Source organism: Pseudomonas sp. c313 (genome assembly GCF_055407145.1).
Window position 1 is genome coordinate 286634 of the sequence record NZ_JBUZRD010000002.1, and the last position, 115343, is coordinate 401976.

General features: G+C 61.8%; 79 protein-coding genes and 3 pseudogenes (2 of these 82 running past the window's edge). 56 read left to right on the plus strand and 26 right to left on the minus strand.

Annotated features, from left to right (window positions below):
- The 11 genes and pseudogenes from ACZRKZ_RS06170 to ACZRKZ_RS06220 all read left to right on the plus strand — a co-directional run.
- A protein-coding gene (locus ACZRKZ_RS06170) for a UDP-glucose 6-dehydrogenase (RefSeq protein ID WP_463981059.1) crosses the window boundary here: on the plus strand, positions 1 to 925 show its 3' portion. 455 nt of this gene lie to the left of the window's left edge; the window shows 925 of its 1380 coding nt (coding positions 456-1380); its start codon lies beyond the left edge, outside the window; it ends in the stop codon at positions 923 to 925.
- 3 nt (positions 926 to 928) lie between these two features.
- Positions 929 to 2548 carry an ArnT family glycosyltransferase gene (locus ACZRKZ_RS06175; RefSeq protein WP_463981060.1) on the plus strand — a complete coding sequence of 540 codons (1620 nt, stop codon included), beginning with the start codon at positions 929 to 931 and terminating at the stop codon, positions 2546 to 2548.
- A 253-nt stretch (positions 2549 to 2801) separates the two neighbouring features.
- Positions 2802 to 3509, plus strand: coding sequence for an HPP family protein (locus ACZRKZ_RS06180; protein ID WP_463981061.1), 708 nt, complete (start codon positions 2802 to 2804; stop codon positions 3507 to 3509).
- Positions 3510 to 3667: 158 nt separating this feature from the next.
- The gene (locus ACZRKZ_RS06185; RefSeq protein WP_463981062.1) at positions 3668 to 4774 is read left to right on the plus strand and encodes an enoyl-CoA hydratase/isomerase family protein; all 1107 of its coding nucleotides are present in this window, start codon (positions 3668 to 3670) and stop codon (positions 4772 to 4774) included.
- Between the two features lie 3 nt (positions 4775 to 4777).
- Positions 4778 to 5929, plus strand: coding sequence for an acyl-CoA dehydrogenase family protein (locus ACZRKZ_RS06190; protein ID WP_463981063.1), 1152 nt, complete (start codon positions 4778 to 4780; stop codon positions 5927 to 5929).
- 167 nt (positions 5930 to 6096) lie between these two features.
- Positions 6097 to 7230: pseudogene (locus tag ACZRKZ_RS06195) on the plus strand (HAMP domain-containing protein); the annotation flags it as partial.
- Between the two features lie 342 nt (positions 7231 to 7572).
- A pseudogene (locus ACZRKZ_RS06200) lies at positions 7573 to 8091 on the plus strand (methyl-accepting chemotaxis protein); the annotation flags it as partial.
- A gap of 104 nt (positions 8092 to 8195) precedes the next feature.
- On the plus strand, positions 8196 to 8645 hold the full coding sequence (locus ACZRKZ_RS06205) for an SRPBCC family protein (RefSeq protein WP_463981064.1): 450 nt from the start codon (positions 8196 to 8198) through the stop codon (positions 8643 to 8645).
- 174 nt (positions 8646 to 8819) lie between these two features.
- A complete protein-coding gene (locus ACZRKZ_RS06210) occupies positions 8820 to 9266 on the plus strand; it encodes a DUF411 domain-containing protein (protein WP_463981065.1) in 447 nt (148 codons plus the stop codon).
- 3 nt (positions 9267 to 9269) lie between these two features.
- The gene (locus ACZRKZ_RS06215; protein ID WP_463968482.1) at positions 9270 to 9701 is read left to right on the plus strand and encodes a YqaA family protein; all 432 of its coding nucleotides are present in this window, start codon (positions 9270 to 9272) and stop codon (positions 9699 to 9701) included.
- A gap of 64 nt (positions 9702 to 9765) precedes the next feature.
- Entirely contained in the window at positions 9766 to 10779 is a 1014-nt protein-coding gene (locus ACZRKZ_RS06220) for an alpha/beta fold hydrolase (protein WP_463981066.1), read from the plus strand.
- A gap of 106 nt (positions 10780 to 10885) precedes the next feature.
- Here ACZRKZ_RS06220 and ACZRKZ_RS06225 read toward each other — a convergent pair whose 3' ends face one another.
- On the minus strand, positions 10886 to 11689 hold the full coding sequence (locus ACZRKZ_RS06225) for a nitrilase-related carbon-nitrogen hydrolase (protein WP_463981067.1): 804 nt from the start codon (positions 11687 to 11689) through the stop codon (positions 10886 to 10888).
- Between the two features lie 641 nt (positions 11690 to 12330).
- Between ACZRKZ_RS06225 and ACZRKZ_RS06230 the strand changes: the two are divergent.
- From ACZRKZ_RS06230 to ACZRKZ_RS06265, 8 genes and pseudogenes are all read left to right on the plus strand, one after another.
- A pseudogene (locus ACZRKZ_RS06230) lies at positions 12331 to 12450 on the plus strand (outer membrane lipoprotein carrier protein LolA); the annotation flags it as partial.
- A 463-nt stretch (positions 12451 to 12913) separates the two neighbouring features.
- On the plus strand, positions 12914 to 14473 hold the full coding sequence (gene glgA, locus ACZRKZ_RS06235; protein WP_463981068.1) for a glycogen synthase GlgA: 1560 nt from the start codon (positions 12914 to 12916) through the stop codon (positions 14471 to 14473).
- A gap of 14 nt (positions 14474 to 14487) precedes the next feature.
- The gene (treZ, locus tag ACZRKZ_RS06240) at positions 14488 to 16257 is read left to right on the plus strand and encodes a malto-oligosyltrehalose trehalohydrolase (RefSeq protein ID WP_463981069.1); all 1770 of its coding nucleotides are present in this window, start codon (positions 14488 to 14490) and stop codon (positions 16255 to 16257) included.
- Positions 16254 to 18338 (plus strand): 4-alpha-glucanotransferase, encoded by a 2085-nt coding sequence (gene malQ, locus ACZRKZ_RS06245; RefSeq protein ID WP_463981070.1) that lies wholly within the window; start codon positions 16254 to 16256, stop codon positions 18336 to 18338. The genes treZ and malQ overlap by 4 nt, the downstream gene beginning before the upstream one ends.
- Positions 18335 to 21103: a malto-oligosyltrehalose synthase gene (locus ACZRKZ_RS06250; protein WP_463981071.1), complete on the plus strand. Its 2769-nt coding sequence runs from the start codon at positions 18335 to 18337 to the stop codon at positions 21101 to 21103. The genes malQ and ACZRKZ_RS06250 overlap by 4 nt, the downstream gene beginning before the upstream one ends.
- Positions 21104 to 21126: 23 nt before the next feature.
- Positions 21127 to 21372, plus strand: coding sequence for a DUF2934 domain-containing protein (locus ACZRKZ_RS06255; protein WP_463981072.1), 246 nt, complete (start codon positions 21127 to 21129; stop codon positions 21370 to 21372).
- 105 nt (positions 21373 to 21477) lie between these two features.
- Positions 21478 to 23637 (plus strand): glycogen debranching protein GlgX, encoded by a 2160-nt coding sequence (gene glgX, locus ACZRKZ_RS06260; protein WP_463968490.1) that lies wholly within the window; start codon positions 21478 to 21480, stop codon positions 23635 to 23637.
- 159 nt (positions 23638 to 23796) lie between these two features.
- Positions 23797 to 24558 carry a PIG-L deacetylase family protein gene (locus tag ACZRKZ_RS06265; RefSeq protein ID WP_463968491.1) on the plus strand — a complete coding sequence of 254 codons (762 nt, stop codon included), beginning with the start codon at positions 23797 to 23799 and terminating at the stop codon, positions 24556 to 24558.
- A gap of 29 nt (positions 24559 to 24587) precedes the next feature.
- On the opposite strand, the gene glgB is transcribed toward ACZRKZ_RS06265, so the two are convergent.
- The 3 genes from glgB to ACZRKZ_RS06280 all read right to left on the minus strand — a co-directional run bounded on the left by glgB (position 24588) and on the right by ACZRKZ_RS06280 (position 32239).
- Entirely contained in the window at positions 24588 to 26819 is a 2232-nt protein-coding gene (glgB, locus tag ACZRKZ_RS06270; protein WP_463981073.1) for a 1,4-alpha-glucan branching protein GlgB, read from the minus strand.
- Positions 26816 to 30163 carry a maltose alpha-D-glucosyltransferase gene (treS, locus tag ACZRKZ_RS06275; protein WP_463981074.1) on the minus strand — a complete coding sequence of 1116 codons (3348 nt, stop codon included), beginning with the start codon at positions 30161 to 30163 and terminating at the stop codon, positions 26816 to 26818. The genes glgB and treS overlap by 4 nt, the downstream gene beginning before the upstream one ends.
- 66 nt (positions 30164 to 30229) lie before the next feature.
- Positions 30230 to 32239 (minus strand): alpha-1,4-glucan--maltose-1-phosphate maltosyltransferase, encoded by a 2010-nt coding sequence (locus ACZRKZ_RS06280; RefSeq protein WP_463968494.1) that lies wholly within the window; start codon positions 32237 to 32239, stop codon positions 30230 to 30232.
- Positions 32240 to 32442: 203 nt separating this feature from the next.
- Between ACZRKZ_RS06280 and ACZRKZ_RS06285 the strand changes: the two genes are divergently transcribed.
- On the plus strand, positions 32443 to 32601 hold the full coding sequence (locus tag ACZRKZ_RS06285; protein ID WP_463968495.1) for a hypothetical protein: 159 nt from the start codon (positions 32443 to 32445) through the stop codon (positions 32599 to 32601).
- 7 nt (positions 32602 to 32608) lie between these two features.
- Here ACZRKZ_RS06285 and ACZRKZ_RS06290 read toward each other — a convergent pair whose 3' ends face one another.
- A complete protein-coding gene (locus tag ACZRKZ_RS06290) occupies positions 32609 to 33103 on the minus strand; it encodes an MgtC/SapB family protein (RefSeq protein WP_463968496.1) in 495 nt (164 codons plus the stop codon).
- A gap of 121 nt (positions 33104 to 33224) precedes the next feature.
- Between ACZRKZ_RS06290 and ACZRKZ_RS06295 the strand changes: the two genes are divergently transcribed.
- The 3 genes from ACZRKZ_RS06295 to mapR all read left to right on the plus strand — a co-directional run bounded on the left by ACZRKZ_RS06295 (position 33225) and on the right by mapR (position 36555).
- Entirely contained in the window at positions 33225 to 33464 is a 240-nt protein-coding gene (locus tag ACZRKZ_RS06295; RefSeq protein ID WP_133102557.1) for a DUF3203 family protein, read from the plus strand.
- A 194-nt stretch (positions 33465 to 33658) separates the two neighbouring features.
- On the plus strand, positions 33659 to 35074 hold the full coding sequence (gene ccoG, locus ACZRKZ_RS06300) for a cytochrome c oxidase accessory protein CcoG (RefSeq protein WP_463981075.1): 1416 nt from the start codon (positions 33659 to 33661) through the stop codon (positions 35072 to 35074).
- 71 nt (positions 35075 to 35145) lie between these two features.
- Entirely contained in the window at positions 35146 to 36555 is a 1410-nt protein-coding gene (gene mapR, locus ACZRKZ_RS06305) for a GntR family transcriptional regulator MpaR (protein ID WP_463968499.1), read from the plus strand.
- A gap of 99 nt (positions 36556 to 36654) precedes the next feature.
- Here the strand turns inward: mapR and ACZRKZ_RS06310 are convergent, their stop codons facing one another.
- The 7 genes from ACZRKZ_RS06310 to tpx form a co-directional block, all read right to left on the minus strand.
- Entirely contained in the window at positions 36655 to 37401 is a 747-nt protein-coding gene (locus tag ACZRKZ_RS06310; protein WP_463968500.1) for an SDR family oxidoreductase, read from the minus strand.
- An 88-nt stretch (positions 37402 to 37489) separates the two neighbouring features.
- Positions 37490 to 39586: a putative bifunctional diguanylate cyclase/phosphodiesterase gene (locus ACZRKZ_RS06315; protein ID WP_463981076.1), complete on the minus strand. Its 2097-nt coding sequence runs from the start codon at positions 39584 to 39586 to the stop codon at positions 37490 to 37492.
- Positions 39587 to 39818: 232 nt separating this feature from the next.
- Positions 39819 to 41288 carry an efflux transporter outer membrane subunit gene (locus ACZRKZ_RS06320; RefSeq protein WP_463981077.1) on the minus strand — a complete coding sequence of 490 codons (1470 nt, stop codon included), beginning with the start codon at positions 41286 to 41288 and terminating at the stop codon, positions 39819 to 39821.
- A complete protein-coding gene (locus tag ACZRKZ_RS06325; protein WP_463981078.1) occupies positions 41285 to 44392 on the minus strand; it encodes an efflux RND transporter permease subunit in 3108 nt (1035 codons plus the stop codon). The genes ACZRKZ_RS06320 and ACZRKZ_RS06325 overlap by 4 nt, the downstream gene beginning before the upstream one ends.
- Positions 44389 to 47490, minus strand: a complete 3102-nt coding sequence (locus ACZRKZ_RS06330; protein WP_463968504.1) for an MdtB/MuxB family multidrug efflux RND transporter permease subunit — start codon at positions 47488 to 47490, stop codon at positions 44389 to 44391. Before ACZRKZ_RS06330 ends, ACZRKZ_RS06325 begins: the two co-directional genes overlap by 4 nt.
- Positions 47487 to 48788: an MdtA/MuxA family multidrug efflux RND transporter periplasmic adaptor subunit gene (locus ACZRKZ_RS06335; RefSeq protein ID WP_463981079.1), complete on the minus strand. Its 1302-nt coding sequence runs from the start codon at positions 48786 to 48788 to the stop codon at positions 47487 to 47489. The genes ACZRKZ_RS06330 and ACZRKZ_RS06335 overlap by 4 nt, the downstream gene beginning before the upstream one ends.
- A 233-nt stretch (positions 48789 to 49021) precedes the next feature.
- Entirely contained in the window at positions 49022 to 49522 is a 501-nt protein-coding gene (tpx, locus tag ACZRKZ_RS06340; RefSeq protein WP_463981080.1) for a thiol peroxidase, read from the minus strand.
- A 158-nt stretch (positions 49523 to 49680) separates the two neighbouring features.
- On the opposite strand from tpx, the gene ACZRKZ_RS06345 reads away from it, so the two are divergent.
- The 9 genes from ACZRKZ_RS06345 (at position 49681) to ACZRKZ_RS06385 (ending at position 60586) form a co-directional block, all read left to right on the plus strand.
- A complete protein-coding gene (locus ACZRKZ_RS06345) occupies positions 49681 to 50970 on the plus strand; it encodes a glycosyltransferase (protein WP_463981081.1) in 1290 nt (429 codons plus the stop codon).
- A 72-nt stretch (positions 50971 to 51042) separates the two neighbouring features.
- The gene (locus ACZRKZ_RS06350) at positions 51043 to 51948 is read left to right on the plus strand and encodes an AraC family transcriptional regulator (protein ID WP_463981082.1); all 906 of its coding nucleotides are present in this window, start codon (positions 51043 to 51045) and stop codon (positions 51946 to 51948) included.
- Positions 51949 to 52178: 230 nt separating this feature from the next.
- Entirely contained in the window at positions 52179 to 53501 is a 1323-nt protein-coding gene (locus ACZRKZ_RS06355) for an ABC transporter substrate-binding protein (protein WP_463981083.1), read from the plus strand.
- A gap of 230 nt (positions 53502 to 53731) precedes the next feature.
- Positions 53732 to 54658, plus strand: coding sequence for a carbohydrate ABC transporter permease (locus tag ACZRKZ_RS06360; RefSeq protein ID WP_149413339.1), 927 nt, complete (start codon positions 53732 to 53734; stop codon positions 54656 to 54658).
- A gap of 10 nt (positions 54659 to 54668) precedes the next feature.
- Positions 54669 to 55499 carry a carbohydrate ABC transporter permease gene (locus tag ACZRKZ_RS06365; protein ID WP_149413340.1) on the plus strand — a complete coding sequence of 277 codons (831 nt, stop codon included), beginning with the start codon at positions 54669 to 54671 and terminating at the stop codon, positions 55497 to 55499.
- 40 nt (positions 55500 to 55539) lie between these two features.
- Positions 55540 to 56643 (plus strand): ABC transporter ATP-binding protein, encoded by a 1104-nt coding sequence (locus ACZRKZ_RS06370; protein ID WP_463968510.1) that lies wholly within the window; start codon positions 55540 to 55542, stop codon positions 56641 to 56643.
- A 17-nt stretch (positions 56644 to 56660) separates the two neighbouring features.
- The gene (locus ACZRKZ_RS06375; RefSeq protein ID WP_463981084.1) at positions 56661 to 58142 is read left to right on the plus strand and encodes a mannitol dehydrogenase family protein; all 1482 of its coding nucleotides are present in this window, start codon (positions 56661 to 56663) and stop codon (positions 58140 to 58142) included.
- Positions 58143 to 58153: 11 nt separating this feature from the next.
- A complete protein-coding gene (gene xylB / locus ACZRKZ_RS06380; protein WP_463981085.1) occupies positions 58154 to 59635 on the plus strand; it encodes a xylulokinase in 1482 nt (493 codons plus the stop codon).
- 12 nt (positions 59636 to 59647) lie between these two features.
- Positions 59648 to 60586 carry a carbohydrate kinase family protein gene (locus ACZRKZ_RS06385; RefSeq protein ID WP_463981086.1) on the plus strand — a complete coding sequence of 313 codons (939 nt, stop codon included), beginning with the start codon at positions 59648 to 59650 and terminating at the stop codon, positions 60584 to 60586.
- A gap of 26 nt (positions 60587 to 60612) precedes the next feature.
- Here ACZRKZ_RS06385 and aqpZ read toward each other — a convergent pair whose 3' ends face one another.
- Entirely contained in the window at positions 60613 to 61296 is a 684-nt protein-coding gene (aqpZ, locus tag ACZRKZ_RS06390; RefSeq protein ID WP_463981087.1) for an aquaporin Z, read from the minus strand.
- Positions 61297 to 61533: 237 nt separating this feature from the next.
- Here aqpZ and ACZRKZ_RS06395 point away from each other — a divergent pair, with 237 nt between their 5' ends.
- Positions 61534 to 61932: a hypothetical protein gene (locus ACZRKZ_RS06395; protein WP_463968515.1), complete on the plus strand. Its 399-nt coding sequence runs from the start codon at positions 61534 to 61536 to the stop codon at positions 61930 to 61932.
- Here the strand turns inward: ACZRKZ_RS06395 and ACZRKZ_RS06400 are convergent.
- Positions 61929 to 62201 carry a DUF1652 domain-containing protein gene (locus ACZRKZ_RS06400; protein WP_463981457.1) on the minus strand — a complete coding sequence of 91 codons (273 nt, stop codon included), beginning with the start codon at positions 62199 to 62201 and terminating at the stop codon, positions 61929 to 61931. The two genes, ACZRKZ_RS06395 and ACZRKZ_RS06400, sit on opposite strands and share 4 nt — an antisense overlap.
- A 510-nt stretch (positions 62202 to 62711) precedes the next feature.
- Between ACZRKZ_RS06400 and eco the strand changes: the two genes are divergently transcribed.
- Entirely contained in the window at positions 62712 to 63194 is a 483-nt protein-coding gene (eco, locus tag ACZRKZ_RS06405) for a serine protease inhibitor ecotin (RefSeq protein ID WP_463981458.1), read from the plus strand.
- A 25-nt stretch (positions 63195 to 63219) separates the two neighbouring features.
- On the opposite strand, the gene ilvA is transcribed toward eco, so the two are convergent.
- Positions 63220 to 64251 carry a threonine ammonia-lyase, biosynthetic gene (gene ilvA, locus ACZRKZ_RS06410; protein ID WP_463981088.1) on the minus strand — a complete coding sequence of 344 codons (1032 nt, stop codon included), beginning with the start codon at positions 64249 to 64251 and terminating at the stop codon, positions 63220 to 63222.
- Positions 64252 to 64514: 263 nt separating this feature from the next.
- Here ilvA and ACZRKZ_RS06415 point away from each other — a divergent pair, with 263 nt between their 5' ends.
- The 3 genes from ACZRKZ_RS06415 (at position 64515) to map (ending at position 65868) form a co-directional block, all read left to right on the plus strand.
- A complete protein-coding gene (locus tag ACZRKZ_RS06415) occupies positions 64515 to 64850 on the plus strand; it encodes a DUF2834 domain-containing protein (RefSeq protein WP_463981089.1) in 336 nt (111 codons plus the stop codon).
- A 65-nt stretch (positions 64851 to 64915) separates the two neighbouring features.
- Positions 64916 to 65116: a ParD-like family protein gene (locus ACZRKZ_RS06420; RefSeq protein ID WP_133102580.1), complete on the plus strand. Its 201-nt coding sequence runs from the start codon at positions 64916 to 64918 to the stop codon at positions 65114 to 65116.
- On the plus strand, positions 65116 to 65868 hold the full coding sequence (gene map, locus ACZRKZ_RS06425; RefSeq protein WP_463968519.1) for a type I methionyl aminopeptidase: 753 nt from the start codon (positions 65116 to 65118) through the stop codon (positions 65866 to 65868). The genes ACZRKZ_RS06420 and map overlap by 1 nt, the downstream gene beginning before the upstream one ends.
- A 43-nt stretch (positions 65869 to 65911) precedes the next feature.
- Here the strand turns inward: map and ACZRKZ_RS06430 are convergent, their stop codons facing one another.
- Entirely contained in the window at positions 65912 to 66847 is a 936-nt protein-coding gene (locus ACZRKZ_RS06430) for a magnesium transporter CorA family protein (protein WP_463981090.1), read from the minus strand.
- 6 nt (positions 66848 to 66853) lie between these two features.
- A complete protein-coding gene (locus ACZRKZ_RS06435; protein WP_463968521.1) occupies positions 66854 to 68440 on the minus strand; it encodes a RimK family protein in 1587 nt (528 codons plus the stop codon).
- A 94-nt stretch (positions 68441 to 68534) separates the two neighbouring features.
- Here ACZRKZ_RS06435 and ACZRKZ_RS06440 point away from each other — a divergent pair, with 94 nt between their 5' ends.
- Positions 68535 to 69629 (plus strand): GNAT family N-acetyltransferase/peptidase C39 family protein, encoded by a 1095-nt coding sequence (locus tag ACZRKZ_RS06440; RefSeq protein ID WP_463981091.1) that lies wholly within the window; start codon positions 68535 to 68537, stop codon positions 69627 to 69629.
- A gap of 4 nt (positions 69630 to 69633) precedes the next feature.
- Here the strand turns inward: ACZRKZ_RS06440 and sfnG are convergent, their stop codons facing one another.
- Positions 69634 to 70725 (minus strand): dimethylsulfone monooxygenase SfnG, encoded by a 1092-nt coding sequence (sfnG, locus tag ACZRKZ_RS06445; protein ID WP_463981092.1) that lies wholly within the window; start codon positions 70723 to 70725, stop codon positions 69634 to 69636.
- 277 nt (positions 70726 to 71002) lie between these two features.
- Here sfnG and ACZRKZ_RS06450 point away from each other — a divergent pair, with 277 nt between their 5' ends.
- Positions 71003 to 72241, plus strand: coding sequence for an acyl-CoA dehydrogenase family protein (locus ACZRKZ_RS06450; protein WP_463981093.1), 1239 nt, complete (start codon positions 71003 to 71005; stop codon positions 72239 to 72241).
- Between the two features lie 543 nt (positions 72242 to 72784).
- Here ACZRKZ_RS06450 and pgm read toward each other — a convergent pair.
- Positions 72785 to 74431: a phosphoglucomutase (alpha-D-glucose-1,6-bisphosphate-dependent) gene (pgm, locus tag ACZRKZ_RS06455; protein ID WP_463981094.1), complete on the minus strand. Its 1647-nt coding sequence runs from the start codon at positions 74429 to 74431 to the stop codon at positions 72785 to 72787.
- Positions 74432 to 74787: 356 nt separating this feature from the next.
- The gene (locus ACZRKZ_RS06460; RefSeq protein WP_463968525.1) at positions 74788 to 75810 is read right to left on the minus strand and encodes a zinc-dependent alcohol dehydrogenase family protein; all 1023 of its coding nucleotides are present in this window, start codon (positions 75808 to 75810) and stop codon (positions 74788 to 74790) included.
- 248 nt (positions 75811 to 76058) lie between these two features.
- Between ACZRKZ_RS06460 and ACZRKZ_RS06465 the strand changes: the two genes are divergently transcribed.
- Positions 76059 to 76973: a LysR family transcriptional regulator gene (locus ACZRKZ_RS06465; RefSeq protein WP_149413356.1), complete on the plus strand. Its 915-nt coding sequence runs from the start codon at positions 76059 to 76061 to the stop codon at positions 76971 to 76973.
- A 173-nt stretch (positions 76974 to 77146) separates the two neighbouring features.
- Here ACZRKZ_RS06465 and ACZRKZ_RS06470 read toward each other — a convergent pair whose 3' ends face one another.
- Positions 77147 to 78136, minus strand: a complete 990-nt coding sequence (locus tag ACZRKZ_RS06470) for a helix-turn-helix domain-containing protein (RefSeq protein ID WP_463981095.1) — start codon at positions 78134 to 78136, stop codon at positions 77147 to 77149.
- A gap of 232 nt (positions 78137 to 78368) precedes the next feature.
- Between ACZRKZ_RS06470 and ACZRKZ_RS06475 the strand changes: the two genes are divergently transcribed.
- Complete coding sequence (locus ACZRKZ_RS06475) at positions 78369 to 80423, plus strand: TonB-dependent receptor (RefSeq protein ID WP_463981096.1); 2055 nt, start codon at positions 78369 to 78371, stop codon at positions 80421 to 80423.
- A 26-nt stretch (positions 80424 to 80449) separates the two neighbouring features.
- Here ACZRKZ_RS06475 and ACZRKZ_RS06480 read toward each other — a convergent pair whose 3' ends face one another.
- Genes ACZRKZ_RS06480 through ACZRKZ_RS06490 form a run of 3 tightly spaced genes read right to left on the minus strand, consistent with a single transcriptional unit; the run spans position 80450 to position 86564 of the window.
- Positions 80450 to 82597 (minus strand): TonB-dependent receptor, encoded by a 2148-nt coding sequence (locus ACZRKZ_RS06480; protein ID WP_463981097.1) that lies wholly within the window; start codon positions 82595 to 82597, stop codon positions 80450 to 80452.
- 32 nt (positions 82598 to 82629) lie between these two features.
- Positions 82630 to 85683: a hypothetical protein gene (locus ACZRKZ_RS06485; RefSeq protein WP_463981098.1), complete on the minus strand. Its 3054-nt coding sequence runs from the start codon at positions 85681 to 85683 to the stop codon at positions 82630 to 82632.
- Positions 85680 to 86564: an ABC transporter ATP-binding protein gene (locus tag ACZRKZ_RS06490; protein ID WP_463981099.1), complete on the minus strand. Its 885-nt coding sequence runs from the start codon at positions 86562 to 86564 to the stop codon at positions 85680 to 85682. Before ACZRKZ_RS06490 ends, ACZRKZ_RS06485 begins: the two co-directional genes overlap by 4 nt.
- Positions 86565 to 86857: 293 nt before the next feature.
- Between ACZRKZ_RS06490 and ACZRKZ_RS06495 the strand changes: the two genes are divergently transcribed.
- Genes ACZRKZ_RS06495 through ACZRKZ_RS06560 form a run of 14 tightly spaced genes read left to right on the plus strand, consistent with a single transcriptional unit; the run spans position 86858 to position 113081 of the window.
- Positions 86858 to 93277 carry an amino acid adenylation domain-containing protein gene (locus tag ACZRKZ_RS06495; protein ID WP_463981100.1) on the plus strand — a complete coding sequence of 2140 codons (6420 nt, stop codon included), beginning with the start codon at positions 86858 to 86860 and terminating at the stop codon, positions 93275 to 93277.
- 38 nt (positions 93278 to 93315) lie between these two features.
- Positions 93316 to 98772 (plus strand): non-ribosomal peptide synthetase, encoded by a 5457-nt coding sequence (locus tag ACZRKZ_RS06500; protein ID WP_463981101.1) that lies wholly within the window; start codon positions 93316 to 93318, stop codon positions 98770 to 98772.
- Complete coding sequence (locus tag ACZRKZ_RS06505) at positions 98769 to 100502, plus strand: ABC transporter ATP-binding protein (protein ID WP_463981102.1); 1734 nt, start codon at positions 98769 to 98771, stop codon at positions 100500 to 100502. The genes ACZRKZ_RS06500 and ACZRKZ_RS06505 overlap by 4 nt, the downstream gene beginning before the upstream one ends.
- Complete coding sequence (locus ACZRKZ_RS06510; RefSeq protein ID WP_463981103.1) at positions 100499 to 102244, plus strand: ABC transporter ATP-binding protein; 1746 nt, start codon at positions 100499 to 100501, stop codon at positions 102242 to 102244. The genes ACZRKZ_RS06505 and ACZRKZ_RS06510 overlap by 4 nt, the downstream gene beginning before the upstream one ends.
- Positions 102238 to 103341: a saccharopine dehydrogenase NADP-binding domain-containing protein gene (locus tag ACZRKZ_RS06515; RefSeq protein ID WP_463981104.1), complete on the plus strand. Its 1104-nt coding sequence runs from the start codon at positions 102238 to 102240 to the stop codon at positions 103339 to 103341. The genes ACZRKZ_RS06510 and ACZRKZ_RS06515 overlap by 7 nt, the downstream gene beginning before the upstream one ends.
- Positions 103338 to 104369: a class I SAM-dependent methyltransferase gene (locus ACZRKZ_RS06520; protein WP_463981105.1), complete on the plus strand. Its 1032-nt coding sequence runs from the start codon at positions 103338 to 103340 to the stop codon at positions 104367 to 104369. The genes ACZRKZ_RS06515 and ACZRKZ_RS06520 overlap by 4 nt, the downstream gene beginning before the upstream one ends.
- Complete coding sequence (locus ACZRKZ_RS06525; protein ID WP_463981106.1) at positions 104369 to 106039, plus strand: class I SAM-dependent methyltransferase; 1671 nt, start codon at positions 104369 to 104371, stop codon at positions 106037 to 106039. Before ACZRKZ_RS06520 ends, ACZRKZ_RS06525 begins: the two co-directional genes overlap by 1 nt.
- Complete coding sequence (locus ACZRKZ_RS06530) at positions 106036 to 107214, plus strand: cytochrome P450 (protein ID WP_463981107.1); 1179 nt, start codon at positions 106036 to 106038, stop codon at positions 107212 to 107214. The genes ACZRKZ_RS06525 and ACZRKZ_RS06530 overlap by 4 nt, the downstream gene beginning before the upstream one ends.
- The gene (locus ACZRKZ_RS06535; RefSeq protein ID WP_463981108.1) at positions 107157 to 108356 is read left to right on the plus strand and encodes a Gfo/Idh/MocA family oxidoreductase; all 1200 of its coding nucleotides are present in this window, start codon (positions 107157 to 107159) and stop codon (positions 108354 to 108356) included. The genes ACZRKZ_RS06530 and ACZRKZ_RS06535 overlap by 58 nt, the downstream gene beginning before the upstream one ends.
- Complete coding sequence (locus tag ACZRKZ_RS06540) at positions 108353 to 109072, plus strand: VOC family protein (protein WP_463981109.1); 720 nt, start codon at positions 108353 to 108355, stop codon at positions 109070 to 109072. The genes ACZRKZ_RS06535 and ACZRKZ_RS06540 overlap by 4 nt, the downstream gene beginning before the upstream one ends.
- Positions 109065 to 110663: a (2,3-dihydroxybenzoyl)adenylate synthase gene (locus ACZRKZ_RS06545; protein ID WP_463981110.1), complete on the plus strand. Its 1599-nt coding sequence runs from the start codon at positions 109065 to 109067 to the stop codon at positions 110661 to 110663. Before ACZRKZ_RS06540 ends, ACZRKZ_RS06545 begins: the two co-directional genes overlap by 8 nt.
- The gene (locus ACZRKZ_RS06550) at positions 110660 to 111418 is read left to right on the plus strand and encodes a thioesterase II family protein (RefSeq protein WP_463981111.1); all 759 of its coding nucleotides are present in this window, start codon (positions 110660 to 110662) and stop codon (positions 111416 to 111418) included. The genes ACZRKZ_RS06545 and ACZRKZ_RS06550 overlap by 4 nt, the downstream gene beginning before the upstream one ends.
- On the plus strand, positions 111415 to 111723 hold the full coding sequence (locus tag ACZRKZ_RS06555) for an isochorismate lyase (protein WP_463981112.1): 309 nt from the start codon (positions 111415 to 111417) through the stop codon (positions 111721 to 111723). The genes ACZRKZ_RS06550 and ACZRKZ_RS06555 overlap by 4 nt, the downstream gene beginning before the upstream one ends.
- Complete coding sequence (locus tag ACZRKZ_RS06560) at positions 111720 to 113081, plus strand: isochorismate synthase (protein WP_463981113.1); 1362 nt, start codon at positions 111720 to 111722, stop codon at positions 113079 to 113081. The genes ACZRKZ_RS06555 and ACZRKZ_RS06560 overlap by 4 nt, the downstream gene beginning before the upstream one ends.
- Before the next feature lie 383 nt (positions 113082 to 113464).
- Here ACZRKZ_RS06560 and ACZRKZ_RS06565 read toward each other — a convergent pair whose 3' ends face one another.
- Both ACZRKZ_RS06565 and ACZRKZ_RS06570 read right to left on the minus strand, forming a co-directional pair.
- Positions 113465 to 114334, minus strand: coding sequence for a nickel/cobalt efflux protein RcnA (locus ACZRKZ_RS06565; RefSeq protein ID WP_463981114.1), 870 nt, complete (start codon positions 114332 to 114334; stop codon positions 113465 to 113467).
- A gap of 7 nt (positions 114335 to 114341) precedes the next feature.
- The gene (locus ACZRKZ_RS06570) at positions 114342 to 114635 is read right to left on the minus strand and encodes a metal-sensing transcriptional repressor (RefSeq protein WP_463981115.1); all 294 of its coding nucleotides are present in this window, start codon (positions 114633 to 114635) and stop codon (positions 114342 to 114344) included.
- A 366-nt stretch (positions 114636 to 115001) separates the two neighbouring features.
- On the opposite strand from ACZRKZ_RS06570, the gene mexE reads away from it, so the two are divergent.
- A protein-coding gene (gene mexE / locus ACZRKZ_RS06575) for a multidrug efflux RND transporter periplasmic adaptor subunit MexE (RefSeq protein ID WP_463968539.1) crosses the window boundary here: on the plus strand, positions 115002 to 115343 show its 5' end (the start). 903 nt of this gene lie beyond the right edge of the window; only the first 342 of its 1245 coding nucleotides appear in the window; it begins with the start codon at positions 115002 to 115004; its stop codon lies off the right edge, out of view.

Below are 115343 nucleotides of genomic sequence, written 5' to 3' on the forward strand. Positions count from 1 at the left end.
CCCGGAATTCCTCAAGGAAGGCTCGGCGGTCGCCGACTGCCGCCGTCCAGACCGGATCATCATCGGTTGCGAGCGCGAAGAAGTGCGCGAAGTGATGCGCGACCTGTACGCGCCGTTCAACCGTAACCACGACCGCATTATCTTCATGGACCTGCGCAGTGCCGAGCTGACCAAGTACGCCGCCAACTGCATGCTGGCGACCAAGATCAGCTTTATCAACCAGATCGCCGAGCTGGCCGAACACCTGGGCGCAGATATTGAATCCGTGCGCCTGGGGATCGGTGCCGATTCGCGGATTGGCTACCACTTTATCTACCCCGGTTGCGGCTACGGCGGGTCGTGTTTCCCCAAGGACATGCGCGCTTTGATCCACAGTGCCAAGCAAGCCAATTGCTCCAGCGACCTGTTGGAAGCGGTGGAAGCCATCAATCAGCGGCAGAAGAGCAAATTGTTCGAGCGGATCAAGGCCTTCTACAAAGGCGACTTGCGCGGCAAGACTTTCGCCCTGTGGGGCCTGGCGTTCAAGCCCAACACCGATGACATGCGCGATGCGCCCAGCCGGGTATTGATGGAGTCGCTATGGGCGGCGGGCGCCAACGTGCGCGCCTTTGACCCGGAAGCCATGCAGGAAACCCAGCGCCTTTACGGCGATGACCCCCGGCTGATGCTGATGGGCACGCCGGAGTCGACCCTGGGCGGTTGCGATGCGTTGATCATCTGCACCGAGTGGCAGCAGTTCAAGGCGCCGGATTTCGACCTGCTGCAACAGCGCCTCAAGGCTGCGGTGATTTTCGACGGCCGTAACCTGTACGACGCCGAGCGCCTGGCACGCAAGGGCTTCCAGTATTTCCCGATGGGCCGCGGAGAATCGTGCAACCTGCCGATCCCCCAGCAGCAATGGGTTCCCCGGCTGCTGGAAGCGTAAGACGTGGCTATAGTTCCTGCACCGCTGCTTGGTGCCACGATCCGCAGACACTCCTTGGGCCTTGGGCTGCTGGCGTTGATGCTGTTCATCGCCGGCAGCTGGGACCAGGCGGTTATCGGTTTTGACTCGCGCTTTGTGTTGTTTGCCCAGGAGATGCTGCGCCATGGGCCGAGCTTTTTTCCCACAACCTATGGGCAGCCTTATGCGGACTACCTGGCGACGTCGACCCTGTTTACCTGGCTGTTGTCGCTACCGCTGGGGCGCATTACCAGCCTCACGGCGTGGCTGCCGACGGCCGTTGCCTCGGCGATTATCGTCACCTTGATCTACCGACTGACAGCGCCCTACTCCCGGCGCTGGGCGCTGCTGAGCATCGCCCTGCTGCTGCTCAGCAGCACCTTTATCAGCGAAACCCGCTCAGTGTCCCTGGACCAGATGCTGGCTGCCGTAGCCCTGACGGTGTTTTACCTGGGCTACGCCCATGATCACTTCGGTGGCGGCAAACGCTGGCACTGGCTACTGGCGTTGTTGCTTCTGGGCTTTGCCATTCGTGGGCCGATCGGCCTGGTGATTCCCACCGGCGTGTTGTGCAGCTATTACCTGATCAATCGGCAATGGCGTCAGTTGTTCAGCTTCGGCTTGCTCGCGCTGGCGTTGCTGGTGGCCTGTGTTGGCCTGCTGCTGTTATTGGCCAAACTCAGCGGTGGTGAAGCGTTCATGCAGGACGTGATCCGCATGCAGTTCCTCGGCCGCATGGATGGCAGCGAAGGTTCCAGTGGTGTGCTCTATTACTTCACCAGCTCGTTGGGCAACTATGCCTTGGCGTATCCGTTGGCGATCCTGGTGCTGATTGCCGTGCTGATCAACGGGCGACGACCGTCTGATCCAGCGCTGCAGTTGTTGCTGTTTTGCGCGGCTGCGGGGTTGATAGTGATGCTGGGGCTGTCGATCCCGCAGGCGAAGAAGGCCCGTTACATGCTGCCGATGATCCCCATGGCGGCAATCATTGCGGCCTACCCTTTTCGGGGTGTTCAGGGGCGGCTCTTTGCCTGGTTGCGGGGATTGATGCTGGGGGTGTTGGCGCTCATACCGACGCTGTTGATTGGCGCCCTGTTGATGGCCCGTCATCGCTTCCCCGAGCAGTTGAATAGCCTGGGCCTGGTATTCACCGTGCTGGTCGTATTGCAGGTGCTGCTCCTGGGCATACTGTTGAAGTGGCGCTGGCAGCCAGTAGGCCCGGCCTTTTGTGCGGTGTTGGCGGTGTGGTCGACCTACATCATGGTGGTGGAACCGCTGGAGCGCAGCCTTTACGACACGCGCACCTTTACCCTGGGTGCCCAGGCCCTGATCCAGCAGCATCCGGCGCCGCTGGTGCTGCATGCCCTGGGTAAGGACGCCAAAGCCATCAAGTTCATGGTCAACCTCAATTGTGACCGGGTGCCCTTGTTCACTCAGTTGCCCTCGGAACTCGCCCTCGTCCAGGGGCCGGCCTGGCTGGTGATGAGCCAGGCTGATTTTGAAGGGTCGAGCGACCCGCGTGTGCGCCTGCTGGCACCTGTACTCAGCGGGCAGTTCGACAAAAACCCTTACGTGCTGCTGCACCTGACCAAGGCTGCGCTCTGACAACGGTCAGCCAGGCCTGTCTGTGGATGGAGTTGCGCGACGCCCTCGTGGCACTCAAGGGGCCACTGGGTTCAAGGTGATTAACTCCAAAAATACTGCACTTAACGTGCATTAATATGCATTGGCGAGGGTTTTGTTTGATCGGCACACTGCAGCGGTTCCTCCCCCAAATGTTGGAACTTTCGAAGGGCTTTCCGGGAAACCAGAGAAGCCCTTCTTTTTTGCCCGCCTTTTTATTCTGGATCGTCGATTAATGCTTGCTCGCTGGTTTCCCGCTGCCATCAATACTCGCCCCACCGAATGGAGTCGCGCCGCCATCGGCATGGCCTTGGGCACTCTGTTCAGTGTCTGGCTCTGTGCCCAGGTGTTTGGCATGGACGTCGCCATGCATCTGATTGGCCCCCTGGGCGCGTCTGCCGTGTTGCTGTTTGCCGTTTCATCCGGTGCGCTGGCCCAGCCGTGGTCAATCGTTGGCAGCTACTTGTGTGCCAGTGTGGTGGCATTGCTGGTAGCACGAGTGCTGGGCCGCACGTTGGGCAGCGCGTGCCTGGCCGCCGGCATGGCGCTGATCCTGATGTGCTGGCTGCGCTGCCTGCATCCGCCGTCGGGCGGGCTGGCAATGACACTGGTGTTGGCAGACCCGGCGACCATCGCCCTGGGTTGGCAGGGAATCGGCCCAGTCATGCTCGGTGCCGGCACATTGCTGGCGACGGCCATTGCCTATAACAACCTGACCCGTACCCGTTACCCCAAGGGCGCGATAGAGGCGCCGGTGATCATGATGAGCAATCGCCTCCAGGAGCCTGATCCCAAGATCACTGCCGTTGACCTGGAGCGGGCCCTGGCCGAAATGGAACAGTTTTTCGACGTCACGCCCACGGAGCTGGAGCAACTGATCCATACCGCTGAAGATCATGCCCGGCGCCGCAGCATTGGCCAGGTATTGGCGGGGCGGGTCTAGGCAGGCCAGGCAGTTTTTTTGATAATAACTACCCTGCATAAATGCAAAGACGACCTGCAGTATTCCAAGTTGTACTTGGCAAATTTGCACTGGTACGATCGGGAGATGGTTCGTCCGCGAACATTTTAATAAAGAACAATAAAAGCAGGGAGTTACAGATGACTGCTCAGGCTCCATCCCAGGCGACGTGCAGCGCCGAGTCCCCACAGGACGACGTCCTCGCCGAGATACGCAACCACATCGGCCACCTCACCCTCAATCGCCCTGCTGGCCTTAATGCCATCACCCTGGACATGGTCCGCAGCCTCACCCGGCATTTGCAGGGCTGGGCTGACGACCCAGAAGTTCACGCCGTCGTCCTGCGTGGTGCCGGGGAAAAAGCCTTCTGCGCCGGTGGCGACATACGCTCGCTGTACGACAGCTTCAAGAACGGCGACACCCTGCACCAGGATTTTTTCGTCGAAGAGTACGCCCTCGATCTGGCGATTCATCATTACCGCAAACCTGTTCTCGCGCTGATGGACGGTTTTGTCCTGGGCGGCGGCATGGGCCTGGTCCAGGGCGCCGACCTTCGGGTGGTCACTGAGCGCAGTCGTTTGGCGATGCCAGAGGTTGCCATCGGTTACTTCCCTGACGTCGGTGGCAGCTATTTCCTGCCGCGTATTCCCGGTGAGCTGGGTATCTACCTCGGCGTGACCGGCGTGCAGATCCGCGCCGCCGACGCGTTGTACTGTGGGCTGGCCGACTGGTACCTGGACAGCGCCAGGCTGGCGGAACTTGACCAGAAACTCGACCTCCTGCAATGGCAGGACTCCCCGCTCAAGGATCTCCAGGGCCTGCTGGCCAAACTGGCAGTGCAGCAGCTTGCCGACGCGCCGCTGGCTAAACTGCGCCCAGCCATCGAACACTTCTTCGCCCTGCCCGACGTGCCCAGCATCGTTGAGCAATTGCAGCAAGTTACCGTCGCTGACAGCCACGAATGGGCGTTGGCGACGGTCAAACTGATGCAGGGCCGCTCGCCACTGGCCATGGCCGTGACCCTGGAAATGCTCAGGCGTGGTCGGCACCTTGCGTTGGAAGACTGCTTTGCCCTGGAGTTGCACCTGGACCGTCAGTGGTTTGCCCGTGGCGACCTGATCGAAGGCGTGCGCGCCCTGCTGATCGACAAGGATAAATCCCCGCAATGGAACCCGCCGACTCTGCAGGCGCTGGATGCCGACCACGTCGAAAGCTTCTTCTGTGACTTCGAGCAGAACAGGAACTAAGCCATGCAAGATATTGAATTTACAGAAGAACAAGTCATGATTCGCGACATGGCTCGCGACTTTGCCCGAGGCGAAATCGCGCCCCATGCCCAAGCGTGGGAAAAAGCCGGCTGGATCGACGATGCCCTCGTGGCGAAGATGGGCGAACTGGGCCTGCTGGGCATGGTGGTCCCGGAAGAATGGGGTGGCACCTATGTCGACTATGTGGCTTACGCCCTGGCCGTCGAAGAGATTTCCGCCGGTGACGGCGCCACTGGCGCGCTGATGAGCATCCATAATTCAGTGGGTTGCGGCCCCATCCTCAACTACGGCTCACAAGAGCAGAAAGAAACCTGGCTGGCCGACCTTGCCAGCGGCCAGGCCATCGGCTGCTTCTGCCTGACCGAACCCCAGGCCGGCTCCGAAGCCCACAACCTGCGTACCCGTGCCGAGTTGCGGGACGGCCAATGGGTGATCAACGGCGCCAAGCAATTTGTCAGCAACGGCAAACGGGCCAAACTGGCCATCGTCTTTGCCGTGACAGACCCGGAACTGGGCAAGAAAGGTCTTTCTGCATTTCTCGTTCCCACTGACACGCCAGGTTTTGTGGTGGATCGCACCGAACACAAGATGGGCATCCGCGCTTCGGACACCTGTGCAGTCACCCTCAATCAATGCACCGTGCCCGAAGCCAATCTGTTGGGCGAACGTGGCAAGGGCCTGGCCATTGCCTTGTCCAACCTGGAAGGCGGCCGCATTGGCATTGCCGCCCAGGCCCTGGGCATCGCCCGCGCAGCGTTCGAGGCGGCGTTGGCCTACGCCCGTGACCGGGTGCAGTTCGACAAGGCAATCATTGAGCACCAGAGCGTGGCCAACCTGCTGGCTGACATGCAGACCCGTCTCAATGCCGCGCGTTTGTTGATCCTGCATGCTGCTCGCCTGCGCAGTGCTGGCAAGCCGTGCCTGTCAGAAGCATCCCAGGCCAAGTTGTTCGCCTCGGAAATGGCGGAAAAGGTCTGCTCCTCGGCGATGCAGATCCATGGTGGCTACGGCTATCTGGAAGATTACCCGGTGGAGCGTTATTACCGGGATGCGCGGATAACCCAGATTTATGAAGGGACCAGTGAAATCCAGCGGATGGTGATTGCTAGAGAGCTAAAGAACTATCAGCTGTAAGCTATTGAAATATTGGTCGTTCATCCTGATCGGGGACGACCTTCACCTCATGCGCTCGAACACTCTTGCACCATCGTACCTAAAGGTACTTCTTTCCAGGCCGATAGCCCTACGAAGCTCTAAAAAAGCCGCGTTGAATAATAAAACGCTTCGTAAGGACGACCCCCATGCCCCCATTGCGCTCTATCCAAGCCCGCTACACCCTGTTCCTGGTGTTATTCGTCCTGCTGCTATTCGTCTTGACGGTCGTGGGCATCGGACAGTTGGTGGCCCCCAAGCTTCGGCAAACCGAGGAACAGGTCGCCCTCAACCGTATTGCCGAGGTGGCTGAACAGATCCAGGGCGAACTGAACAAGGTCCAGGCCCAGCAGCGCAGCATCACCCAAACCATCCCCCTGCTCGACAGCGATGCCATCGACAAGGTGTTGCCCGGCCTGGTGGACCAGTACGGCGAACTGAAAGTGTTCGGCGGCGGCATCTGGCCCCTGCCCAACCAGCGCACACCGGGGCGCAACAAACACAGCACCTTCTGGCATCGCGATGCGTCGGGGAAACTGGCGGTCAATACCTTTTGGAATAGCGACGCCGCCCCCAATTATTACGATCAGACCTGGTACAAGGGCGGCATGGCCACACCTCGGGGCCAGTGCGCCTGGGCCGCGGCTTACAAGGATGACGCCAGCCAGGAGCCGCGCACCAACTGCGCCATGGCGATCCAGCGCGATGGCGCGCCCTACGGCGTTGCCACCATCGACGTGACCCTGGGCTTTTTCAATGACCTGGTGGCCCGCAAGGAAAAAGACATCGGCGGGCAAATGCTGATCGTCGAAAGCGACGGCAAGATCATCAGCAACAGCTCGCGCATCAGCGGCCAGGTGGTGCTGAAAAACATCAGCGAACTGGCAGGTACCTCGGCGTTTGCCGCCCAGGTCAGCGCCGGCCTGGCCCATCGCGACCAGTCGTTGCAACGCAACGAGTTCGATAATCAGGGCGTAGCCAGCACCTTCTTTATGCGCCCGATTGAAGGCACACCGTGGTTCCTTGCCACCGCCCTGCCCACCTCGCTGATCACCGCCCAGCGCGATGACGTGCTCGGCACCTTGAGTCTGTTGCAGGTCCCCATGGTCCTGCTGCTGGTGCTGTTGCAGGTCTATGCGATCCGCCAACTGGTGCAGCGCATGAAGGCCTTGAAAACCAATATTGATGCGCTGTCCACCGGCGACGCCGACTTGACCCGACGCATCACCATCCGCGCCGAGGATGAATTGGGCGCCATTGGTCACTCGGTCAACCGCTTTATTGTCTACCTGCAAAACATGATCGGCGAAGTAACCCTGGCCACCGGCGCCATGTCTTCAAGCCTGGCGCAGTTGCAGCAAACGTCGGCCCAGACCAACCAGATCCTGGTACGCCACGCCTCGGAAACCGACCAGACCGTCACGGCCATCACCGAGATGAGTTCCACCGCCGACACCGTGGCGCAAAACGCCGCTGAAACCGCCGCCTTCACCCAGAGCGCCAACGAACACGCAGACCGTTCGCGAATCGTCGTGGGTGAAGCCTCCAAGAGCGTCAGTGCCTTGATCGGCGAAGTCTCCAGTGCCACCCATACTGTGGAAAATATGCGCCAGGACGCCCAGCGCATCACGGAGACACTTGGGGTGATCGGCGCCATTGCCGGCCAAACCAACCTGCTGGCGCTCAACGCGGCGATTGAAGCCGCCCGTGCCGGCGAGCAGGGGCGCGGGTTTGCCGTGGTGGCCGATGAAGTGCGCGCCCTCGCCGCCCGGACTCAAGCCAGCACCTCGCAAATCAACGAAATGCTCGCGCGCCTGACCCTGGGCGTCACTTCCTCGGTCACCGCCATGGAAAATACCCAGGCCAGTTGCCAGTCGGCGGCCGATGCCACCGCTCGGGTCAACAGCGGGCTGGATGAAATGGCCGGCTCCGTCAGCCATATCAACAACCTGAGTACTCAGATCGCCACCGCTGCCGAACAGCAAAGCGCGGTGACCGAAGAGATCAACCGCAGCATGGTGCACATTCGCCATATGGTTGAAGAGCTGGTGCAAAGCGGGCACGCCACTGAAGACAATACCCAGAGCTTGCTGGAGGCTAATGACCAGGTTATTGCGTTGATGGGCCGCTTCAAAGTGCGTTGAAAAAAAGCCCGAACACTCCCGTGCGATGTACGGGAGTACGATCTACGGGAGCGCGACTATTCTGACAGTCCTAGTGCCCAGTTTCGCCACACAGGAGGTGTGTCATGAATGCCGTTGAGCACCCGAACCGCCTTGAGCGGATAAGCCAGGAACGCTATATCCAGGCCCCCATCGAAGCTGTCTACGACTACGTGACCCAACCGGATCGCTGGCATGAGTGGCATCCAACTTCCCTGAGCGCCGACACCGGCACCCACGGCTCGCTGCCCGCCGGCCACCGTTTCACCGAAATGATCGACCTGCTGGGCGTGCGAGTGTCCTTGAACTACAGGGTGCAAGTCGCCGTACCGCCCCGTGAGTTCAAGACTGTATTCACCTCACCTGCAGTGGATGGCTGCATTCACTACGTTCTGCAGGTGCAAGGCCGCGGCACCCTGTTCAAGCGCGTTCTCAGTTATGAGACTGGGTTGCAACTCACCACCCTGCATGAGCGCATGACAGAACTGTCGAGTCAGGCTCTGGACCAGCTCAAGCAACGCCTGGAAAACGCCTGACCTGACAAAACCGTCATCTTCCCCTCAGGTTACCGACAGCTCCAGGACGTTAGGCTACGGCGTCCTGGAGCTGTCAACCTTCCGTATAATCTCGAAACATAACCAGGCGACCCTTTTCTCAAAAGCGCGGAGAATGCGTCATCTCCGTATATTTCGTTACCTATGGGACCTTCGATGAAAACCACCCTGCGCCTGACCCTTCTGTCGGCCCTGTTCATGACTACCCTGGCCCAGGCCGCCGATCTGATCCCGATTGATGTGCATCGCGATGCCAATTGCGGTTGCTGCAAAAAATGGATCAGCCACCTGGAAAGCAACGGTTTCAAGGTCAATGACCTTGTCGAAACCGACATGAGCGCAGTCAAGCAGCGCCTGGGTGTTGCGCCGCGCCTGGGGTCCTGCCACACGGCGGTGATCGACGGTAAATTCGTCGAAGGCCATGTGCCCGCAGAGCAGGTTTTGGCCCTGCGCAAGCGCGACGATCTGCTGGGCGTCGCCGCACCGGGCATGCCAATGGGCTCGCCGGGGATGGAAACGGACGGTATGAGCCACCCTTATCAGGTCATCGGCCTGACCCGCGAAGGCAAAGACGTAGTGATCGCTGACTACCCGGCACACTGATAGATGCTGGCGGGCTACCTGGGACTGTTTTTCGCCGCCTTCGGTGCGGCGACGCTGTTGCCGATGCAATCGGAAGCAGTGCTGGTGGGGCTACTGCTCAGCGGCCATTACAGCCTGTGGTTACTACTTGCCATCGCCACCCTTGGTAATGTCCTGGGCTCAGTGATCAACTGGCTGTTGGGCCGTTCGGTTGACCGTTTCAAGGACCGCCGCTGGTTCCCCGTCAGCACCGCGAAGCTGGACAAGGCACGCGTTCACTATCAGCGCTGGGGGCATTGGTCGTTGCTGCTCAGTTGGCTGCCGATTATCGGCGATCCGCTGACACTGGTGGCTGGGGTGATGCGCGAGCCGTTGTGGCGATTTTTGCTGATCGTGAGCCTGGCCAAAGGTACCCGCTACGGGGTGCTGGCAATGCTGACCCTGCACTGGATCTGACCGGCGTTAATCTACGCTTAATCCTTGCGCGACAGCATCCGGGCATCGTCTTTGGAGCCCGCCCATGCCTCTATCTCGCTCATTTTGCCTTGCCGGCCTGCTGCTCAGCAGCACCCTTCCCGCTTTCGCCGCGAGCTCAGGCCCCGCTTACGGGCCTGAGCTGCAAGGCTTTGAATACCCTTACCCAATCGAACACTTCAGCTTCCAGTCCCAGGGCAAGGCCCTGCAAATGGGCTACATGGACGTACCCGCCAAGGGCAAGGCCAACGGTCGCAGCATCGTACTGATGCACGGCAAGAACTTCTGCGGCGCCACCTGGGACGACTCGATCAAGGCCCTGAGCGACGCTGGTTACCGGGTAATCGCTCCCGATCAAATCGGCTTTTGCACCTCCAGCAAACCAGATCATTACCAATACAGCTTCCAGCAACTGGCGATCAACACTCACCAACTGCTGGAAAAGCTTGGCATCCAGAAAGCCACTTTGCTGGGCCACTCCACCGGTGGCATGCTCGCCACACGCTACGCCCTGCTTTATCCGCAGCAAACCGAGCAACTGGCGCTGGTCAACCCCATTGGCCTGGAAGACTGGAAAGCCCTCGGCGTGCCCTATCGCAGCGTCGACCAATGGTACGAGCGCGAGCTGAAGCTGAGCGCCGAAGGCATCCGCAACTACGAGCGCACCACCTACTACGGCGGGCGCTGGAAGCCGGAGTTCGACCGCTGGGTCGACATGCTTGCCGGCCTGAACAAAGGCCCCGGCCATACCCAGGTGGCGTGGAACTCGGCGCTGATTTACGACATGATCTTCACCCAGCCCGTGTACTACGAGTTCAAAGACTTGCAGATGCCCACCCTGTTGCTGATCGGCACGTCCGACACCACGGCCATTGGCAGCGATATTGCGCCGCCAGCGGTCAAGGCGAAGATCGGCCACTACGAAGTGTTGGGCAAACAAGTGGCCAAGCTGATTCCCCACGCCACCCTGGTGGAGTTCCCGGGCCTGGGCCATGCACCGCAGATGGAAGAGCCAGCGCAGTTCCACAAGGCGCTGCTGCAAGGGCTCAATGCCCTTTAAGGCCAACCTTTTTAGGTTCTGGTGAATGGCATCAGGGCCGTGAGGAGCATGTCACTGGACTGCAATTGCAGATAGGCTCAGTGAGAGCGAAGCTGCGATTTGCGGTTTAGGGGAGGTTCCGGCTGGGGGCGAAAGACAAAGCATAGCGACTTGCCTCTTCCATCAAGTCATCACACATAGGATTCGCCTTGAGAACGTGCGCAACTGGGTCGATTATCGACAAGCCAAGCGACGTCTCTTCTGTGGCAGATGCCCAAACTTCTCCCATAGGCCCGACAATTTGGCTTTCGCCTCTGAATGTCGCCTCTTCGCCTGCATACATTTCCACACCGGTACGATTGGCACAGATTAGCGGAGTGGCGTTTTCCATTGCGCGAATGCGCGCAAGCTGGGTTGTCCAAGGTCCACCATAGTTGGCTGGGCAACACAATAACTGCGCACCTTGGCGCACCAGCAAGCGAGCGGCTTCTGGCATCCAGAGGTCAAAACAAGTAAGAACGCCAAAACGGCAGATTCCGTCATCGAAGCACGCTAATGAATCGCCTGGGGTAAAGAGGGGCTTTTCTATGCGTGACAGGTGGCACTTGCGTTGTTTCCCCAGCCAGCGCCCTCGCGATACGACAATCGCCGTGTTGTATATGTGATCGCCGTCGCGCTCAGCGATGCCAGCAATTAGCGTTGCATTCTTGTCTGCCGATAGTTGCAGTAAGAACTGCGCGGTTGGCCCATCGAACGCCGATTCAGCATGAAGAAACAATGCCTCACGCGAGCTGTGAAAATAACCGATGGTGCAAAGCTCGGGCATGACCAGGAGATCAAATTGTGCCGCGTCTACACTGTCGCGAATCTGCTTGAAATTTGCTGCTGGATCGCCAAATGAAACGGGATATTGCAAAAAAGCAGTCAGCATGCATTTTCCAACTGTCATAGGGTTTTTCTGAGCCCAGGCTGATCTTCCTTTGGGCGGCGTCAAGTTGAACTATACCCTAGCAGCTCTGCCTCCTTCGTTATCCCGGTTACGCGCTGGCCAGCGATAGCGTGCTGCCCGGTCTGGGCATCAGTGCACCATTATCGAGCGTTTTGACATTCGGCGCGCCAGCCGCGACCAATAACGGCACATGAACCGAATCCGCTGGCACCTGAATGTGGCACGCGGGTTGTGGTGGTATGCCTGCCATGGGTATCTATGCATCTTTGCCGGCAGGGTTTTCGGGCTGGACTGGGCTTGGGTACATATCCGTTATTTTGGTCAGGGCGGATTAGGGTTACGCCCTTACGGCGTGTCACTTTCGAAAAGCGCGAAAGTAACCAAAGCGCTCTTGCCCCACCACTCGGTGCCTCGCTGTGGCTCGGCATGCCTTCACTCCGGCATTGCTCCGTGGGCCGCCGCGCTGGGCCATCCTTGGCCCAGCGCGGCTAAACCGGCGTCCTGCCGGTTTACCCACGGATCAATACCTACGTTCAGCCATCGTGGTTTAACGGGGCGCCTTAGATCAAAAGCAAAGGCACGGCGGCCTGGTAGCCGGCCTGAGTGGTGAAAAGCAAAAACGTATCTACTGCCCACTGCCCACTGTAGGAGCGAGCTTGCTCGCGATGGTCGTTAACGATGACGCTGGCATCCTGAATCACCGCGGTGCCCTCAGGTTCTTCGCGAGCAAGCTCGCTCCTACTGAAAAGCGGATTCCGGCTTTTCGAAAGTGACACGCCGTAAGGGCATAACCCTAAGCCACCGTTACCGCAACAACGGATATGTACTCAATAGCCCCCCTAAACCCCAGCCATCAGCAACCTCAAGAAATATGTAGAGACCTATTAAAAATTTTGTCCTACAAAAAATACCCACATAGCCTACAGGCTCTGGGATCTGGCCTAGACTCATGACCGATGGGTCGCAACCAAAAGAAAAGCCCCCGCAAAAAATCGAAACTTTCTAACTCTACCGTAGGTCAGGTTTAAGGTAAGGCGAGCGCTGAGGGTTCACGCCGAACGCCCGTCCATCCACTCTATTTATGACTCCAGCGCAACTGGCATAAGGCTTGCCAGTCTGTGTAGCGCTTGTGCGCCTGGCCGCAGGATGCGGTCAATCATCGCTGATGGCTCAAAGCTATCAGCCGACCAACCATGGGAGAGAACTATGATCAGTGCCGATTTAGATACTCAGGGAGAGCGTTTTAGTCAGCCAATTGGCGGGCCTACCTCATTGGCGGACCTTCCCAACACGGTGCGGCCGGTCTCGTCTCAAAGCCCCAATCGCAAAAAAGTGCTATTTGTCACCTCGGAGCTTGCCGACCTGGTGAAAACCGGGGGCCTGGGCGATGTCTCCGCCGCCCTGCCCAGGGCCATGGCCCACCTGCACGATGTACGCGTGTTGATTCCCGGCTACCCGCAGGTGCTGGAGAGCGACAACCCCATTCACATCATCGGTGAGCTGGGCGGCCATGCTGCGCTGCCGCCTTGCAAGATCGGGCGCATGGACCTCAAGGACGGCCTGGTCATCTATGTCCTGATCTGCCCCGAACTCTATGAGCGTGAAGGCACGCCCTACGGCGCCAACAATGGTCGCGACTGGCCAGACAACCATATCCGCTTCGCCCGCCTGGGCCTGGCCGCCGCCGATATTGCCGCCAACCTGGCGCAAATCCACTGGTGCCCAGACCTGGTGCACGCCCATGACTGGCCTGCAGGCCTGGCGCCGGCGTATATGCACTGGCGTGGTTCACGCACACCCACGCTGTTCACCATCCATAACCTCGCCTACCAGGGGGTGGTCAGCCTGGCCTCGTGCCCGGAGCTGGGGATTCCCGAGCATGCCTTGCAACAGGAAGGTATGGAGTTCTACGGCAAACTGTCGTTTTTAAAGGCCGGCATGGCTTATTCCAGCCACATCACCACGGTCAGCGCCACGTACGCCCAGGAAATCACCACCCCGGAGTTCGGCTGCGGTCTAGATGGCTTCCTTGCCAGCAAGACCCAGCAAGGCCTGCTCAGCGGTATTCCCAATGGCACCGATGAAAGCTGGGAATCGTCCACCGACCCACACCTGACCCACCCGTTCAACATCGGTGATTGGGAAGGCAAGGCCGTGAACGCGGCCCATGTACGTACCCTGTTCGGCTTGCACGACTCCACCGGCCCGCTGTTTGCCGTAGTTTCTCGGCTGGTCTACCAGAAAGGCCTGGACCTGACCGAAGCAGTCGCCAGTTTTATCGTCGAGTCCGGTGGCCAGATTGCAATCATCGGTCGCGGCGAACCCGAGGAAGAACAGGCCATGCGTGCCCTCGCCCTGCGCTTCCCTGGTCAGATCGGCGTACGTATCGGCTTCAACGAAACCGACGCGCGACGCATGTTTGCCGGCAGCGACTTTCTGCTGATGCCCTCGCGCTATGAGCCCTGTGGCCTGAGCCAGATGTACGCCCAGCGTTTCGGTTCGTTGCCCGTGGCCCGCAACACCGGCGGCCTGGCGGACACCATCGAGGATGGCGTCACTGGTTTCCTGTTCAACGAATCCACTGTACCAAGCTACGAAGCTGCCTTGAGCCGTGCGTTCAAGGTCTTTGCCTACCCCGGTCTGCTCAACGCCATGCGTTGCCGGGCCATGGCCGCGCCGTTCAACTGGTGCCAGTCAGTGGAGCCCTACGCCGAACTTTACGAACAACTGGTGGCGAAAACCCTGGGAACATCGGGAAAACAGTAAAGAGGTCTTTATAGATGCCGTTACGGACTCTGGAAACATGGCCCCACGGCGCAATCATGCTCGACGCGCAACACACCCGTTTCGCTTTGTGGGCGCCTGATGCGTTTTATGTCAGCGTTGAGTTGGAAGAAGGCACATCTGTTCCCATGCTGCCCCTGGCAGATGGCTGGTTTGTAGTGCAAGTGCAATGCCCGGCGGGGACTCGCTACCGTTACAACATCGACGGTGAGCGGGAGGTCCCTGACCCGGCTTCGCGACTTCAGCACTCTGACGTGCATGGCCACAGCGTCGTGGTCGATCCGCTGGCCTACCGCTGGCGCCACAGCGCCTGGCAGGGCCGGCCCTGGCATGAGGCGGTTATCTACGAGCTGCACGTGGGCGTGCTGGGGGGCTACGCCGAGGTTGAGAAACAACTGCCGCGCCTGGCCGAGTTGGGTGTCACGGCTATTGAACTGATGCCCCTGGCGCAGTTTCCCGGCGAGCGTAATTGGGGCTACGACGGGGTCCTGCCCTACGCTCCGCAATCCTCCTACGGTACTCCCGACCAGTTGAAACAGCTGATCGACAGCGCCCACCAACAGGGGTTGGCGGTGATCCTCGACGTGGTCTACAACCACTTCGGCCCCGACGGTAATTACTTGGGGCAGTACGCCAAGGGATTTTTCCGCGAAGACACTCACACGCCATGGGGCGCCGGCATCGACTTTCGCCGTCGTGAAGTGCGCGAGTTCTTTATCGACAACGCCCTGATGTGGTTGCTGGAGTACCGCTTCGATGGCCTGCGCCTGGATGCAGTGCACGCCATCAACGATCCCGAGTTCCTCCAGGAACTGGCCCAGCGGGTCCGTCAGCAAGTGGACCCGGGGCGTCACGTATGGCTGGTGCTGGAAAATGAATTCAACCAGGCCAGCCTGCTGGAGCAAGGTTTCGATGCCCAGTGGAACGATGACGGGCACAACGCCCTGCACGTGCTGCTGACCGGCGAAACCGATGCCTACTACGCCGACTTTGCCGACGACCCCACCGCCAAACTGGCGCGCTGCCTGAGCGAAGGCTTTATCTACCAGGGCCACGCTACCCGTCACGGCAGCGAACGCGGTGAGCCAAGCGGGCACTTGCCACCCAGCGCATTTGTGCTGTTTCTACAAAACCATGACCAGATCGGTAACCGTGCCCTGGGCGAACGCCTGCATCAACTCTGCTCCCCCCAGGCATTGAAGGCCGCTACGACATTGCTGCTGATGTCACCGATGATCCCGCTGATGTTCATGGGCGATGAAGTCAACGCTGAAGAGCCGTTCCTGTTTTTTACCGACCACCATGGCGAACTGGCTGAAGCGGTGCGCGAAGGCCGGCGTAACGAATTTGCCGAATTTGCCGCCTTCACCGATCCCGAGCGGCGCGAACGCATTCCCGATCCCAACGCCCTGCAAACCTTCCGCCGTTCTGCCCCGGCCCTGGCCGATTGCAGCACTTCCCAGCTGTACCGCCAGTTGCTGAGCCTGCGCCACCGACACATCGTGCCGCATCTACCGGGCAGCGTGGCGCTGGGTGCGCACGTGCTGGGGCAAGGTGCGATCTCTGCCCGCTGGCGCCTGGGCGATGGCAGCGTGCTGCAGATCGACCTCAACCTGAGTCCTGCCACCTTCAAGCACCCAACAGGTGTCCACAGCCTGTTTGTGACCCCGGTTTCAACCGTCAATGACACGTTGCTCGCGCCCTTTAGCGCCCGTGTCAGCCTGACCCCGGGCGAATCCTCAACCCTTACTGGAGAGCACTCTTGAGCGAAGCGCAATTGGAAATACTCGCCAGCCGAGCGGGCCTGGCCGTCGACTGGATCGACGCAAACGGCCGCCCGCAACGTGTCAGCCCCGACGCCTTGCGCGCCGTGCTCAAAGGCCTGGGCCACCCCGCCGACAGCGACAAAGCCATTGCGGCCAGCCTGCAGGACCTGGCGCGGGCGCAACAAGACAAACACCTGCCACCGCTGCTGACCGTGGATCTCGGCGCAGGCCTGGACCTGGCGCGCTACTTTGCGCCAGGCACGCCCTGCCAGCTCCATCTGGAAGACGGCAGCGTCCTGGACCTTGAACTCGACGCCGACGCGACTCTCGTCGGTTCGATGCCGGTGGGTTACCACCAGGCGCACATTGCCAAGCAACACTTCACCCTGGCAGTGGCGCCGACTCATTGCTACAGCGTCGCCGAAGCCGTAGACAGCCAAACCGCCCGCGCCTGGGGCCTCAGCGCCCAACTGTACGCCCTGCGCCGTAGCGGTGACGGCGGGTTTGGCGACACGCAGGCATTGGAGCACCTGGCCCGCGCTGCTGCCGAAAGAGGCGCCGATGCCCTGGCGATCAGCCCGATGCACGCCATGTTCAGCGCCGACACTGAGCGCTACAGCCCCTATTCCCCCTCCAGCCGCCTGTTCCTTAACAGCCTCTATGCCTCGCCGGGTTGCATCCTCGGCGAACGGGCGCTGCGCAGCGCCATCGAGACCAGCGGCCTGGCCGATGAACTGCAGGCGCTTGAACAACAGAGCCTGATCGACTGGCCCGCTGCGGCCAAGGCCAAACAACAGCTATTGCGCACGCTGTACCAGGATTTTCGCCAAGGCAACCACCCGCAACACGCCGACTTCCTGAGCTTTCGCCAGGCTGGTGGCGAAGCCCTGGAAAACCACTGCCGCTTCGAGGCGGTACAGGCCGAGCGCGCCGCCAACGGTGAAAGCCTCGACTGGCGCCATTGGCCGCAAGACTGGCGCGCCCCCCACAGCCCGGCATTGGTGCAATTTGCGCAAGACAATGGCGAAGAAATCGGCTTCTTTGCCTTCAGCCAATGGCTGATCGCTCGCTGCCTGGAGCGGGCGCAACAAGCCGCCAGGGGCAGCGGCATGGGCATCGGCCTGATCGCAGACCTGGCCGTAGGTGCCGATGGTGCGGGTAGCCAGGCCTGGAGTCGCCAGGACGAACTGCTCGCCGAACTGACTGTGGGCGCGCCGCCGGACATCCTCAACCGCACAGGTCAGGGCTGGGGCATTTCCGCCTTTTCCCCCGAAGGCCTCAAGCGCAACGGCTTTCGCGCCTTTATCGAAATGCTGCGGGCCAACTTTGCCCATGCCGGCGGTTTGCGCATCGACCATGTGATGGGCCTGCAACGGCTGTGGGTGATCCCCATGGACGCCTCACCCCAAGAAGGTGCCTACCTGCATTACCCGGTGGATGACCTGCTGCGACTGTTGGCTCTGGAATCGAGTCGGCACCAGGCCATCGTCCTCGGCGAGGACCTCGGCACTGTGCCTGACGGCCTGCGGGAAAAACTGATCGCCCGCTCGATCCTCGGCATGCGCGTGCTGCTGTTCGAACAAGACCATGGCGGCCAGTTCAAGCCGATCCTCGATTGGCCGGACAATGCCCTGGCGACCACCAGCACCCATGACCTGCCCACTCTCAATGGTTGGTGGCATAACCGCGATATCGACTGGAATGTGCAACTGGGGCTCATTGATGCGCCCACCGTCGAGCAGTGGAGCGAACACCGCCTGCGGGAACGCCAGTCACTGCGCCAGGCCTTGAGCCAGGACCCGCAGAATTTTCGCGATGAAGTGCGCAACGAAACCGACCACGTGATCGACGCCAGTGTGCGTTACCTGGGCCACACCCGTGCCCCTCTGGTCTTGCTGCCCCTGGAAGACGCCCTGGGTATTGAAGAACAAGCCAACCTGCCCGGCACCACCGACACCCATCCCAATTGGCGCCGTCGCCTGCCGGGAGCTGCTGCCACCCTGCTCGACGATGAAGACGCCGCGCGCCGCCTTGAGCTGCTGGCAGTGGCGCGCAATCAAGCCCTCGAGCGTGACCGGTGAAGCCATTGACCCTTCGGGCGACTCAGCGCCTGCAATTTCATAAAGGCTTTACCCTTGATGACGCAGTGTCGTTGGTGCCTTACTTCGCCCGCTTGGGTATCAGCCATCTCTATGCTTCGCCGCTGCTCAGTGCCCGCGCCGGTTCCATGCACGGCTACGATGTAGTCGACCCCACCACCGTCAACCCCGAGCTGGGTGGCGAACCGGCCCTGCGCCGGCTGGTGGCGGCCCTGCGTGCACACCAGATGGGCCTGATCCTCGATATCGTCTCCAACCACATGGCCGTCGGTGGCAGCGACAACGCCTGGTGGCTGGACCTGCTGGAATGGGGCCGTTTGAGCCCCTACAGCGAATTTTTCGACATCCAGTGGCATTCGCCTGACCCGCTGCTCAAGGGCCAGTTGCTGATGCCGTTTTTGGGCAGCGACTACGGGGAGGCGCTGCAAACCGGCACTATTGCACTGCGCTTCGATCCACAGCACGGCAGCTTCTTCGTCGAACACTACGAACACCGTTTCCCGATCTGCCCCAGCGATTACGGCGACATACTGCGTGCTCATGAGCCGCTCAAGGCCTTGGCCGACCGCTTCAGTACCCTCGCCTACCAGCCCGATGCCTACCCCCAGGCCGCGATCCTGAAACAGGAGTTGGTCGAGCTGGCTGGCGACTCAACAATCCTGGACGCCATCGAGCGCAGCCTGAGTCTCTTCGACTCGCGAGAGCCGCAAGGCTTTACCCGCCTGCATCATCTGCTGGAACAACAGAGCTATCGCCTGGCCAGCTGGCGCACGGCGGCAGACGACATCAACTGGCGGCGCTTCTTCGACATCAACGAACTGGGCGGCCTGCGGGTGGAGCGCAGCGCCGTGTTCGAGGCCACCCACGGCAAGATCTTCCATCTGATCAGCGAAGGCCTGGTGGATGGCCTGCGCATCGACCATATCGACGGTCTGGCCGACCCTCGCGGTTACTGCCGCAAGCTGCGGCGCCGGGTGGATGCACTATCGCCGGACCAGCACTTGCCGATCTACGTCGAAAAAATACTCGGCGAAGGGGAAACCCTGTATGAGGACTGGCGGGTCGACGGCACTACCGGCTATGAGTTCATGAACCAGCTGTCACTGCTGCAACATGACCCCGCAGGCTTTGAACCCTTGGCCGAGCTATGGAGCGGCAACACCGAACGTCCATCAGCGTTTATCGAGGAAGCCTGGCTGGCCCGCCAGCAGATCCTCAACGGTTCCCTGGCCGGGGATTTTGAAAGCGTCGCCCAGGCCCTGCTGCACGTGGCCCGTGACGACGTGATGAGCCGCGACCTGACCCTGGGCGCCATTCGCCGCGCCTTGCAGGAGCTGATCGTGCACTTCCCGGTCTATCGCACCTACATCAGCGCCCGTGGTCGCACTGAGCGCGACGATGTGTTCTTTATGCGAGCCATGAGCGGCGCCCGCAGCACCTTGAGCGAAGGCGACTGGCCGGTCCTCGACTGCCTGGAAAAATGGCTGGGCGGCCAGCCCTGGCGTGACCGTCCTCTGGGTCGCGAACGCAAGATCCTCAAGCACGCCTGTGTGCGCTTCCAGCAACTGACTTCCCCGGCAGCAGCCAAGGCCGTGGAAGACACCGCGTTCTATCGTTCGGCGGTGTTGCTGTCGCGCAATGACGTGGGTTTCAGCACCGAGCAGTTCAGCGCGCCCCTGGCGCACTTCCACGCGGCCAATCAACAACGCTTGCAGACCTTCCCCGACAACCTGCTGGCCACCGCCACCCATGACCACAAGCGCGGCGAAGACAGCCGCGCTCGCCTGGCAGTGCTCAGCGAGTGTGCCGTTTGGTACGCCGAGCAGGTGCAGCATTGGCGCGCGCTTGCCGCGCCGTTGCGCTGCGATCAAGCCACGCCCTCGGCGGGTGACGAGTTGATCCTCTACCAAGTGCTGCTGGGCAGTTGGCCCCTGGACCTCTATAGCGCCAATGCCTCGGGCCTTGGCGACTATCATCAGAGGCTCTGGCAGTGGCAACAGAAGGCTTTGCGCGAAGCCAAACTGCACAGCAGCTGGAGCGCGCCCAACGAGCTTTACGAGCAGGGCGTCGAAGCTTTCCTGCGCCGTTTGTTGCTGGACGATTCGGGGTTAGCGCTGCGCACAGCCATTGGTGTCGCCGCCCAGGTCATCGCGCCAGCCGGTGCCCTCAATGGACTGGCGCAATCCTTGCTGCACTTCAGCGTGCCGGGCGTGCCGGACCTGTACCAGGGCGATGAGTTCTGGGACTTCAGCCTGGTAGATCCGGACAACCGTCGACCGGTGGATTTCAATGCCCGGCAACAGGCGCTGCAATCGCCCGTCGAGGTGGGGCAACTGCTTCAGCATTGGCGTGACGGGCGTATCAAACAGGCCCTGATTGCCCAGGTGTTGACCTTGCGCAAGGCCCACCCAGCGCTGTTTGCCAAGGGCAGCTACGAGCCGTTGGAGGTGGTGGGTGAGCATGCAGATCGAGTCATTGCGTTCTGCCGTGAACATCAAGGAAAACGGCTGTTGGTGGTGGTGCCGCGCTGGACCCACAGCCTGCTTGTAAACAGCGCCAACCCCCACGTCGATGCGCAAGTCTGGGGCGATACCCGGGTCAAGTTACCGTTCACCGTAACAACCAAAAACTGGAAGGGACTTTTCCGAACAGGCGCAGTCACACCCAACAAGGAGTTGAGTATCCGCGCAGCTCTGGGGGATTTTCCGGTGAATATCTTTATCAATCCTAATGATCAAGAAAGCTGAAATTTTCTGTGAGGAGCATTGCGATGAGTACCGAAGACAAACGCGTTCGCGAATTTGCGTATCAGATCTGGGAGTCAGAAGGCAAACCCCAAGGCCAGGAGGCGCGTCATTGGGAGATGGCGCGCAAACTGGCTGAAGCTGAAGCGCTGACGCCAAGCAAGGCGCCCAAGCCGAAAGCCAAGCCGGCGGCGCCTGCCAAAGCGGCGAGCGCGGTGGCGAAACCGGCCGCCAAGCCCAAGCCGAAAGCGCCGCGCAAACCGGCGAGCTGATCACAGTCCATTGTGGCAATCGGGCTTTTTTGTGGCGAGCGGGCTTGCCCGCTCGCCACGAACGGTCCCGTTTGGCCTGAAGAACCCATTTGCAGGAGCATATCAATGAGCAAACCCGACAAAACCCAATCGACGCCTGATACCGAGCCGTCGCGGATTCGTGAAGGTTTGCCCTTCCCCCTCGGCGCTACCTGGGACGGCCTGGGGGTCAACTTCGCTCTGTTCTCCGCCAACGCCACCAAGGTCGAGCTGTGCCTGTTCGACGACACCGGCGAAATTGAGCTGGAACGCATCGAGTTGCCCGAATACACCGACGAGACCTTCCACGGCTATCTGCCCGACGCCCATCCGGGGCTGATCTACGGCTATCGCGTATATGGTGCTTATGACCCGGCCAACGGCCACCGCTTCAATCACAACAAATTGCTGATCGACCCCTACGCCAAACAACTGGTGGGCGAGCTTAAATGGTCCGAAGCCCTGTTTGGCTACACCATTGGCCACCCCGACGCCGACCTCAGCTTCGACGAACGCGACAGCGCGCCCTTCGTGCCCAAGTGCAAAGTCATCGACCCGGCCCACACCTGGGGCAATGACCAACCCGTGCGCACGCCCTGGGATCGCACCATCATTTACGAGACTCACCTGCGCGGCATCAGCATGCGTCACCCCTCGGTACCAGAAGCCGTGCGGGGTACCTGCGCCGGGCTGATGGTCGATGATGTGCTCAAACACATCCGTCAGTTGGGGGTGTCGTCGGTGGAGTTGCTGCCCATCCATGCCTTCGTCAACGATCAGCACCTGCTGCAAAAAGGCATGACCAATTATTGGGGTTACAACAGCATCGCCTTCTTTGCCCCCGACCCGCGCTACCTGGCCAGCGGCAAGATCGCCGAGTTCAAGGAGATGGTCGCCCATCTGCACGAAGCCAAGCTGGAAGTGATTCTTGACGTGGTCTACAACCACACCGCCGAAGGCAACGAGCAAGGCCCGACCCTGTCGATGCGCGGCATCGACAACGCCTCGTACTACCGGTTGATGCCCGACGACAAGCGCTTCTACATCAACGACTCCGGCACCGGCAACACCCTGGACCTGAGTCACCCGTGCGTGCTGCAAATGGTCACTGATTCCCTGCGCTACTGGGCCACCGAAATGCACGTCGATGGCTTCCGCTTCGACCTGGCGACCATTCTGGGGCGTTACCACGACGGTTTCGAAGAACGCCACAGCTTCCTCGTTGCTTGCCGCCAGGACCCGGTACTGCGCCAGGTGAAGATGATCGCCGAACCCTGGGACATTGGTCCAGGCGGCTATCAGGTAGGTAACTTTCCACCGGGCTGGGTGGAATGGAACGACCGCTTCCGCGACACCGTGCGTGCCTTCTGGAAAGGCGACGACGGCCAACTGGCGGATTTTGCCGGGCGCATGACTGCCTCCGGTGAAATGTTCAACCAGCGCGGTCGCCGGCCCTACAGCTCGATGAACTTCATTACCGCCCACGACGGTTTCACCCTGCACGATCTAGTGTCCTACAACGACAAACACAACGAGGACAACGACGAGGACAACCAGGATGGCAGCAACAACAACCTGTCGTGGAACCACGGTGTTGAAGGCCCTACCGACGATCCTGAAATCAATGCCCTGCGCCTGCGTCAGATGCGCAATTTTTTCGCCACCCTGCTCCTGGCCCAGGGCACGCCAATGTTGGTGGCCGGTGATGAATTCGCCCGCACCCAACACGGCAACAACAACGCTTACTGCCAGGACAGCGAAATCGGCTGGGTCAACTGGGAGTTGGATGACGATGGCAAGGCTTTGCTCAAGTTCGTCAAACGCCTGATCAAGCTGCGCCTGACTTATCCGATCCTGCGTCGTGGGCGCTTCCTGGTGGGCGACTACAACGAAGACATCGGCGTCAAGGACGTGACCTGGCTCGCCCCGGACGGCAATGAGATGAGCACCGAACAGTGGCAAGACAGCCAGGGTCGCTGCCTCGGCATGTTGATGGATGGCCGCGCCCAGGAAACCGGAATACGCCGTGCTGGTGCCGATGCGACCTTGCTGCTGGTGGTCAACGCCCACCACGACATGGTCAATTTCCGCCTGCCGCCGGTGCCCGATGGCGGCTTCTGGACCTGCATGATCGACACCAACCAACCGGCCGTGCGCGGCCAGGAGCGGTTTGATTTCGACCATGAATATGCTGTGACGGGAAGATCGCTGCTGTTGTTCGAACTGCAACATGAGGACGAGGTGTGAAATAGACCTGCCTGGATTTTTTCACCAACTATGATCAATACTCTTGCCACGGCAATCCAGGGTTGGAACGCCTGCACACCGCGAGAATATTGATTCTCGCGGGACCAAAGAAGAGTCGTCCCGTCAACGGGGTACGGCCAGGACAAGGACGTGACACTCATGAAGCCTGTACCGCTGAGAGAAGGCCGCTGTGGTCCCGCGCAAATCTGGAACAGCGCCCCACAGCTGGCGCAAATCCCCGTTATCAATCCGGTCATGCTCGTGCCCTTTGGCGCACGCGTCGTTGTAATAGCCCCGCACCCCGGCGATGAAGTGCTGGCCTGCGGTGGCCTGCTGCAACTGCTGAGCACACTCGACTATTCCCTGAAGCTGATTTCCGTCACCGACGGCAGTGCCAGCCATCCGGGCTCCAGCCTGTGGCCGGCGCAGCGCCTGAGCGTGTTTCGCCCACAGGAAAGTGTCGAGGCTTTGCGCCGCCTGGGTGTGCCGCTGCACAGCCTGAAATGGATTCGTGGTGGTTTTACCGACAATGCCCTGGCGGCCCGGGAGCAACAGTTGAGCCAGTTTATTGCCCGTTACCTGCAACCCGGCGATGTGGTGTTTACCACTTGGCGCACCGATGGCAACGACGACCACGACGCGGTCGGCCGTGCCACCGCCAAAGCTTGCGCCCTGATGGGTGCGCGTCTTTTGGAACTACCGATTTGGGCCTGGCATTGGCCTGCCCGTGAAGCTGCGGTCATTCCCTGGCAGCGAGCCCGCAAGGTTCGCCTTAGCACCTGGAGCGTGGCCCGCAAGCTTCATGCGGCCCACGCCTATGCGAGTCAGTTGGTGGGTGATCCTGAAATCGGACTGGCGCCGATGCTCGCGCAGGTGTTGCTGGAGCGAATGCGCGAGCCGTATGAGATTGTGTTTTTGTAGCCAGTCCACTGTTGAGTCGGGTCTGAAAATCAGCCCTCCGGCCGTAGGATCAGCACACCCAGCGGCGGCAGATTCAACGACAGTGATAGCGGCTGGCCATGGCGCGATTCCTCTTCGGTAAACGCCCCGCCACCATTGCCATAGTTGGAACCGGCATAGGTGTCGGCATCACTGTTGATCACTTCGCCCCAGCGCCCGGCAAACGGCACGCCGACCTTGTACGCCTCACGGGGCACCGGGGTGAAGTTGGCCACCACCAACACCGGCCGGCCATCCTTGCTCCAGCGCAGCCAGGCGTAGACGCTGTTGATCGCATCATCGCCGATCAGCCACTGAAAGCCTTGGGGCGCGTCGTCCTGGTCGTGCAGCGCCGGTTCTTCGCGATACAGGCGGTTGAGGTCGCCCACCAGTTTTTGCACGCCGCGGTGTTCCGGGTATTGCAGCAAATACCAATCAAGCTGCTGATCGTGGTTCCACTCGCGCCACTGGCCGAATTCGCAGCCCATAAACAGCAGCTTCTTGCCCGGATGCGCCCACATAAAACACAGGTAAGCCCGCAGATTGGCGAATTTCTGCCAGCGGTCGCCAGGCATCTTGTCGATCAGCGAGTGTTTGCCGTGAACCACTTCATCGTGGGAAATCGGCAGGATGAACCGCTCAGACCAGGCATACATCAGGCCGAAACTCAGTTCGTTGTGATGGTGGGCGCGGTATACCGGGTCCTGCTGGATGTAGTGCAGCGAATCGTGCATCCAGCCCATGTTCCACTTGTAGTTGAAGCCCAGGCCGCCCTGTTGGGTCGGTTGGCTGACGCCTGGCCAGGCAGTGGATTCCTCGGCGATCACCAAGGCACCGGGGGCTTCCAGGGCTACCACGTCGTTCAAGTGACGCAGGAAGTCGATGGCTTCGAGGTTTTCCCGACCGCCATGACGGTTAGGCACCCACTCGCCGGCCTTGCGCGAATAATCGCGGTAGAGCATCGACGCCACTGCATCCACCCGCAGGCCGTCGATATGAAAATGCTTGAGCCAGTGCAGCGCCGAAGCCAGCATAAAACCATGAACCTCGGTGCGGCCCAGGTTGTAGATCAGCGTGTCCCAGTCCTGGTGAAAGCCTTCCAGCGGGTTGCCGTATTCGTACAGCGCCGTGCCATCAAATTGCGCCAGGCCGTGGGTGTCGGTGGGGAAATGCGCCGGAACCCAGTCGAGAATAATGCCGATATCGGCCTGATGGCAGGCGTTGACGAAGGCGGCAAAATCGTCCGGCGAGCCAAAGCGGGCACTGGGGGCGAATTGCGACAGCGGCTGATAACCCCAGGAGCCGCCAAACGGGTGTTCCATGATCGGCATCAGCTCGATATGGGTGAAACCCAGCTGCTGCACATAGGGAATCAGTCGTTCACCCAGCTCGCGCCAGCCGTACTGGCGGGACACTTCGCCCAACTCGTCGAGTTCACATTGCCAGGAGCCGACGTGCAGTTCATAGATCGACAGCGGTGCGCTCGGTAATTGCCGTTCGCCACGGGCCTGCATCCAGGCGTGGTCCTGCCAGTCGATCTGCAACGGCGAAGCAACCTTGGAGGCGGTGTCCGGCGGCAATTGCGTGGCCAGGGCCATGGGGTCGGCCTTGAGCGGAAGAATCCCGCTGGTGCCCAGGATTTCGTATTTGTAGGCAGCGCCGGGTTGCAGGCGCGGGATGAATATCTCCCACACGCCGGCTGGATGGCGCAGGCGCATCGGATGGCGGCGACCGTCCCAAATATTGAAGTCGCCAACTACGGAAACACGCTTGGCATTGGGCGCCCACACCGCGAAACGCACGCCCTGGATGCCGTCGATGCTCATCACTTGGGCGCCGAGGCAACTGCTCAGGTCGCGGTGATTGCCCTCGGCAAACAGGTAAAGGTCCATCTCGCCCAGCAACTGGCCGAAGCTGTAAGGGTCTTCGGTGATCTGCTCGCCACCCGCCCACTGGATTTTCAGCAAATAGCCCTGGCGGGGCGAGAAATGCCCGACAAACAAGCCAGGCACCGGAGTCGCGTCCAGATCGCCGACGTGCTCACCGCTGTCGCGGGCCAGCACCTGAACACTCAAGGCCTCTGGCAGAAACGCGCGGATAAACTGGCCGCCCTCTTCATCATCGTGGGGGCCAAGGATCGAGAATGGATCGTGATGTTCGGCCCGCACCAAGGCTTCGATATCCTGGGTTGCCGGCATTACCGCAAGCTTGGGTTGCAGCGCTTCCTTGTTTGTAAAACTCATGACGTCTCCCCTGCGCGTGCAGTTTTGGATAATGGCTTCAGTCCGCTGAGCAGTCCGTGCAAACCTTGCAACGGTACCGGCAGCCAGGTCGGGCGATTTTCCGCTTCATAGGCCACTTCGTACGCGGCCTTCTCCAGGCTGAACAATGCCAGCGCTGCGTCCTGGCCCTTGGCGTCCTGCCAGTCATGGGCCAGTGTAGTCGTAGCCTCATGATAGGCTTGGATAAATGCCTGCCGCGCTTCATTCAAGTAACGATCGGCCACCCGTTGCCGTGCAGCGTTGGCCTCGGTCGAGTGATCTACCCCTTGCACATTCAGGGCCATGGCGGCGGCATAGTCGAACGACCGTAGCACGCCACTGACGTCCTTGTATGGGCTGTGCTTGCCGCGACGCTCATGGAGCGGTCGCGCCGGTTCCCCTTCAAAGTCGATCAGGTAAGCATCGCCCTTGACCACCAGCACCTGGCCCAGGTGCAAGTCACCGTGGACGCGAATGCGCAAGCCGCCCACGGTGGCCTTGGCCAGGTCCTGCACATGGGTGGCGATGGCTTTTTTCTGCACCAGCATTGCACTGACCAGCGCCTGGTCAGCGGTGGTCAGTTTGCTTTGATGCTGTTTGAGCAAGTGCAAGGCGCGGTCGACTTGCGCCCCCACCTGCTTGGCCCAACCCTGGCTGTCCTTGACGGAAGTGACCTCGGGTTTGAAGTCCTTGTTGGTAGTAGGCGCGGCCAATACCAGGTGCATTTCACCCAGGCGCTGGCCGAGTAGGCCTGCGAAGTCCGCCAACTCACCCAGGGCGTTGTAGTGCTGTTCCTGCTCGGAGATGGCCTGGGCCAATTCGTCGCGAATCGCCCGTTCCAGGTTGTTCTGGGTCCAGCCCCAGGCATCGCCCTGGTTACTCAGGTAGCCCTGGGCAATCATCAGCAAGTTGTCCTGGCCTTCGGCATCGCGGCGGATCACCGAGCCCAGCAGCGGCGAGATATGTTCGTAGCCGGCGGCTGTCAGGTAAGCGCCCATCTCCAGTTCCGGGTGTACCCCGGCGCTGACTTTACGGATCAGCTTGAGTACCAGGCTGGCGCCCACCACCACTGAACTGTTGGACTGTTCGGTGGCGAGGTAGCGCACCTCTGAGTCGTCGTTGAGTTCCAGCTTGGTCAATTGCTCCGTCGGTTCGAAACGAATGTCGCCGTCAGTGGAGGTGAGCACGGTGTTGGCTTGCAGGCCTTCAATCACTGCGCGGATATAGGTGTCGAGGCTGAAGGCGTCCGTGACCAGGCCGACCTGGCGCACTCGCCGTACACGGGCCAGCGCGAGCTGTTGCGGCAAGGCGCTGGTGAACTGGTCTTCGGCCAAAAAGCCGAACGGCAGTTGATAACGGCTGACCTGCCCAGCTGTGGTGACTTCAATCTCGCTGAGCAACACCGGATGCTGCGGGTCGCCAAAGCGCACGCCGTAGGCGATGTGCACGCTGTCGATGAGCGAATCCTTGTTGGCGAACCAGCGACGCTTGGGCAACCAGGCTGGCAACGAGTTTTGCTCCAGAGTGGTGCGGCACGGCGCTTCGAGCAATTCTTCGAGGCGTTTTTTCAGTACCAGAGTGGTGAAGTCCGGGATGCTTTGCGTAGGCTCCACGTGCCAGCTCGGCATCTGGTTTTCCGCCGCCAGCACGAACCAGTAGAAGCCGTAAGGCGCCAGGGTCAGCAGGAAGTTCAACTGGCCAATGGGCGGGAACGCATTACCACCGAGCATCTCCACCGGGACCATGCCGGCGAATGCGGACAGGTCCAGCTCCGCTGCCTGGGCGCTGCGGGAGACATTGGCCACACAGAGGATGATTTCGTGCTTGCCGTCGTCGCCCGTGTATTCGCGGGTGTAGGCCAGGATGCGGCGGTTGGTGGGCGAGAGCATTTTCAAGCTGCCGCGACCGAAGGCCTTGGACTGTTTACGAATCGCCAGCATCCGCCGGGTCCAGTTCAGCAACGAGTGCGGGTCCTGGGCCTGGGTTTCGACGTTGACTGACGGGTAGCCATAGAGCGCGTCCATGATCGGCGGCAGCACCAGGCTGGCCGGGTCGGCGCGGGAGAAGCCGCCGTTGCGGTCGATGGACCACTGCATGGGTGTGCGTACGCCGTCGCGGTCGCCCAGGTAGATGTTGTCGCCCATGCCGATTTCATCGCCGTAATACAGGGTCGGCGTACCGGGCATCGACAGCAGCAGACTGTTGAGCAGCTCGATGCGGCGGCGGTCGCGCTCCATCAGCGGCGCCAGGCGCCGGCGAATACCGAGGTTGATGCGCGCACGGCGGTCAGCGGCGTAGTAGTTCCAGAGGTAGTCGCGCTCTTTGTCGGTGACCATTTCCAGGGTCAGTTCATCGTGGTTACGCAGGAAAATCGCCCACTGGCAATTGGCTGGAATCTCCGGGGTCTGGCGCAGGATATCGGTGATCGGGAAGCGGTCTTCCTGGGCCAGCGCCATGTACATGCGCGGCATCAGCGGGAAGTGAAAGGCCATATGGCACTCGTCGCCGTCATCGCCTTTTTTGTCCCCGAAGTACAGTTGAGTATCTTCCGGCCATTGGTTGGCCTCGGCCAGCAGCATGCGGTCCGGGTAATTGGCGTCGATTTCGGCGCGGATCTGCTTGAGGACGTCGTGGGTCTCCGGCAGGTTTTCGTTGTTGGTGCCGTCGCGCTCGATCAGGTACGGGATCGCATCCAGGCGCAGGCCGTCGATGCCCATGTCCAGCCAGTAGCGCATCACCGAGAGCACCGCTTTCATGACTTGCGGGTTGTCGAAGTTAAGGTCCGGCTGGTGGGAGTAGAAACGGTGCCAGAAGTATTGGCCAGCGACCGGGTCCCAGGTCCAGTTGGATTTCTCGGTGTCGAGAAAGATGATACGGGTGCCGTCGTATTTCTGGTCGTCATCGGACCAGACGTAGAAATCCCGTGCCTTGGAACCTGGCTTGGCCTTGCGGGCGCGCTGAAACCACGGGTGCTGGTCGGAGGTGTGGTTGATCACCAGTTCGGTGATGACCCGCAAGCCGCGTTTATGGGCTTCGGCGATAAAACGCTTGGCGTCGGCCATGGTCCCGTAGTCGCTGTGTACACCCCGGTATTCGGCGATGTCGTAGCCGTCGTCACGGCGTGGCGAGGGGTAGAACGGCAGCACCCAGATGGTGTTCACACCCAGCTCGGCGATGTAGTCGAGTTTGGCGATCAACCCCGGAAAATCGCCGATACCATCGTTATTGGAGTCGAAATAGGATTTGACGTGAACCTGATAAATCACCGCATCCTTGTACCAGAGCGGGTCTTTGATAAAGGTGGCAGCCTTGGGTTTCTTCGCCATTGGAAACTCCTGAGAATTCATGAAAACTAAAAAGTGGCGATGTTTTAACTGTCCACAAAAAGCCCTTTAAACAGTGATCCGCCAAATACCAAACGGCTGATGCCACGGCTCTATTCGCATCCACTGGTGCTTGCCATGCCAAGTCCAGCGGTGGCCGTTCATCAAGTCTTCGCCCTGGGTCTGGGCGTCGTCCGGTAGGCCCATCTCCCACAGCGGCAATTCGAAATGGGCTTCCTGGGCATTGAGCGGGTCGAGACTCACCGCGATGAGGATGAAATTGCCGGCGTCCTCGCAGCGTTTGCCGAAGTACAAGATGTTGTCGTTCCAGGCGTTGTAGAGTTTCAAACCCAAGTGAGTTTGCAACGCCGGGTTCTGCCGACGGATGCGGTTGAGCTGGGCGATCTCGGCAATGATGTTGCCCGGCGCGGTAAAATCCCTGGGGCGGATCTCGTACTTCTCCGAGTCCAGGTACTCTTCCTTGCCGGGCACCGCTGCGGCTTCGCACAATTCAAAACCCGAATACATGCCCCATAAGCCCGAACCCATGGTTGCCAGGGCCGCGCGGATAAGAAAGCCGGCGCGGCCAGACTCATGGAGAAAACCGGGGTTGATGTCTGGCGTATTGACGAAAAAGTTGGGTCGGAAGCATTCGCGCCATGGCGACTCGTTGAGTTCGCTCAGGTATTCACTCAGTTCGGCCTTGGTGTTGCGCCAGGTGAAATAGGTGTAGCTCTGGGAGTAACCGACCTTGCCCAGCCGCGCCATCATTGCCGGGGTGGTGAAGGCTTCGGCGAGGAAGATGACCTGTGGGTGTTTTTCTCGCACGTCCGCAATCAGCCATTGCCAGAACGGCAGCGGCTTGGTGTGGGGGTTGTCGACGCGGAAAGTATTGACGCCCTCCTCGACCCAGCCCAGCACAACGTCCCGCAGCTCGATCCACAGGCTGGGGATGGCGTCGGCGGCATAGAAGTCGACGTTGACGATGTCCTGGTATTTCTTCGGCGGGTTCTCGGCGTATTTGATGGTGCCGTCGGGCCGCCAGTTGAACCAGCCGGGGTGTTGCTTGAGCCACGGATGGTCCTGGGAACACTGGATAGCGAAGTCCAGGGCGATTTCCAGGCCATGGTCTGCGGCGGCGGCCACCAGGCGGCGGAAATCTTCGCGGGTGCCCAGTTGCGAGTGGATTGCCTCGTGGCCGCCCTCCTCGCTGCCAATGGCATACGGGCTGCCCGGATCATCGGGGCCTGCGGTCAGGGCGTTGTTCTTGCCCTTGCGATAGCTGCGGCCGATAGGATGGATCGGCGGGAAATACAGCACGTCAAAACCCATGTCATGGATCATCGGCAGCCGCGAATGCACGTCGTTAAAAGTGCCGTGGCGCGCTGGATCATCGGTGATCGAGCGGGGAAAAAGCTCGTACCAGCTGGCAAACTGCGCGGCCTCTCGCTCCACATCCAGCGGATAGACCGGGCTGATGCTCAAGTAGGCGCGGTGATCGGCCTGAGCCATCAGGTGCGCACTGTCTTCGTGCAGGAAGCGCGCGACTTGCTCGGTTTCCAGCAAGCCCGACAGCTCGTGGTGCAACAGCATCAAGCGCTCGCGTAACTCGCCTTCGCTGCGTTCGGCGGCCTGCAACACCTGGCTGCGGCCTTCCTGCAACTCCAGGCTGACGGGAACGCGGGCTTTATGTTTTTTGCCCAGTTCGTAGCAGAAGCTGGCGAACTGATCGATCCAGGCCTCAATGCAATATTGATGCGGGCCTTGAGCGGTGACCGTAAAGGTCCCTTCCCAACCGTTATTGCCGACATCGGTCATAACCACGCTGTGCCAGTGCTCTTCACTCAGCGGCCGCCAGCGAATCCGCACCGCCAACTGGTCATGGCCGTCGGCGAAGACCTTGCTGGCTACCTTGATCTGCTGCCCCACGATGGCCTTGACCGCGAACTCGCCGCCGTCGATCACCGGGGTGGTGCTTTCTATGGCAATCCTGGGCAACAACAGTGCCTGGGACAGTGGAAACATGGACGCTTCATCATTTTTCGTGAGTACGTTTTGTTTCGATAGTTCAGCAGTCATCGAGCATCACTCCTTACGCCCCGTGGACGCTCTTGTGCCTGATCCCAAGTGCGGTACGACAAAGCTCTTCCAGAGCCGGGCCGTATAAAGTCCGAGCCCGCTAGCCGGTGAAAAGTTCAGATGGATGTGCCGCCATCGGACGGGAATCAATTGGCCATGCCGATTGTCCACCGATACAGCAAAGCACAAAGGAGGCCACACCGATGAATATCCCTATCCCGGCAGAAACGCCGGACCCCAACATTGATCAACCAACCTTGCCACCCACAGAACCTGAGCCGATCCCGGAGCAGGAACCGCCTGGCACAACGCCCCCGGCGAAGGAAGATCCACCCACGACGATGCCGCCAGTAATTGTCTGAAGGATGATTACTCCTTCTCCAGCAGCCGCATAATCCTCGGCATTACGCTGAACACCAGCAGCGCCAGCAGGGTGCTCAACACCGCCGTCGACTCCCTGCCCATCCCCGCCGCCACTCCAATGGCGGCGGTCATCCACAGCCCGGCTGCGGTAGTCAGCCCCTTGACGTGTTGGCCTTCCTGATCTTCCGTGCCCTTGAGGATGGTCCCTGCACCAAGAAAGCCGATACCGGCGATTACGCCCTGCACCACGCGGCTCATGGCATCGGCCTGGGAGCCGGACATTTGTGGCACCAACACGAACAACGCAGCACCCAAGGCCACCAGCATGTGGGTGCGCACGCCGGCAGCCTTGCCTTTTTGTTCGCGCTCAAAGCCCAGAATGCCCCCCAGGATCGCGGCGATCAGCAGGCGCACGGTGATTTGTGTCAGTTGCCGGGCATCGCCTATGTCAGCGAATTCCGCTTGCAGGGTTTGCCAGACTTCTTGCCACCAAGCGTCCATGGACCGGTCCTTGTTGATAGGTCGATAAAGGATGGACAGCGGCGACCGCCAGTCAGTTGCCGGAAACCATTTACCTGTCGTCGAACCCTAATGATCAGTACCTGACGAGAAGGAGAGCACCATGCCAGTACGTATCGAAAACCAGACCTGTTACTTCAAGGTCGACGAGAACGGCGAAGAACGAAGCCTCGCCGCCACGGCTGTCACGGTGATCACCGACAGCGAAAAATCCATGTCCGCCGTTGAAGTCGACGGCCAACGCGTCTACATCACCGAAGCAGAAGCCGACGCCTTGACCGTAGCAGGCGCCAAGGATGGTCGTAAGCACTTGAAGGTAACCGAGGGTGATTCGGTGATTTGATTGAACTGCATCAGCACCGCTTTATGGCTGCGAATACAGGCGCTGCCCCAGGCCGCACGGGGTGCAGCAGATTGACGCAGGAGCGGGTCGGCAATCCATCTGATCCGCTTTTTATCGCTATACCTGAGTCTGTTATGCAAACAGATCGCCCGGCATAGTTCATCCGCCTGATGGAGGCTGATGAGCGAAAGACCATGAGCGATAGAATCCCCGTCCGATTAGTTGAAACCTTTGAGCCTGCACATCCAAAGAAGATGAAGGCCAAATCCAGCGACAACCTGATTCACACCCGCAGTTTCACCGGTTTGTTCCGTACCTTGCGCTTGAGTGGCGCGGGTTTTCTGTTCCTGGCGTTTTTCGGCACCGTGTGGCTGAACTGGGGCGGACGGCAGGCGGTGTTGTGGGACCTTGCAGAAAGCAAATTCCACATTTTCGGCGCAACCTTCTGGCCCCAGGATTTCATCCTGTTGTCGGCGTTGTTGATCATCGCAGCCTTCGGCCTGTTTGCGATCACGGTATTTGCCGGCCGGGTCTGGTGTGGTTATACCTGCCCGCAAAGCTCGTTTACCTGGCTGTTCATGTGGTGCGAAAAGGTCACTGAGGGCGAGCGAAACCAGCGCATCAAGCTGCAGGCTGCCCCCTGGGGCCTGAACAAGCTGCTGCGGCGTTCAGCCAAACATACGATGTGGCTGGCCATCAGCGTGCTCACCGGCTTGACCTTTGTGGGCTACTTCACGCCTATCCGGCCCCTGGCCGAGGAGCTGTTGACCTGGCAAATGGGCGGCGTCAGCCTGTTCTGGGTGTTGTTTTTCACAGGTGCTACTTACATTAACGCCGGCTGGTTGCGCGAAGCGGTGTGCATGCACATGTGCCCGTATGCGCGGTTCCAGAGCGTGATGTTCGACAAGGACACCCTGACCATTTCCTACGATGTGGCCCGTGGCGAGAACCGTGGTCCACGTAAACGCGAAGTGAAACCTGCGGATGTTGGCCTCGGTGACTGCATCGACTGCCACCTGTGCGTACAGGTCTGCCCCACCGGTATCGACATTCGCGACGGTTTGCAAATGGAGTGCATCGGCTGTGCGGCCTGCATCGACGCCTGTGATTCGATCATGGACAAAATGGGCTATGCCCGTGGCCTGGTGAGCTACACCTCTGAGCATCAGTTGCAAGGCGGCAAGACCCACCTGCTCAGGCCACGGTTGATCGGCTACAGTGCGGTGCTGCTGGTGATGATCGCAGCCTTGGTGATGGCGCTGGTGCAGCGGCCGATGGTGTCGCTGGACGTGACCAAGGACCGAGGGATGTTTCGCGAAAACAGCCAAGGCTTGATCGAGAACATCTACAGCCTCAAGGTCATCAACAAGACCCAGCAGCGTCAGGATTATCGTCTTGAGTTGGTGGACGGTGATGGCTTCCAGCTTCAGGGCAAGACCGAGATCAGTTTGGCACCGGGGGAAATAACCGATGTGCCGGTGTCGGTGGCGATGACCAGCGACAAACCTGCCAGCAGTTCCCAGACCATCAGCTTCAAGGTCACGGATATTGATGAACCGGGCGTTTATAGTGTCGCCGACAGCCGGTTTGTGGCACCGCTGAACCGTTGATGGTGCTGTGGCGAGCGGGCTTGCTACAGGAGCAGAGTTTGCTCTTAACTTACTGACCCTATTAGGCCCCGATGAAACGCTACGAAAAATTCGCCGACGACATCGCAGAACTGATCCGCTCCGGCGTCCTGGGGCCTGGCCAGCGGGTGCCGTCGGTGCGCTATGCCAGCCGAACCTACGGCGTCAGCCCATCCACGGTGTTCCAGGCCTACTACCTGCTGGAACGTCGTGGCCTGATCCGCGCCCGGCCGCGTTCCGGGTACTTCGTCAACACCCATGCGCCAAGCCCGTTTTCCGAGCCGGTAGTCAGTGCGCATGTACACGAATCCACCGAAGTCGACGTCAGCGAGCTGGTGTTTTCGGTGCTCGACTCCATCAAGGACCCGCAGACTGTGCCCTTCGGCTCGGCCTTCCCCAGCCCGACGCTGTTCCCGCTACAGCGCCTGGCCCGCTCCCTGGCCAGTGCCAGTCGGGAGATGGACCCGCGCATGGTGGTCACGGACATGTCACCGGGCAACCCACAATTGCGCCGGCAAATCGCCCTGCGCTACATGGTCGGCGGCTTGATGCTGCCCATGGAGGAGTTGCTGATCACCAACGGTGCCCTGGAAGCGCTGAACCTGTGCCTGCAAGCCGTGACCGAGCCCGGCGACCTGGTGGCCATCGAAGCCCCGGCGTTTTATGCCAGCCTGCAGGTGCTGGAGCGGCTGAAACTCAAGGCCGTGGAAATTCCCGTACACCCGCGTGATGGCATTGACCTCAAAGTGCTGGCCCAAAGCCTTGAGCGTTACCCGATCAAGGCTTGCTGGTGCATGACCAGTTTCCAGAACCCCATGGGCGCCACCATGCCCGAAGCCAAGAAACAGGAACTGGTGGAGTTGTTGCGCAGCCATCAGGTGCCACTGATCGAGGACGATGTCTACGCCGAGTTGTACTACGGCCAACAGGCACCGAAACCGGCCAAGGCGTTCGATACCGAAGGCTTGGTGATGCACTGCGGCTCCTTCGCCAAAAGCCTGGCGCCTGGTTATCGCATCGGTTGGGTGGCTGCCGGGCGTTATGCGCAGAAGATCGAACGGCTGAAGTTGATGACCTCATTGTGCGCGTCAATGCCAGCCCAGGCGGCGATTGCCGACTACCTGCAACATGGTGGCTACGACCGGCACCTACGCAAGTTGCGTTATGCCCTGGAAGAACAGCAAAGCGCCATGCTCGCTGCCATCGCCCGCTATTTTCCGGCGCAAACCCGCGTCAGCCAGCCAGCGGGCGGATATTTCCTGTGGTTGGAATTGCCCGAGCAGACGGACTCGTTGAAGTTGTTCCAGATGGCGTTGGCCCAAGGCATCAGCATTGCGCCGGGGCCGATATTTTCGCCGACTCAGCGGTTCAGGAACTGCATTCGCTTGAACTATGGCAGTCCCTGGGATGATGCCTCGGAAAAGGCCATGGAGACATTGGGCCGGATCGTGCGATCTTTTTGAGCCGTTGAGGTGGGCAATAAATACCTGACTTGAATAGCCCCAGGGACCAACTGGTCTATAGCGACCCGCTCCCGCAGGAGCAGGCAGTTTTTCAGCGCTTCAGCGGCCACCACCGAGGTCAACAAAGGTCCCGGTAGCGTAGGACGCCTTGTCCGAAAGCAGCCAGACAATCGCTTCCGCCACCTCATCCGGACGCCCGCCACGGGCCATCGGGATACCCGACTCCAGCTTGCTGACCCGATCCGGGTCGCCACTCAGGGCATGGAAATCGGTGTAGATGTAGCCAGGGCGCACTGCGTTGACCCGGATGCCTTCACCCGCCACTTCTTTCGAAAGGCCGATGGTGAAGGAGTCCATTGCGCCTTTGGACGCCGCGTAGTCAACGTATTCACCGGGCGAGCCGAGACGAGCGGCCACCGATGAGACGTTGACGATGCTGCCGCCCTGCCCGCCATGCTTGGGCGACATGCGCAGCACTGCGTGCTTGGCACAGAGGATCGGGCCCAGCACGTTGGTCTTGAGAATTTTCAGGATGCGGAATTCGGACATCTCATCGACCCGCGACTTGTGCCCCACGGTGCCGGCGTTATTGACCAGCGCAGTGACTCGGCCCAGCTCGGCATCGACCCGGTTGAACAGGCTGATCACTTCGTCTTCGATGCTGACATCGGCACGCACTGCAATCGCTTGGGCGCCCAGGGCGCGGACCTGCTCCAGGACACGCAGCGCTGCCTCTTCATCGGACTGGAAGTTGATACCGATTCGGTAACCCTGGCGCGCCGCCAACAAGGCCGTGGCGGCCCCGATCCCACGACTGCCACCGGTGATGATGACGACTTTGTCCATGTGTACGGTCTCCTGAATCAACTTATAACGGTTGGATTCAAGAATACCTGCGCTAGTCGGGTTTTGCATGGACTGAGGTCAATCGTTCTCAGGATGTTGCTACTTGAGGCACGCCAGCGACTTCTTTCGCCACAATGGCGCTCATGAAGCCGTCCGCCGGCAACGGATGACCCAGCAGATAGCCCTGTAATGAATCACAGCCCAGTCGCGTCAGGAAATTCTGCTGCATATCGGTTTCCACCCCTTCAGCGACAATCCGCAGGCCCAGAGCCTGACCCAGCGCAACAATGGCCGAGACAATCGCGGCGTCGTCGCTGTCGTGCTCCAGGTCGCGCACAAAGCCCCGGTCGATCTTCAATTCGTTGGCCGGCAAGCGCTTGAGGTACATCAGGCTGGAGTAGCCAGTGCCAAAGTCATCGATGGACAGGTCGACGCCCATTTCCGAGAGTTTCTGCAATACCGTCATACTCGCATCGGCATCGCTCATGGCGGTGGTTTCGGTGATTTCCAGGGTCAGGCTGTTGGCCGGCAATTGGTGACGTTCCAGGGCTCTGGCGACACTGGTGACCAGCCCGGCATGGCAAAACTGCAAGGCCGAGAGGTTCACCGCAATGCGCCAGTCGCGATATCCCTGGGCAAACCACACTTGCATCTGCCTGCAGGCTTCATTGAGCACCCATTCGCCGATGGGGATGATCAGCCCGGTCTTTTCCGCCAGCTCAATGAACTTGTCCGGCAGCAACAAGCCGTGTTGCGGGTGCTCCCAGCGCAATAGTGCTTCGGCACCCACCGGCCGACCGCTGAGGGCGTCAAACTTGGGTTGGTAGAACAGCCGCAATTGCTGCTGACCCACGGCGTTGCGCAAGTCCTGCAACAACTGCAGCTGCTTGCGAGCGTTGGTGTTCATCGATACGTCGAAAAAGCTGTAGCCGTTCTTGCCCATGCTTTTGGCGTGATACATCGCCGCATCGGCGTTCATCAGCAATTCCTGGGGCGTGGCGCCGTTGCCGGGGAACATCGCGATGCCGACACTGGCAGAAATTTTCAGCTCATGCTCGGCCACACGGAAGGCTTGATTGATCAGGCCTACCTGACGTTCCGCCAGTCGCAGCGCATCGTCGGGCTGGTTCAATTGCACCAATAGCACGAACTCGTCGCCGCCGATCCGCGCCAACGTGTCCTGGCTGCGCAGGTCTTCGCGCAAGCGCAGGCCGACTTCGCGCAGCAACTGGTCGCCCATGTGATGGCCGAAGGCATCGTTTACGGGCTTGAAGCCATCGAGATCGATAAACATCAGGGCGAAACAGCCGCCCCGCTCGGCTACCAGCTGCGTGGCCTGCTGGATGCGATCGGCGAGCAAGGTGCGATTGGGCAGCCCCGTCAGGGTGTCGTGCAGGGCCAGGTGGGTCAGCTCCTGATTGGCCTGGGTCAGGGAGTCGGCCAGCACCGCCGTGCGGGATTCAAGGCGGGCATCCAGCAATGAGGTCAACAGCGCAATGGCCAGCACCGCCAGGGTGGTGACCAGCACCAGGCTATCCAGGCCCTTGCCGGTCAAGCCATCCAGAGCGGCACCGCAAAAGCTGCCGTCGGCAAACCGCGCAGCAGCCATGCCGGTGTAGTGCATGCCGACAATTGCCACGCCCATGACCAGCGCCGCCACACCGCGCGCCAAACGTACATAAGGGGTATTGCGTCGCAGATTGAAGGCGATCCACAACGCCGCCGCCGAGGCGCCGACCGCGATCAGCAGCGAGGCGCCAAACAAGGCAGGGTCGTAGTCGATACCTGGCGTCATGCGCATGGCCGCCATGCCGGTGTAATGCATGGTGCTGATGCCCGCGCCCATGATCAGCGCGCCAAACGCCAGTTGCCAAGCAGGCAAGCGCGGCTGGTTCACCAACCAGAGGGCAAAGCCGCTGGAAAGAATCGCGATCAACAGCGATAGCGCTGTGATGCCTATGTCGTAGCCAAGGCTAATGGGCAATCGGAAAGCCAGCATGCCGATAAAGTGCATCGACCAGACGCCAATGCCCATGGCCAGCGCGCCACCCGCCATCCACAAGTACACGGTGCGACCTTTGGCCGTGGCAATACGCCCGGTCAGATCCAGAGCGGTATAGGAAGCGAGGATCGCCACAAACAGGGAAATCAGGACCAGCGTGGGGGAATAACTACCGGTGAGCATGGGACGTCTCGTGGCCGACGGGCCGAATGGCGTCCGTGCCGGTTGGAAAAGTCGGCGATTGTAGCGAGAATAATTCTCGCATAGGGGAAATATTATCAGAAGGCCACTAGTGACGATTGGGTGCTATTTCCGTGGCAGCTGTCGAGCTTTAGCGAGGCTGCGTCGGGGCGACTGGTGCGAGTGCCTGGCTTGGTGGCGGTGCGGCCAGGCGTAGCCTCGCTGGGGTGTTTGTTTACTCTTTGTCGCTCACCTGCATCTGCCCATCCCAACCACCACCCAATGCGGCGATCAACTGTACGCTGGCCACCAGGCGGGTTTGCAGCAAGGTCAGCACGGTGCGCTCGTTGCTCAAGGCCGTGGCCTGGACGGTGACCACATCGAGGTAGGCGATCAGCCCGGCTTTGTACTGGTTCTGGGTCAGGCGCAAGGATTCGCGAGCGGCGTCCAGGGCTTCGTTGCTCACCCCTGCCTCGTCTTCCAGGACCTTGAGCTGGACCATGTAGTTTTCCACTTCACGGAAGCCGTCGAGTACGGTCTGGCGGTACTTGGCCACGGTTTCGTCATAGGACGCTTCGGCGCGATCGACTTCCGCCGAGCGTTGGCCGCCGTCGAACAGGGTCATAGCCAGTTTTGGCCCCACCGACCAGAAGCGATTCGGCAGGCTGATCCAGTCGGCGTAGGTGCTACTGGAGTAGCCGCCTGCAAGGCTTAGGGTCAGGTCTGGGTAGTAGGCGGTCTTGGCCACGCCGATATTGGCGTTGGCGGCAATCACTGCGCGCTCCGCCGAGGCGATGTCCGGGCGGCGCTCCAGCAGTTGCGATGGCAGGTTGACCGGAATCTGCGGCAGAGCGGGAATGTCCTTGCTCACTGCCAGCTCAAAGTGGGTGGGTGGAATACCGATCAGCACGGCAATCGCGTTTTCCAGCTGGGCGCGCTGCCAGATCAGGTCGATCATGCTGGCCTGGGTGCTTTTGAGCTGTGTCTGCGCCTGGGCCACGGCGTCCCTGCCGGACACGCCAGCGCGGTACTGGTTTTCAGTCATTTGCAGCGAGCGTTGGTAGGTTTCGACCGTGGCTTGCAGCAAGCGGGTCTGCTCATCCATGACCCGCAGTTGCAGATAGTTCTGCACCAGTTCCGATTGCTGGCTCAGGCGCATGGCCGCCAAGTCCGCCGAGCTGCCTTCGGCGCTGGCTTCGTTGGCTTCCAGGCCACGGCGCAACTTGCCCCAGATATCGGCTTCCCAGCTGACGCCCAACTGGGTATTGAAGGTATCGCGGATTCCGCTGCTGGAGCTGCTCAGGCTGGCGCTGCTGCTGCCGGTACCCTGGCTGGCACGGGTTTTCCCGGCGCTCAAGTCCACGGTGGGAAAAAACGCGCCCCTTGAACTGCGCACCAATGCCTGGGCCTGACGGTATCGGGCCTCGGCCTGGGCAACGGTCTGGTTGGCGTTGTTGAGTTTATCTACCAGTTCGTTGAGCTGTTTGTCACCGTACAACTCCCACCAGGCACCACGAGCCAAAGAGTCGCTTGGCGAGGCCTGGCGCCAACCCTTGGCCTCTTTGTACTGGACAGGCTCGGTCAGCTCCGGGCGCTTGTAGTCAGGGCCGATGGCGCAGGCGCTGAGCAACGACACGCAGAGCGCCAGAGTCAGCAGGCTGGAGCCGCGAGTCATGGCGCCCTTTGCAAATGTGGAATCAGTCATAGCGCAGTGTCCAGGGCAGCATCGGTACGCACCCCGCGCCAGCCGTTGAAACGGCGGCGAAGGCGGTCGAGATAAAGGTAAACCACCGGGGTGGTGTAAAGGGTCAGGATCTGGCTGAACACCAGGCCGCCGATAATCGTCAGGCCCAGGGGCTGGCGCATTTCCGCGCCTTCGGCGGTGCTCAGCAGCAACGGCAACGCGCCGAGGATCGCCGCCAGGGTAGTCATCAGGATTGGCCGCAGACGCAGCAGGCAGGCGCTGCGAATCGACTCCAGCGGCTCCATGCCGTCCTTGCGCTCCAGTTGCAGCGCCAGGTCGATCATCAGGATGGCGTTTTTCTTCACCACACCGATCAACAGGAACAGCCCGAGTAGGGAGATCAGGCTGAACTCGCCGCCCAACACGTAAATCGACAGCAAGGCACCGACACCGGCCGAGGGCAAGGTCGAGAGGATGGTCAACGGGTGGATGTAGCTCTCATAGAGAATTCCGAGAACCAGATAAACCGCCACCAGCGCGCCGAGGATCATCCACGGCTGGCTTTTTTGGGTGGCGGCAAAGGCGTCGGCGGTGCCCGCCATCTTGGCGATGACGTCTTCCGGCAGACCAACCTTGGCAATCGCCCGCTCGATGGCGGCTGTGCCCTGCTCCATCGTGACTCCTGGGGACATGTCGAAAGCAATGTCTTCCGAGGCGAACTGGCCCTCGTGACTGACACGGTCGTCCGCCAGGCTGTTTTCATAGTGAGCGATGGTCGACAAGGGAATACGCGCGCCATCTGCGGTAATCACCTGCACCTGATTCAGAGTGATCGGGTCCTGGGCATATTTCGGATTGACCTCCATGACCACCTGGTACTGGTTGAGGCTGTCATAGATGGTGGAAATCTGCCGCTGGCTGTAGGCGTTGTTCAGCACGGAGGTGACCATGTCCATGTCCACCCCCAGGCGTTTGGCCTGGTCGCGGTCGACGATCAGCGTGACCTGTTGCGCGCCACGGCCTTCACGGGCGTCGATGGCAGTCAGCTCTGGCAGTTCACGCAAGGCGGCGACCACTTTCGGGTACCACAGGCGCAAGGCTGCCAGGTCGCCACTCTGCAGGATGTAGGAGTATTGCGAGGAGGTCTGGTCGCGGCCCCCGCCAAACTGCAGGTCCTGGTCGGCCATCAGCATCAATCGCCCGCCGGGTACCGGTGGCACGCTTTTGCGCATGCGCTCGATTACCTGCTGCGCGGAAATCTTGCGCTCGCTGATGGGCTTGAGCCGCACCAGCATCACGGCATTGTTGGTGCCACTGTTACCGCCGATAAAACCGGCCACGCTTTCCACGGCTGGGTCTTGCAATACCGCCTTGCGGAAGATTTCCATCTTCGGCTGCATGACGCTGAAGGACAGCCCGTCATCCCCGCGGACAAAACCGATCAACTGCCCGGTGTCCTGTTGCGGCATAAAGGTTTTCGGCACCACCACGTACAGTGCGACGTTGACGCCAATGGTCACGAACAGGCTGAGCAGGGTCAGGCGCCGGTGCTTGAGTACCCAGTCCAGGCTACGGGCATAACCGGCAACCATGAGGTCGTTGACCTTGCGGCTCCAGCGCTGCAAACCGCTCTCCTGGTCTTTGACATGGGGCTTGAGCCAGCGGGCGCAGAGCATCGGGGTCAAGGTCAGGGAGACCACCAGCGAGACAATGATCGCCGCCGCCAACGTGATGGAGAACTCCCGGAACAAACTAGTGACGATCCCGCCCATGAACAGGATCGACAGGAACACCGCCACCAGCGACACGTTCATCGACAGCAAGGTAAAGCCGACTTCCTTGGCCCCCAGGTACGCGGCCTTCATGGGTGGGATACCGTCGTCGATGTGCCGGGAAATGTTCTCCAGCACCACGATGGCATCGTCCACCACCAGGCCGGTGGCCAGGATCAAGGCCATCAGCGACAGGTTGTTCAGGGAAAACCCAAACAGGTACATCACCGCAAAGGTGCCCACCAGGGACACCGGCACTGCCAATGTGGGGATCAACGATGCACGGAAGTTACCGAGAAACAGGTACACCACCAGGATCACCAGGGCCACGGCGATCAGCAGGGTCATCTCGGCTTCGTGCAAGGTGGCCTTGATCACCGGCGAGCGGTCCATGGCCAGGTTCAGCTTGACGCTGGACGGCAGCACCGCCTGCAGCGCCGGCAACTGCGCCTTGATCTGCGCCACGGTCTCGATGATGTTGGCGCCGGACTGGCGATTGATCACCAGCAGCACCGCCGAATCGTTGTTGAAGAAACCGCTGTTGTAGCGGTCTTCGACACCGTCGCTGATCTTGGCTACGTCGCTCAGGCGCAGTGCCGCGCCGTCCTGGTAGCGAATCACCAAGGGCTCGTAGTCCTTGGCTTTTTCCAGCTGGTCATTAGCCTGGATCTGCCAGTTGCGCTGGCCATCCTCCACCGAACCCTTGGGGCGGCGCACGTTGGCATTGGCGATGGTGTTGCGCACATCGTCCAGGGCCACGCCGTACTGGTCGAGGGCCTTGGGCTCCAGCTCGATGCGCACCGCCGGCAGGGAGCTGCCGCCAATCTGCACTTCACCGACACCCGGCACCTGGGACAGGCTTTGGGAAAGAATGGTCGAGGCCAGGTCGTAGAGCTGGCCCTTGGGCAACACGTCCGAGGTCAGTGACAGCACCATGATGGGTGCCTGGGACGGGTTGATCTTTTTATAGGTGGGCATGCTGCGCATGCCGCTGGGCAGCAGGTTGCGCGAGGCGTTGATCGCCGCCTGTACTTCCCGTGCCGCGCCATTGATGTCGCGGTCGCTGTCGAAGGCGAGGATCACCCGGGTCGAACCCTGGCTTGACGAGCTGCTCATGGTGGTAATGCCGGCAATCGCGCCGAAGGAGCGTTCCAATGGCGTTGCCACTGTAGACGCCATCACCTCGGGGCTGGCGCCGGGCAAGCTGGCTTGCACGACAATCACCGGGAAGTCGATCTGCGGCAATGGCGCCACCGGCAGCAGGTTGAAGCTGACGCCGCCCAGCAGCATGATCGCCAGGCTCAGCAGCATGGTGGCTACCGGCCGACGAATGAAAGGTCCGGACAGGTTCATGGCTCAACCGGCTCCAGGCGCTCGGGCTGTTTGCGCCAGCGGCGGCCAAGGCGGTCAAAGTACAAGTAGATCACCGGCGTCGTAAACAGCGTCAACACCTGGCTCAACAGCAACCCACCGACCATCACCAGACCCAGCGGCTGGCGCAATTCGGCGCCGGAACCCGTGGCCAACATCAACGGCACCGCACCGAACAAGGCCGCCAGGGTGGTCATCAGGATCGGCCGGAACCTCAGCAGCGCCGCCTGATAAATCGCCGTTTGCGGGTCAAGCCCCTGGTTGCGTTCGGCGTCGAGGGCGAAGTCGATCATCATGATCGCGTTCTTCTTGACGATACCGATCAGCAGGATGATGCCAATGATGGCGATCATCCCCAGGTCATTGCCACTGAGCAGCAAGGCCAACAAGGCCCCCACCGCCGCCGATGGCAAGGTCGAGAGAATGGTGATCGGGTGGATGTAACTCTCGTAGAGCACCCCCAGCACGATGTACATGGTCACCACCGCCGCCAGGATCAGCAGCAAGGTGCTCGACAGCGAAGCCTCGAACGCCTGGGCGGCGCCCTGGAACTGGGTCTGCACGCCCACCGGCATGCCGATGTCCTTCTGCATCTGGTTGATCAGATCCACACCCTTGCCCAACGCCACGCCGGGCGCGAGGTTGAACGACATCATCACCGCTGGGAACTGACCGATATGGGTAATCGCCAGTTGTGCCTGGCGCTGTTCGACATGGGCCAGGCTCGACAACCGTACCTGGCCGCCGTCGGTGGTCTTCACATGGATCTGGTTCAGAGCGTCCGGCCCCAAGCTTTCCCCGGACTGGGCTTGCAATACCACGCGGTACTGGCTGGCCTGGGTGTAGATGGTAGAAATCTGCCGCTGGCCGAAGGCGTCGTACAGCGCATCGGTGATGGTCGCCACCGATACGCCCAAACGCGAGGCTGCATCACGGTCAATCACCAAATACACCTGCAAGCCCTTGTCCTGCAGGTCGCTGGCGACATCGGTGAGTTCCGGCAACTCGCTCAGTGCGTGTACCAGCTTGCCGCTCCACAGCGCCAACAAGTCGGCATCCGGCGAGGACATGCTGAACTGGTACTGGGTGCGACTGACACGGTCTTCGATGGTCAGGTCCTGCACCGGTTGCATAAACAGGCGAATGCCCACCAGTTTGTCCAGTTGCGGTTGCAGGCGAGTGATGATCTGCGTGGCACTCAGGTCTCTTTCGCGGTGAGGCTTGAGGTTGATCAGCAGGCGGCCGCTGTTGAGGGTCGCGTTATCACCGTCGACCCCGATGTAAGACGACAGGCTTTCGACTGACGGATCTTCCAGGATAATTTTCGCCAGTTCCTGCTGGCGCTGGCTCATGGCGGCAAAGGAGATGGATTGCGGTGCTTCGGAAATGCCCTGGATCACCCCAGTGTCCTGCACCGGGAAAAAGCCCTTTGGCACCACCAGGTACAGCACCACCGTCAGGCCCAGGGTAGCGATAGCCACCAACAGGGTCAGTGGCTGGTGCTTGAGCACCCACTGCAACTTGCGCCCGTAGGCGGCGACCAGCCAGTCGATCCAGGCGCCGCTGGCCTTGTAGAAGCGGCCCTGTTCCTCTTCCTTGGGTTCGCGTTTGAGTAGGCGCGCGCACATCATCGGCGTCAGGGTCAGGGACACCACCAGGGAGATCAGGATTGCCACCGCCAGGGTGATGGCAAATTCGCGGAACAGGCGCCCCACTACATCAGCCATGAATAACAACGGAATCAGTACGGCGATCAGCGACAGCGTCAGGGAAATCAGGGTGAAGCCAATCTGCTTGGCACCCTTGAGCGCCGCGGCCATGGGTGTTTCGCCTTCCTCGATATAGCGGGAAATGTTCTCCAGCATGACGATGGCGTCGTCCACCACAAAGCCGGTGGCGATGGTCAGGGCCATCAGCGTCAGGTTATTGATGGAGAAACCGGCCAGGTACATCACGCCAAAGGTACCCACCAGGGACAGCGGTACCGCAATCGACGGAATAATGGTGGCGCTGAATCGGCGCAGGAACAGGAACGTCACCATTACCACCAGGGCGATGGCGATCAGCAATTCGTGTTGTACGTCGGTAACAGAAGCACGGATGGTCTGGGTGCGGTCGGTGAGCACCGTCACCTCCAGGCCGGCCGGCAGGTTGTCGGTGATGCTGGGCAGCAGCGCCTTGATCCGGTCCACTACCTCGATAACGTTGGCACCCGGTTGGCGCTGGATGTTCAGCAGCACGGCCTGGTTTTCATTGGCCCAGGCAGCGAGGCGTTCGTTTTCGGCGCCGTCGACGATTTGCGCGACGTCCTTGAGGCGCAACGGCGCGCCATTACTGTAGGCAAGGATCAGTTCCGCGTATTGCTCGGGCGAGACCAACTGGTCGTTGGCGTCGAGCATCGAGACGCGGGTCGGGCCGTCGAAGTTGCCCTTGGGCTGGTTGACGTTAGACGCGGTAATCAACGTGCGCACGTCCGACAGGTTCAAGCCATTGGCGGCAAGCGCCTCCGGGTTGACCTTGATGCGGACCGCCTGGCGCTGGCCGCCAGCGATGCTGACCATGCCGACGCCGCTGATCTGGGCGATTTTCTGCGCCATGCGGGTGTCGACCAAGTCATTGAGCTTGGGCAGCAGCATGGTCTTGGAGGTGATGGCCAGGGTCAGCACTGGCGTGTCTGCGGGGTTGACCTTGTTGTACACCGGTGGCGCCGGCAGGTCCTTGGGCAGCAGGTTGGTGGCGGCGTTGATCGCGGCCTGGACCTGTTGCTCGGCGACGTCCATGTTGACGTCGAGGTTGAAGCGCAGGGTCAGTACCGAGGCGCCGCCGGAACTGGTGGACGCCATCTGGGTCAGGCCGGGCATTTGCCCGAACTGACGCTCCAGGGGCGCGGTGACCGCGCTGGTCATCACGTCCGGGCTGGCGCCGGGGTACAGGGTCATGACGCGAATGGTCGGGTAATCCACCTGGGGCAAGGCCGACACCGGCAGCAGGCGGTAGGCAATCAGGCCAGCCAGGACGATGGCCAGCATGCTCAGGGTGGTGGCGACGGGCCTGAGGATGAACAGCCGTGAGAGGTTCATGCGCCGGCCTTTTGCGCCTTGCCGGCATTAGCCGGGCTGCCTTCGCCTTTCGCCGTAGGTTTGCCCTGCAAGTGTTCGGTAGGGCTGGTCGGGACATCCGCGCTGTCGTTGACCACTTCGATGTCGCTGCCGTCCTTCAAGCGGTCGGTGCCTTCCAGGACCACGCGATCGCCGGCGGCCAGACCTTCCTTGATCACGGTATTTTCGCCGTCGGTATCGCCGATCACCAGTGGGCGGATCTTGGTCTTCTTGTCGCCATCGAGGGCATAGACGAAGGTGCCATTGTTGCCAAACTGGATCGCTGCCGACGGCGCCAACACCACATTCTTGAGGGTGTCAGCCAGCAGTCGCACGTTGACGAACTGGTTGGGGAACAGCACCTGGTCCTGGTTATCGAAGCGCGCCTTGAATTTCAGGGTGCCGGTGGTGACGTCGATCTGGTTGTCCAGGCTCTGCAACACCCCGGTGGCTTGCAGCTTCACGTCGCCACGGTCCCAGGCTTGCACTGGCAGCTTGTTGCCGGTGCGATAACGGGCGAGCACGGTTTGCAGGGAGTTTTCCGGCAAGGTGAAGGCGACGTTGATGGGTTGGGTCTGGGTGATCACGGCCAGGGCGGTGGTGTCATTGGCGGCGACCAGGTTGCCGACGTCCAGTTGACGCAGGCCTACGCGCCCGGCGATGGGCGCGCGGATCTTGGTGAATTCGAGGTTGAGTTTCGCGTCGTCGACCGCGCCCTGGTTGGTCTTGACCGTTCCCTGATACTGCATAACCAGCGCGGCTGCGGTGTCCAGGGTTTGCTTGGCGATGCTGTCCTGCTCATAGAGACCGCGATAACGCTCAAGATCGACCTGGGCGTTTTTCAGCTGGGCCTGATTCTGCAAGAGCGTGCCCTGGGCCTGGAGCAAGGCATTCTGGTAACTGCGCGGATCGATTTCCGCCAACAGGTCGCCTGCCTTGACCATTTGCCCTTCTTCAAAGGCAATCTTGACCAACTCTCCCCCGACCCGGCTACGCACATTAATGGTGTTCAACGCCGTTACCGTGCCCAAGGCCTTGTAGTACACAGGGAATTCCCCTTGCACCACCGGCGCCACGCGGACCGGGATCGGGGCGGTGGAACCGCCGAAGCCGGGGCGCATCATCCCGGTTTTGCTGGTGCGACCAGCCGGCGCTTCATTTTGGGCAGCCCCCGTCGGCCAGAACTTCCAGCACAGGCCGGCGATAACCAACAGGACGAACAAGCCGAACAGCCAGCGGCGGGAGTTGCGGGGGGAGGATTGCATGGAGTGATCAACCATTGGGCGCGAGAGCTTCTTCTTGGGGAGGCTGAAAGATAAGCACTGTCGGGCTTTAAGAAAAGCGCCTTTACCGGCTATTTACCTTCGAGCCTACAAACATCTACGTTTTGACTTACAACATCCGGTATCAGGGCTAAGCCGCTGAACCGCAAATAAAAACGGCCTGGACTAGGCCAGGCCGCAATCATGCATCAAGCGTGTTACTGCAAAGCGACAGTCATTTGCCGTAACAGTTACTTCAAAACAGCCAGGGCTGCTTCATAGTTAGGCTCTTGGCCAATTTCAGATACCAGTTCGCTGTGCAGCACGTTGTCGTTTTCATCCAGCACCACGACGGCGCGAGCGGTCAGGCCTTTGAGTGGGCCTTCGGCGATTGCCACACCGTAGTCAACGGCGAAGGCAGCGTCGCGGAAGTCCGACAGGTTCTTCACGTTTTCCAGGCCTTCGGAGCCGCAGAAACGCGCCTGGGCGAAGGGCAGGTCGGTGGAGATACACAGTACTACCGCGTTGTTCAGTTCGTTGGCCTGGGCGTTGAACGTGCGAACCGAAGTGGCGCAGGTGGGGGTATCAACGCTTGGGAAGATGTTCAGTACTTTGCGCTTGCCGGCGAAAGTGGCCAGGGTTGCTTCCGACAGATCGCCGGCGGTCAGAGTAAAGGCTGGAGCTTTGGAGCCGGTTTGCGGCAATTCGCCTTCAACCTGGACAGGGTTACCGTGAAGGGTGACTTGAGCCATGGACAGAATCCTTATACTGGGTTTTGGTTAAACGAATTCGAGAGGCCGAAGTTAACCACAAAGTGCCGTGGCTACCTACCGCAAGACACAAATTGTCACGGCTCGCGGTTGTGGTTTAATTGCGTGCTTTTCGCCCGTCCTCAAGGAAACCGTTGTCAATGAATCAGCCCGCCACCAAAGTCCTGGTCATTGGTTACGTCTGGCCGGAACCTCGCTCGTCGGCCGCAGGCGGGCACATGATGCAGATCCTGCACAGTTTCCTTGATCAAGGCTGGGACATTACCTTCAGCAGCCCGGCAACGATTGGCGAACACAAGGCCGACTTGCTGGCGCTGGGTATTGACGAATGCGCCATCGAGCTCAATAACAGCAGTTTCGACGATTTTATTTGTGAACTAGTCCCGGATATCGTGCTGTTCGATCGCTTCATGATGGAGGAACAGTTTGGCTGGCGCGTCGAAAAGCATTGCCCGGATGCACTGCGGGTGCTGGAAACCTCAGACTTGCAAAGCCTGCGGGACGCCCGTCAGCAGCGCCTCAAGGATTACCTCAAGGCCAATCCGGACGGCGACGATTTCGGCGTACTGTTCGCTCCCGCGCTGGAGGAAGAATTCCAGTTAATGGCCGACACCGACCTGGCCAAGCGCGAAATAGCAGCAATTTACCGCTGCGACATCAGCCTGATGATCTCCGACGTTGAAATCCGCCTGCTTACCGACCAGTTCAAGGTGCCGGCCGCCCTGCTCCACTGGTGCCCGTTGATGCTGGAGCCGCCGACCGAAGCCTTCACGCCTTTTGAAGACCGCGCGCACTTTCTCAGCATAGGTAACTTCCGCCATGCGCCCAACTGGGATGCGGTGCTATGGATGAAGAACAGCCTGTGGCCGTTGATCCGCCAGCAACTGCCCGGCGTCCAGTTGCATATATACGGTGCCTACACCCCGCCCAAGGCCACCGCGCTGCACAATCCGGCCCAGGGCTTTCATGTGATGAACTGGGCCGAGGATGCGCTGGCGGTGATGTCGGCCACGCGTATCTGCCTGGCGCCGCTGCGCTTTGGCGCAGGAATCAAGGGGAAACTGGCGGATGCGATGCTCTGTGGCACGCCGAATATCACCACCCCTATGGGTGCTGAAGGCATGAACGATGAGCAAGCCTGGCCCGGCGTTATTGAAGAAAGCGCCAGCGCCTTGGCCGCCGCAGCGGTTGCCCTGTATCAGGACCGCGACCGCTGGACCCTGGCTCAGGAAGACGGCCGGCAGTTACTTGCCCGCCGTTACTCGCAAGACGTACACGGCCCGGCGCTGGTCGAGCGGCTGGATCAGTGCCGTGGCGAGTTGGCCCAGCACCGGCGCATCAACTTCACCGGCAGTATGCTGCGCCACCACCTGCATAAAAGCACCCAGTACATGGCACAGTGGATCGAGGCAAAAAACCGCACACTTTAAATACAGGCGCTGGCGAGGTTGCGCCCATGGGGGCATTATCCTGTGGGCAACCACAATAAAAGCGACTGCAGCATGACCCGAGCAGCGAGAATCACCGACCCTTCCTACGAGTTGATGGACGACCACAACGGCCTGTCCATCATCTATCGCCAGCACGGTTTCCCGTGTCCGCTGGTGCGCTGGCATTTCCACAAGGAATACGAACTGCACCTGATCGTCGCCAGCTCCGGCAAGGTGTTCATCGGCGATTACATCGGCAACTTCTATCCGCAAAGCCTATTTCTCACTGGCCCCAACCTGCCCCACAACTGGATCAGCCAGGTGGCGGAAGACGAAGTGGTGCCCAAGCGCGACATGCTGGTGAACTTTACCGATGAGCTGTTTGACGGCGCCAGCCATATCTTCACCGAACTCAAGGCCCTTACCCCGCTGCTGGACCGGGCGCAGTACGGCATCGAGTTCCGCTGTAAGCACACCATCGCCCAGGCCATGACGCTGATGCAGCGCATCGAAGACGCCCGAGGCATGGCCCGCCTCGGGCATTTCTTTATCCTGCTGGAGGTGCTCAGCGCCTGCGAGGATTATCAGTTGCTCTCCGGCGTGACCACGCCGCAATTGGCCGATGAACACAGCATCGACCGCACCAACCGCGCGGTGGACTACATTTTTGCCCACTACGCGCGGGAGCTGCCTCTGGAAGAAGTGGCCGACTACCTGGGAATGAAGCCCACCTATTTTTCCCGGGTATTCAAACAGGCTACCGGGCGCACTTTTATCGAGTTCGTCAATCGGCTGCGCATCAGCAAATCCTGTGAACTGCTGGCCGATGGCGACAAGGCAGTGACGGATGTGTGCTTTGAATCTGGCTTCAACAATATTTCCAACTTCAATCGGCGCTTCCAGCAGCTCAAGGGTATGACGCCATCCCATTATCGGCGCTTGGCGGTGCAGCGGTTGACCGAGCAGAACCTGGCCTGAGACGCAGACGGTCAAGCGTTGAGGGGCTCGACAACGCTACGGGTTATCGGAGGAATCGTTTCAGCTAATTTCGGGCTCAGTGCAAAAAAGTATCAGTGACAGTGCTCCCAAGGATTTGTCAGCACGCCATTAGAAGGCTGTAATCAACGCACACTCTTCCAGCAGCCTTGGAAGACACAACAACAAAAACTGTCCTTCCGTAGCCCTTGGGCGCGGAAATGGAGTGCGCGATGAAGTTCACAGCTAAAGCACTGCTTGCCTCTACTTGCATGACTGCATGCATGACCCTCAGCGCCGTCAGTCTTGGCGCGCAAACCCTGACCATTGCCACCGTCAACAACAGCGACATGATCCGCATGCAAAAGCTCTCGAAAACTTTCGAAGCCGAACATCCAGACATCAAGCTCAATTGGGTGGTGCTCGAAGAAAACGTCCTGCGCCAACGCCTGACCACGGATATCGCCACCCAGGGCGGACAGTTTGATGTATTGACCATCGGCATGTACGAAGCCGCACTCTGGGGCGCCAAGGGCTGGCTGGAACCGATGAAGGATCTGCCGGCGACCTACGACCTGGACGATGTTTTCTCTTCAGTGCGCGACGGTCTTTCTGTCAAGGGTTCGCTGTACGCCCTGCCGTTCTACGCCGAAAGCTCCATCACCTATTACCGCACCGACCTGTTCAAGGACGCCGGGCTGACCATGCCTGAGCATCCCACCTGGACGCAGATCGGCGAGTTTGCCGAAAAGCTCACCCATAAGGATAAGGAACAATACGGCCTGTGCCTGCGGGGCAAGGCCGGTTGGGGCGAGAACATGGCGCTGATCACCATCCTGGCCAATGGCTACGGTGCGCGCTGGTTCGATGAGAAATGGCAGCCGGAATTTAACGGCTCAGAGTGGAAGGACGCGCTGAACTTCTACGTCGACAACATGAAAAAATCCGGTCCGCCGGGTGCCTCCAGCAACGGTTTCAATGAAAACCTGGCGCTGTTCAACAGCGGCAAGTGTGCGATCTGGGTCGACGCCAGCGTTGCCGGCTCGTTTGTCACCGACAAAACCCAAAGCAAGGTTTCCGATCATGTCGGTTTCACCTTCGCGCCCCATCAGGTCACGGACAAAGGCACGTCGTGGATGTATTCCTGGTCCCTCGCGATCCCGACCAGCTCCAAGGCCAAGGACGCCGCCAAGGTGTTCAGTGCCTGGGCCACTTCCAAGGAATACAGTGCGCTGGTGGCCAAGACCGACGGCATCGCCAACGTTCCGCCAGGCACGCGTACCTCGACCTACAGCGAGCAATATATGAAGGCCGCGCCGTTTGCCAAGGTGACCCTGGAGTCCCTGAAAGTGGCCGATCCGACCAAACCGACCCTCAAGCCTGCGCCATACATCGGCATCCAATTGGTGACCATTCCTGAATTCCAGGCCATTGGTACACAAGTTGGCAAGTTTTTCTCGGGTGCGCTGACCGGGCAGATGACCGTCGACGATGCGCTCAAGCAGGCACAGACCACCACCGAGCGCGAAATGAAGCGTGCCGGCTATCCCAAGTAACTTGTGGCGAGGGCGTTTTTGTGGCGAGCGGGCTTGCCCGCGTTGGGCTGCGAAGCGGCCCCAATAAGCTCACCGCATTCCTCCAGACAGAACCCGCTTGAAGGATTTGGGGCCGCTTCGCAGCCCAACGCGGGCAAGCCCGCTCGCCACAATAAGCCCGCTCGCCACACAACAATAAGCCGGAGCGCCTAGGGTAACTTCGCCCTGACACTACTCAGCATGTGATCACCATGAATACCACCACTGCCCAAGTGCAAACTGCTCAGCCGGAAAAGGCGCGTAAAAGCCGCCTGATCAACCCCGGCTGGTTCCTCGTCAGCCCCTCGGTGGCCTTGTTGCTGCTGTGGATGATCGTGCCGCTGGGCATGACCCTGTACTTTTCGTTGATCCGCTACAACCTGCTCTATCCCGGCGAAAACCAATTCGTGGGCCTTGAGAACTTCACCTACTTCATCACCGACTCGGGTTTCCTGCCTGGTGCGACCAATACTCTGTTGCTGGTGGGCAGCGTGCTGCTGATCAGCGTGGTGCTGGGTGTGTTGATCAGTGCCCTGCTTGAGGCCAGCGAGTTCTTCGGCCGAGGACTGGTGCGGGTCTTGCTGATCTCACCGTTCTTCATCATGCCCACCGTCGGTGCGCTGATCTGGAAGAACCTGATTTTCCACCCGGTGTCCGGCGTTTTGGCGGCAGTGTGGAAGCTGTTCGGCGCCCAGCCGGTGGACTGGCTGGCCCATTACCCGCTGCTGTCGATCATCATCATTGTGTCCTGGCAATGGCTGCCCTTCGCCATCCTGATCCTGATGACCGCCATGCAGTCCCTCGACCAGGAGCAAAAGGAAGCCGCCCGCCTGGACGGTGCTGGTGCCATTGCGATTTTCTGGCACCTGACCCTGCCCCACCTGGCGCGCCCCATCGCCGTGGTGGTGATGATTGAAACCATCTTCCTGCTCTCGGTGTTCGCTGAAATCTTCACCACCACCAACGGTGGCCCCGGCTACGCCTCGACCAACCTTGCCTACCTGATCTACAACCAGGCGCTGGTGCAGTTCGACGTGGGCATGGCGTCGGCCGGCGGCTTGATTGCCGTGGTCATTGCCAATATCGCGGCGATCATCCTGGTGCGGATGCTCGGCAAAAACCTGACTGACAAGCCTTGAGGGCCGCGCCATGACGCTTCAACAATCCCGCCGCCTGCAAAGCCTGCTGCTCGGCACATTGGCCTGGGCCATCGCGATCCTGATTTTCTTCCCGATCTTCTGGATGGTGCTGACCAGCTTCAAGACCGAAATCGACGCCTTTGCCACGCCGCCGCAGTTCATTTTCACGCCCACGCTTGAGAACTACCTGCACATCAACGAGCGCAGCAACTACTTCAGCTTCGCCTGGAACTCGGTGGTAATTTCCTTCAGCGCCACCGCCTTGTGCCTGCTGATTGCGGTGCCGGCGGCCTACTCCATGGCCTTCTACGAAACCCAGCGCACCAAGGGCACGCTGCTGTGGATGTTATCCACCAAAATGCTGCCGCCGGTGGGCGTGCTGATGCCGATCTACCTGCTGGCCAAGAGCCTTGGCCTGCTGGATACGCGGGTCGCGCTGATCATCATCTACACCCTGATCAACCTGCCGATTGTGGTCTGGATGGTTTACACCTACTTCAAGGACATTCCCAAGGACATCCTCGAAGCCGCGCGCCTGGACGGTGCCACGCTGTGGCAGGAAATGGTCCGGGTGCTGCTGCCGATTGCCAAGGGTGGCCTGGCCTCCACGGTGTTGCTGTCGCTGATCCTGTGCTGGAACGAGGCGTTCTGGTCGCTGAACCTGACCTCGTCCAACGCCGCGCCATTAACCGCATTGATCGCCTCCTACTCCAGCCCCGAAGGCTTGTTCTGGGCCAAGTTGTCCGCGGTGTCGACCCTGGCCTGCGCGCCGATCCTGATTTTTGGCTGGATCAGCCAGAAACAGCTGGTCCGCGGTTTGTCTTTCGGCGCCGTGAAATAACGGCCCTTTCAACACCAATAATTAGAAGTGGAGGCCCATCATGGCCAACCTGAAAATCAAAAATTTGCAAAAAGGTTTCGAAGGCTTTTCCATCATCAAGGGCATCGACCTGGAAGTGAATGACAAGGAATTCGTGGTCTTCGTCGGCCCCTCGGGCTGCGGTAAGTCCACCCTGCTGCGCTTGATTGCAGGCCTTGAAGAAGTCAGCGAAGGCACCATCGAACTGGATGGCCGCGACATCACCGAAGTGACCCCGGCCAAGCGCGACCTGGCGATGGTGTTTCAGACCTATGCGTTGTACCCGCATATGAGCGTGCGCAAGAACATGTCGTTTGCCCTGGACCTGGCGGGTGTCGACAAGAAAGTCGTCGAAAGCAAGGTCAATGAAGCGGCGCGTATTCTCGAACTCGGCCCGTTGCTGGAACGCAAGCCCAAGCAGCTCTCTGGTGGTCAGCGTCAACGGGTCGCCATCGGCCGCGCCATTGTGCGCAATCCGAAAATCTTCCTGTTCGACGAACCGCTGTCCAACCTTGACGCCGCGTTGCGGGTGCAGATGCGCCTGGAACTGGCGCGCCTGCATAAAGAACTGCAAGCGACCATGATCTACGTAACCCACGACCAAGTGGAAGCCATGACCCTCGCTGACAAGGTAGTGGTGCTCAACAGCGGCCGCATTGAACAGGTTGGTTCGCCGCTGGACTTGTACCACCAACCGGCCAATCTGTTTGTCGCGGGCTTTTTGGGCACGCCGAAAATGGGCTTCCTCAAAGGCAAAGTCACGCGGCTTGAAGGCCAGGGCTGCGAAGTCGAGCTGGATGCTGGCACGCGCATCAGTCTGCCCTTGAGCAGTCCAACCCTGAGCATCGGCAGCCAGGTGACCCTGGGTATTCGTCCGGAACACCTGGAACTCGCCTCGCCCGGCGATACCACGCTGACCGTCACCGCCGATGTCGGCGAGCGCCTGGGCAGCGACACCTTTTGCCACGTCATTACATCAAACGGCGAACCGCTGACCCTGCGCATCCGTGGCGACATGGCCAGCCAGTATGGCGAAACGTTGAAGCTGCACCTGGACCCGGTGCACTGCCATCTTTTCGACACCGATGGCGTGGCTGTGGCCCGTCCACTGCGCGCTGCCGCCTGATTTCGCGAGAACCCTTGATGAAACTGAACAAGCAAAACCTCACGCAACTGGCCCCCGAAGTGAAATTGCCAGCCTACGCCATTGCCGAGACCAAACAGGGCATTGCCCATATCGGTGTCGGCGGTTTCCATCGGGCCCATCAGGCGTATTACACCGATGCCTTGATGAACACCGGCGTGGACCTGGACTGGAGCATCTGCGGCGTTGGCCTGCGGGCAGAAGACCGCAAGGCGCGGGATGACCTGGCCGGTCAGGACTATCTGTTTACCCTGTATGAACTGGGCGATACCGATGACACCGAAGTGCGGGTTATCGGCGCCATCAGCGACATGCTGCTGGCGCAAGACAGTGCCCAGGCGCTGATCGACAAACTGGCCAGCCCAGAGATTCGCATCGTCTCGCTGACCATCACCGAAGGCGGCTACTGCATCGACGATAGCAGCGGCGAGTTCATGGCCCACCTGCCGCAGATCCAGCATGACCTGGCCCATCCGGGCGCACCGAAAACCGTGTTTGGTTTTATCTGCGCCGCCCTGAGCAAGCGCCGTGCCGCCGGCATTCCTGCGTTCACCGTGATGTCCTGCGATAACCTGCCACACAATGGCGCCGTCACCCGCAAGGCGTTGCTGGCCTTCGCTGCGCTGCACAATGCTGACCTGTATGACTGGATCAAGGCCAATGTCAGTTTCCCCAATGCCATGGTCGATCGCATCACGCCGATGACCAGTTCGGCCCATCGCCTGCAATTACATGACGAACACGGCATCGACGACGCCTGGCCGGTGGTCTGCGAGCCGTTTGTGCAGTGGGTGCTGGAAGACAAGTTCGTCAACGGCCGCCCGGCCTGGGAAAAGGTCGGCGTGCAGTTCACCAATGACGTTACGCCTTATGAAGAAATGAAAATCGGCCTGCTCAACGGCAGTCACCTGGCGCTGACGTACCTGGGTTTTCTCAAGGGCTATCGTTTTGTCCACGAGACCATGAACGATCCGCTGTTCGTGGCTTATATGCGGGCTTATATGGACCTGGACGTGACGCCGCAACTGGCGCCCGTGCCGGGCATCGACCTGACAGACTATAAGCAGACCCTGGTGGACCGCTTTTCTAACCAGGCGATTGCCGATCAGTTGGAGCGAGTGTGTTCCGATGGCTCGTCGAAATTCCCCAAGTTCACTGTGCCAACCATCAATCGGCTGATTGCCGGCGGTCGCGAGACCGAGCGTGCGGCGCTGGTCGTAGCAGCCTGGGCGCTGTATTTGAAGGGTGTGGATGAAAACGGTGTGAGCTACAAGATCCCCGATCCCCGTGCCGAATTTTGCCAGGGCCTGGTGACTGACGATGCATTGATCAGTCAACGCTTGCTGGGGGTGGAAGAGATTTTTGGCACCTCCATTCCCAACTCGCCAGCGTTTGTGGCAGCGTTTGAACGGTGCTTTGCCAGTTTGCGCGATGTGGGTGTGAGCAAGACGCTGGAGCGGTTGCTAGCCAATATCAGTTGAAGGAACCCGTAATGACCCAGCAAACCCTTTTCCTCGGTATCGATTGCGGTACCCAGGGCACCAAGGCCATCGTCATCGACGCCACCAGCGGCAAGGTTCTGGGCCTGGGCGCGGCCAGCCATACGCTGATCAGCGGCGCCAATGGCCGCCGCGAACAGGACACCCGCCAGTGGCTGGACGCCTTCACCGAAGCCACTCACCGTGCGCTTCAGCAGGCGGGTGTCGACGGCCAGGACATCCTCGGCATTGGCGTCTCCGGCCAGCAACATGGCCTGGTGTTGCTCGATGACCAAGGCCAGGTATTGCGTCCGGCCAAGCTGTGGTGCGACACCGAAACCACCCCGCAAAACGATCGACTGCTGCAACATCTAGGCGGCGAGAAGGGTTCCCTGGAGCGCCTGGGCGTGGCCATCGCGCCAGGCTATACGGTCTCGAAACTGCTCTGGACCCGCGAGCAACACCCGGACGTTTTCGCCCGCATCGCCCATATCCTGCTACCCCACGACTACCTCAATTATTGGCTCACCGGCCGCGCGTGCGCCGAATACGGTGACGCGTCGGGAACCGGCTACTTCAACGTGCGAACCCGTGAATGGGATCTGCCACTGCTGCGTCATATCGACCCCGACGGACGCCTGGAAGCGGCGCTGCCGCAGTTGATTGAAGCCAATCAGGCAGTGGGCAGCATTCTCCCGGCCATCGCCGAACGCCTGGGCATCAACCCCAATGCCGTGGTGTCCAGCGGCGGCGGCGACAACATGATGGGCGCTATCGGCACCGGCAATATCGCCCCTGGCGTGATCACCATGAGCCTCGGCTCATCCGGCACGGTCTACGCCTTCAACGATCAACCCAACGTCAGCCCCAAGGCATCGGTGGCAACCTTCTGTTCGTCCAGCGGCGGCTGGCTGCCGTTGATCTGCACCATGAACCTGACCAACGCCACCGGCGTCATCCGCGAGCTGCTGGACCTGGACCTGCCCAGCTTCAACGCCCAGGTCGCCCAGGCCTCGATTGGTGCCGATGGCGTCAGCATGTTGCCGTTCCTCAACGGCGAGCGAGTGCCCGCCCTGCCCCACGCCACCGGCAGCCTACATGGCTTGACCATGACCAACCTGACCCGACCCAATCTGTGTCGCGCGGTGGTCGAAGGCACCACCTTCGGTTTGCGCTACGGTCTGGACCTGTTGCGCCAGGCCGGCCTGCAAAGCCAAAGTATCCGCCTGATCGGCGGCGGCTCGAAAAGCCCGGTGTGGCGGCAGATGGTCGCGGATATCATGAACACCGAAGTCATCTGTACCGAACAAAGTGAAGCGGCGGCCCTGGGCGCCGCGATCCAGGCGGCCTGGTGCCAGTCGGGTGAAAGCCTGGCGGACCTTTGCGCGCGTTGCGTCAGTGTCGATCCGGCCAGCCTGAGCAAGCCTGTGGCAACCAGCGTCAGCGCCTATCAACACGCCTATGAGCGTTATCAACAGCACGTAGCATCCCTTTAAGAGCGAACGAATATGTATTTGGTATGTGGCGAAGCGCTGTTTGATTTTTTCAGCGAAGACGATGCCAGCGGCCAGGCATCGAAGGTCAATTTCAAGGCCATTGCCGGCGGCTCGCCGTTCAACGTTGCGGTGGGTCTGCGCCGCCTGGGCATCGACGCCGGGCTGTTCGCCGGTTTATCCAGTGATTACCTGGGGCAGCGTTTGCTGCAGGTGCTCAAGCTGGAAGGCGTACGCGAGGATTACCTGCTGGAGTTTGCCGCGCCGACCACCTTGGCGATGGTTGCCGTGGGCGCCAACGGTTCACCGCAATACAGCTTTCGCGGTGAAGGCTGCGCTGACCGGCAATTACAGGTGCAGCATTTACCCGCGCTGGGGCCAGAAGTTCGCGGCGTGCACATCGGTTCCTTCTCCCTGGTGGTGCAGCCGATTGCCGACACGTTGTTGGCATTGGTCCGTAGGGAAAGTGGCAAACGCCTGATCAGCCTCGACCCCAACGTTCGCCTGAATCCCGAGCCGAACATCGAACTATGGCGCCAGCGCGTGGCCGAGTTGGTCAAGCATGCGGACCTGATCAAGGTCAGTGATGAGGACTTGCACCTGCTCTACCCCGGCCAAACCCCGGAAAGCGTGTTGCAAGGCTGGTTGCAGCATCGTTGCCAACTGATCTTCCTGACCCGTGGCGGCGATGGCGCCACGGTGTTTAGCCGTCAGCACGGCAGTTGGTCGGCGCCTGCGGTCAAGGTGGTGATGGCCGATACCGTCGGCGCTGGTGATACCTTCCAGGCAGCGCTGATCGCCTGGTTGACCGAGCAGCAACTGGACTCGGTCGATGGGCTGCAACAGCTGACGCGTGAACAGCTCGACAGCATGCTCAAGTTTGCCATTCGCGCCGCCGCTTTGACCTGCGCCAAGACCGGTCCAGACTTGCCCTATCGTCACCAGTTGGACTGACTTGGGCAAACCGCGCGCCTACAGCGTTATTTCTCCCTGACCGCCCGGGCAACCAGCGCTCCCGCCACACCTCCCACTATTGGCGCAGCCCAGAACACCCAGAGTTGTGTCAGGTACGCACCACCGGCAAACAACGCCGGCCCTGTGCTGCGGGCCGGGTTCACTGATGTATTAGTGACTGGAATCAGCACCAGATGGATCAACGTCAGCGTCAGGCCAATGGCGATGGGCGCAAACCCCACCGGCGCGCCGGGTGCGGTGACTCGCATGATGATGAATACAAAAAAGAACGTTGCCACCACTTCCGCCACTATCGCGGCCAGCAGGCTGTATTGCCCCGGACTCAGCTCGCCAAAACCATTTGCGGCAAACCCGCCCAACTCAAAACCTGGACGACCGCTGGCAATCAGTGCCAGAACCGCAGCCGCCACAATAGCCCCGGCAACTTGGGCAATGATGTAAGGCAACACATCGACACCCGACATTCGGCGCCCGACCCACAGGCCGATGGTCACTGCCGGGTTGAAATGCGCTCCAGAAATACTGCCCACCGCATAGGCCATGGTCAGCACCGTCAGGCCAAACGCCAGGGAAACGCCGGCAAAGCCGATACCCAATTCTGGAAACGCCGCCGCCAGGACCGCACTGCCACAACCGCCGAACGTCAGCCAGAACGTCCCGAGAAACTCCGCTGCTATTTTTTGTTGCAAGGTTAATTCCGCCTGTTGTTTATGCCGGCCTGTTCCATCACGTGGATGGCTCCGGCAGAGACGTTAGCAACAGCGCGCAACCTCGCCGTATCAGACTTTTCTGGTTAGGGGGAAAGGCATGGGACTTTCGATGCGTGCATTTTTCAGAATTGATGGCGCGGGCCGGTAAGCACTCGGGACAAGCGCCTCATCACCCGGTATGCTTTTGCCCTTCTGAAACGGCCGAAAGGATTCGCCATGCAGCTCAGCTTCCGTACCGTCGCCACCTTCACCGCCCTGCTGTGTTTCGCCTTGGCGATCATCTGGGGGCTGCGGCCCGACCTGCTGCTGTGGCTGTGGAGTGTCGAGTATTCAAGCGCCACAGGATTGGTCGCCCGACGCAACGCCGCGTTGTTTCTGGGCATCGGCATTATGTTTTATCGAGCCCGGCATGCCCTGCCGTCGGCCACACGGCGAGCCATGACCACAGGTTTTGTGACCGGCTGTTTTGCGTTGGCGGTGCTGGGAGTCGGTGAATGGCTCAACGGCCACGCGGGGCCTGGGATTTTGCTGGCGGTGATCACAGAAGCGGCGTTGGGCCTGGCATTTATCCAGGCCCAGAAGTCAGCGCTTACACAGCCGCAGCCCTCCCTTTAATAATAGTAGGGACGCGCACCGACTCTTGTAAGAGGAGGGATATGTTGCTGCTTGAGGTCTTCGCGCAACCCGGTGATCAGATTGCAGATGGCTCGACTGCTGTCGAGTTTATCCGCCCGAATGCCCGTCACCAGCAGATTCACTCGCTCATGGTCTTTGTCGTCATAGACTTTGACCGTCAGCGAAGCATCCTCGGCCTTGATGCATTCACAACGTTTAGGCAGGAAACTTCCTTCAATAATGCTGCGTAACTCTAGATCCGAAAGCATGGCCAACCTCTCCTTTTTTGAGACTGCCAATAGGTTTTTATGGATGTACGTGTCGCTGGCAGCCGCACGGTTGCGCCTGCCTGTTGCGCCTTGCCAACCATGGAAGGCGGTTTCAACCACCAAGCCTACTCGGCTGAGTCTTGAAGCGTTGGACCCTTTTCTCATAAGCGGCGGCGATACTTACATAAGTTGTGTGGCAGACCGCTAGCACTCACCCGTTTGAAGTGGTTCATTGCTACGCCGACAACTCAATCGCACGGTAACGAAATATATTCGGAGCATTAAACATGCCGTGTCCGAGTACGAGTTCGCGCGCACCAGAATCAATGATTTGCCAATTACTCACGTTTGACGGCTCGTGCACTTTGCAATGAAGCCCGTGTGCAATCATGCAATTTGCAGCAGCGCGCGCAGGCTGGCATCGTGGACACGTTCGTTTTGCCCAGTGACAGTTTCAAAGCGATCCATCCAAATGAATGCTCGATCCGTATATTTTCTCAAGGACGCCTCATGATTTCCTCTCTGCGCATTTCACTTGCCCTCCTTGGCATGGCAGGTCTTTGCACCCAGGCCAATGCCGCAAAACTTGAAGATATTGCGCCCTACCCCAAGGCGGACGCGGGTTTCGTTCGTCAGGTCATCCATCTTCCGGCGCAACCTCAGGAAAACGACTTCAAGGTAGAAATCCTTGCCGCAAAGGCCTTGCCCGTCGATTGCAATCGCCAACGACTGGGCGGCGTGCTGGAAGAAAAGAACCTTGAGGGCTGGGGCTATTCCTATTACCGCCTGGATAAAGTCAGCGGCCCGATGAGTACGCTAATGGCGTGTCCGGATGGCAAGACCCGTACCGATTTTGTACCGGTGGTAGGCGATGGATTCGTTCTGCGCTACAACAGCAAGTTGCCCATCGTTATATATGTGCCAAAAGATGTCGAAGTTCGCTATCGAGTCTGGTCAGCGTCGGCCACGGTCAATAAAGCCGTCGCCGAATAGTTTCGCTTAAACGTTTAATCCATGGTTATACCGGCTCTTGGGCGGCCACCCTCTCGGCAACATGGCGCAAACTGTCGAAGTTGATATTGGCTCCGGAGTTTATTGCCACCCATATCTGCCCCTGGACGCCGGTTTTCGTAACATGGTTACGGATACCGGCAACGGCCAAGGCGCCCGAAGGCTCGGTGATGGAGCGGGTGTCGTCGTAGATAAGCTTGATGGCGCTGCACAGTTCGTCGTTGCTGACGGTGATGACTTCATCCACGTATTGGCGGCAGATTTCAAAGCCGAAGGCGCCGATCTGCGCGACGGCGGTGCCATCGGCGAAGCTGTCGACACTGGGCAACACCACTCGTTCCCCGGCGCGCAAGGCCGCCAACAGGCAACTGGAGCCTTCAGGCTCAACACCGATGATGCGCACCTCGGGGCGCAAGTATTTGACGTAGGCGGCGATGCCCGCGATCAGCCCGCCTCCACCCACCGGCACGAAGATCGCGTCCAGAGGCCCTTGCTGCTGGCGCAGGATTTCCATGGCGACCGTACCCTGCCCTGCTATCACGTCTGGATCGTCGAAGGGCGAGATAAAGGTACTGCCTGACTGTTCAGCCAACTGCAATGCATGGGCCAGGGCGACAGGAAAGGTCGGGCCATGCAGGATCGCCTTGGCGCCTCGGGAGCTCACGCCAAGCACTTTCAGTTGCGGGGTGTTGCACGGCATGACGATGGTGGCCTTAATCCCCAATTCCCGCGCTGCCAGCGCCACGCCTTGGGCATGGTTGCCCGCAGACGCGGTGACCACTCCACCCGCCTTCTGCTCATTGGTGAGCTGCACCAGCTTGTTGTAGGCGCCGCGAATCTTAAAGGAAAAGGTCGGTTGCAGGTCTTCGCGCTTGAGCAGGATCTGATTGCCCAACAAAGCCGAGAGCGCTGGCGCGACTTGCAACGGCGTACGCACCGCCAGGTCGTAAACCGGCGCGGCGAGGATCTTTTTTACATAGTGCTCAAGCAGTCCCCGCTCAACGGTCTGGGTCACGGAACGTGGCTGGCTGGTACTCATCGATGTCTCCTGGCTTTTGGTTCAAGGCTCTGGAGACGGAAAAACAAAACCCGCCTCTAGGGCGGGTTTGGGTGCAGCCGTGCGCTATCCCGCCAAATGAGGAATGGCGGTAATAATGTTTGGCTGTGAACGGAAAGCTTGAAATGTCATGAATCAAAATTAACCGGCGCCTTATGACAAGTCAATGGCAAACGGCCATTGAGTTGTGGAGTCGTTCCGCTAATCTGAGCGCTCTTTGTTGCCTGTCCAAGGAAGGAACGTTCATGAAAAAGCTTGTATTGCCCCTGGTCGCCCTCATCGCCTTCGTCGGCTACACCGTCTCGGTGATGCTGCAAGCTGAGCAGTCCTTGCTCGATTTCGGCATCAGCCTGATGTCTCGCCCCGACACAGCGCAGGTGGTGATTGATTTGTACCTGCTGGCAACACTCGCCGGCATCTGGATGTACAAGGATGCTCGCAGCCGTGGTCGGTCAGCACTGTCGGTGCTGCCGTACCTGTTGCTCACGGCAATTTTCGTGTCCGTTGGGCCGCTGCTGTACCTGGTGGTTCGCGGGTTGCAGGACCGGCAACCGGCCAAGGCATCGCAAGCCGCCGCGTAAACCTGACTTTACTATTGATATACGAAACGTATACGCTTCGTATATCAATCTGCACAGTGAAGCTCATGGGCATCGTCAAGATCACCGATCAACTGCATGAACAAATCCGTCTGGCCAGCGCCACCATGGACCGTTCCATCAACGCCCAGGCGGAGTTCTGGATCAAGATCGGCCTGCTGGCCGAACTCAATCCGCACCTGGCCTACAACGACCTGATCAACAAGCTGCTGTTGGACAAGCCTGACCTGATCCGGGGGCGTGGCTGATGATCAAGAATGCCGAACAGATCGCACTGATGCGTGAGTCGGGCCGCCTGCTGGCTCAGGTCTTTAGTATGCTCGACGGTTTTGTGAGCGCAGGTCAGTCGACCCTGGAGTTGGACCGCGCCGTCGAAGCCTTTATCCGACGGGATTTGCAGTCCCGGCCGGCAAGCCTTGGGCAATACGACTACCCCTTCTCCATCAATACCTCGATCAATGAAGTGGTGTGCCATGGCATGCCGGATGCCAAGGCTGTGCTCAAGGATGGCGATATCGTCAACATCGATATCACCCTGGAGAAAGACGGCTTTATCGCCGACTCCAGCAAGATGTACATGATCGGCACGGTGACGCCCAAGGCCAGGCGCCTGGTGGAAATGACCTTTGAGGCGATGTGGGCCGGGATTCGTCAGGTCAAGCCCGGTGCTCGTCTGGGGGATATTGGCCATGCCATCCAGCACCACGCCCAAGCCAATGGCTACAGCGTGGTGCGTGAGTATTGCGGGCATGGCATCGGCCGGGAAATGCATGAAGAGCCGCAGATCCTGCACTTCGGGCGTCCCGGCACGGGGATGGAGTTGCGTGAAGGCATGGTGTTCACCATTGAGCCAATGCTGAACCAGGGCAGCGCCAAAGTGCGCAGCTTGAAAGATGGCTGGACGGTAGTGACCCGTGACAACAGCTTGTCCGCGCAGTGGGAACATACCGTGGTGGTGACGGCGGACGGGTTTGAGGTGTTGACCTTGCAGCCAACATAAAGCCCAACGCAGCCTCGCTAAAGTTTGACCGCAAACAGAGTCTCTACGGGTGGGCGCCTCCTGCAATGCGCTTTAGCCCCAGCACCATCAACCCCGCCGCCAATCCCATCGCAGTCAGGAACAACGGGTACGACACCCACCACGGCGTGCCCATCGTCATCATGCTGAACTCGGACATGCCGCCAATACTGGCAATCAGGTTCAATGGCAGGAACACCACGTTGATCAACGTCAGCTTGCGCAGCAAGTTGTTGGTGCTGTTGTTCATCAGGTTGCCCCGAGCCTCGATCAACCCGGAGAACACGTTGGAATAGATCTCCGCCTGTTTGTAGCACTGGTTGTTCTCGATGATCAGATCGTCGATCAACCCCAGGGTCTCGGCGCTGAAATGTTCCTTCTCTCCGTGGTTACGCAAGCGGGCCAGCACCGCGCCGTTGCTGTGCAAGGCGTTGATGTAATAGATCAGGCTTTCGCTGAGGTTGAACATCTGCATCAGGTGGCGATTGTGCATGGAGGCGTTGAATTGCTGCTGCAATTCACGGGCAACCATCTTGATCACCTTGAGGTGGCCGAGGTAGTGATGGACGTTGTTGAGCAGTAAGTCCAGTAGCACATCCAGCGGCGTATACAGGGGTCTGCGGGCGCCCAGGCCTGAAAGCTGGCTGTCGCCGGTGGCGATCACCAGCAGGCGGTTTTGGGAAAACAGCAGGCCGCAGGACGATACTTCGAACACCAGGTTGCCGGCACCGGAGTAGTTTTCCGGGCGTTTCCAAATCAGGAACAGGTTGTCAGGGTGAAACTCGATGCGAGACACCTCGTCCGGGTCCAGCGCCGAGGCCAGGGCGTGTTCGTCAAGCTTATAGTGATCGCGCAGTAGTTCCCGCTCGTGGGCATCGGGGTTGTTGAACAGCATGATGTCGGCGGCCTCGCGCTGACTGCTGCGCAGCGCGCCATCGGTCAATTCAAAGCACTGAATCATCGTGCATCACCACCCCTGGCCTTGGCGTTTGAGTTCCAGGCGGCGGACAAACTCTTCCAGCACCAGGGAATACAAGTCGTCCTGCAGGTAGGCATCTTCGATACCGGCGTCCATGTTCGGGTTGTCGTTGACCTCGATCACCACCACTTTGTCGCCGGACTGCTTGAGGTCCACGCCGTACAGCCCGTCGCCGATCAGGTTGGCGGTCTTCACCGCCAGGTCCACCACCGCTTTCGGCGCTTCGTGGACCGCCATGGTGCGGCACTCGCCGTTGATGTCCTGGCCGATGGCCTTGTGGTTGTAGATCTGCCAATGGCCCTTGGACATGAAGTACTGGCAGGCAAAGATCGGCTTACGGTTGAGCACGCCGATGCGCCAGTCGTACTCGGTGTAGAAAAACTCCTGGGCCAGCAACAGCACAGAATGTTCGAACAATTCGGCGGTGGCCGTCAGCAGCGCTTGCTGGCTTTCCACCTTGATCACCCCGCGGGAGAAACAACCGTCGGGTATTTTCAACACCAGGGGGAAGCCCAGGCGCTCGCCGACTCGTTCGAAATCTTCCGGTCGCTCCTTGTAGAGAATCTCGGTGGCGGGCATGCCCAGTTGATGGCTTTTCAGCATATCGGTGAGGTAGACCTTGTTGGTACAACGCAGGATCGAGGCGGGGTCATCCATCACCACCAGCCCTTCACTCTCAGCCTTCTTGGCGAAGCGGTAGGTGTGGTTGTCGACGCTGGTGGTCTCGCGGATCAGCAGGGCGTCGTATTCGGCCAGGCGGGAGTAATCCTTGCGTTCAATCAACTCGACATCGATGCCCAAGCCCTTGCCCACTCGCACGAAGTTTTCCAGCGCCTTGGCGTTGGACGGCGGCAACTGTTCCTGGGGATCGTGAAGGATCGCCAAGTCATAACGGGCCAGGCGGCGGGAGCGTGGTTGTCGCCAGATCTTGCGACTGAAGTTGTCCAGGGCATTGGCAAATTGATCTTCCTGATCATCACGCAACTTATGCAACACGCCAGACTTTATGCCTTCGATATGCCAGCCGTTATTCTTGCGAAACTCAACTAGCAATATTGGACACGGAAACGCTTCAAACAACTGACGGGCCAAGTCCTGCAGTGGCTCGATATTCGTTCGGCCAAAATAAAGTGTCAGGGTAAAACCTTCGGTATTGCTATAAAGATGATGGCTCAGGGCTTTATCAAGGGTTTTATCCAGGTCATCCAGGGCCAGGCCGTAGAGGGATTTTTTCGTCAGCTCGCTGATGGTGCGCACCGACGGAATCACCTTATGGCCCCGCGCCTCGGCCAGCAGCGAGCAGTAGTAGCCGTGCCCCAGGTACTTGTAGCTGCGACACAGGTTGATCACCTGGACCCGCTTGCCGGTTTCACTTTCCCGGGTTTGCTCAAGGTATTCCTGGGCGGTAACAATGTCTTCACTGGGAAAGTAGGAGGCCCAGTCCTCCTTGCGCTCAACAATAATCACGACTTGACTTGACGGTTTGGGAGGTGTGGAAAAATAACCGGCGGAAGTTATTGTCGCCGCCACTGTTTGCTCGGATACTTCACGCCAATGACCTTGTACCGCTGACATATTGATTGATCCGCTTTAGAGAACTAGACCTTTTCTATTAAGCACGATATTTCAGAGAAGTCCCGTTTCGTTACGCAACTTTTACGGCGGTCATATGGCTCTTTCCTTTCGCGTTGCAACCCTTGATGACTTACCGGCCTTAGTGGTACTGGAAGAGCATTGCTTCACCACTGACCGGCTCTCGCCCCGCAGCTTTCAGTGGATGATCAGCCGTGCCAACGGACGCCTGCTGGTGGCCGAAAACGAAGAGCAGTTGCTCGGCTACGCGCTGGTGCTGTTCCACCGTGGTACTTCGCTGGCACGCCTGTATTCAATCGCCATTGCCGCTCCTGCCCGAGGCATGGGGCTGGGCAAGCAACTACTGGCGCGTATTGAAGCCTGCGCCGTGGAACATGACTGTGCCTACCTGCGCCTGGAGGTGCGCACCGACAATCCCGGCGCCATCGCCCTGTACGAGCGCAATGGCTACCGGCGCTTTGCCCTGATCAATGATTATTACGAAGATCACACCGACGCCCTGCGCCTGGAGAAGCGCATTCTCCAGCATCAGGAAGCCAGGGCCCTGAGCGTGCCGTATTACCAGCAAACCACCGACTTCACCTGCGGTGCGGCGAGCTTGCTGATGGCCATGGGCGCCCTGCAACCTGAGCGTGTAGCCCAGCGGCGCGAAGAACTGCAAATCTGGCGCGAGGCGACCACCGTGTTCATGACCGCCGGCCATGGCGGCTGCAGCCCTCAAGGGTTGGCGCTGTCAGCCTGGCGTCGAGGCTTTCGGGTACACATGCAGGTCAATGTCAGCGGGCCGTTGTTTCTGGACGGGGTGCGTGACCAGCATAAAAAAGACGTCATGCGCCTGGTGCATGAGGCCTTCGAGGAAGAACTGGCCAGCAGCGATGTCGAGCAGGTGCTCGGCGGGCCGCTGGATTTGCCGCAGGTACTGCGTGATGGCGGGCAACCGCTGGTCTTGATCAGCAGCTACCGCCTGACACGCTCCAAGTCACCCCACTGGGTGATCGTCACCGATTGCGATGAAGACTTTGTCTACCTGCATGACCCGGACGTGGATCACAGCCAGCACCGCCAGCCCCTGGACTGCCAGCACCTGCCGGTCAGCCACGGGGAGTTCGAACGGATGTGCCGGTTTGGCAATAACAAGTTGCGCGCGGCGGTCGTGGTATATGCCAGGTGAGCGATCAGGCTACCTGCTTGATCCCGGCCTTGGCCTCCAGCTCGCGTACCAGCGGCAATACCCGTTTGCCGAAGTACTCCACTTCCTCCTGGAAGTGCAGGAACCCCGCCAGTACCAGGTCCACGCCTACCGCTTTGAGCGCGACGATACGCTCGGCAATCTGCTGCGGGGTACCGATCAGATTGGTCTTGAAACCATCGTTGTACTGCACCAAGTCTTCGAAGCTAGACTTGGCCCAGTTGCCCTCGCCTTCCGGTGATGCCTTGCCAGCCTGTTTTGCCGCGTCGCCAAAGGCATTGACCGCTTCGGGGTCGGCCTTGTCGATGATTTCAGCGAGCACCGCGCGGGCTTCCTCTTCGGTGTCGCGGGCGATGACGAAGGCGTTGACCCCGACTTTTACCGAGTGGTTGTTGGCGGCGGCCTTGGCGCGAATGTCATCGACCTGGGCCTTGATACCTTGCGGGGTGTTGCCGTTGGTGAAGTACCAGTCCGAGACACGTGCGGCCATGTCTCGTGCTGCGCGGGAGCTGCCACCCTGAAAAATCTCCGGGTGGGGTTCGCCCAGAGGCTTGGGTTTGAGGCTGTAGTTGTTGAATCGGTAGAAATCGCCCTTGAAGGTGAAGTTGTCCTGGGTCCAGATGCCTTTGAGGGCGCGGATGAATTCTTCGGAGCGGCGATAGCGCTCGTCGTGCTCCAGCCAATGTTCACCGATGGCCTGGAACTCGCCCTTGAACCAGCCACTGACGATGTTGACGGCGACGCGGCCGTTGGTCAGTTGATCGATGGTCGCCAGTTGCTTGGCCGCCAGGGCCGGTTGCCACGGGCCGGGCAAGATCGCCGCGATGACTTTCAACGTGGTGGTGGCCGCCAGCAACGCGTGGCTGAAGGCTACGGATTCATGCTGGTACTCGGCGCCATAGCCGGCGGTGAAACGGATTTGGGTCAGGGCGTATTCGAACCCAGCTTCTTCGGCCAGTTGCGCCAGTTTGCGGTTGTAGTCGATGCCCCAACTGGTGCGCTGCTCAATCTTGCTCACCACCAGCCCGCCGCTGACGTTGGGCACCCAATAGGCAAATTTGACTGCTTGCAGACTCATTGAACGGTACCTCACACAAGGGGATATGCAGGTCATGGAGCAGCAAGCGTGCCAGCGTATTGCAGATGCCCGAAGCCAGGGCTCTGGAGCGGTAATTGGGTGTGGACACCCCGCACTGTCTGATGTTGCAGATGTCGGGGGTTTGTTGGATTGCTGTTGGTGGCGCAACACTTGAAGTAGGTTGTTGCCCTGTAAATACGGGGCTTTCACCTCGGCATGGTCCGTGCAAACACCTTGGCAGCGCACCGCCTTTTTTGCCTGCCCAGGAGCTATCCCCATGACCGAGCAACATGTCATCAACCCACTGTCCACTGGCGTCAATTACCAGGCCCTGGCCAAGCGCTTCCGGCCGATCTTTGAGCGTATCGCCGAAGGTGCCGTGGAGCGTGAGCAAACCCGCGCCCTGCCCCGTGAGCCGATCCAGTGGCTGAAAGAAGCTGGCTTCGGCGCGGTGCGGGTGCCGGTGGAATACGGTGGTGGCGGCGCGTCCCTGCCTCAGCTGTTTGAACTGCTGATTGAGTTGGCTGAAGCCGACTCCAACGTACCCCAGGCCCTGCGCGGGCACTTCGCCTTTGCCGAGGACCGTCTGAATGCACCGCCCGGCGCTGGTCGGGATCTGTGGTTCAAGCGCTTTGTCGACGGTGACATCGTCGGCTGTGCCTGGACCGAAATCGGCAGCGTGGCCATCGGTGATGTAATCACCAAGGTCCACCCCGACGGCGACAAGTGGAAACTCAACGGCGAGAAGTTCTACAGTACCGGGAGCATTTTCTCCGACTGGATCGACGTCTACGCTCAGCGCAGCGACACTGGAGGCGACGTGATAGCCGCCACCCGCACTCGACAGCCGGGGATTGTGCAAAGCGATGACTGGGACGGTTTTGGCCAGCGCACCACGGGCAGCGGCACATCGCGGTTTACCGATGCGGTGGTTGAAGCCGAGAACGTGATCGACTTTGCCACGCGCTTCAAATACCAGACGGCGTTTTACCAGCTGGTGCTGCTGGCAACCTTGGCCGGTATCGGCCGCGCGGCGCTCAAGGATGTGGCTTATCAGGTTCGTGCACGTAAACGCATCTACAGCCACGGCAATGCCGCCCATGTCAGCCAGGATGCACAGATTCAGCAGGTGGTCGGTGAAGTCGCCGCCCTGGTATACGCCGCCGAGGCCAGCGCCTTGAAAGCGACGATACCGGCACAGCGGGCTTACCTGGCGCGCTTTGGCGGGGATGACGCGCTGGAGCGCGAGGCCAATGTCGCTGCCGAGATCGAGTCGGCCACGGCTCAGGTGGTGGTGTCGGAGTTGATCCAGCGCGCCACCAGTGAGCTGTTCAATGCCCTGGGGGCTTCGGATATCCGCAAGGGCAAATCCCTGGATAGGCATTGGCGCAATGCGCGCACGGTATCGTCCCACAACCCGGTGATCTACAAGGCACGGATTGTCGGGGATTGGGTGATCAACGGGACTGAACCGCCATTTGTCTGGCAGATTGGCAATGGGCCGGCCAGGGGCTAGGTATCCCGAGGCAGGTCAGTTACACCGCACATGCATCCTTGCCGGTTTACCCACTGCGCAATACCTGCGTTCGGCCTCTGGTTTTATGGGCAGGCAGATCAAGAGCAGAGCAAAGCCAGTGCCCATCCGCTTTTCTGTAGGAGCGAGGGGGACGCCTAGTTCTTGCTCGCGAAGAACCTGAGGGCACCGCGTTTATCCAGGAAGCCAGCGTCATCGTTAACGACCATCGCGAGCAAGCTCGCTCCTACAGGTGGCAGTAGATCCGCTTTTGCTTTTCACCACTCAGGTCGGCTACCAGGCCGCCGTGCTTTTGCTTTTGATCTTAGGCGCCCCGTTAACCACGATGGCCCATCGCGGCGGCCCACGGAGCAATGCCGGAGTGAAGGCATGCCGAGCCACAGCGAGGCACCAAGTGGTGGGGCAAGAGCGCTTTGGTTACTTTGCCGCTTTTGCAAAGTGACACGCCGTAAGGGCGTAACCCTAAGCCGCCGTTACCGCAGCAACGGATATGTACCCAAGCCGCCCCACCTCTAATCCACGGTGTTACTTGGACGAAATCGCCCCATCCACCAACACCTGAGCCTCTTGCACCAGACGCTTGAGGTGATCCTCGCCAATAAAGCTCTCGGCATAGATCTTGTAGATATCCTCGGTGCCCGATGGCCGCGCGGCGAACCAGCCGTTTTCGGTCATGACTTTCAGCCCGCCAATCGCCTGGTTGTTACCGGGCGCATGACTGAGGATCTGCTGGATGCTTTCCCCGGCCAGTTGTGTGGACGTGACTTGATCCGGTGACAGTTTGCCAAGCAAGGCTTTTTGCGCCGGCGTGGCCTTGGCATCAACACGAATGGCGAACGGTTTGCCCAGTGCATCCGTCAGCCCACGGTAGATCTGGCTGGGGTCCTGGCCCTTGCGCGAAGTCATTTCCGCCGCCAACAGGGCCGGAATCAGGCCGTCCTTGTCGGTGCTCCAGACGCTGCCGTCCTTGCGCAAGAACGAGGCGCCGGCACTTTCTTCGCCGCCAAAGCCCAGGGAACCGTCAAACAGCCCGTCGGCAAACCACTTGAAACCCACCGGCACTTCATACAGGCGTCGACCCATACGCGCCGCCACCCGATCAATCAAGCCACTGCTGACCACGGTCTTGCCCACGCCAGCATCGGCGCGCCACTCGGGACGGTTCTGGAACAGGTAGTCGATGGACACCGCCAGGTAGTTGTTCGGCGCCAACAGGCCACCGGACGGCGTGACGATGCCGTGGCGGTCGTGATCCGGATCGCAGGCGAAGGCCACGTCGAAACGATCCTTGAGACCGATCAAGCCTTGCATGGCGTAGCTCGACGAGGGGTCCATGCGAATCTGGCCATCCCAGTCGACACTCATGAAGCGGAAGGTGGCGTCGACCTCAGTGTTCACTACCTCCAGGTTCAAACGGTAGTGCTCAGCAATCGCTGACCAGTAGTGCACCCCTGCTCCGCCCAGCGGATCGACACCCAGGCGCAAGTCGGCGCTGCGGATAGCATCCATATCGATGACGTTGATCAGGTCCGCGACATAGCTGTTGAGGTAGTCGTGACGGTGGGTGGTGTCAGCCTTCAGCGCTTGGGCGTGGGTGATGCGCTTGACCCCGGCGAGTTTGTTGGCCAGCAGTTCATTGGCCTTGGCTTCGATCCACTTGGTGACGTGGGTATCGGCCGGACCGCCGTTGGGTGGGTTGTATTTGTAGCCGCCACTTTGGGGTGGGTTGTGGGACGGGGTGATGACAATACCGTCCGCCAGGCCGGTGGTGCGGCCGCGGTTGTAGCAAATGATGGCGTGGGAAATCGCCGGAGTCGGCGTGTACTCATCACCTTCGGCAAGCATCACGTGGACGCCATTGGCCGCCAGCACTTCCAGTGCGCTGGCACCAGCAGGGGTGGACAGCGCATGGGTGTCCAGACCGACAAATAGCGGGCCGTTGATGCCCTGGGCTTCGCGGTACAGGCAGATGGCCTGGCTGATGGCGAGTACATGCCATTCGTTGAAACTCAGGTCGAAGGAACTGCCCCGGTGCCCGGAAGTGCCAAAGGCCACGCGCTGAGTGGAGATCGCTGCATCAGGCTGGCCGGTGTAATAGGCCGTTACCAGTCGCGGGATGTCCACCAGCAACTGAGCTGGCGCCGGTTTGCCCGCAAAAGGACTGAGAGTCATGCAAAAACCTCTGAAGAGAAGGATTCGGAAAAGAAATGCAGTTTACTGGGAGTTCGACCACCGCGCGACGGTATCTATCCCACATCAAATTGCGATGTTTCCCCACATCTTCAGGATTACCCAATCTGTTCCTGCTTGAGGGCGTGCGCCAAATAGGGCTGCCCGCTCTGGTAGAGACGGGCAATCACCCGCTGGCTCACTGAAATTCAGGGCGGCGTCGTCGACAAGAGCGGGATTTGGAGGAGTAAAGCCTGAGCTTACGTGTTCAGCACAAACGTAAGCCCAGTCCTTCTAAATGGCGTATTTGCCCAATCAGAAGCGCAGGTGGAGTGTTCATTTACGAACATCCCCACAGATCAAACAGCCTCGACCTGCAACGCAACGCGCTCGCGGCATGGGCATTCATCCATGTAGCGGTGAGCTTCGACAAACTCGTTGAACGGGAACACTCGGGTCTTGAGCGGCACCAGCACACCATCTGCAGTGAGTTGGTTGATATCACGCAGGGCCCGTTGCAACGCTACCTGGTCCTGGATAATCCCCAGTTCCGGCTTGCCGGTGAAGTTGCCGATGCAGTGCACAAAGAACTGGATGTTCTTCTGGAACGCGGCACAGGCCGGGAATGGCGTCTGGTTGCCACCTTGCAAGCCATAGAGCACCAGGCTGCCGCGCGGAGCCAGTACATCGCCAAGCAGCGACATTTGCGGGCCGCCCAGGCCATCGAATACCACGTCGACGCCGCGATTGTCGGTGAGCTTGTTGATCTGCATCAGCAGGTCTTGTTCTTCAGTAACGATGACCTTTTCCGCGCCAAGGGACAGCAGGTTTTCACGTTCTTCAGCTGTCTTGGTCGCGGCGATTACCCGCACACCCAAGGCTTTGCCCAACTGAACAAACGAGGGGCCAGCGCAATGACTGGCGTCAGTCACCAGGGCAAATTGCCCAGGCTTGACCCGTGCCAGGTCCATGTAGGCAAAGTAGGCAATCAACAGCGGTGTGTAATGCACGCTGGCTTGCACCGGGCTCAGGACATCCGGGTACCGGGTCAAGGCCGAACGGGGCAAGACGATCACTTCGCCATAGACAGGGTAATCATTGGGGCTCTCGGCCGGGAAGCTGGCGACTTTGTCACCCACCTTCAGGTCATCGACGCCATCGCCTACGGCCTCAACCACCCCGGCCATTTCATGGCCAAGGCCTGATGGCAGGCGAGCGTGGGAGGGCGCCAGGTTCTGGCGCCAGAGTATGTCGTACCAACTGATGCCAATCGCCTCGACACGCACCTGCACTTCGCCCGGTGCAGGCAACGTGGCTACATGCTCTTCGCACTTGAGCACCTCGGCCGGACCAAACTTGTGAAAGCGGATCGTGCGGGACATCGCAAACCTCGTCAAAGTAACCTCTAATGCCATGGACTTTATCTGGGCTTTCGGGGCAAGGCCACCGGTCACCATTAATAGTCGACATGTCTGCCATTGATTCCGCACCTGCGGAAAACACCTCAAACTGCGTAGGAAAACTGAATTATCCTGTGCAGAGTACCAGCCTTTCCCCGTAAGATTCATGCCGGCCATTGTTCTTATGTGGCTGCCCTCGTCAAGTTTACTGACGCCGCCTGGGACACAAGATGAACCGTAACGACCTGCGTCGTGTCGACCTGAACCTGTTGATCGTATTCGAAACCTTGATGCATGAGCGCAGTGTGACCCGTGCCGCCGAGAAATTGTTCCTCGGCCAGCCGGCCATCAGCGCTGCGCTGTCACGCCTGCGCGGGCTGTTCGATGATCCATTGTTCGTGCGCACCGGGCGCAGCATGGAGCCATCGGCACGAGCGGTGGAAATTTTCGCCCTGCTCTCACCGGCACTGGACTCCATTTCCACGGCGGTCAGCCGGGCCTCCGAGTTTGATCCGGCCACCAGCACGGCGGTTTTTCGCATAGGTCTGTCAGACGATGTGGAATTTGCCTTGCTGCCTATGCTGCTCAAACGCCTGCGAGCCGAGTCACCGGGCATCGTGCTGGTGGTGCGCCGCGTCAACTATATCTTGATGCCAGGCCTGCTGGCTTCCGGGGAAATCTCCATTGGCGTCAGCTACACCACCGACCTGCCGGCCAACGCCAAGCGCAAGATCCTGCGCCGCAGCCTGCCCAAGCTGCTACGGGCCGACAGCATGCCCGGCGCCCTGAGCCTGGATGATTTCTGCGCCCGCCCTCATGCCCTGGTGTCCTTTGCCGGCGACCTGAGCGGATTTATCGATGAAGAGCTGGAGAAGCTCGACCGCAAACGCCATGTCGTATTGGCGGTGCCGCAATTCAACGGCCTCGGTACGCTGCTGGCAGGTACCGATATTCTGGCAACAGTGCCCGATTACGCTGCTGAAGCCCTGACCGCTGCTGGCGGCTTGCGGGCAGAGGACCCGCCGTTGCCGGTGCGCACGTTTGAGCTGCACATGGCTTGGCGGGGATCGCAGGATAACGATCCGGGGGAGCGTTGGTTGCGGTCGCGGATTCAGATGTTTTTTGGCGACCCTGAGAGTCTTTAGGCGTTGTCGGGCAGGCTTTTCATCTGATCATTTCTGCCTTTTCACCGATCGTGGAGACTCATCCATTCCAGTCACAATCTTCACCGCTCTCCAGCCACGAATGCTTGACTTCAGATCTATGGCGCATCCGCCTATGCATCAAACGGAATCAGAACTCTTAGGCACAACTTCGTTTATGAAGTACTAATACCAAATGATTTGCTTCTCCCGCCGTTCTTGAGAGTCGACGGGTTGATTCCGAACTGCTTACGAAACGCCGTGGCGAAATGACTAGCATTGGCGTAGCCCAGGTCCGAGGCAATGCGCATCACGGATTCATCGCCGCTCATCAAGCGGCTGCGCGCCTGGATCATCCGTGCTTGCTGGAATACGCCGTAGACACTGTTGAAGAACAGTTGGCGAAACCCGCGTGTCAGCTTGGGTTGGCTCAACCCGGACTCACGCGCCAGCTCCGACAGGCTCGGTGCCTTGCCCAAGTCCTCGAGCAGACGATCACGGGCACGCACCAGCCGTTGGCGGTCGGTGTTACTAACGCGGCATGTGCATTCGGCGTCCTGGCGTGCTTCCAGGAACAGACTCACCAGCGTGACGCTTTGCCCGTACAGCCATAGGCTGCTGCGCGGCTGGGCCGGCGACTGGCCGGCGCCTTGGTCCATGGCGGTGCCGAGCATGTGCGCAGTCGCACTCATTTCGCCACTGCGGTGACCATCGAGAAAGCAATGGTCACAGGCCAGCGCTTTGTTCAGCAGTGGGTCGAGTTTCAACTCCCACTGCTCAAGCACTTCAGGACGAATCATCACGGTGATGTTATCGATCTCGCCGTGCTGGTGATAGAGACCATGGAGGCAACGACCAAAGCTGATGCTGCCGGCGCCCTCGTCAATCGCATAGCGCCGTTGCCGACGACCGTCTTGAAAGCTGCAGGCTGCCTTGCCCTTGAGCAGGTTGGTGAAACTGAAGTGGATGCACTCGCTGTCGTCTTGCAAGGGTAACTCGATCGGCTGTTCGAACGTGCTTTGCCAACGCACGATGTCCAGCCCGTCCTGCAGTGCCACGCGGGTGACGCGACAGTGAGCCCCTGGCCCCAGGTCGCTTCCATATCCTCCCGTAATGATTCGCGAGACCGGCATCGGCTCCCCTGCGCCTCCTTGAACGGCTGACATCGTAAATCTCCTGGCTGACCGGATACGGCTTGAATCAGATCACATTGGGGTGGAAGTTCGCAAATGATAATTATTAGCATTTGTCGTACTGCAAAGGCTCCGCCAAATCGCCGCTGCCACCCCGCAACGAGCGCCGACCAAAATCCTCAGTCAAGGTCCTATCATGTCTGCACGATGCAACACGACGGCTACCCGCCAATTTTGCTACAAGCGTAATACTATAACAATAGCTATGAGTTTGGCACTGGCCAATTCGGCGCTCGCCGCCACCTCCAGCGAGCCCCTGCAACTGCCGGCCTCGACTGTGACCGCGCGCATGGAGCAGGAAGACCCGAAGGAGGTGCCCATCAGCCTCAGCATGATCAGCGGCGAGCAACTGCGAACCCAGCGCCTCGACACATTGGAAAGCGCCCTGCGCAACACTTCCGGGGTGAGCGTCAACTCCTCCGGGGGGCCGAATGACTTCAACGTGCTGATCCGCGGCGTCGGTTCGCTGTACCAGATGTCGATGGATGACAGCTCGGTGGCGTTCAATATCGACGGCGTGCCGGTGTCGTCGCGCAGCCTCGGTTTCGGCACCCTCGACGTCGATCGCATCGAAGTGCTCAAGGGGCCTCAGGGCACGCTGTCCGGCGCGATTGGCCAGGCGGGCACGGTGAATATCACCACACGCCAACCCACCCGCGAACTCTCGGGTTATGTGCGCGGCGAAGTCGGCCAGGAAGGCCAGTTCCTCGCCGAAGGCGCCATCGGCGGGCCGATCAGCGACAGCCTCAGCGGTCGCCTGGCCGTGCGTCGTGCCGGCTATGACAGCTGGATCGACAACGACCAGACCAACCACCCCATCACCAAGCCGCGTAACGAAGCCTACCGAGGCAGCCTGCTCTGGGACCTCAACGATGACACCCATGTGCTGGTCAGCGCCGAACGCCAGAAAGCCGAGCGCGCCACCAACTCCCTGGTGTTGCGCCCCTACGGCAGCGATCCGAGCCTGGATCTGACCCCCGGTCTGTTCGACGACAACTACAAGACCACAGAGCGCTATACGCTCAAGGTCGATCACGACGTTGCCAACAGCCGCCTGACATCCACCACCGCCACCTCCACCGCCGACTTCGAAGGTCTGATTGCCTACGACAGCAAACTAATGGGTGCCCTGTACGGCACCCCCAGCGAGTTCTGGGTGGTGGACAAATCCTTCGAGCGCAGCTGGAGTCAGGACCTGCACCTGAGTTCGCTGCCCGACTCCGAGGTGTTCTGGGTGGCGGGCCTCGCCGCCAGCCGCAACGAGCGCAGCTACGACACACCACGCAACACCTACGGCACCTCCGACGCCAAGTACCGCGACTTCACCACCACCACCTACGCCGGCTACGGCGAAGTCACGTTCCCCCTCACCGAGAGCCTGAAACTCACCACCGGCTACCGCCATTCCTGGGACCGCAAGACCTACGACGGCCAGTACTTCTCCGGCAACAGTGCGGTGGAAGACTCGCGCAAGCTGACCGACGACTACGGCACCGGCCGCGTGGCGCTGAGCTACGCCCTCACCCCGCAAACCAACGTCTACGTGCAACTGGCGCGAGGCTATAAATCCGGTGGGTTCAATGACTATGCATCGCAGGTCACCGACAGCGAACCCTACAAGGCCGCCGTCAGCAAAGCCGCGGAACTGGGGCTCAAGAGTGAAACCGAAGACCGCCGCGGCACCCTCAACGGTGCGCTGTTCTTCACCCGCGTGCACGACGACCACCTGCTCGGCTACGATGCGGCAACCTTCGCCACCAATGCCTTCAATGCCGACACCCGCACCCGTGGCGCCGAACTGGAAGGCAGTTGGCGCTTCGACTACGGCCTGACCCTGGCCGCCAGCGCCACCTACCTCGATGCCAAGATCACCAGCGGCGTGCAAGGCATCCAGGCCGGTGACGTCGCCGCCGGCAACCGCACCCCGGATGTCCCGCGCTGGAGCGGCAACTTCAACGCCAGCTGGAAACACCCACTGGGTACGGTCGCCAGCCTCGGCGAAACCACCCTCAACACCAGCCTCAACTACCACTTGGTGGGCGAGCGCGCGGCCGACCCGCAAAACCACTTCGACCTGGACAACTACGAAAAACTCGACCTGCGCGCGGGCCTGGAAAGCAAGTTCGGCGAAGTCTATGCCTTCGCCGACAACCTGCTGAACCAGACCTACGACACCTACGGTTTCTACAGTGACCCGGTGGCCTACGGTGCACCGGCACGCCGCCGTACCTTGGGCGTGGGCTACACCTACCAGTTCTGACCCTCGCTCCTACAGTGGGGTGAGGCTCAGAACTGGTAGCTATACCCCACACCCGCCGAACGCCCGCGCCCCGGCATGCCGGTCAGCACTTGGTCGGTGGAGTACGAGCCGTACAGGTCGTAGCGCGCATCCAGCAGGTTGTCGCCCCACAAGTAGACCTCCGAACCGCCACTCTCCAGGCCCAAGTGCAGGTCCAGCTTGGCGTAGCCCTTGAGGTCGTAGTGGTTCTGCGGGTCGGCCGGGCGGTTTTTCTGTACGCGGTAATTGAGCAAGGTGTTCAAGCGTGGCGCCGGCAACCCGAGCAAGGCCCCCAGGTTCTTCTGCCAGGCAACGCTGAAATTGCCGCTCCACAACGGCACATCCGGCACACGACTGCCCGCCGCCACATCACCGCCGGACACACCTGGCGCATCCGACGTCACCACCGCATTGGTGTAGCTCACAGCACTGCCCAAGGTCAGTTCATCGGTGACATGCCAGGTACTCGACAGCTCGGCGCCCTTGCTGCGGGTGTCGGCATTTACTGCGCTGACCGCCAGGGTGTTGAAGTCGTAGCCAAGCAGATGGTCGTCCTGCACGCGAGTGATAAACAACGCCCCTTCCAGGCTCAGCTCGCCCCCGGCACTTTCATGCTTGAAGCCCAGCTCGGCGGAATTCACCTTGGCGGCTTTGTAGGGTTCGCTGTCTTTGATCGACGTGGCGTAATCGTTGAACCCCGCCGACTTATAGCCCCGCGACAGCACCGCATACACATTGGTCTGCGGCGTCAGCGCATAGCTCAGCGCCACGCGCCCGGTGCTGTAGTTGTCCTGCAAGCGCCGACTGTCGCTGACCAACGCGCCACCACTGGAATAATCGGCACCATAGGTCTTGCGGTCCCAAGTGTGGCGCAGGCCGGTGGTGAGTTTCCAGTCTTCGGCCATCGGGTACGTCACCTCGCCATAGGCGGCGTAACTGTTGGTACTGAAGTCGCGCAGCTGCTGTGCGCCGTTGGTGAAGTCGTTGGAATCGAAACTGCGCTCGGAACGCGACAGGTTGACCCCCGTCACCCAAAACACATCGGCATCCGCCAGCGACCCCAGGCGCAGGTCGTGGCTCCACACCCGCTCATGGGCCGAGTCTTCGATCAGATATTCGAACGGAGCACCGTACAACGCTCGGGTGATGTTGCGATCGTAGCCTTTGACCGCATTGAAATCGGTGCTGGTGTAGGCGCTGATCGAGGTGATGCGCGATTGCGCCAGGTCGTGGTTGAGTTCGAAGGAGTAACGCTCGTTGGTCTTCTGGTTGCCGTCGAATGTGCCTGGCGTGTAGTCCAGGCTCGGGCGATTGCCAAATGGGCGCAGCAGTTCCATGCCTGCATAGTGCTCGGCGCGCTGGCGCTCGGCGGTCAAAAGGCCGGTGGTGCCCTGATCGTTGTCCCACAGCAGGCTGCCGCGCAGGGCCAGGTTCCGGGGTTTGGTCAGCGGGTCGCCGTCCTGTTGGTCATCGACCCAGTTATCAAAGCCGCTGCGACGCACCGCGATACGCCCCGCCAGCGACTCGGTCAACGGCCCGCCCACGGCGCCTTCGGTCATGAACTGGCCCTGGTTGCCCACTTCGCCACGCACATAACCCTCCAGCTCGCGGGTCGGCTTGCGGGTGGTGACATTGATCGCCCCCGCCTCGCTGTTGCGCCCCATCAACGTCCCCTGCGGGCCTTTGAGCACCTCCACCTGCTGCACGTCGAGAGTGGCCAGCGCCGCATTGCGCACCGACATCGGCACCCCGTCCACGTTCAACACCACCGAGCCGTCATCCATGCTCATCTGGTTCAGCGACCCGACGCCACGGATACGCACATTGGCGTCATTGGCGCCGCCCCAGGAGTTCACATCCACCCCCGGTGTGGTGCGCAGCGCGTCTTCTAGGGTGCGCAGGCGCCGGGTCTCCAGGGTTTTCCCATCGATCACCGATAGACCAAAGGGAATGTCCTTGGCACTCTCCTGGCTCAACCGCGCGCTGACCGTCAACGGTGCCAGTTCGATGGCCTCCGCGGGGGCCTCCGGCTGATAATCAGCGGCAAAGGCCGTGCACATCTGGCTGGACAAACCCAGCGCCATGGCCTGGGTCAAGACGTTGGCCCGCCAGCCGAGGGGACGGCGCAGCGGCTGGATAAACAGTGCAGATGACATGGGAAACTCCAAAAGGCAGGGATGGTTCGAATTCATGGCGCAGGCCCCCAGCGCGTGAGCGCGGCGGAGATCGCTTGCAGATCAGGCGCACCCAGCAGAGGCTGGATCGCGGCCGGCCATCCCTGACCGTTTCGGATGACGGCGGTCATTGCCGTCAGTTGTTCGGGGCTTTGTTCGTTGGTCCACGCCAGGCTCGCCAGCGCTGCATAGGTGGTGGCCCAGCCGTGTTCGCGGGCATCGGCCAAGGTGCCGACGGGTTCGCCGTCATTGCCCAGCGCGCGGGTCAGGTCATCGGCCATGAGTTTCACCAGTGCCGCGCGAACCTCAGGGCCGTCCACATCCCCGACACACAGCAAACCGATCGCCCCCGCCACGCCCTGGCTCAACCACAGGTAACCCGGAGCCTGGCGCAGGTCGCTGCCGTCAATCAACACCCGCCGGGCAAGCAGTTCGGCGATATGCGCACGGCGTGCCGAGCGCCCGACACCGACCGCGGCCACGTCCCAATCCGGCGACTGGCCGAGCAACAGGTGACCATGGCTCAAGCGACTGGCGCCCATGCCGGTCGGCCACTGGCTCACGTCATCCACCACCGGGCGACTGCCCAGTCGTCGCGCCACACAAGCGCTCATCAGGTCCAGGTCTTCGCGCACTTCAACGGCAGTTTGCGGGCGACTGGCATCCGCCTGTGCCTGCAAGCCGTAGGCAAAATCCAAGGGCGCCGAGCTGTTACCGCTAAAGGCCTGCCCATCGATCTCGACGTGCCATTGCCAATCACCCGCCGGCGCGATGGCCTCCACGGCGACTGCGGAACCCGCCGCCAAGGTGGGTACTTCGGGCGCCAGACCGGCTTCGCTGCGCTGCACCGGTGCACGCAACAGCCGCTCGCTGTCGAGCCCGAGGCGCGGCATCACGCGGCGCGCTTCCAGCCACACACCGTGCGGCCCCAGCCAGAACGCTTCGCCTTCCGACGGCCAGCCGTTGGCGCTGACGCTCCAGTTCAGTTCCACACTGCAACCGTTCGCCGCACACTGGTCCAGGGGCACGCGCAGGTGCTCGGTGGCCTGTTCGAACGTGATCGGTTGCCCCATCACGTTGACTGCCGTTACCTGCAAGCCTGGCGGCAACTCGGCATCCAGTTGGCTGGCGACCACGGCGTCCAGCGTCCACTGGCCCTCGACCTGACGCGCGGTTGAATCAACGCGCAACTGCACGCGCCCGCCCGCCACCTGCAAGGCGCCCGCGCCGGCCAGCCAGCGCTGTTCCCAGGCGGCGCGCTCGGCACGTTCCTCGGCCACCGATTGGTAATCGCCCTGCTCCACCAGGTGACGATGCAAAGCCACGCCACTGCCCAGCAAACCAAAGACGCCCAGGGCCAACATGGCAACCGGCAAAGGCTGGCGCAGGTCAGCAAAACGGCGTCGCTCCGGCCCCTGTGGCAACACCAGTGCCGCCACGCCGATCATCACCATGCAACCCGCCAGTTTCCAGCCCGCCAGGGTGCCGAGATACGGCAACCAGGGCGCCCAGCCGGTGAGCTGGGACAACCCCACATGGGCCGGTATCGCCATCGCATAGGCGGGGTAGCTGACCAGCCCCAGTTCGTGGTTGAGCACCAGGAAAAACGTCAGCAGCATCGACGTGGCGTACGCCAGCCCCGAGCGACGTATCAGCGCGTGCACCAGTACCGTCAGCGTCGCCAACTCCAGCAACGGCGGCGCGAATACCAGCGCCTGGTAGACCAGCACAAAGCCCGGCGCCAGGCTGTCGGGCGCAGCGATGGCGCTGATCAGCAGGCTGGCAATGCCCGGCACCAGCGCCAGGGTCAGGGTCGCCAACAGCACACAGGTTGTGCGGCCGAACAACCGCAGCCAGGTCGGCGCGGGGGTCGCCTGCAACATGGCGCCCAGGCCTTCGACGTCATCGCGCCGGCACACCAACCCCACCAACGCCGCGACGATAAACGCGATCACCAGGAACAACGCGCTCGACAACAGCGGCAGTGTCAGATCCGCCCGTGGCACCATCGGCCCTAGCGCATGCCACACGCCGTGGACAAAACCGCTGAGCACGCCCATCACCAGCAGCAAGCCGAGCGCCACCCACCAGATACGCCGCGCAAACAACTGGCGTACCTGCCAGCGCGCTTCATGCCACAAGGCGTACGCCCAACGACTGGCCGCCAACGGGCCCGGTAATTGCACGTCGCGGCTGCGCAGCATCGGTGGTTCCGCCAGCACCGCGCCGCTGCGCCGGCCCATCAAGCCCTGGCGAGTTGTGCGCGCCAAGACAACGGCCAGCACCAGCAGCGGCAACACACACCACAGCGCCCGGTTGAGCCAGAACCCCGGCGTCAGCGCCAGCAGCGACTGGGACTTTTGCGCGGCGCTCCAGGTTTCGACCTGGGCCTGAGCAAAGGTAAACAGCGACGGGTCCAGGCTGGCCGCCAACAGTGGGTTGATATGCCCGCCCTTGAGCACCACCACCGCAAACATCCACAGCAGCATCAATACCGTTGCCAGGCCAAATGGCGCAGCCAGGCCACGGCTGCGCAACGCCAGCATGTAATACAACGCGCCGATCCCGGTGCTCACCGGCAACAGCAAGGCGACCCAGGCAAATGCCAGCGCCGACCACACCGGCGCACCGATACTGGCCGCCGGCACCCAACCGAGCCAGCCCAATACCGGGCTGATCAGGAACCCGACAATCAACGAACTGGCGAGCAACCCGGCCACCAGCGCCGCGCCGATAAAGCGCCCCCACAGCAGAGCCGGTAGCGACAGCGGCAAGGCCAGCAGCACCTCTTCCAACTGCGCCTTGCGGCCGCGCAGGGCCGGCTGCGCAAACACCCAGGCCCAGGCAAAAAACAGGAAGAACATGCAGCCGCACGACATCAGGTAAATCAGGCTCGGCGCATTGCGGGCGATGTCGCTGGCACCCATTTTCTGCACATAGTCGGCATTCGCCAGGGACATCAGCAGGTAGCCGGTGAGGCCGAGAAACACCAGCAAGGGAATGCCGCTGCGCAGCCCGGCGCGGGCTTCCACCCAGGCTTCACGCATCAGTAAAGCAAAGGTATTCATGCGTCCACCACCTCGCCAGCCTGGGCCAGCGCCAGGTAATAAATATCTTCCAGGCGTGGCGCATGGGGCACGAAGCGCTGGTCTGCCGGGCGCTCGCCGTGCACGATCACGCGGTTGCCTTCTGGACTGGCCGCCACATGCAAGGCTGCGGGCAACGTCTCGCCACGGCCGAACGGCGCTTCCCACAAGCGGCCCTGCTCGGCACTGAGCAAGTCGGCCGGGCGGCCTTCGACAATAATCTGCCCACCGGCCAACACCGCCAGGCGGCTGCACAGGTTCTCGACGTCTTCGACGATATGGGTCGAGAGCAGCACAATGGACTCGGCGGCGACATCCGCCAGCACCCGATGAAAACGGTTGCGTTCGGCCGGGTCGAGGCCCGCCGTGGGTTCGTCGACGATCAGCAAGCGCGGCGAGCCCACCAGCGCCATGGCAATACCGAACCGGCGCAACATGCCGCCCGAATAGGTCGCCAGCGCACGGTGGGCGGCCTGCTGCAGGTTGACCTTGTCCAGCAGCGCCTCGATTTCTGCGCGGCGCTGGCGGCTGTCGGTGCGGCCCTTGAGCCAGGCGAAACGGTCGAGCAAATCCCGGGCACTCACGCCCGGGTACGCGCCCAGTTGCTGCGGCAGGTAACCCAGGCGGCGGCGCAGATGATCGGGGTCTCTCAGCACATCCACGCCATCCAGGTGAATGCTGCCGGCGTCCGGCTGCTGCAGGGTCGCCAGGGTGCGCATCAGGCTGCTTTTGCCGGCGCCATTGGGGCCGAGCAAGCCATACATGCCGGGGCCGACACTCAGGTCCACGCCGCGCAGCGCTTCGACGCCATTGTTGTAGCGCTTGCGCAGACCGCGCACTTGTAAACCCGAATCGACTGACATCCGCAACTCCATGAAGAGGCCCTGCAAGAGGGCGGCGAGCGACGGTAGTCAAGGCCGTGGGCCGGTCTCTACCCGATTCAAGTCATTTTCCAACCGCATCGCGCGGCGTATCGGCGTTATCCCCCGCGGCTGCGCCCGTGCAATCCGCACTGGGCAAACGGATACGGGGCAAAAACGATTCGATCCGGGTAGTCGCCAAAATGAGAATGACTAGCATCTTTCCCCATGCATTTGCCTGCCCCAGCGCCTGGCCACCCCCGGCCCGGGCCCTAGCGATGAGAATACGTTGAGCCATGGCCACTCCCAGCACCTCAACCACAACACTGCTGCGCCAATCCCTGTCCGACGCCCTTGGACTGCCCGCCGACCAGGTACCCCTGGAGGCCAACCTGATCGAATGGGGGCTGGATTCCGTCACCCTGATCCGCCTCGCCGGCCAATGGCGACGCCAGGGCCTGGCCGCGCGTTTCGCCGACCTGGTGGCGGACCCGCGCCTGTGTGCCTGGCTGGCCCTGCTTGATACGGCGCCCGCAGCCCCGGCGCCCGTCAGCACCTTTACCGATGACGGCTTGCCGTTCGAACTGGCGCCGATGCAGCACGCCTACTGGATCGGTCGCGCCCCCGGCCAACAGTTGGGTGGCGTGGCCGCGCACTTCTATAACGAGTTCGATGGCCACGACGTTGACCCGATACGGTTGGAAGCGGCCGTGCGTGCCCTGCTCGCGCGGCACCCGATGTTGCGTGCGCAGTTTCTCGATGACGGCCGCCAGCAGATCCTCGCGCACAGCCCGTGGCCGGGGCTGACGGTGCATGACCTGCGCCAGGCCAGCGCCGAACAGGTGCAGCAACGGTTGGCGGCCTTGCGCGCCGAGTTGTCCCACCGTCAGTTGGCCGTGGAACAAGGCCAAGTGCTGGATATCCAGCTGTCGCTGTTGCCCGACGGCACCCGCCTGCACCTTAACCTCGACATGCTCGCCGCCGATGCCCTGAGCCTGCGCACCCTGCTCGGCGACCTGGCGCAGTTGTACCGCCAACAACCCCTGCCCGCGCTGGACTACAGCTTTGTCCGCTACCTGGCCGACCTGCGCCAGGAACAGGCCAGCGCCGAGCAGCGTGATCGCCACCAACGGGCGCGCGACTACTGGTTACGGCGCCTCGACCAATTACCCGGTGCTCCGAGCCTGCCGATCAAGCCCCAGGGCGATGACCGCCAGGTCCGCCGTCGTCACCATTGGCTGCCGCCGTCCGAGCGCAAGGCATTCGAACGCCAGGCACGGGAGCACGGGCTCACACCGGCCATGGCGCTGGCGGCGGTGTTCAGTGAAGCCCTCGGCGCCTGGTGCGACACACCCGAGTTGTTGCTCAACCTACCGCTGTTCAACCGCACACCGCTGCATGCCGACGTCGATCGCCTGGTCGGGGATTTCACCTCGTCGATCCTGCTGGCCTGGGACGGCCGGGTCACCGGCACGTTTACCGCACGCGCCACGGCCCTGCAACGCCGCTTCCACAGCGATGTAGCGCACAGTGCGTTTTCCGGCCTGGAGGTGTTGCGCGAACTGTCCCGGCAACGCGGTGAGCAAGTGCTGGCGCCGGTGGTGTACACCAGCGCGCTGGGCCTGGGGGAGCTGTTCGCCGAGGGCGTGCAGGCCAGTTTCGGCCAGCCGGCGTGGATCATTTCCCAAGGTCCGCAGGTGTGGCTTGATGCGCAAGTCACCGATCTGGACGGCGGCATCCTGGTCAACCTCGATGCACGTGAAGGGCTGTTCGCCGACGGTGTGCTGGATGGCTTGTTCGAGGCCTACACCGGCCTGTTGCGACGCCTGTGTTTTGACCCCTCCGCCTGGCACCAGGCGCCGCCGGCTCTGATCCCTGCCGAGCAACTGGCGGTGCGCCAAGCCGTGCAGGGCCAGCGTGTCCCCCTGCCCGTCAAGCGCCTGCATGAAGCGTTCTTTGCCCAGGCGCGCCTGACACCCACCTTGCCCGCGCTGCTGCATGGCAACCATCAGGTCATCGGCTATGGCGAGCTGGCCGAGCGTGCCCTGCAACTGGCGGCGTACTTGGAAGATCAAGGCATTCAGCGCGGCGATGTGGTGGCGCTGCAACTGCCCAAGGGCCCCGAACAGGTGATCGCGGTGCTGGGCATCCTCGCCTGCAGCGCCACCTACCTGCCGATCGGCATCGACCAGCCTGAAGCACGCTGCCAGAAAATCTGTGACGGGTCGGGCGCGCGGTTACTGCTCAAGGCCCTGCCACCCGCTGGCCCCCCCCTTGACGCCCCCCGGCCGGGCGCGATCAGCGACCTGGCCTATATCCTCTATACATCCGGCTCCACCGGCGAACCCAAGGGCGTGGAAATCAGCCACCTGGCCGCTGCCAACACCGTGGAAGACCTGCAACGGCGCCTCCAGTTGACCCCCGATGACCGCATCCTCGCGCTCTCTGCGCTGGAGTTCGACCTGTCTGTGTTCGACCTGTTTGCCGCGCTGTCCACCGGCGCAGCGGTGATCGGCATCGAGCCCGAGGCGCAGCGGGATGCCCAGCGCTGGCGTGAGCTGGCCTTGCAGCACCGCGCCAGCGTGCTCAACTGCGTGCCGGCGCTGCTCGACATGTTGCTCGGTTGCGCACCGGTCGACGCCCGTCTGCCCCTGCGCGCGGTGTTGCTGGGCGGTGACAAAGTCGCCCCGGACCTGGCGCCAAGGTTGTGGGCCCAGGCACCGGGCTGTCGCTTCATGGCCCTGGGCGGCGCCACTGAGGCGGCGATCCACTCGACGCTGTTCGAAGCCCTCCCTGGCCAGCCGTTGCCCTGGCACTGTCTGCCCTACGGCAAACCGCTGGACAACGTCAGCCTGCGCATCGTCGACCACCAGGGGCATGACTGCCCGGATTGGGTGGATGGTGAGCTGTGGATCGGCGGCGTCGGGGTTGCCGAGGGCTATCGCGGCGACCGCGTGCGCAGCGCCGAGCGTTTTGTCGACTACCAGGGCCTGCGCTGGTACCGCACCGGCGACAGTGCGCGCTACCACCCCGAGGGCAATGTCGAATTCCTCGGGCGTACCGACTTCCAGCTCAAGCTGCACGGCTACCGCATCGAAGCCGGCGAAGTCGAACAGGCGCTGCTGGCCTGTCCAGGCGTCGAGCACGCCGTGGCGCTGCTGGCCGGTCAGCAATTGGCGGCGGTGGTACGCCTGGCGCAGGGCCCCGCGCAGCCCGCACAAATCGACCTGCCGGGCCTGGCCGAGCGCCTGCCGGCGTATATGATTCCCTCGTTCATCCTCGGCTGCGCGCAGTTGCCTTTGACCGGCAATGGCAAGGTCGACCGCAAGGCCCTGCACGCCTGGCTCGCCCAGCACAGACCGGCGCCCCAAGCCAGCCTGACGGTGCCCTGCGGAGTCATCGAACAGCAGGTGGCTCGCGCTTGGCAGCAGTTGCTCGGCTGTGGCGAGGTCTGCCGCGAGCACAACTTCTTTGCCCTGGGTGGCGACTCCCTGAGCGCCACCCGCCTGGTGCGCCTGCTTGCCGAACACGGGCTGGGCGGCGCACGCATCGCCCAGGTGTTTGCCAAGCCGGTGCTGGCGCAGTTTTGTGCCGATTTGCATCAACAGCCCCAGGCCGAACCCTCACGCACCATTGTTGCAGACATGGCGCAACGCCACGCGCCCTTCCCCATGACCGAGGTGCAACAGGCCTACTGGCTGGGCCGCGACCCCAGTCTGGTGCTGGGGGGCGTGAGCTGCCACTTCTACCGTGAATACGATGTCGAAGACCTCGACCTGCCGCGCCTGCAACGCGCCTTGCAGCGCTTGATCGAGCGCCACGAAATGCTTCGCGCCGTGTTCGATCACACCGGCCAGGCGCACATCCTGCAACAGGTGCCCGCCTTCGTGATCGGCCATGGCCACGCCAGCCTTGACGCCCTGCGCGAGCACTGTGCCCATCGCGTGTTCGCCCCAAATCAGTGGCCGCTGTTCGACATACAGGCCGTGACCCACGGCCGGCATACACGCCTGGCGGTCAGCCTGGACAACCTGATCCTCGATGCCCTGAGCATCCTGCGTTTCTACGCCGAACTCGATGCCCTGTACCGCGAGCCCAACTTGGCGCTGGCACCGCTGACACTGTCGTTCCGCGACTACCAATTACAGTCCGCCGCAGCGCCTGCCGAGCTGCAAGCCGCGCAGCGCTTCTGGCAGGAACGCCTGCCCGAATTGCCGCCCCATCCGCAATTACCGCTGGCGACCGACCCCGCCAGCCTGGGCCGGCCACGCTTTGAACGTCTGCAAGGGCAGATCGAAGCCAGCGCCTGGCAGGCGATTCTGGCCAAGGCCCAGCAACATGGGCTGACAGCCTCGGCGGTGCTGCTCTGTGCCTTTGCCGAGACCCTCGGCCGCTGGAGCGCGCGCCCAGACCTGAGCCTCAACCTCACGCTGTTCGATCGCCGCCCCCTGCACCCACAGATCGACCAGGTGATGGGCGACTTCACTTCGCTGACCCTGCTTGGTTATGTGCCGGTGGCGGGTGAGCGTTGGGTAGATCGCGCGCGGCGTACCCAGCAATCCCTGGGCGAGGCGCTGGAGCACCGCTGCCTGGGTTCGGTGAGCCTGCTGCGCCAGCTGGCCCGAGGCAATGGCGAACAACAGGTGAGCATGCCCGTGGTATTCACCAGTGCCCTGGGCGTGCCGGATGGCACGGCGGCGCCGGTGGACGGCCCGTTTGCCCACCAAGTGTTCGGCCTGACACAAACCCCGCAAGTGTGGCTCGACCACCAGGTCGTCGAAGCCAACGGCGGCATCGCCCTGAACTGGGATCGTGTGGTCGGCCTGTTTCCCGAAGGCTTGGTCGAAGCGATGTTCGACGCTTACCTGCATAGCCTCAACTGGCTGGCCGAGCACGCCTGGGACAGTGTTCCACCCGACCTGCTGCCCAAGGCTCAGGTGCAACGGCGTGCCCAGCTCAACGCCCCGGTCGACCGCGTGCCGGGCGACACGACGCTGCACCAGGGTTTCTTCGAACAGGCGCGTCATAATCCGCAACGCACGGCGCTGCTATGGGGTGAACACGGCACGCTGAGGTATGGCGAACTGGCCAACCGTGCGCTGCGTATCGCCCGCAGCCTGATGGACGCAGGCGTCGCTCCTGGCGACCTGGTAGCAGTGTCCCTGGCCAAGGGCCCGCAGCAGGTCGCCAGCGTGCTGGGCATTCTGGCAGCCGGCGCCGCGTACCTGCCGGTGGGTGTCGACCAGCCGTTGCAACGCTGCCAGCGCATCCTGGAACAGGCCGGAGTGACCCTGATGCTCGCCGAACACGACCCGCAACTGCCCGGCGTCAAACACCTCAAGCCGTCCACCGCGCTGAAGGCCGAACCGCTGGCGGCACCACGGCCCCTAGCGGCGGGTGAACTGGCTTATGTGATCTACACCTCCGGCTCCACCGGCCAGCCCAAGGGCGTGGAAATCACCCACCGCGCGGCGATGAATACCGTGACCGAGATCAACCGCTGTTATGGCATCCAAACCACCGACCGTGGCCTGGCCCTGTCAGCGCTGGACTTCGACCTGTCGGTGTACGACCTGTTCGGCCTGCTCTCGGTGGGCGGCGCCCTGGTGCTGATCGACGAAGACCAGCGCCGCGATGCACGCGCCTGGCTCAAGGCGCTGCAACAGCACCACGTGACCCTGTGGAACAGCGTACCGGCGCTGTTCGACATGCTGCTGGAAGCCAATGCCCATGACCGCCAGCCGCTGGACCTGAAGGTTACGCTGCTGTCCGGCGACTGGATCGGCCTCGACCTGCCACAACGCCTGCAAGACCAGGCCCCCGGTTGCCGCTTTATCGCCCTCGGCGGGGCGACGGAAGCGGCGATCTGGTCGAACCACTTCGAGGTGCAACAGCCACTGCCAGGCTGGCGTTCGATCCCTTACGGCGTGCCGTTGGCCAACCAGGCCTACCGGGTGGTCGATGCCCAGGGTCGTGACTGCCCGGACTGGGTCACGGGGGAATTGTGGATCGGCGGCGAAGGCGTCGCTCGTGGCTATCGCCACGCGCCGCAGTTGAATGCCGAGCGCTTTGTCGACGGCTGGTACCGCACCGGTGACCTCGGCCGCTACCACCCCGATGGCCTGCTGGAGTTTCTCGGGCGCGCCGACAGCCAGGTGAAGGTCCGTGGCCATCGCATCGAGCTGGGCGAAATCGAAGCCGCCCTGGCCCGTCACCCCTGCGTGAACAGCGCCGTGGCGCTGGTCGCCGACAACCGGTTGATGGCCGCCGTCACTGCCAGCACCTGCGCTGACGTCCTGGCGCAACACCTGGAGCAGTGCCTGCCGGCGTACATGCGCCCGGAACAGATCCTGGTGTTCGAACGCCTGCCATTGAGCAGCAACGGCAAGGTCGATCGCCGCGCACTGCTCGCCCCCTTGACCGCCGCTGCCCAGCCACGTGCTGCGGTGGATGAACAACCACTGAGCGCCGGCGAGCAGGTGATCGCCGAGCTCTGGCAACACTTGCTCAAGGTGCCGAGCGTATCGCGCCACGACAACTTTTTCCGCCTGGGCGGCGACAGCCTGCTGGCCACGCGCTTTCTCGAAATGCTGCGTAGCCGCCTCGGCGTGGAACTGCCCATGGGCCAGCTGTTCGGTGCCGCCAGCCTGCTGGAGGTGGCGCAGACCCTCGAACGCCTGCCCACCCCGCACACCGTTGAAGAAGGCGTTATCTAATGCCCGCGCAACCTCCCTTTTTTCCAGGAGCTGTACCCATGCCCGCCGCCAAACTGCTAAGCGAACTCAAGTCCCTGGGCGTCGAACTCTGGCCCCAGGATGGACAACTGAAATTCCGCGCGCCCCAGGGCCTGCTCGACACCGAACGCCTGGCGCAACTGCGTGAACACAAGCAACAGATCCTGCACCTGCTTGAGACACAGGAACGCCCGCTAGTGCAGGCCGACCCGGCGCAGCATCACGCGCCCTTCCCCCTCACCGATGTGCAGAACGCCTACCTGCTGGGCCGCCAATCATCCTTCGGCTACGGCAATGTCGCCTGCCATGGCTACCTGGAACTAAGCTGGCCGACGCTTGCCCCGCTGCAGGTGGAACAGGCCTGGAACCGCCTGATCGCCCGCCACGACATGCTGCGCGCAGTGATCGCCAGTGAAGGCTCGCAGCGTGTGCTCGCCGACGTCGCCCACTACCCGCTAGCCGTCGCCGACCTGCGTGGCGCCACCCGCGAGCAGCACCAGCACGCGGTGCAACAGATCCGCCAGGCCATGGAGCAGAAGCTCTACCCCACAGAGGTCTGGCCGCTGTTCGAGCTGCGCCTGAGTCGCAGCGACAACGGCGACACGCTGCACTTTTCCATGGACTCACTGATCGCCGACTGGGCGAGCGCGCAGTTGCTGTTCAATGAGCTGGAGCAGTTGCTGCAGGATCCCCAGGCAGTCTTGCCGGCCCTAGGCATCACCTTCCGCGATTACCTGCTGGCCGAACGCAGTTTGCTCGAAGGCAGCCGCCATCAACGCGACCGTGACTACTGGCTGGCACGCATCGACGCATTGCCCGCCGCCCCGCAACTGCCGGCGCCCCTGAGCGGCGAAGACACCCGCGTGCCACGTTTCCAACGGCACTCGGCGCAGCTCGACCCACAGCAATGGGCTGCCCTGAAAACCGCCGCCAGCGAACGCGGCCTCACCCCTTCGATTGTGGTGCTGGCGGCCTATGTCGCCACCTTGCAACGCTGGAGCCAGCAGCCCGCCTTCAGCCTCAACCTGACGTTGCTCAACCGCCTGCCGCTGCACCCGCAGGTGGATCGCCTGGTGGGCGATTTCACCTCGGTCAGCCTGTTGCAGGTCAACGATCCCGAGGGCCAGGGCTTCACCGCCCAGGCACTCCAGTTGGGCGGCCAATTGTTTGCCGACCTGGAACACCGGTTGTTCTCCGGCATCCAGGTGATGCGCGAAATCGGTCGCCGCCGCGGGCGTGAAGCAGCGGCCATGCCGGTGGTATTCACCAGCGCCATCGGCCTGGGGATTGAGGCGCCGACCGCCAGTCAACGCCGGGCCGGCCACGGCATCACTCAGACTCCGCAAGTCACCCTCGACTGCCAGGTGATGGATGACGCCAACGGCCTGCACATCCACTGGGACGTGCGCCAGGGCGTGTTCCCCGAAGGCCTGGTGGACGATATGCAGCAGACCTTCGTCGCCGAATTGCAGTTGCTGGCCCTGGACCCGGAGGCCTGGGAACATCCGGTGCAAGTGCCGCTGCCGGCCTGGCAACAACGCGAGCGCCTGGCGGCGAATGCCACCGCCGCCCCCTTGCCCACCGGCCGCCTGCACGAAGGCCTGCTGACCATGGCCTGGGAACATCCCCACGCCCTGGCGGTGATCGATGCCAGTGGCAGCCTGACCTACGCCGCCCTCGCCGAACGTGCGCTGGCAGTGGCCGCAGCCCTGCGTAAGGCGGGGTGCAACGCGCAGGAACCGGTGGCGATCCTGATGCCCAAGGGCCTCGACCAGGTGGTGGCGGCCTACGGCGTGTTGCTCGCCGGCGCCGCCTACCTGCCCCTCGACAGCAACGCCCCGGCCGCACGCCGCGACCGTGTGCTGCGCAGCGCCAAGGTGCGGCATGTGCTGGGCCACTCCCTGGCGCAGCCACACACGCCACTGCCCGAAACGCTGCAGTGGCATGCAGTGGACCGGCTGCCCTCGGCAGACGCAGATTTCGAGCTGGTCGAGGGCAGCCCCGATGACCTTGCCTACGTGATCTACACCTCCGGTTCCACCGGAGAACCCAAGGGCGTGATGATCAGCCATCGCGCCGCGATCAATACCGTGCAAGACATCAACCGGCGCTTCGAGGTCAACGCCGATGACCGCGTACTGGGCCTGGCGCAGTTGAGTTTCGACCTGTCGGTGTATGACCTGTTCGGCCCCCTCGCCGTGGGTGGAACCCTGGTGCTGCCCGACCCGGCACGCGGTGCCGACCCGTCGCACTGGGCCGAGTTGGTGCAGCGCCATCAGGTCACGCTGTGGAACTCGGTGCCGGCACAGTTGCACATGCTCGCCGACTACCTGCACGCCGAACCCCGCCCGCTGGACAGCCTGCGCCTGGCCTTGTTGTCCGGTGACTGGATCCCGCTGAACCTGCCGCCGCAACTCCAGGGACTGCTGCCCGAACTGAAGCTGGTGGGCCTGGGCGGCGCTACCGAAGCCTCGATCTGGTCGAACCTGCACCCTATCGGCGCCATCGACCCGGCGTGGCGCAGCATTCCCTACGGCCTACCCCTGGCCAACCAGGGCTTTCGCGTACTCGACAGCCAATGGCGCGATACGCCGACCTGGGTGCCGGGTGACCTGTATATCACCGGTGTCGGCCTGGCCCAGGGCTACCTGGGCGACCCGGCATTGAGCGACGCGCGCTTCTTCCCCCACCCGCTCGACGGCCAGCGCCTGTACCGCACGGGTGACCGTGGCCGCTACCTACCGGGGGGCGAACTGGAATTCCTTGGCCGTGAAGATGGCCAGGTGAAGATTCGCGGGCATCGGGTGGAACTGGGTGAGGTCGACGCCGCACTGCTCGCTATCCCAGGCGTGGACAGCGCAGTCAGCTTGGTCAGCGGCGACTTGCTGGCGTTCGTCACCGCCGCACGCACCGAACCCGAGCCACTGCCAGGCGCGCCGTTGCTCACGGCAGTCAAGCGCTATGCCGACAGCCAGGTCGGCAGCTTCGATGCGCAACAGGTGCGCGAGTATCAGGCTGACCTGAGTGCAGCCGCATTGAGTTCGATGCTGGAGGTGCTGCTCAAGGCCGGGCTGTTCAGCGGCGAACTGGCCGAACAGGATGCGGCCACAATCCTGCACGCCTTGCAGGCCGAACCGCGCCACCACTGGCTGGTGCGCCGCTGGTTGGGCGCGCTGTGCGAGGCCGGTCTGCTGCACCACGAACACGCGCGCTATCGCCTGGCGCAGACCGCGCCCAACCCGGCGCTGGCCTGGGGCCGGGTGGAACAGGCAGTCGCCTCGGGCCTGTGCAGCCAGGCGCTACTCGACTACCAGCTCAACCATGTGTGGCAATTGCCGCAACTGCTTAAGGGCGAGGTCAACCCGTTCGACCTGCTGTTCCCCCAAGGCCAGTTGGACCTGGCATTGCAGTTGTACGGCGCAGATGCAGTGTCGCGCTACAACAACCACAGCATCGCTGCGCTGATCAACCGCCTGGCCACCCACCATGAAGGCGACGGCCCGCTACGCATCCTCGAAATCGGCGCCGGCACCGGCGCCACCAGCGCGCAGGTCATCGGCCTGCTCGACGGCCTGGAAGTCGATTACCTGTTTACCGACATGACCGCGTTTTTCCTGCCGGCGGCCAAGCAGCGCTTTGCCGAACACGCCTGGGTGCGCTACGGCGTGCTGGATATCGACCAGGACATCCGGCCCCAAGGCTTGGCCAGCAACAGCGTGGATATCGTGCTGTGCGCGGGCATGCTCAACAGCGTCAAGGACATCGACAACGCCCTCGGCCAGATCACCGAATTGCTCAGCCCCGGCGGCTGGCTGGTGTTCAGCGAACCCACCGGCGAATGGCCGCCGATCCTGCTGACCCAGGGCTTCATGATGACGCCGCTCCATGGCGACCACGACCAGGGCCGCAGCGGCCTGCGCGGCGCCGAGATCTGGCAGGCGCGGGTCAAGACCTTCGGTGGCGAATGCCTGCCCGCCCTGCCCCAGTCCGACCACCCACTGGCCCCCCTCGGTATGCAGGTATTCGCCGCCCGCTTCAAGGCCGGCGTGCAGCGCTTGAGTGTCAACAGCCTGCGCCGTGCCCTGGCCCAGCTCCTGCCGGACTACATGCTGCCAGCTCACCTGCAAGTGCTCGACCGCTTGCCGCTGACCGCCAACGGCAAGGTCGACCGCAAGACCCTGGCCGGCTGGCGCCCCGCCGCCGATGCCCAGGCGTCGAGCAGCCAGGAAGCGCCGAGCGATCCGCTCACCGCTGAGTTGTCCCGCCTGTGGGCCGAAGCCCTGGGGCTGGCGCAGATCGGCGTCGATGACAGCTTCTACGAGAAAGGCGCCGACTCGCTGATCCTCGCCCGCGTCGCCGGCCAACTGCGCGAGCAACTGCCCCAGGCCCAAAGCCTGAGCTACGACACCCTGCTGCGGCAGATGCTCAATGAGCCGAATGTCGCCGCCCTCGCGCGCCTGCTCAATCATGGCGAAACCACACCCGGCGCGATTGCCGCCAGCGGTGAAGCGCAACGCTCGTCCATCAGCAACGCGCTGGTGGTGCCGTTTGGCGGTGGCAAGGTCGGCCCGGTGCGGGTGATGTTCCATGCCGCCCTTGGCACCCTGGATTATTTCCAGCACCTGGGCCGCTCCCTGGCCGACCAGCAGGCCGGCCCGGTGATCGGCTTTGCCGTGGCCGATACCGCGCAGTACCTGGCGTTGGAGCCCAAGCGCCTGATCGAAAGCGTGGCCCAGGACTACGCCGAGCGCTTGATCGCCGACGGCCATCAACGCTTCCAGCTGATCGGTTACTGCCTCGGCGGGCTGCTGGCCACCGAGGTTGCCCGGCGCCTGCTCGAACGCGGCATGGAGGTGGTCGACCTGAGCCTGATCGACAGCATCCCGATGTTCATTGACACCGACGAAGAGCTGGCCTACGAGGCGATCTTCGTGCCCAACCTGAACCTGGACCCGGTGAAAACCGTGTTCGGCGCGCACATCGAAGACTACGACGTGTACCGCGCCATCGACCTGCTGATGGCCCGCGACAACCGCCGCGTACCCGCCGGGGCCATGGCTACCTTGAGCGGCGATCCGGGGCTGGAGGCCTTGGCGCTGGCGGTACAGCAGCAATCGGCACGTAGCCAGGAAGAACGCCTGGCCGAATACGCGCGCCTGGCCTCGGGCCAGGCCGGGGTGCCGATCGGCCCCGAACTGGTGCCGACCCTGTTCCGCGTGTGCCGCCACAGCATGCGTGCGGCGCGGTTCGACCCGCCGCCGTTCCTCGGCAACATGACCTACCTGCGCTGCCTGGAGCAGCAATCGTTCGGCATCACCGGCGGCGTCGGTCATCTGGCGGCGCCGTTCTGGGAAGACGCGTGCCTGGGCAGCTTCGAGCTTATCGACGTGCCCGGCAACCACTTCAGTGTGATCGAGCCGCCCCACGTCCACACCGTCACTGCGCACCTGCTTGAGGCCCTTCGGAAAAACTCATGACCACAGCCTTGGATACCCTGAAACGCCCGGTCAACCGCCTGATCCACCTCGGTGTGGTGTTCGCCGCCCTCGGCGCATTGGTCAACCTGGTGCCCTTTATCGGCCTCACCGAGCTGGGCCGTTTGCTGTTGGCCGGCAACGCCGACCGCCACACCCTCTGGCTGTGGGCCGCGCTGGTGGTGATCGCCCTGAGCCTGGGGTGGATAGCCAGCGGCGCGGCGCTGTGGCTGACCCATGTGGCCGACCACCGCCTGCAATCGAGCTTGCGCGAAGCCATGGTGCGCAAACTCGGGCGCGTGCCGTTGGGCTGGTACACCGACACCACCTCCGGCGCCGTGCGTAAGGTGGTGCAGGACGACCTCGAAGACCTGCACCACCTGATCGCCCACCATGCGGTGGAACTCACCGCAGCCATCGTCACACCGCTGGCGGGCTTGCTGTGGCTGGCCACGCTGAACTGGCGGCTGGCGGTGCTGGCGGTGCTGACGCTGCCCATCTACGCGGTGGCCTACACCCTGATGATGCGCGGCTTCGGCGCCAAGATGCAGTTGCTGGACAAGAGCATGACCCGGGTCAGCGCGGCGATTGTCGAGTTCGTGCACGGCATTGCCGTGGTCAAGGCGTTCGGCCAGGTCGGCCAGGCGCATCGCAGCTATCAGCAGGCGGTCAACCAGTTCAGCGAGCAGTACGCCGGCTGGGTCAAGCCGCTGCTGCGCCTGGAAGCCTTTTCCTCGATGGCCTTGAGTGTGCCGGTGATCCTGCTCGTGAGCCTGGGGGTCGGCAGCCTGTTGCTGGCGCACGGCTGGATTACCCCGCTGGAACTGTTCGCCGAAACCCTGGTGGCGGTGGTCATTCCGCAATCGCTACTGGTGATCAACCAGAGCCTCACCGCCCAGCGCACTGCCCTCGCGGCGGCCGACCGGATCGAAGCGCTGCTGGACGTCGAGGAACTGCCCACGCCCACGGTCTGCGTACAGCCGCAAGGCAGCGACATCACCTTTGAACAGGTGCAGTTTGGCTACGACCCCGAGCACCTAATCCTCAAGGGCGTCGACCTGCACTGCCCGGCCGGCAGCGTGACCGCGCTGGTCGGCGCGTCCGGTGCAGGCAAATCGACCCTGGCCAAGCTGGTGCCGCGCTTTCATGACGTCAACGCCGGCCGCATCTGCGTCGGCGGCGCCGATGTGAGCGAGATCGACCCGCGCCAGTTGTATCAACACCTGGGCTTCGTTTTACAGGACGCGCAACTGGTGCACGGCACGGTCGCCGACAACCTGCGCCTGGGCCGTCCCGACGCCAGCGACGCAGAGGTCGAGGCGGCGGCGCGCTCGGCACAGATCCATGCGCGTATCCAGGCCCTGCCCCGGGGCTATCAGTCGGTGATCGGCGAAGACGCGATCTTCTCCGGTGGCGAGGCGCAGCGCGTGTCCATCGCCCGCACCTTGCTGGCCGATACGCCGGTGCTTATCCTCGATGAAGCCACCTCCCACGCCGACCCCGAATCCGAAGCGCTGATCCAGGACGCCCTGTCGGCCCTGGCCCATGGCCGCACGGTGCTGGTGATTGCCCATCGCCTGGCGAGCATCAGCGGGGTCGACCAGATTGTCGTCCTCGACCAGGGCCGCGTGCTGGAAAGCGGTCGCCATGAGCAACTGCTGAAAGCTAACGGCGCCTATGCCCGACTGTGGCGAGCGGGTACCGAAACCCCTGTTTTGGAGATGTCCTTGTGATCCGCAGCCTTGTGACTTTACTGGGCCCGGTCCATGCCCGGCGCCTCTACCGTTACCTTGCGTGGCTGGTGACCAGTGCCGTGCTGCAAGGTCTGGCCGTGGCGCTGCTGGTGCCGATCCTGCACGCGCTGTTCGCCGGCGACCTGCCCACGACCATGGCCTGGCTGGCGGGCCTAGCGGCGATGGTGGTGCTGACCTGCATCGCCCATTACCAGCAGGCTATGAAGGGCTTTGCCCTGGCCCTGCTGGTGCTGACGACCTTGCATGATCGCCTCGGCCAGCACTTGGTCAGCCTGCCGTTGGGCTGGTTCAACTCGGAAAAGGTCGGGCGCCTGTCGCGCAGCGCCACCAGCGGCACATTGATGGTTACCGGGTTGTTTGCCCATTACCTGGGGCCGGTGGTGTCCGGGGTAGTGGTGCCGGCCACGGTGGCGCTGACCCTGTTCGTGTTCGACTGGCGCCTGGGCCTGACGGCCGTGCTGTGCGCGCCGCTGATCTACTTCACCCATCACTGGTCGGCCGCCGCCATCGGCAGCAACGATGCGCGGGTGGAAGCCGCTGCGACCCTGGCCGGCAACCGAGTGGTGGAGTTCGCCCGCTACCAGCAAGTGCTGCGGGCGTTTGGCCGCACCCAGGACGGCTACGCGCCGTTGCAGGCGGCTAACCGGGCGCAAAAGCTGGCGGGCGGTTCGATGCTGTCGCAAACCTTTCCCAAACTGCTGGCCGGCGGCTTGACCGTGCAACTGGCCTTCGCGTTGCTGGTGGGCGTGGGCATTGCTCTGGCGGCCCACGGTGAAATCGATGCAATCCAGCTGGTCGCCCTGCTCGCCCTGGCGGCGCGGTTTGTCGGGCCACTGGCCGAAGCCGCGGCACGCAGCGGCCTGTTGCGCATGGCCGGCAACGATCTGGATCATCTGGTGGGCATTCTGCGTGAGCCGCCGCTGCCCGAACCCGCCGTCAGCCAGCCCTTGTCGGCACCCGGCAGCCTGGCCTTCGACCACGTGAGCTTCGCCTACCCCAGTGGCCCGACGGTGTTGCGCGACCTGACATTCAACGCACCGGCCCATTCGATGACCGCGATTGTCGGCGCTTCGGGCTCGGGCAAGACTACCGTCACCCGCCTGCTAATGCGCTTTTTCGATACCACGGAGGGCAGCGTCAAGGTCGGCGGCGTGGACGTGCGCGAGCTGTCCAGCGAGGCGCTGATGGCGCAACTGTCGTTGGTGATGCAGGACGTGTACCTGTTCGACGACAGCCTCGAAGCGAATATCCGCGTGGGCAGCCCGGACGCCAGTGCACGCGAAGTCGCCGAAGCGGCACGGCTGGCCGGCGTCGATGAAATTGTCGCGCGCCTGCCCCAGGGCTGGAACACGCCGGTGGGCGAAGGCGGCGCATCGTTGTCCGGGGGTGAACGCCAGCGCGTGTCCCTGGCCAGGGCGTTGCTCAAGCGTGCGCCCATCGTGCTGCTGGACGAAGCCACCGCCGCGCTCGATCCGCACAACGAAGCCTTTGTACAAGCCGCGATTCGCAGACTGATGCAAAGCTCGACGGTGCTGGTGATCGCCCATCGCTTGCCGACCATCATGGCTGCCGACCAGATCCTGGTGCTGGACGCAGGTCGTCTGGTGGAGTCCGGCACCCACGCGCACCTGCTGGGCCTCAATGGCCGCTATGCCGGGTTCTGGCACGACCGCCAGCGCGCCAGCGGCTGGCGGCTGAATGCGCAGGCCCAGCCATGCTGATCGGGGTGCTGGGCGCCAGTGGCGACGTCGGCCTGGCCAGCGCGCAAGCCTTGTTGAGCCTGGGCCTGCACCACCTGCGCCTGGGCGGGCGTGACCCGCATAAGGGCGCACGCTGCCTGGCGCGGCTCCAGCAGCAATGGCCCGATGCACGGCTGGACTGGACCGCCGTGGACTTCAACGACGGGCCAGCCCTGGCCGCGTTCGCCCGCGGCTGCGACGTACTGCTCAACTGCGCCGGCCCGTCCTGGCGCGTGGCGGACCGTGCCGCGCAGGCAGCGTTGAAAGCCGATGCGCATTACGTCGACGCAGCCGGCGATATACAGCTCGACTCGGCTCAATGGCGCGGACGTAGCGCGGTGCTTGGCGCGGGCCTGCAACCGGGACTCACCGGCCTGCTGCCGCGCTGGCTGGCCGCGCAGGCGTTCACCCGAGTGCAGAGCCTGACCAGCTATTTCGGCCTGCGTGACCAGTTCACGGCGGTCGCCGCCGACGACTTCCTGCAAGGTGCGGTGGACGGCTCCAGCGAGCCTCTGGCGGCCTGGCACAACGGCCGTTGCAGTCACGTACTGAGACGGCAAAGGAATGTGCGGCTGCCATGTTTCTCCGGCCCGGTGCACGTGCTGCCGTACTTGAACCTTGAAGGTGAACGCCTGGCCAGGGACCTGCACCTGGAGACAGGCCAGTGGTTCAGCGTGATCACCGACGGCCATGTGCTCAAGGCCCTCGACCAGGCACACAACCTGCCGCGCGTCGAAGCGGTGCAACGCTTATGCACGGCCAGCCAGCTGGACCTCAGCGGCCAGGCACCCTTCGTCACGTTGTTGCTGCAACTCGATGGCTTCTGCGACGGGCAGACGCGCACCCGCAGCCTGGTACTTAGCGGCGCGGGCAATGCGGCGCTGACCGGGGCAATGGCGGCAGCCACGGTGGTGAGTGTGCTGGAAGGCGAAATATTCACCGGCTGCCATTACGCCGCGCAAGCATTGCCGCCCGCCGCCAGCCTTGAGCGCCTGCAACGCACCTCGGCGATCCGCACGCTTAACCTGCTTGACCACCCCCTCGAACACCTGCACCACGCCGAAGAAGGCTGCCTATGAACACCGCCCTGAAAGAGCTGGAACAGTTGAGCCTGGGCGTCATGGCCGACGTGCTGCTGCACACCCAGGCCTTGCCGGTGCAGGTCTGGCGAACAGCCGAACACCTCAACCAAGCGCTCGGCACGGCACCGCGCCATGCCTGGATTGTACGGCGCTGGCTGGCGGCGTTGTCGCGTGTCGGAGCCGTACGTGAGGACAGCGAACGGTTTGCCTGGTACGGCACGCCACCGCAGGCAGCCGTCAGCGATTTGCCAAGGTTGTATGCCGAACTGGGCTTCCCGCAGAGCATGGCGCAAGTGCATGCCCAGGTCATCGAGTGCCTGCCCGAGTTGCTGCGCGACCACATTGCCCTGGCGCCTTTGCTGGTGCTCGCCGGAGACCCCGTGAAGGTACTCGGTGCGTACCAGCACAACCACTTCACCGCCGCGATCAACCAGGCGCTGGCGGCCCGTGCGCGGGAAGCCGGTGTGGCCGGCGAGGTGCTGCAGGTGCTGGAACTCGGCGGCGGCGCCGGTTGCACCACCCGCGCCGTGTTGGCAGCCCTAGAAGACCGCGAAAAGGCCTATCGTTTCACCGACCTCAGCTCACTGTTCACCGGCGCGACCCAGCGCCAGTTCCGCCTGGAGCCGGGCCTGCAATTCAGCCTGCTCGACCTGGACCGCGACTTCAGCGAACAAGGCATCGAGCCCCATAGCCAGGACCTGGTGATCGCCGGCAACGTGCTGCACAACGCCCGCGACCTGCCGCGCAGCCTGGCGCGAATCCGGGCCTGCCTGCGCGACGGCGGCACCTTGCTGTTCAGCGAATCCATCGCCGACAACCCGCCGATGCTGACCTTCATGCACCTGTTGTTATCACCGCCTGCCGGCGCCCCGCTGCGGGTCACGGATGAGGTGTTCATGGCACCCGACGCCTGGCGCCAGGCCTTGCACGCCTCGGGCTTCGAGCTACTAGACGTATGGCCCGCCGCGACCGACCCGCTGGCCGCCGCCGGGCAACATCTGTTCCATGCCACAGGAGTTTGCTGATGAACGTCGACACCCTGCTGATCGACCTGCCCGCCGCGCCCTGGCAACTGCCTGCGTTTACCGACCTGGGCGTTCATCAGTTGGCTCCCGCGCGGTTGCTGGCCGTGCTCGAACGCCAGCGCCCCGCCGTAGTGATAATGAGCGCCGAACAGCTGGAACGCCTACTGGATTTCCCCGCACTGGCCATGAGTGATCTCAGCCACCTGCAACAGCTGCTGTTCGTCAGCACTCGGTCGGGTGACTGGCAGCTCGCGGAGCGTGCGGCGGCGCAACTCGATTGCAGCGTCCAGGGTTTCACAGAGCAATGGCACAACCTGGCCAGAGTCAAGCTTGCGCATCAACGCTGGCGCGAGCGCGCCCTCGGCCATCCCCAGGTAAGTGCCGTTGCCCTGCACGGCCAGACGCTGTTCGCGTTGCCGCATCCCTGCGCCATCACACCGATAGACGATCACCTGGCCGCGACCGAGGCCGCCCTCGACCAGCAATTTGACGCCGCGCAACTGGTCGAGGCAGTGCGACTCAATGATCGACTGGGCCACACCGCGCTGCTGTCGATGCTCAACGGGCTGGAACATTGTGGGCTGCTGCCGGCACCGCTCAATGACGTCGCCCAAGCCCTGGCCCATGCCGGCATTGCACCGGGTCACCGCCCCTTGATTGCGCGCTGGCTGGATGTGCTGCAATCACAAGGCCTGTTGCAGCGTGAAGCGGATCGGTTGCAACCCACCCTCGACGCCAGCACCTGGAGCGATGCGGCGCTGGAACTCAGTTGGGCACAGCTGACGCAGGACTGGGCGCGCAACACCGGCGGCAGCGGCACCCTCGACTACGCACGGGACAATGCGCGCCAGTTGCCGTCGCTGATGCGCGGTGAATGTGCGGCGGTACACCTGCTGTTTCCCGAGGGCCGCACCGAACGCGCGGTGGAGTTGTACCGCGAAAGCCTGGCGGCGCAGTACCAGCACCGTGCAGTAGCCCACTGGATCGGCGCCTGGGCAGCACGCCAACCGGCCGGTGTGCCATTGCGCGTGCTGGAAGTCGGCGCCGGCACCGGTTCCACCACTCAGGCGGTGTTGCCCACTTTGGCCGGCATAGCGGTGGACTACCTGTGCACCGACGTGTCGCGCTACTTCAGCGAACAAGCCGCTGAGCGTCTCCAGGACTGGCCATGGGTGCGCCACGGCGTGTTCGATATCGACCGCCCGGCCCTGGGCCAGGGCTATCCAAGCCAGACCTGGGACCTGATCGTCGCCGGTGGCGTGCTGAATGCCGCCCGCGACACCGAACGCTCCCTGGCCATCCTGCTCGCCTTGCTCAAGCCGGGCGGCTGGCTGGTATTCAGCGAACCGACGCAGGAGGGATTCTGGGTGATGGCCTCCCAGGCCTTCATGCTCAACCAGGCCAGCGACGAGCGCCAACTCAGCAGTGCCACCTTCCTCGACCTGACCCAGTGGCAAAGCGCACTGGCCCGGGTTGGGTTCCACGGCAACCGCAGCCTACCCGCCGCCACACACCCGCTGGCGAGCCTGGGCCATCGCGTGTTCGTGGCCCAGGTGCCGGCCCAACGTCTGAGCCGCGCAGCACTGGCGGCCCACCTCGAAGACCCCGAACTGCAGCTTGAGCTGCTCGACCATTTGCCCGACCTCAACACTGCCAAGGACTTGCCATGACCCCGCTGGCCTACCCCTTCAACCGCTTCACCGACCTGGAACTGGCCGAGCCCTACCGCCATGCCCAGCAGGCTCCGGGGCTGTTGCGCATCCAGATGCCCATCGGCGCCCCGGCCTGGCTCGCCACCCGCTATGACGACGTGCGCCTGGTCCTGGGCGACCGGCGTTTCAGCCGCAGCGAAGCGTTTCGCCGCGACGATAGCCCGCGTGCCTTCCCGCGCATCGCCGGCGGCATCGTGATGATGGACCCGCCGCAGCTCACGCGAATCCGCTCGCGCGCCGCCCAGGCCTTCACCCGGCGCCGCGTCGAAGCCCTGCGCCCCCATGCCCGCGACTACGCCCACCAGTTGATCGACAGCATGCTCGCCGCCGGCCCGCCCGCCGACCTAGTCAACGACTACGCCTTGCCGCTGCCCCTGGCACTGATCTGCGAGCTGCTCGGTGTGCCGATGCAGGACCGTGATCGCTTCAAGGTGTGGAACGATTCACTGCTGTCGACCCGCGCCGAAGACGCGGCTCAGACCCAACGTCACCTGGGCGAACTGGCCGCGTATATCAAAGGCCTGGTGGCCGAGCGCCGACGCGAATCGCGCGATGATTTCATGACCGCCCTGACCCAGGCCGACGAAAAAGGCGAGTCCCTCAACGAGGAGCAATTGCTGCTGTTGTGCATCGCGATCCTGGTCGCCGGTTACGAGGGCAGCGCCTCGCAGATCCCCAATTTCATGCAGGTGCTGCTGGATAACCCTGCGCAGTGGCAACAGCTCAAGGCCGATCCCGAGCAGATACCGCAGGCAGTCGAAGAGCTGCTGCGCTACATCCCTCTGGCCTCGGCGGCGATGTTTGTGCACTACGCGCTGGAAGACATTCAGGTCGGTGAAACCCTGGTACGCCGGGGCGAGGCAGTGTTCGCCTCCATCGGCGCCGCCAACCATGACCCGGCACGCTTTGAAGACCCGCAGGCGCTGGACCTGCAACGTGATGCCAGCGGCCATTTCGGCTTCGGCCACGGCCTGCATCACTGCATCGGTTCGGCCCTGGCGCGGGTGGAATTGCAGGAGGCGCTGCACGCCCTGGTGGTGCGCCTGCCCGGCCTGCAACGCTGCGGCGAGGAGCAATGGAAGACCGCGACGTTCTTTCGCGGCGTTCACTGCCTGCCGGTAACCTGGTCATGAGCCGCGCGCCTGCACGCAAACGCGTGATCGTCGCCGGCACCGCGTTTGGCCGCATCTACCTGCAAGCCCTGGCGCGCGCCCATGCCGACTATGAACTGGTGGGCATCCTGTCACGGGGCAATGCCTACTCACGAGCCTGCGCCAATCACTATGGCGTGCAGCTGTACGAGGCCGTCGAGCAGGTGCCGGATGACGTCGACATCGCATGCGTGGTGGTGCGCTCCGGCGCTACCGGTGGCGCCGGCAGCGATCTGGCCCAGCAACTGTTACGGCGCGGCATCCACGTGCTGCAGGAACACCCGGTGCACCACCGCGAAATCGCCGCGTGCATGCAGGCCGCACGCCAGGGCCAGGCGGCCTATGCGGTGAACACGCTGTACCCGAATATCCTGGCGATACGGCGTTTTCTCGCCGTGGCCGACTACCTGCGTGAACAGCAGGGGCTGGCCTATATCGACGCGGCCTGCAACAGCCAGGTGGCCTACCCGCTGCTGGACATTCTCGGGCGCCTGGCCGGTGGCCTGCGGCCCTGGGTGTTCGCGGCGCCGGCTGCCGGAGTCGGGGCGCAACCCTTCACGCGACTCAATGCCAGTTTCAACGGTGTGCCGATCAGCCTGCGCATCCAGAACCAGGTCCATCCGCAGGACCCGGACAACCACTCCTTCCTGCTGCACCGCCTCGAAGTGGGCTGCGAAGCCGGCGTACTGAGCCTGTGCGACACCCACGGCCCAGTGCTGTGGAACCCACGCCTGCACGCTCCACGGGACAGCACCGACCGCCTGATCATGGCCGGCCTCGGCAGCAAACACCTCGCTGGGCCGACCATGGCGTTACTCGACCCGCAAATCCCGACGAGCTACCACCAAGTGTTCAACCAGGTCTGGCCCGACGCAGTCACCGTCGCTCTTGGCGAGTTGTGTCGCGACATCGACGAACCCGCGCGTCGCCTGCGCAGCGGCGTGTGGGCCACCGAGGTGTCGATGGCCTGGCGCGAAATGAACAGCCTGATCGGTATGCCTGAACTGATCGAGCCTCCGGTGCCGCGTGCGCTGCCACTGGCCGACCTCCACGCCCGTGCCGACGCCGTGCAACCCCCTTGCGGTGACAACACCGCCCAACTGCTGGGAGCCTTGCCGTTTTGAACACTGCCCAATCCCAGTCCACTTGCAGCCATGTGTTGCTGTGGGTGCGCGACTTGCAACAGGCTGTGGCGAATTTCCGCGCCGCAGGCTTCGAGGTCACTTACGCCACCGCCGAAGCCAGCGCGCAACACGCGCATATCTGGTTCAGCCAGGGGCCGATCATCGAACTGCTGACCACGCCACGTCATGCCTGGCTGTTCAAGTGGCCCATCGACTGCCTCGCCGGCCGTGGTGCCGGGCGGCGCATGCTGCGCTGGGCCGCCCAGGGCGAAGGCTTCTGCGACCTAGCCCTGCTGTGTGACGACCCGGCACTGGCACCGCGCCTCAAGGGCCTGGCGGCCTGCGGCGTGAGCATGGGGCGCACGGTGAACTGGCGGCGCACCTGTGCCGATGGCAGCCAAACGCGCTTTCGGTTCGTGTACCCGCGCCATGACCGACTGCCGTTCCTAGTCACGCCCTATACGCCGTCCCAGCACCCCGCGTGCAGGGTTCACCCCAACGGCGCCACCGGGCTGGCCGCGATTCACCTGGGCGTGCACCCCGACGACCACACCGCCCTCAACCTGCTGGCCGGCGACGACCCGCTGCTGCGTCTGCAACCAGCCACGCACACCGGCGTACAGGCGGTGCAAATCACCGGCCTTACGCACCCGCTGAATTTGCACGGCGCCCAGTTGCTGGGCTGCCCGACTGCCCAAGGAGATTGCCATGCTTGATGGATGCACTGACTGGCCCGACGACTTTATCCGCCGCTACCGCGAGCAAGGCTACTGGCGCGGCGCGCCCTTGGGCGAACTGCTGCGCGAGCAGGCCCGGCGCACGCCGCACAAGGAAGCCCTGGTGGACGGCACCCGGAGCTGGAGCTACGCCGAGCTCGACCATCAGGCCGACCGCCTGGCCGCAGGCCTCGCCGACCGCGGGCTGGTCGCCGGCCAGCGGGTGCTGGTGCAGCTGCCGAATATCGCCGAATTCTTCAGCCTGACCTTCGCCCTGCTGCGCCTGGGCGTCATCCCGGTGTTTGCGCTGCCGGCCCATCGCGAACATGAACTGGCGCACCTGGCGCACCTCAGCCAGGCGGTGGCCTATGTGATTGTCGATCAGCATCTGGGCTTCGACTATCGCCCGTTGGCGCGCACGCTGCGTGAGCAAGTGCCGAGCCTGCAACAGGTATGGGTGGTCGGCGCAGCCGAGGAATTCGTGCCGCTGGCGCAGTGCGTCGCCAGCCCGCGCGAACTGCCTGCCCCCGACTCGCGGGAAGTCGCAGTGCTGCTGTTGTCCGGCGGCACTACCGGCCTGCCCAAGCTGATCCCGCGGACCCATGACGACTACGCGTGCAATGCGCGTCTGGCGGCCCAGGCGTGTGGTTTCGATGCTGATACCCGTTACCTGGCCGCGCTGCCGGTGGCGCACAACTTCCCCCTCGCCTCCCCCGGTGCGCTGGGCGTGTTCAGTGTCGGCGCCACCCTGGTGCTGGCGCCGGAACCGAGCCCGGACACCGCCTTCGAACTAATCGAACACGAACGCATCACCCACACCGCCTTGATCCCGCCGCTGGTGTTGTTGTGGCTGGAAGTCGCGCAATGGGCCGATAACGACCTGAGCAGCCTGCAATGGCTGCAAGTCGGCGGCGCACGGCTCAAGGCCGAGATCGCCGCGCGCATCCGCCCGGCCCTGGGCTGCGGGCTGCAACAGGTGTACGGCATGGCCGAGGGTTTGCTGTGCTTTACGCCACTGGATGATCCGCAGGCGCTGGTGTTCGACACCCAGGGGCTGCCGCTGACCGCCGACGACGAGATCCGCATCGTCGACCCCGACGACCTGCCGGTACCGCCCGGCACCGTCGGTGAATTGCTGGTGCGCGGCCCCTACACCATTCGCGGCTATTACAACGCCGTCGAGCAGAACCAGCGCGCGTTTACCGCCGACGGTTTTTACCGCAGCGGCGACCTGGTGCGGCGCCTGCCCGAGGGGCATTTGATCGTCGAGGGACGCAGCAAGGATGTGATCAATCGTGGTGGCGAGAAAATCCCCGTGGAAGAGATCGAGAACCTGCTACTCGGCCATCCGCTGATTCGCGATGTTGCGCTGGTGGCCCTGGCCGACGAGTTGCTGGGGGAGCGCAGCTGCGCCTGTGTGCTGGCCCAGGGCGAGCGGGTCGACCTGGCGTCGATCAACGCCTGGCTGCGCGAACGCGGGCTGGCCGCCTACAAGTTGCCGGATCGCTTGCAGGTGCTGCGCGAGTTCCCGTTGACGCGCCTGGGCAAGGTCAACCGCAAGGCCCTGGCGGAGCAGGTGCTGGCGCTATGAGCGGCACTGCATCGCCCTGGCTGCGCGTGCTGCGAGAAAGCGAACAGGCCAGGGCCCGCCTGGTGTGCCTGGCCCATGCCGGAGGCAGCGCGAGTTTTTTCCGCCCGTGGCTGGCGCACCTGCCGGGGGATATCGACCTGCTGGCGGTGCAGTATCCGGGGCGTGAAGAGCGTTTCAATGAGGCGCATATCCCGTGCCTGGACAGCATGGCCGGACACATTGCCGGAGCGCTGCACGCCCTGCCCGCCCGGCCCTTGCTGCTGTTCGGCCACAGCATGGGCGCGGCGCTCGCCTACGCCGTGGGGGTGCGCCTGCAAGCGGCAGGTTCTGGAGCCGCCCATGTGTTCATCTCGGGCCACGCGCCTCCACACCGGCAACCGCCCAGTGACCTGCACCGCCAGGACGACGCCGCGCTGGTCGCCGACATCCTACGCCAGGACGCCGACGCTGCTGGTCTGTGGGCCAACCCGCAACTGCGCGCGCTGTTCCTGCCGACCCTGCGCAGCGACTACCAGGCCATCGAAACCTGGCGCCCGACGCACCTCGCCCCCCTCGCGGCGCCACTCGACGTGCTGCTGGCGCGCGATGACGCAGAAGTCAGTCTCGAACAGGCCCGCGCCTGGGCCGACCTCAGTGACCACACCCCGGATATCCGCCTGTTCGACGGCGACCACTTTTACCTCAAGCATCAGCCGCGACCGGTGATCCATCACCTATTGCAACGCACCACCTACCTTCAGGGAGACTCGGTATGAAAACCCCGGAACACTGCACTGGCCTTTCGGACATTCGTCATGCCATCGACAGCCTCGACCAGCAGATCATTGACGCCCTAGGCCTGCGCATGCACTACGTCAAGGCCGCCTCCGCGTTCAAGCCCGACCAGGCCAGCATCGCCGCACCGGAGCGCGTCGCGGCGATGTTGCCGCAACGCCGGCAATGGGCGCAGGCCGTCGGGCTGGACGGTGAGTTTATCGAAGGGCTGTTCAACCAGATCATCCACTGGTATATCGCCGAGCAGACCGCCTTCTGGCTGCAGAAAAAGAGCAAGGTCGTATGAACGCGGCCGAGTTGCTCAAGGTGTTCCAGACCGCGCATCAGCGCGCGGTGGCGTATCAACGGCCGGTCATCGCAGTCGCCGCGCACGCCGCGCCGACGCTGGAGGCCCAGGCCCTTTACGAAGCCCATCGGCAGGGGTTCTTTTGGTGCGCGCACTCGCCGGACCTGACGCTGTTCGGCCTGGGCTGCGCCTGGCAGATCGAGGCCAGCGGCCCCCAGCGCATGCTCGAAGTGGACCGCCAATGGTTCGCACTGTGCGCCGACGCGGTGATCGACGGGCCCAAGGCACCGTTGCTGCTGGGTGGCATGCGCTTCGATGAACAGCGGCCGTGCGCGCCACATTGGGCCGCCTTCGCTGACGCCAGTTTTCATCTGGCCCATTGGCTGCTCAGCGAAGACGCCGACGGCCGCTGGCTGCGCTGCCAGCGGGTGGTCAAACCAGACAGCGACCCGGCGGCATTGACCCACGACAGCCTGGCGGCCTATGCGCAACTGCTCAACCCGCCCGCCTCGACGACCACTGCGCCCAACGTCATCGAACGCAACGCGCTGCCTTCCCACCAATGGCAGGGTAAGGTCGGTACGGCGTTGCAGGCCATTTCAGGCGGCGACTTGAAAAAAGTGGTGTTGGCGCGGCATATCGAGTACCAGTTGGACGCGCCACTCGACAGTGGTGCAGTGATGCAGCGACTGCACGCACGACGCAACGCGTCCCACCTGTTCGCGCTGCACCGTGGCGAGCATTGTTTCATGGGTGCCACCCCCGAAAGACTGCTCAGTTGTCAGGAGGGTCACCTGACCACCCATGCCCTGGCAGGCAGCGCGCGACGTGGCATTACCGCCGACGAGGATCACGCTATCGGTGTACGGTTACTGGCCGATCCCAAGGAACAACATGAACACCGACTGGTGGTGCAGACCATCACCCAAGCCTTGGACGGCAAGGTCAATGACCTCCAGGCCGCGTCATGCCCCCACCTGCTGAAGCTGGCCACCGTGCAGCACCTGAGCACGCCGATAACGGCGCAACTCAACCCAGACAAGCGTTTGCTGGACGGTATACAGGCGCTGCACCCAACGCCGGCGGTGGGTGGATTGCCAAGTGCGACAGCTATGAATTTCATCCGTCGCCACGAAGGTTTCGACCGGGGCTGGTATGCGGCCCCTGTGGGCTGGCTGGACTCAAAGGGCAATGGAGATTTCCTGGTAGCTTTGCGTTCGGCGCTGATCATCGCAAAAAACTGTCATTTGTTCGCGGGGTGCGGGATTGTTAATGGCTCTTGGCCTGCCGATGAGTATGAGGAAACCCAAATCAAGCTTGCCAGCATGGAGCATGCATTATTGCTCTTCCCACGCTAGTCAATAACGTAGGAACGAAGCTTGGCTACCACTGAACAATGTACCATTCGATAACGACGACAATCTCTTTGGAGTACGTGTCTAACTTAAGTGATTGTTCTCCTAAGCCCTAAAGCGACTGATCATACTTCTGAACTCACCCAATTCCAGTATGGAGGTACACTGAAAGCCATCCGAATCCAGCTTGGTCTCTGTCCGAAATCGCCATTCTCGATCACTCGTACATCCGGTGCGAATGGGGGAAAAAATGGGGGAAAAAGTCATTTATTTCGAACTTGAATCATTGTGCTAGAGCCCAGTCAAAATGTTTTTTGGCGACCCTGATAGCCTTTGAAAAGGTTGCCGACCGCCATGAGTGACGGTCAGAAGCACTAAGACTCACCCTACGCGTTCAGGCCAATCCAGCCATGGATGCCCACATAGAGACCGACGCCGATAATCAGCGCACTGGACAGATAAGGTGCGCGACGAGCAACGGCGCCCATCCAGGGCCAGCGGTTAGAGGCCTGCTTGGCGCCAATAGCTGCCGCAGCGCCGACGGTTACCAGGGTAAGCGCCAGGCCAATGCTGAAGCACAGGACGAGCACGCCACCCAAGGTGACTTCCTTGATCTGAAGGCAGAGCAGTAGAACGGTAATGGCCGCTGGGCAAGGAATGAGCCCACCCGTCAAGCCAAACATGATGATCTGTCCCGTCGTGACTTCACGGTTGGCGAAACGCTTGCGGATATCGGTGGCATGGGCACGCTCATGCGCATCCTGATAACCATCAATCGACAGTTCCAAGCCTTCCCGTTCGCCATGGACGTGCCCGTGATGATGTTCCTGGCATTCCAGGTCGTCATCATGGGAGTGACCGGCATGCTCGCCGTGATGATGATCATCACCTTGCTCGAACTTGAACATCTGCTCACCGCGCCAAGAACGCCACAGCATCCAAAGCGCAATCGCGATGATCAGTGCAGAAGACGCGAGCTGGAAGTAAGGCTCGGTAGTTTGAGCATCCAGGCCTTTGCCCAGGTACATACCGCCGATGGCAACCAACCAAACCACGGCAGTGTGCGACAGCGTAGCGGCCAGGCCCAATAAAACGGCCTGCTTTACCGAGCCGCGGATGGCCACGATGAAGGCCGCCATCATGGTTTTTGAATGACCTGGTTCCAGCCCATGCAGAGCACCGAGCAGAATTGCGCTCGGAAAGTACAGCCAGGCGTGCGAGCCACCCTGCTGCAAGACTTCAGCGAAGTTAGGCATGTCAGACCTAGAGGTACTTGGTGATTTTCTTGAAGGCTTCTAACGGGCCACGCTCGCCATTATTCAGGGCCGAGACGGTATCCTCCAGACAGTGATCAATGTGATCCTGGATGAGCGTTCGCTTGGCCTGGCACACCGCTTTCTCCACAGCATGCAGCTGCTGAGCAATGTCGACGCACTCACGACCGTCTTCAATCATGGTGATGATGCTGCGCAGGTGACCGTCCGCCCTTTTGAGGCGCTTGATGATCGCCTCGTGGCTCTGGTGGATGTGGCGGTGATTGTGCTCGTGCTCGCTCATGGTTTAGGCCTCAGGCCTCAATGAATTACGCCGGCACCATATCCCCCAGGGGGGATATGGTCAAACGTATTGCATTGATGAGAACCCGTCGACATACCCTGCAGGTGATGCGCTGCGCTACTCATCTCCTTGTTCGCCAATTTTCTTGATGGCGCGCCCTCTTCGCTTGCCGCGTCTTTGCATTCCTCGCAACAGTCCTTTGTCATCAATACTATTGATAGCTACCTAACGAAAGCCCCATTCTAGAGGGCTTGGTTCGCGCTTATATCATTCCGAATGATAGTTACCTTTGTTTCATTCGATTCGTGAGAGAGCACATCGCCGAGCATGATCCGCCCATCTCAAATACATTGGCGGATGCACCTCATGGAACAGTCACTCAAACATTTGCGCTATCCCCTGGCCATTTTGGCCGTGATGGTGATAAGCGCATGCGGCAAGACCCCTGACCAAGCGGCCGCCATGCCAGCCAGTAAAGTCAGCGTTGCCAAGGTCCTTGAACAGCCCGTCAACGAATGGGACGAGTTCACCGGTCGCCTGGAAGCGCCGGAAACCGTGCAGATTCGTCCTCGGGTTTCCGGCCAGATCGATCAGGTTGCCTTCACCGAAGGAGCCTTGGTCAAGAAAGGCGAGTTGCTGTTCCAAATCGACCCGCGTCCGTTCCAGGCCGAAGTCCGCCGCCTTGAAGCCCAGTTGCAACAAACCCGC

Coding starts and splice junctions, on each gene's coding strand:
- ACZRKZ_RS06335 (WP_463981079.1), bottom strand. CDS start 48,788: ATGGTTGATCACTCCATGCAATCCTCCCCCCGCAACTCCCGCCGCTGG.
- ACZRKZ_RS06190 (WP_463981063.1), top strand. CDS start 4,778: ATGCAAGATATTGAATTTACAGAAGAACAAGTCATGATTCGCGACATG.
- ACZRKZ_RS06570 (WP_463981115.1), bottom strand. CDS start 114,635: ATGAGCGAGCACGAGCACAATCACCGCCACATCCACCAGAGCCACGAG.
- pgm (WP_463981094.1), bottom strand. CDS start 74,431: ATGACTCTCAGTCCTTTTGCGGGCAAACCGGCGCCAGCTCAGTTGCTG.
- tpx (WP_463981080.1), bottom strand. CDS start 49,522: ATGGCTCAAGTCACCCTTCACGGTAACCCTGTCCAGGTTGAAGGCGAA.
- ACZRKZ_RS06345 (WP_463981081.1), top strand. CDS start 49,681: ATGAATCAGCCCGCCACCAAAGTCCTGGTCATTGGTTACGTCTGGCCG.
- mapR (WP_463968499.1), top strand. CDS start 35,146: ATGAAACGCTACGAAAAATTCGCCGACGACATCGCAGAACTGATCCGC.
- ACZRKZ_RS06310 (WP_463968500.1), bottom strand. CDS start 37,401: ATGGACAAAGTCGTCATCATCACCGGTGGCAGTCGTGGGATCGGGGCC.
- ACZRKZ_RS06550 (WP_463981111.1), top strand. CDS start 110,660: ATGAGCGGCACTGCATCGCCCTGGCTGCGCGTGCTGCGAGAAAGCGAA.
- ACZRKZ_RS06365 (WP_149413340.1), top strand. CDS start 54,669: ATGACGCTTCAACAATCCCGCCGCCTGCAAAGCCTGCTGCTCGGCACA.
- ACZRKZ_RS06370 (WP_463968510.1), top strand. CDS start 55,540: ATGGCCAACCTGAAAATCAAAAATTTGCAAAAAGGTTTCGAAGGCTTT.
- ACZRKZ_RS06255 (WP_463981072.1), top strand. CDS start 21,127: ATGAGTACCGAAGACAAACGCGTTCGCGAATTTGCGTATCAGATCTGG.
- ACZRKZ_RS06530 (WP_463981107.1), top strand. CDS start 106,036: ATGACCCCGCTGGCCTACCCCTTCAACCGCTTCACCGACCTGGAACTG.
- ACZRKZ_RS06285 (WP_463968495.1), top strand. CDS start 32,443: ATGAATATCCCTATCCCGGCAGAAACGCCGGACCCCAACATTGATCAA.
- glgA (WP_463981068.1), top strand. CDS start 12,914: ATGATCAGTGCCGATTTAGATACTCAGGGAGAGCGTTTTAGTCAGCCA.
- ACZRKZ_RS06560 (WP_463981113.1), top strand. CDS start 111,720: ATGAACGCGGCCGAGTTGCTCAAGGTGTTCCAGACCGCGCATCAGCGC.
- ACZRKZ_RS06395 (WP_463968515.1), top strand. CDS start 61,534: ATGCAGCTCAGCTTCCGTACCGTCGCCACCTTCACCGCCCTGCTGTGT.
- glgX (WP_463968490.1), top strand. CDS start 21,478: ATGAGCAAACCCGACAAAACCCAATCGACGCCTGATACCGAGCCGTCG.
- ACZRKZ_RS06290 (WP_463968496.1), bottom strand. CDS start 33,103: ATGGACGCTTGGTGGCAAGAAGTCTGGCAAACCCTGCAAGCGGAATTC.
- ACZRKZ_RS06280 (WP_463968494.1), bottom strand. CDS start 32,239: ATGACTGCTGAACTATCGAAACAAAACGTACTCACGAAAAATGATGAA.
- ACZRKZ_RS06400 (WP_463981457.1), bottom strand. CDS start 62,201: ATGCTTTCGGATCTAGAGTTACGCAGCATTATTGAAGGAAGTTTCCTG.
- glgB (WP_463981073.1), bottom strand. CDS start 26,819: ATGAGTTTTACAAACAAGGAAGCGCTGCAACCCAAGCTTGCGGTAATG.
- ACZRKZ_RS06420 (WP_133102580.1), top strand. CDS start 64,916: ATGGGCATCGTCAAGATCACCGATCAACTGCATGAACAAATCCGTCTG.
- treZ (WP_463981069.1), top strand. CDS start 14,488: ATGCCGTTACGGACTCTGGAAACATGGCCCCACGGCGCAATCATGCTC.
- ACZRKZ_RS06265 (WP_463968491.1), top strand. CDS start 23,797: ATGAAGCCTGTACCGCTGAGAGAAGGCCGCTGTGGTCCCGCGCAAATC.
- ACZRKZ_RS06490 (WP_463981099.1), bottom strand. CDS start 86,564: ATGTCAGTCGATTCGGGTTTACAAGTGCGCGGTCTGCGCAAGCGCTAC.
- ACZRKZ_RS06565 (WP_463981114.1), bottom strand. CDS start 114,334: ATGCCTAACTTCGCTGAAGTCTTGCAGCAGGGTGGCTCGCACGCCTGG.
- ACZRKZ_RS06215 (WP_463968482.1), top strand. CDS start 9,270: ATGCTGGCGGGCTACCTGGGACTGTTTTTCGCCGCCTTCGGTGCGGCG.
- ACZRKZ_RS06505 (WP_463981102.1), top strand. CDS start 98,769: ATGACCACAGCCTTGGATACCCTGAAACGCCCGGTCAACCGCCTGATC.
- ACZRKZ_RS06295 (WP_133102557.1), top strand. CDS start 33,225: ATGCCAGTACGTATCGAAAACCAGACCTGTTACTTCAAGGTCGACGAG.
- ACZRKZ_RS06325 (WP_463981078.1), bottom strand. CDS start 44,392: ATGAACCTGTCCGGACCTTTCATTCGTCGGCCGGTAGCCACCATGCTG.
- ACZRKZ_RS06385 (WP_463981086.1), top strand. CDS start 59,648: ATGTATTTGGTATGTGGCGAAGCGCTGTTTGATTTTTTCAGCGAAGAC.
- ACZRKZ_RS06535 (WP_463981108.1), top strand. CDS start 107,157: ATGGAAGACCGCGACGTTCTTTCGCGGCGTTCACTGCCTGCCGGTAAC.
- ACZRKZ_RS06350 (WP_463981082.1), top strand. CDS start 51,043: ATGACCCGAGCAGCGAGAATCACCGACCCTTCCTACGAGTTGATGGAC.
- ACZRKZ_RS06320 (WP_463981077.1), bottom strand. CDS start 41,288: ATGACTGATTCCACATTTGCAAAGGGCGCCATGACTCGCGGCTCCAGC.
- ACZRKZ_RS06465 (WP_149413356.1), top strand. CDS start 76,059: ATGAACCGTAACGACCTGCGTCGTGTCGACCTGAACCTGTTGATCGTA.
- ACZRKZ_RS06470 (WP_463981095.1), bottom strand. CDS start 78,136: ATGTCAGCCGTTCAAGGAGGCGCAGGGGAGCCGATGCCGGTCTCGCGA.
- ACZRKZ_RS06355 (WP_463981083.1), top strand. CDS start 52,179: ATGAAGTTCACAGCTAAAGCACTGCTTGCCTCTACTTGCATGACTGCA.
- ACZRKZ_RS06515 (WP_463981104.1), top strand. CDS start 102,238: ATGCTGATCGGGGTGCTGGGCGCCAGTGGCGACGTCGGCCTGGCCAGC.
- ACZRKZ_RS06525 (WP_463981106.1), top strand. CDS start 104,369: ATGAACGTCGACACCCTGCTGATCGACCTGCCCGCCGCGCCCTGGCAA.
- ACZRKZ_RS06360 (WP_149413339.1), top strand. CDS start 53,732: ATGAATACCACCACTGCCCAAGTGCAAACTGCTCAGCCGGAAAAGGCG.
- ACZRKZ_RS06315 (WP_463981076.1), bottom strand. CDS start 39,586: ATGCTCACCGGTAGTTATTCCCCCACGCTGGTCCTGATTTCCCTGTTT.
- ACZRKZ_RS06435 (WP_463968521.1), bottom strand. CDS start 68,440: ATGTCAGCGGTACAAGGTCATTGGCGTGAAGTATCCGAGCAAACAGTG.
- ACZRKZ_RS06520 (WP_463981105.1), top strand. CDS start 103,338: ATGAACACCGCCCTGAAAGAGCTGGAACAGTTGAGCCTGGGCGTCATG.
- ACZRKZ_RS06495 (WP_463981100.1), top strand. CDS start 86,858: ATGGCCACTCCCAGCACCTCAACCACAACACTGCTGCGCCAATCCCTG.
- ACZRKZ_RS06440 (WP_463981091.1), top strand. CDS start 68,535: ATGGCTCTTTCCTTTCGCGTTGCAACCCTTGATGACTTACCGGCCTTA.
- sfnG (WP_463981092.1), bottom strand. CDS start 70,725: ATGAGTCTGCAAGCAGTCAAATTTGCCTATTGGGTGCCCAACGTCAGC.
- ACZRKZ_RS06545 (WP_463981110.1), top strand. CDS start 109,065: ATGCTTGATGGATGCACTGACTGGCCCGACGACTTTATCCGCCGCTAC.
- ACZRKZ_RS06180 (WP_463981061.1), top strand. CDS start 2,802: ATGCTTGCTCGCTGGTTTCCCGCTGCCATCAATACTCGCCCCACCGAA.
- ACZRKZ_RS06480 (WP_463981097.1), bottom strand. CDS start 82,597: ATGTCATCTGCACTGTTTATCCAGCCGCTGCGCCGTCCCCTCGGCTGG.
- ACZRKZ_RS06375 (WP_463981084.1), top strand. CDS start 56,661: ATGAAACTGAACAAGCAAAACCTCACGCAACTGGCCCCCGAAGTGAAA.
- map (WP_463968519.1), top strand. CDS start 65,116: ATGATCAAGAATGCCGAACAGATCGCACTGATGCGTGAGTCGGGCCGC.
- xylB (WP_463981085.1), top strand. CDS start 58,154: ATGACCCAGCAAACCCTTTTCCTCGGTATCGATTGCGGTACCCAGGGC.
- treS (WP_463981074.1), bottom strand. CDS start 30,163: ATGGCGAAGAAACCCAAGGCTGCCACCTTTATCAAAGACCCGCTCTGG.
- ACZRKZ_RS06210 (WP_463981065.1), top strand. CDS start 8,820: ATGAAAACCACCCTGCGCCTGACCCTTCTGTCGGCCCTGTTCATGACT.
- ACZRKZ_RS06450 (WP_463981093.1), top strand. CDS start 71,003: ATGACCGAGCAACATGTCATCAACCCACTGTCCACTGGCGTCAATTAC.
- ACZRKZ_RS06555 (WP_463981112.1), top strand. CDS start 111,415: ATGAAAACCCCGGAACACTGCACTGGCCTTTCGGACATTCGTCATGCC.
- ACZRKZ_RS06205 (WP_463981064.1), top strand. CDS start 8,196: ATGAATGCCGTTGAGCACCCGAACCGCCTTGAGCGGATAAGCCAGGAA.
- ACZRKZ_RS06460 (WP_463968525.1), bottom strand. CDS start 75,810: ATGTCCCGCACGATCCGCTTTCACAAGTTTGGTCCGGCCGAGGTGCTC.
- ACZRKZ_RS06500 (WP_463981101.1), top strand. CDS start 93,316: ATGCCCGCCGCCAAACTGCTAAGCGAACTCAAGTCCCTGGGCGTCGAA.
- ACZRKZ_RS06430 (WP_463981090.1), bottom strand. CDS start 66,847: ATGATTCAGTGCTTTGAATTGACCGATGGCGCGCTGCGCAGCAGTCAG.
- ACZRKZ_RS06485 (WP_463981098.1), bottom strand. CDS start 85,683: ATGAATACCTTTGCTTTACTGATGCGTGAAGCCTGGGTGGAAGCCCGC.
- ACZRKZ_RS06330 (WP_463968504.1), bottom strand. CDS start 47,490: ATGAACCTCTCACGGCTGTTCATCCTCAGGCCCGTCGCCACCACCCTG.
- ilvA (WP_463981088.1), bottom strand. CDS start 64,251: ATGAGTACCAGCCAGCCACGTTCCGTGACCCAGACCGTTGAGCGGGGA.
- ACZRKZ_RS06220 (WP_463981066.1), top strand. CDS start 9,766: ATGCCTCTATCTCGCTCATTTTGCCTTGCCGGCCTGCTGCTCAGCAGC.
- eco (WP_463981458.1), top strand. CDS start 62,712: ATGATTTCCTCTCTGCGCATTTCACTTGCCCTCCTTGGCATGGCAGGT.
- ACZRKZ_RS06415 (WP_463981089.1), top strand. CDS start 64,515: ATGAAAAAGCTTGTATTGCCCCTGGTCGCCCTCATCGCCTTCGTCGGC.
- ACZRKZ_RS06475 (WP_463981096.1), top strand. CDS start 78,369: ATGAGTTTGGCACTGGCCAATTCGGCGCTCGCCGCCACCTCCAGCGAG.
- ACZRKZ_RS06225 (WP_463981067.1), bottom strand. CDS start 11,689: ATGCTGACTGCTTTTTTGCAATATCCCGTTTCATTTGGCGATCCAGCA.
- ccoG (WP_463981075.1), top strand. CDS start 33,659: ATGAGCGATAGAATCCCCGTCCGATTAGTTGAAACCTTTGAGCCTGCA.
- ACZRKZ_RS06185 (WP_463981062.1), top strand. CDS start 3,668: ATGACTGCTCAGGCTCCATCCCAGGCGACGTGCAGCGCCGAGTCCCCA.